Source organism: Nannocystis exedens (genome assembly GCF_002343915.1).
Lineage (GTDB): Bacteria > Myxococcota_A > Polyangia > Nannocystales > Nannocystaceae > Nannocystis > Nannocystis exedens.
This window is the reverse complement of the sequence record NZ_NETK01000001.1, coordinates 5,734,216-5,848,782: the sequence shown is the minus strand read 5'-3', so window position 1 is coordinate 5,848,782 and position 114,567 is coordinate 5,734,216. Positions and strand designations below refer to the sequence as shown.

The window sequence follows — 114,567 nt, the reverse complement described above, 5'->3', positions numbered from 1 at the left end:
TCGGCTCGCCTCACGAGCGATCGCGGCGAGGCCGTCGGATCGGCGGACCCGGCGAACGCAGCGAGGGCCGCCGGCGCCGCGCAGCGCGAGCGCGTCGCGAGCGGCCGCGGGGAAAAAAGATCCAAGATGGAGGGGCGAGGCGCGGCGCATCTTCGCCGCATGCTCAACGCCGTCGCTACCACGGGCCTCCTTGTCGCTGCCATGCGCGCCGAAGAATCGGCGCGCCCCGACCGACTGTTCGCCGACCCCTTCGCCGCCGAGCTCGCCGGCGATGCCGGTCGCGCCGCGCTCGCCGCCTACCGCGCCGCGACCGCGCTGTCCTTGCCGATCATCGAGGTGCGCACGCGATTCTTCGACGAGGCGTTCGCGCGCGCGTGGGCGGCGGGCATCCGCCAGTTCGTCCTGCTCGCCGCCGGCATGGACGCCCGCGCGTACCGCTTGCCGTGGCCGGCCGGGACGCGCGTGTTCGAGGTCGATCAACCCGAGGTGCTGGCCGCCAAGGCCGAGCGGCTGGCGCAGGCCCGGCCGCAGTGCGAGCGGGTCGCGGTCGCCACCGATCTCGCCGGCGACTGGCCCCACGCGCTGCTCGCCGCCGGCTTCGATCGCTCGCAGCGCTCGCTGTGGCTGGTCGAGGGCCTGCTGCAATACCTCGACGCGCAGGTCGTCGCGGCGCTGTTCGCCCGGGTCGAGGGGTTGTCGGCCCCGGGTTCGCGGCTGCTCTACGACGTGGTGGGACGCGCGCTGCTCGAGTCGCCCGGGCTCGCGCCGACGCTCCGGATGATGCACGAGCTGGGCGCGCCGTGGCGCTTCGCCACCGACGAGCCGGCCCGCCTGATCGGCGAGCACGGCTGGGACGCGGTGGTCACCAATCCCGCCGCGCTCGCGGCCGAGTGGGGCCGGTGGCCGTTCCCGACGCTGCCTCCCGACGCCACGGGAGCGCCTCGCGGGCACATGGTCGAGGCCAGCAAGCCGTGACTCACCCGCCTCGCGGGTACCGGTCTCCCTCCGCTTCCACTCGGCGAACGTCTCGCGCCGTCGCTCACGCGCAGGGCTCGTGGCCGGGCGACGGCATCGCGGCCTGGGCGGCGCAGCGGGCGGCGTACTCGCTGGGGGCGCTGCCGATCAGCGCCTTGAAGTCGTGGATGAAGTGGGCCTGGTCGAAGTAGCCGAGCTCGGCGGCGAGGCGGGCGCCGTCGAGGACGCGGCCGGCGGCCAGGCGCTCGGCGGCCTCGTGGAGGCGGAAGCAGCGGATGACCCACTTGGGGCCGACGCCGACGTAGCGGCGGAACAGCCGCTGCAGCGTGCGGGCGGGGATCTGCGCCAGCTCGGCGAGTTGCTCGACGCGGGCGATCGCCGGGTGCTCGAGGGCGAGGCGGACGACCTCGAGGACGCGGTCGACGCTGGGGTCGGGGGCCGGCGAGCGCGCGCGCAGGAACGCCTCGACCCGAGCGACCTGAGCCGTGTCGTCGTCGCAGGCCAGCACGGCGGCGGCGAGCTCGTCGGCGGCCGGGCCGAACACCTCGCGCAGCGGCACGCTGCGGTCGGTGAGCTGCGACAGCGGGCGCCGCAGGAACGGGAAGAAGGCGCCCGGGCGGAACTTGGTGCCGAACACGCGGCCCTCGCCGCCGAGCTGCACCCCGGTCCGGCGCGTCTCGCAGCCGTGGAGCGCCGCCCCGCGGTCGGTGATCGCCAGGTTGACGCACGGGTGCGGCAGCGTCTCCTGCACGTGGGGCGGGCGGCCGCGCAGGTCCCAGCGGACGGTCCAGTGGCGCTCGATCCACGGCGACAGGTCGTCGGCCGGCAGGTGCCGCGTCAGCGCGAACTGCCCGCGCGCGGCGTGCGGATGGAGGACCCCTCCCGGGCGCGTGCTTGCCCGCTGCATCGGCGTGTCGCATTTCTACAATACCCGGCCGGGCCCTGTCAGGAGGATCTGCGGGCCATGACCCAAGCCACCCAGCACTCCGGCGGATGCCACTGCGGCAAGGTCCGCTACGAGGTCAACGTCGACCTCGACCAGCCCCTCATCTCCTGCAATTGCAGCATCTGCGGCAAGACCGGCAGCATCCTGGCGTTCGTGCCGAAGAGCGAGTTCCGCCTCACCGCCGGCGACGACGGCCTCACCGACTACCTGTTCGCCAGCAAGACCATCCACCACCTGTTCTGCAACACCTGCGGGATCCGCTCGTTCGGCCGCGGGGTCGGCCCCGACGGCACCGAGATGGTCGCCATCAACGTCCGCTGCATCGACGACGTCGACCTCGACAAGCTCAAGGTCAACAAGTACGACGGCAAGAGCGTCTGAGCCGGATGCGGACATGTCCGAAAGGGCATGCTTGATCGAACATTTTTGAAAGGGCATGTTCCTGTGGACATGCCCTTTCGGCCTTGTTCGGCCTGGCGGCGCTCGGAGCCGTCGAGCCCTCCGCCCGCGCCGGGGACGCCCCACTCGTCTGCTCTCCCGCGGCCCTGTACGTCCGCGGCAGCCACCGCCGCGCAGGCCAACCCGGCGCCACCTTCGGGCCGCGAGCGCCTCGCCTGGCTCGGCGTCGCCGCTCCGCCGTGCCGTGACGTACCCGCGGCAGGCCACCGACCAACGCCGAGCGTCACCGTCGCGCGCGCTGGCACAGCGGCGTCGGTGGGCTGTCCGCGAGGACATGTCCTTCTGGTCATGCCTTTCGCTCGCGGGGCTCACCGGCGCCGCTGCGCCGCCTCGAGCGTCACCGTCTCGCGGGCGCCGGCGCGGGCCAGCTCGAGCGTCACGCTCTGGCCGCGGCGGACGCTCGCGGGCGCCAGCATGCGGGCGGCGTTCTCCGAGTTGCCGGCCGACACCGCCAGGCCGTCGACGCCGACGACCTCGTCGCCGGGCAGCACTCCGGCCTTGTCGGCCGGGCCGTCGATCGTGACGGCCTCGATCCACAGGCGCTTGGGCGCCTTCGGGTCCTCCTTCTCGGTCCGCGGCGGCGGCCTCTCGCCGGGCGGTCGCGGCCGCCCGGCCTCGGTGGCCAGGCGCGTGCGCAGGCCGAGGTCGCCGCGCTCGGCAGCGGCGATCTTGCCGGCGGTGACGCCGTAGATCGTGCCGAGGTCGGCCTCGACGCCGGCGGCGACCGAGTAGTCGGCGCGGGCGACGATGCCGGCGTCGGACAGGTCGCCGTCGACGAAGTGCAGCTCGCCGGCGCCGGGGCTGACGCTGGCCAGCTCGAAGCGACCGGTGGCGTCGGTGCGCGGGCCCTTGCCGAACAGGTTGCCGATCAGGTCGCCGGTCCGCTCGCCCTTGCCGAAGGTCATCACCGACATGCCGGCCAGCGGCTGGCCGGTGCGCGAGTCGAGGAGGACGCCGCGCAGCCGGGCCCACGGCTGCAGGTCGAGGGTGACCGCGGCGCGCTCGCCCGGCTTCAGCTCGAGCTCGTGTTCGACGCGGCCGGCGTCGGCGACGGCGATCAGGCTGTACGGGCCCGGGTCGAGGTGGTCGATGCGCCGGCTGCCGCTCGCGCTGTCGATCATCTCGAGCTCGCTGCCGGTGCCCCCGCCCGGCTTCTCGTGGGTGAGGTGCAGCTCCCAGCGCGGCACCGGCCGGCCGCCGGCGCGCGCGGTGACCGTCAGCTCGGCCAGCGGGACCACCTGCAGGCGCACGTCTGTCCCCGGGGACAGGCCAGAGACCTCGACGCGCGCGCTGCCGCGGAGGGCCTCGGCGCGCAGGGTGTAGGTCCGGCGGGCCAGGCCGGTGAACTCGAAGCGGCCGTCCTCGCCCGACAGCGCCGGCTCGCCGCGCCCCGCGGGCCCCGGCGGCGCCTTCGGCGGGTCGTCCTTCGGCGCCTCGGGCACGAGCCCGACCTTCTCGCCCGGCCGGGCGGCCTCGGGCCGGTGGAACAGGCTCTCGCCCGGGTCGCGCTGCTCCGGCGTGGCGGTGACCCACGCGTCGGCCGTCGGCGCGCCGTCGGGCCCGAGCACCACCCCGCGCAGCACGCCGTCGCGCACCTCGACCACCAGGTCGACCCCGGGCGTGACGACCGCGGCGGAGATGGTCTTGCGGACAGGTTCGTAGGGCCTGTCCGAAGGGACATCCCAGCGGATCACGTTGCCCGCGCGGTCGAGCACCCGCAGGTCGTACTCGCCGCCGTCGAGGCCGCGCGCGGCGTAGGTGCCGTCCTCGGCGATCGGGTAGCGGTCGCGGCGGTCGGCGTCGAAGGTCACCGCGGCCATGCCGTCGCGCTTCGGCGCCACCGGCAACAGCTGCACGCTGCCGCCCTTGACCGGCGCGCCGCGGGCGTCGACCACCCGGCCGGTGACGGTCGCCCGCGGCTCGAGCACCACGACGGCGCCCTGCAGGCCCTCGGCGCCGACGTCGACGTCGAGCTGCCCGCGGCTGCCGTCGGGCGCCTCGGCGACCACGCGCAGCTTGCCCGGCTTGACCGGCCGCAGCGTGAACTCGCCGCGCGCGTCGGCGCGGCCGCGGACGAGCACGTTGCCGAGGTTGGCGAGGAAGGTCATGAAGCCGGCGTCCTCCTCGGCGAGGGTCAGCGACACCGCGGCCATCGCCGGCGGCTCGACCCGCCCGCGCAGCTCGACCCCGCGGTCGAGCTCGACCAGCACGCCGGCGACGTCGGCGTCGACCACCGTGACCGTCGGGCCGCCGAGGATCTCCGGCAGCGCCTGCTCGGCCACCGAGCCGAGCATGTACGTCCCGGGCTGGACGCCGAGCACCTCGAAGTAGCCGTCGACCGCGCTCGGGCCGGTGGCCGGCCGCAGCGCGAACGGGGACAGCGACAGCGCGCCGACCATGACGCCGTCGAGCGCCTTGCGCGGGTCGTCCTTCGGGGCGACAAAGCCCGAGATCTTGAACGCCCGCTCGACGCGGAGCTCGACCCCCGTGAGCGACTCGCCGATCCCCAGCTCCACCTTCGCCGGCTCGCGCGAGGCGTGCCCGGCCGCCGCGGCCCACAGCGTGTGCGGGCCCGAGGCCAGCCCGCCGAGGCGGAACCGGCCGCGCGCGTCGCTGACCGCCGAGGCGCCGGCGAGCCCGCCGAGCTCGCCGACGCTGACGATCGCGCCCTCGACCGGAGCGTCGCCCGGGACGGCGCGCACCGTGCCCTCGACCGAGGCCGCCGGCACCAGCCGCAGCTCGACCGAGCGCGGGCCGCCCGCGACGTCGACGGCCTCGCTGTCGCCGGTGTAGTCGGCGTGCCAGGCGGTGACCTGATACAGGCCGTCGTCGACCTGCACCGCGAACCGGCCCTCGGCGTCGCTGACGGCCGGGAACGAGGCGCGGCTGAACTGGATCACGTTGCCCTCGCCCTTGCGGTCGACGCTGACGATCGCGCCCTCGACCGGGCCGCCGCCGATGTCGGTCACGCTGCCGCGCAGCGCGTGCCCGCCGGGGACCAGCGCGGCGTCGAGGCCGGCGTGGGCGGTACCTGCCTGGAGCGACAGGTCCTTGCGGACATATGGCAAATAGCCGGCGGCCGAGGCGCTGAGGATGTAGTGACCGGGCCGCACCAGCGGCACCGACCAGTCGCCCGAGGCGTCGGTGCGCGCGGTGATCGGCGCGCCCGTGTCGCCCGACTCGACGGGCGCGCCGAGGCCCTTCGGCCGCAGCATGACCACCGCGCCCTCGAGGCCTCGCCCGCTGTTCGCGTCGAACACCCGCCCCGCGGCCGAGCAGGGCGAGACGTCGATCTCGCCGCGGGCCCGCGCCGCCGTCCGCTCGTCGGCGATCGCGGCCGCCCGGGCGGCCCGGTCCGGCCGCTCCCCCGCCCTCGCCGGCCCCGGCTCCGGCCGCTCGAGCAACGCCCACACCGCGATCGCCAGCAGCACCAGCGCGACCGCGACGCCGACCCAAAAATTGCGCGACACCAGCCCAGTCTCGACCAGCCGGGGCCCGCGCGCAAGCCCGCCGCGCATGTCCATGGTGACATGCTCTTCGGGACACGTCATTCCTCGCTCGAGCTCGCCGCGCCGAGGCGCTCGCGGCCCATCCGGCGCCTCGCGCATCGGCCCTTCCCGGCGCCAAGCATCGCCAGTCGGTCGCCCCCGCCTGCCCCGTCGGGGTCGCGTGCGTCGGCCAGGCAGAAGCCATGACCGCCGCGATTGCCCCCGCGGCAATTCATCGGCGAAGGACGCACCGACCAGGGGCATCGCCGCCTCTTTGCCATCCAACCGTCGCCGCCGAATGCGTCGTCGGCTCGGACGGCAAACCCGAGGCGATATCTCTGCAAATCCTCGAGAGCCGTCCCGCCGCACCCGCGGTGCGGTTCGCCGCGCGAACACCCCGCGAGCTCCCTGGGACGTCCGTGCGCGCGGGCGTCGGTCGAAGCTCTCCCTGCCGCGATCCCACCGCGGCGCTGGACAAGACTTCAGCTCGCGCGCCGCGGCGGCGGGCGGTCCGGCGGGTGGGCCAGCAGCAGCTCGCGCAGGCGGGCGGCGGCGGGCGGCAGGCGGTCGATGCCGCGGTGGACCAGGTGCAGCGGGCGGGCGATCGGGGTCCGCGGGTCGGGCACCTCCACCAAACGACCCTGCGACAGGTCGTGGCGGGCCGAGGCGCGGCTGATCAGCGCGACGCCGATGCCCGCGCGCACGTTGCCCTTGACCGAGGCGATGCTGCCGAGCTCCATCACGATCTCCGCCGCGGGGAAGTGGCGCTCGAGCAGCTCGCGCGAGGTGGTGCCGCGGGCGAACGTCACGAACGGGGCGTGCGTCGGGTCGGGCAGCTCGGGCGCGGCGACCAGGATCAGCTCGTCGACGAACCACGGCTCGCCGCGGTCGGTGGTGATCACGCCGAGGTCGAGGTCGCCGCGGTGGAGCGCGTCGAGCACCTCGTCGGTGTTGGCCTCGCGCAGCAAGAACCGCACGCCCGGGTGCTCGGCGCGGTACAGCGCCAGCGTCGGCGGCAGCAGGTAGGTGCACGCCGTCGCGCCCGCGCCGACCCGCACCTCGCCGGCGTGCAGGCCTTCGATCTCCGCCACCGCCCGCTTCGCGTCGTCGAGCGCCGCCAGCACGGCGGTGGCGCGCGTCACCAGCGCCGCCCCGGCGGCCGTCGGCGTCGCCCCGCCCGGGCCGCGGTCGAGCAGCCGGGCCCCGAAGGCGCCCTCGAGCCGCTGGATCGAGGCCGTGAGGGCCGGTTGGGACAAATGCGCCCGTCGCGCGGCCTCGGTGAAGGTGCCGAGCTCGACGATGAGCAGGAAGTGACGCAGCTCGTCGATCATCAGATTTCTTTATAGCAGTCTTCCGAAGATTCGATTGGGCGGATGGTGGTCTCGGCACTACACCAGGCCCAGGGAGGTCGCGTCGTGGAGATCGGGCTGCTGCTGTTGCTGGGATGGGTCGCGGGTTGGCTGACGACCGTCGCCGGCCTGGGCGGCGGGGTGTTTTTGATCCTCGCGCTGTCGCTGCGGATGAGCCCGGCGGAGGCGCTGGCGCTGTCGTCGCCGGCGCTCTTGATCGGCAACCTGCACCGCTGGGCCCTCGGCCGCGGCGACGTCGACCGCCGGTTCGCCGCCCCCTTCGCGCTCGGGGCCCTGCCCGGCAGCGCGCTCGGCGGGCTGCTGGTGGTCGCCATGCCGCCGGCGGTGCTGCAGCTGCTGCTGGTGCTGACCAGCGGGCTGGCCCTGGCGCGCGCGCTCGGTTGGTGGCTGCCGCGCCCGCCCGCGGCCGCGCTGGTGCCCGCGGGCGCGGCGATCGGCGCGATGGCGGCGACGACCGGCAGCGCCGGCCTGGCCCTCGGGGCGCTGCTGCAGTCGGCCGGGCTGACCGGGGCGGCCTACGTCGCCACCGCGGCCGCCGCCGCCGTCGCCATGCACGTCGGGCGGATCGCCGCCTACGGGCTCGGCGGCCTGGTCACCGGCGAGACGGTGGTGGCGTCGGCCGTGCTGGCGCTGGCGATCCTCGCCGGCAACCTCGCCGGCGGCGGCTTCCGCAAGCGCCTGTCGGCCCGCGCGAGCGGCCGCATCGAGCTCGGGGTGCTGTTCGCCTGCGTCGCCCTCGCGCTCGTGGGGCTGGCGTGAGGTCCAGCGATCTCAGGGATGCGCGGGCCGCCCTGCCTGGGTTCGACGCCCGTGCGAGCGGCCGAGGCCTGGCCACCACCTGCCCTGGCGCGGCGATCGCCGGCGGAGCGCCCGGCCACGCCCTTCGCCGGCCGCTCCCTCCCGTCTCGAGAGCTGCACGCTTCCCGTCCGCCCCTCGCCCGGCGCCGCTCGATCCGGGGGGCGATTCACATGAACTGTTGGACATGCTCTTTCGGGCATGTCCCACGGGTCATCGAAACCGCAGCGGCCCGTCGCCCCGCGCTCGCGCGCGCAGGTACAGGCGGGCCAGCGCGAGGTGGCGCTGGTACGCGTCGCTGGCGGTGCGGCCGCGGGTGGCGCCGTGGAAACCGCGGGTCTGCGTCTCGACGCGGAAGGCCGGGCGAGCCGGGCGCAGCACCTGGCCGCTGTCGACCCCGAGGCTGACGATCGCCCGCGGGGGCTGCACGCGGGCGATGTCGGCCAGCGCGCGGCGGAAGGTGGCGGCGACCGTGTCGGGGTCGAAGTAGCGGCCGGCCAGCGCGTCGTCCGGGCTGGCCGCCAGCGGCAGCTCCGCGGTGGCCAGCAGCAATTCACGCCCGCCGCCGGCGTAGCGGTGCAGGACGCCGGTCGCCAGCGGCTCGCGCCCGACCGGCGCCAGCTCGGGCGCGGCCAGCCGCACCATCGCGGCGAGGCCGTCCCCGTCGCCGACGAAGGCCGCCGTGGGGTTGTCGACCACGCCGGCGAACGGGCCGAACGCGGTCAGCACGAGCGCCGGCGTGTCGGCGAAGGAAGATGTCTCTTCGGACAGCTCGCGCAGCGCCGCGGCGACCACCCGCGCGCACTGCTGGAGGTTGTCACGCCGCGGCAGCAGGTGCGTCGCCGCGGCCGCGGCCGCGCCGGTGCTGCGATCGGGCGGGACGTGGATGAAGCCGGTCAGCACGCCGGCGAACGCGGGCTCGCCCGCCAGCGCGATCAGGTTGGCCAGCTGGTCGGCGCAATAAAAGGTGCCGGGATCGACCCCGAGCTGCACGTCGGCCTCGGCGCCGGAGTCGGCGACCGCGATCGCCCGCAGCAGGTCGCGCTGACCGACGTAGCGGTCGCCGCCGCGGATCGCGTGGTCGGCGACGCCGGCGGCCGCCTGCGGGACGTAGTCGCGGCCGTAGGCGTCGAGGTCGTCCATGCCGGAAGCCGAGGTTAGCACGCGCCGGCGGAGCGCCGATCGCACGCAACGAGAGGGCCCCGGCGTCGTGCGCCCGCCGACGCGCGAGGCGAGAGCCGCGGCGTCGTGGGCCCGCCGACGCGCGAGGCGAGAGCCGCGGCGTCCTGCGCCCGCGCAAATGCGAGCCGCGGCGTCCTGCGACGCTGCCAGCACCGGCTCACGCACCACCGACGAGGCGCCGGCGGCGAGCGAGGCGCGCGTCAGCGGGTCTGGAAGTAGAAGCGGTAGGCGCTGTTGTCGTGCAGCATGGCGCAGCTGCCGGTGTCGCTGCCCGCGGGAGCGCCGACCAGGGTCAGCTCGCGGATCGAGTTGAAGCCGAACTGGTAGCTGTTGTTGGCCCGGTTGAAGGCGCCCTGGTAGAGCTGGGTGTTGCTGCCGAGCTTGAAGGCGTAAAACCGGTAATTGGCGCCGTCGTGCAGCATGGCCCAGCGCGACCAGTCGGTGTCGCCGGGGAACTCGAGCACGGGGATCTGCGGGATCGAGTTGTGGCCGAAGCGGTAGATGTTGGTGCCCGGCACCCAGGCGGCCTGGTACAGCGTCTGGCGGAACCCGAGCCGGCGCATGTACAGCCGGTAGTCGGCGCCGTCGTGCAGCATCGCGAAGCTGCTGGCGTCGACGTCGGCCGGGAAGCCCTCGAGCCGCAGCTCGGCGATCGAGTTGTGACCGTAGGCGTAGCTCGTGCCGTTGAAGCCGAACTGGTAGAGCGCGTCGCGGCTGCTGCCCTTGAAGCAGTACAGGCGATAGGCCGCGTTGTCGTGCAGCATCGACCAGCGAGCCAGGTTGGCGTCGGCCGGGGCGCCCGTGATCGTGATGTTGGGGATCGAGTTGTAACCGAACTGATAATTGGTGGAGCCCGCGACGTACGCAAATTGGTTGAGTGACGGCATCGAACGATTCCTTCCCGCCGCGCCGATGCGGCGGGGAGGGATGCTTTCAAACGCCAATGCGGCGATCAACGGGAGTTATCGCCCCGCGCGCCGCTGCACGCCCCGGGCGACGATCGACGCGGCGTCGGCGGGACGGAGTACGAACGACGAATGCGTCGACATGCGATCGGCCGACCCGCCGCCGAACGCCGTGGCGACGGATCGCGCCCTCGCGTTCGTGACGTGAGCGAGCGTCGTTCACCCCGGCCGCGGCCTTCCGGCCCCGCCTCGGGTCATTCGACGGCGCCGCCGAGGCACGAGCGATCGAGGTATTGCGAGAGGGCGGTGGTGCAGAAGTTCACGGCCTTCAAATAACAGTCGGCCTGCATGCCCTCCCAGTCGCCGGTCAGGACGAGGGGCTGCGCGTCGGCGACGTAGAACTCGGTCTGGCCGGTGCAGCGCGCGAGGCAGTACCACGGGCCGGCGAATTGCGGGTCGGCGCACCAACCCTGTTGCATGCGCAGCCCGCAGGACGGCTCCGAGCCGCCGTCGTCGAGCGCGGGCGTCGCCGCCGCCGGCGCGGCGAGCAGCATCGTCTGGGTGTAGAGCAACGCGGCGAGCATCGACATGGCATCCCTCGATCGCCGCCGAGTGTGTCGCGACGCTCGCCGTTGTCGAGCGAGCAGGACCGGGCGCCACCGGGCCGCCGGCGCGGCGCCCCCATCGCTCGCCGCCGGCCCGCCACGGCCCGAACCGGGCGACGATTGCCGGGCCTGTCCCCGGATGGAATGCTCGCCTCGCCATGAAGCCCGCGATCATCTTCGATCTGGATGTCTGCCTCGCGCGCGCGGACGAGGCCGGCGCGCAGCTCTACGAGCCCGTGTTCGACGCCGTGCGGCGCGCCAACGACGGCGCGGTCTCCGACGACGATCTGGAGCGCGCGTTCGCCGAGAGCTGGCGCTTCCCGTTCGACGAGGTGGCCGACCGGCACAGGTTCACCCCGGCGATGCGCGACGCGGGGTTCCGCGAATTCGGGCGGCTCGAGGTGACCGCGCCGATGCGAGGCTACCCGGACCTGCACCTGCTGCGCACGATCCCGGCGCGGCGCTTCCTCGTCACGTCGGGCTTCCGCCGGCTGCAGGAGAGCAAGGTGCGGGCGCTCGGGATCGCCGGGTGGTTCGAGCGGGTCTACATCGACGCGATCGACGAGCCCGGACCGCACGGCAAGGAGGGGGTGTTCCGCGAGCTGCTCCGCGCCCACGAGCTGCGCGCGGACGAGGTCTTCGTGGTGGGGGACAACCCCGACTCGGAGATCGCGGCGGGCAACCGGCTCGGGCTCACGACGGTCCAGATCTTGCGCCCGGGGGTGCCGCGTGGGCCAGGCGCGGCGCACTACGTCGAGGGACTGGCGGAGCTCGACGCGCTGGTGCGCCGCCGCGGCGCGACTCCCTGAGCGGAGTCGTCGCGGCCGAATCCTCGCTCCGTCGCCAGTCGAGCTCCAGCCGAGCTCGCGGCCCTGTGCCGCCGCGCGATCGCTCGCGCGGAGGTCGGCTCACGCGTCGTCGAGGCCGAATTTCTTGATCAGGCGGTAGAGCGTGGTGCGCTCGACCCCGAGCTCGGCGGCGGCGTCGTTGCGGCGGCCCTGCGCGCGCGCGAGGGCCAGGCGGATCCGCCGGGCCGCGGCGCGGTCGAGGTGGGCCTGCAGCGGCAGCGCGTCGTCCGGGTCGGCGCTGGCGAGCGGCGGCGCGTTCGCCTCGAGCAGCAGGTCGTCGCGGGTGATGACCTCGCCGCGCGCGAGCACGGCGGCCCGCTCGACCAGGTTCTCGAGCTCGCGCACGTTGCCCGGCCACGGATGTCCCTTGAGCCATGTCTCGACGGTCGGGTGGAAGCCGACGAACTCGCGCCCGAGCTCGGCGGCGAAGCGGGCCAGGAAGTGGTTGGCGAGCGGCAGGACGTCCTCGGGGCGCTCGCGCAGCGGCGGCAGGCGGATCGGGATCACCGCCAGGCGGAAGTACAGGTCCTCGCGGAAGCGGCCGGCGGCGCACTCGGCCCGCAGGTCGCGGTTGGTGGCGGCGACGATCCGGACGTCGACGGGCCTGGGCTTGGTGCCGCCGACCGGCAGCACCTCGCGCGTCTGCAGGGCCCGCAGCAGCTTGGCCTGGAAGTCGAGGTCGACCTCGCCGATCTCGTCGAGGAACAGGGTGCCGCCGCCGGCCCGCTCGAACACGCCGGCGCGCGAGCCCGCCGCCCCGGTGTAGGCGCCCTTCTCGTGGCCGAACAGCTCGCTCTCCAGCACGCCGGCGGCGAAGGCCTTGCAGTTGACGGCGACGAACGGGCCGAGCGCGCGGTCCGAGTGGTCGTGGATCGTGCGGGCCACGAGCTCCTTGCCGGTGCCGCTCTCGCCGGTGACGAGCGCGGTGGCCCGGCTGCGGGCGGCGCGGGCGGCGAGGTCCAGGACCTCGCGCATGGCCGGGCTGTGGGTGATGATGTCGGGCGAGCCGGTCCGCTGCAGGGCGGCGCGCAGGCGCCGGTTCTCGCGGGTCAGCGCGCGGACCTGCAGGGCGCGGTGGACCAGCGCGCGGCAGGCGTCGTTGTCGAACGGCTTCTCGACGAAGTCGAACGCGCCGTCGCGGATCGCCGCGACCGCGGTCGGCACGCTGGCGTGGGCGGTGACGAGGACCACCGGCATGTCCGGAGAGACAGCTCGCGCGCGCCGCAGCAGCTCGAGCCCGTCGATACCGGGCATCATCAGGTCGGTGAGCAGGAGGTCGTACGACTGCTCGGCGAGCGCGCGCAAGAACGGCTCGGCGCCGGCGAACACGTCGACCTTGTGACCGTCGCGGCGCAGCAGCATGGCGAGGATCTCGGCCATGCGCGGCTCGTCGTCGACGACGGCGATCTGCGCGGCGCTCACGCGGCCTCCGGCAGGCGCACGCAGAAGCAGGCGCCGCGACCCTCGGGCCCGAGGCCCGCGCCCGGGACCAGCTCGAGCGCGCCGCCGTGGGCCTCGGCGATCCGCGCGGCGGTGGCGAGCCCGAGGCCGGTGCCGGTCTTCTTGGTGGTGAAGAACGGCTCGAACAGCCGCGCCGCGTGCTCGGGCGCGACGCCGGGGCCGTCGTCGCGCACCAGCAGCTCGACCGCCTCCCCGCGCCGGCGCACCCGCAGCTCGATGCGCCCGCCGTCGCCGATCGCCTGGGCGGCGTTCAGCGCCAGCCCGTAGACGAGCTGCGCCAGCAGGTCCGGATCGCCGCGCAGCGCGGGGCCGTCGCCCTCGGCGGCGTCGAGCCGGCCGCGCTTCGGTCGCAACGCGTCGCGCACGAGCGGCTCGACCGCGGTCACGAGCCCGGCCAGGTCGACCGGCTCGCGCCGCGGCGCCAGCGGCCGCGCGTAGTCGAGCAGCGCGGTGACGACGGCGTTGAGCCGGTCGACCTCCTCGATGATGAAGCGCGCGGCCTGGTGATTGTCTGTCCCCTCGGTCATGTCCTCGAGGACAAGCGCAGCCGACGAGCGGATCACGCCGAGCGGGTTGCGCACCTCGTGGGCGACCCCGGCCGCGAGCCGACCGATCGCCGCCAGCTTCTCGCTGTGCGCGGCGCGGCGGTGGCTGGCCTCGAGCGCGGCGGCGCTGGCCTTGAGCCGGTCGCGCGCGTCGAGCAAGAGGGCGATCGCGTAGCCGAAGCCGGCGAAGGTGACGGCGAAGAAGCCGACGACGACCAGCGAGACGTCGACGCCGGCGAGGCGCAGGAGGAGGAAGTCGAACAGCCCGGCGCCGAACCCGAGGAGGGCGCCGAACCAGGCGCGGCGCGGAGACGGTGGCGAGGGCGGCGCTGCAGGCACGAGAGGTTCGTCTCCGGTCGGGGCGAGCGCGAGGGCGCGGAGGCGACTATAGGCGAGACGCGGTCGGACGGTCACGCGCCGGTCCCGAGCACGCGGCGTGCCAGCGACGCGCGGGCGCCGAGACCGCGCGCCGAACTCGGTGCGCGGCGTCGGTGCCGACGCCGAACGGCTCCCCCGGCCCTCGTGCGGGTCGGCCTCCCGCAGCCTCCCAGGACCGCTCTTTCGTGTGGGCGAGCGCCAGGCCCTCGCCCGCGCCGTCTCGCCGCGGCGCGAGCGACCCGGCCGCGCCAGCCGAATCGACGCGCTCGTCGCTCGCGGAGGCGTGCCGAAGATGCGGGTCCGCAACGCGTGTTGCAGACCTGCAACGTCGCCCGCGCCCTGCGGCCGCCGGAGCCCCGCCGCGCCGGCGATCGGGCGCTGGCACGGGGGTTGCTCATGGTCCGGCACGAAGGAAATCAGCCATGAACACCCGCCAGATCGTCCTCGCCATCGTCGCCCTCGACTTCCTCGCCATGACCGTCTACGTCGTCGCCAACCACGGCTACGTCGGCATGTTCGCCGACCTCCTGTCGTCCTGGCCCGGCATCCTCACCGCCTTCGACCTCACCATCGCCCTCTTCATGATCATGGGCTGGATGCTGGTCGACGCCCGCAAGCACGGCCTCGGCGTCCTTCCCTATCTGGTCGCCACGCTGGCGTTCGGCTCGCTCGGCCCGCTCGCCTACCTGCTCCGCCGCGAGTGGGCGCTCAAGGCCGCGTGAGCCGTCGAGAGCATGTCCTTCGGGACATGTCGCTGCCGCGGCCATCTGCAGCCGCTCCTCCGCCACGAAAAGGAAATTTGTATGAACACCCGCCAGATCGTCCTCGCCATCGTCGCCCTCGACTTCCTCGCCATGACCGTCTACGTCGTCGCCAACCACGGCTACGTCGGCATGTTCGCCGACCTCCTGTCGTCCTGGCCCGGCATCCTCACCGCCTTCGACCTCACCATCGCCCTCTTCATGATCATGGGCTGGATGCTGGTCGACGCCCGCAAGCACGGCCTCGGCGTCCTTCCCTATCTGGTCGCCACGCTGGCGTTCGGCTCGCTCGGCCCGCTCGCCTACCTGCTCCGCCGCGAGTGGGCGCTCAAGGCCGCGTGAGCCGCGGCTCTCGGCATGTCCCTCGGGACATGTCATCGCGGGGCGTCCCGGCTCGAGCGAGCCGCGGCCATGCTCCCCTGCGGCGGCCTCGCGCGGAGCGAGGCACGGCCGTCGTCCCGGCGCGAGGGCCGACCCGTGACGCCCCGCACTTCGACGGTCGGGGCGCCCGGCGGCTCGCCGTCGAGGCAGATCTGCGGCCGCCGGCCGGGCGCCTGCTCGTCCGCGCGAGTCGACCTCGCCCCGCTCCCGTGCAGATTCGCCGCATGCGTCCGCATGCCCGGCCCGTCGTCTGCTCGCTCGTGCTCGTGCTCGCCGCCTGGTCGCCGGACCCGGCGGAACCGGACACGACTTGCAACCTGGCCGCCAGCATCGGCACGGAGGTCACTTGCGGCCTCTCGCAGGAATGCCCCGGCGAGCCCGTGCAGTCGATCGCCTGCGAGGGCGACACCTGCACCTGCTGGACGGGCCAGGCGCTCGAGCGCGAGTGCCCGGGGGACGGGGTGTGCGGCGAGCTCGAGGCCGTGCTGCAGCTCGAGCAGCTCGCCGAGGCGTGCTGCGGGTTCGTCTTCCACCGCGGCTGACGTCGGGCCCCGGCGCCCCGCTCACAGCTGCATGAGCGCGCGGTAGGCCCCGCCCTGCGCGAGCAGGTCGGCGGGCGCGCCGAACTCGACGAGCCTCCCGCGCTCGAGCACCGCCACGCGGTCGCACAGGGCAGCCACGCTGGGCCGGTGGGCGATGAGGATCGTCGTGCAGCCGAGGTTCTTCAAATTGCCGAGCACCTCGGCCTCGGTCGCGGGGTCGAGCGCCGAGGTCGCCTCGTCGAGCAGGAGCAGGCTCGGCCGCCGCACCAGCGCGCGCGCGAGGGCGATCCGCTGGCGCTGGCCGCCGGACAGGTTGGCGCCGCCGTCGACCAGCACGGTGTCGTAGCCCATCGGCATGGCGAGGATGTCGTCGTGGATGGCCGCGATCTGGGCCGCCGCGATCACGTCGACCCCGTCGGCCCCGGGCGCGCCGACGACGATGTTGTCGCGGATCGTGCCGTCGAGCAGGGCGGCGCCCTGGGTGACGACGCCGGTGCAGCGGCGCAGGGCGCCCGCGTCGAGCCGCGCCAGCGGCACGCCGTCGATCGCGATCGTCCCCGCGGTCGGTCGCACCAGCCCGAGCAGCAGCGCGGCCAGGCTCGACTTGCCGGCGCCGCTGCGGCCGACCAGGCACAGCCGCTCACCTGGCTGGAGGGACAGGCTCACCCCGCGCACGACGGCGGGGCTGTGGTCGTCGTAGGCGAAGCCGACGTCCGTGAGCTCGATGGCCCCGGCGATCGCGGCCGGCGCGTGGGCGCCCGCCGGCGCGACCTCGGGCGCGGCGCGCAGGACGTCGTCGATGCGCTCGATGTGCCCGGCGACCTGCGGCAACCGGCCGAGCGAGGCGACGAGGCTGCCGATCGGCGCGAGGAAGCTCATCGCCAGGTAGGTGCTGCCGAGCATCGGCCCGAGCTCGAGCGCGCCGCTCGCGACCTGGGTGGCCCCGAACCACACCAGGAGGAGCGGCGTGGCGACGCGCAGGGCGTGCAGCAGGCCGTCGACCCCGGCGCCGTGGCGGTCGCGCTCGGCCTCGGCGGCGTGGGCCTCGGCGTGGAGGCCGTGCCAGCGCTCCAGCGCGACGCCCTCGCTGCCCATCGCCTTGAGCGCGGGCAGGGCCGCGAGCGCGCGCCACTGGTAGCCCTGCGCCTGCGCCTGCGTGGCGATCTGCCGCGCCGACAGCCGCTCGCCGACGGCCCGCGCGCGCATGGCCACCAGCACCTGCACGAGCGACAGGGCGATCGCCGCCAGCGCCATCGGCCATGACCAAAAGGACAGGACCGCGAGGTAGAGCACGACCAGCGCGCCGTCGGTCAGGATCGCCGCCGCGACCTGGGCCAGCAGCGCGCGCACCGGCGCGAGCGCGGTGAACCGCAGGGCCAGGTCGCTGCTCGGGCGCACGGCGAAGAAGCTCCACGGCAGGCGCATCAGGTGCGAAAACAGGCCGCTGGCGAGCCGGCGGTCGAGGTGCAGGCGCAGGCGCGACAGCAGCCGCTCGCGGGCGACGAAGCTGACGTATTGGCCGGCCGCGAACGCGAGCACGACCAGGCCCCACGCCGCGAGCCCGGGGTCGCCGGCGCCGGCGCGCGCGACGATGTGGGAGATCGTCAGCGGCCCGGCGAGCGACAGCGCGACCAGCCCGCCCGACGCCAGCGCGAGCCGGCCGAGCACGCCGCTGCCGCGCAGCGATCGCCGCAGCTCGAGCCAGGTCGGCGACGGCGCCTGCTCCGGGGCCATCGTGAAATCTGGCCCCGGGGACAGCTCGAGCGCGAGCCCCGAGAAGCCGCGGGCGAACGCGTCGGCGTCGAGCTCGCGGCGCCCGAGCGCCGGGTCGACCAGCACCACCCGCCCGGCCTCGGCCCGCTCGAGCACGACGAAGTGCTTGCCCTCCCAGTGCAGCACGCTGGCCGGGGCCAGGCGCGAGGCCGCCGCGGCCGGCAGGCGCACGCCGCGGCCGACCAAACCCCAGCGCTCGGCGGCCCGCAGCACCGCCAGCGCGGAGGCGCCGTCGCGACCTGTCCCGAGAGACCTGTGGACGTGGTCGCGACCGACGCGGCGGCCGTAAAATGCGAGCACCATCGCCAGGCAGGCGGCGCCGCAGTCGGCGGCGGTGGTCTGGGGGATGAAGGGGACGGCGACGGACATGGCGCTCACCGGACCGGGTCGGGCGCGAGGCCGACGAGGCCGCGCTTGGGGTTGCAGGCGACCACCATGGCGCGCACGCAGGCGGCGATGGTGGCGGCGGGCACCGCGTGGCGGTTCCACACGAAGGCGGCGACGGCCGGCAAGATCGCCCGCCGGCCCCACAGCAGCTCGCCGCGCCGCCAGAGCCCGTCGAGCTCGGCCGCGTAGGCGCGGTTGGCGGCCTCGTGGGCGTCGAGCAGGTGCGCCTCGGCCGTGTCGGCGCGCCGCCGCAGGCCCGCCAGCGACGCCGGCGCGAGCGTCAGCGCCGGCGCCTCGATCCCCGAATAGAGCTGCTCGAGGTTGCACCACACGTCCCACGCCTCGCCGTGGTCGCCGGTGGTGCGCACGAACAGGTCGGCCAGCACCGCCAGGCACTGCGTCGCCGGGCTGAGCGACACCGCCCCGAGCGCGACCAGCCGCTCGCGCGCGAGGTACAGCCGGGTGTCGGCGTCGAAGTAGCGGTGCGCCGCCGCGGTCGCCCCCGGCCCGCCGAGGTCGTAGACCTCCGGCTCGTAGGCGCTGTAGAACCACTCGACGACGTCGCCCGCGTCGCGCGACACATTCAAAATGTCCTCGAGGACAGGTCGGAGCTCGGGGCGGAGATCGCCGCCGCAGCGGATCCGCAGGCCCGGCGGCTTGCGCACGAACCACAGCGAGTCGGTCCCCGCGGCCCGCAGCGCCGGCTCGACCGCGTCGAGGCGGCGCATCAGCGCCCGCTCGGCCGCCCGCCAGCTGCCGTCACGCGCAGTCAGCGAGACGTTGATCTGCAGCCACCGCGGCGCCGAGCCGGGCGAGCAGCGCGGGGCGCACCACGGACAGGGCGAGCTCGGCGACGTGCCGCTCGCCGGTTGCTGTGCAGATCCATGCGTCATCGATGAACTCCTCGACGGTGATGCAGGCGCTCCCGCCTGCTCCTTCGGACATGGCCTCGACGGCCAGCGGGGCGTCGCGCGGGACCAAGAGCGGCGGCTCGGCGTCGCGGTGGACGAGCACCAGCTCGGGCCAGCCGCGCTCGGCCGCCAGCCGCTGCCAGGCGGCGAACCGCGCCGGCCCGGGCGCCGCGTCGATCCATTGCTTCAAATCGTCGCCGACGAGCACGCTGCGGCGGGTGCGGACGACCGCGCCGCCGGGCAGGCGCACGCGCGGGCTGTGCCGCCGCGACTCGGCCTCGGCGCGGAAGCCGAGCCGGTCGCCGCGGGGGATCTGCGGCGGCGTGCGCATCGACGAGACCAGCAGCAGGTACTGGCACGGGTCGTCCGGCGGCTGCGCGGCCGTGAAGCCGTGGATCGCCACCGCCCGCGCCCGCCCGGGCACCCGGCACACCGGCGCGCCCGTCCGCGCGTCGCGCTCGACCCGGGCGCCGCGCAGGTCGACGGCCTCGCCGTCGGCGGCCCAGAGGTCGACGAGGTGCGGGACGAAGCGCGGGCTCGCCTGTACGTTGGGACAGGCGTGGGCGAAGCCCAGCGCGGCCTGGTCGACGCCGGTGACCTCGGCGACGCGCGCGTACTGCTCGCAGAGCCACCGCGTGACCGGCCCGCCCTCGGGCTCGAGCAGCGCGGCGCAGCGGGCGAACGCCGGCGTCGCGTCGCGCACGAGCCCGCGCAGCACCAGCCGCCCGGCGTCGATGCGCGCGCCCGCCTGGCCGAGCGACGCGGGACCGCCGGCAGAAGAGACGGCCGCGTGGCTCGCGTCGGCCTGGACCGCCACGCCTCCCCTCGCCGCCCCGCTCGCCCGGCCGATCGTGAACAGCAGGCAGCCCATCGGCGTGTCGCCGCCGCCGGCCGGCGGGGCCGGGGTCACCAGCTCGTCGCCCTCGCAGGTCGTCAGCCGCTCGGCCCAGGCCGCGGCGCGGGCCGCCAGCTCGGGGCCGAGCTCCTCGCCCAGGCCCTCCCAGGTGGCCAGCGTGACCTGGTCGCGCAGCAGCGGCGGCGGCTCGAAGCCGGCCAGGTCGCGGCCGGCGGCGCCGAGCCAGCGGTCGACCAGCGCCGGCCCGAGCGCGCCGCCCATGCCGAGGTGGGCGGTGAAGCCGGTCAGTTCGGCCGCGGTCGCGGCGATCGTCGCCGCCAGGTCGCGGCCGAGCGCGATGTCGAGCGGCGCCGTCGTGTCGCAGCGCAGGGCCACCCGCGGGCGCTCGATCTCCCCCAGCCCGAGCGCCGACGCGAGCGCGCCGACGCGCGCCCCCGCGGCCGCCAGCGCCGACGCCAGGGCGGCCGGCGCCATGGTCGGCGCGCTCTCGCCCAGCGCCTCGCACTGGGCCCGCAGGTCGAGCGCGGCGGCGCGCCAGGCCGCGGCGTCGGCGGGCGAGAGCGCGCGTGCGGCCTGCTCGAGCGCGTCCCACGGCGAGGTGAAGCGGGCCGGGAAGCGCAGCCCGCCGACCAGCACGCCCTGGGCGACCAGGAGGTCGACCACCTCGACGCGCGCCGGCGCCGGGAAATTGGCGGCCGCCAGCACGTCGGCCGCCTCGTCGCGGGTGAAGGTCGGCGCCGCGGCCCGCAGCGCGGCGATCGCCCGCATCAGCGCCGGCGCCGGCGCGACCCGCCGCAGCGCCGCGTCGCCGGGCAGGCGGAACGCCGCGCCGCCGGCGTCGACGCGGATCGTCGGGTTGAGCTTGTAGCGGGCCCGGGCCTGGACCTCGGGGCGCGCGGCCAGGGCGGCGAACATGGCGACGAACGGCGCGAGGTCGGGGGCGAAGGCGCAGCGCGGGGTCGCCGGCCGGCACGACACGCCCTCGCCCTCGCCCACCCGCGCCAGCGCCACGCCGGCCCACATCCCGTTCGGCTCGGGCCGGGCGACCGCGCGGGCGAGGTGGCGGTACAGCGACGTCTCGCGGTGGCGCACCCGCTTGTTCCGCGGCGACCGCACGGTGCTCGCCGCGCTCGCGGCCAGCTCCGGGTTGCCCAGCGTCAGCGCCCGCATGAACGCCGGGTCGTCGGCCGTGCTCGCCCACAGGCGGCCGCGGCTGCGCTCGATCGCCGCCGCGTAGGCCTCGCAGTAGGATGTCCACGAGGACATGTCCCATGGGTCAGCCGCGCGGGCGCGCGCCGCCAGCTCGGGCTCGGCCAGCGCCTGCACGCGGCCGAGCGGGAACGCGGCCACCCGGACCACCGCCGCCGGGCACAGCGCGACCTCGGGGGCGCGCATGTCAGCGCTCCTCCTGGCGCAGCAGGAAGTCGCGGATCGTCAAGAGGCGCCGGTGGTCGGGCAGGCGGGCGTCGATGGTGGCGACGAATTGGCGCTCGATCGCGTCGAGGGTCGCCAGCTCGCGCATCTGCGCGGTGAAGCGCTCGGGCGTCAGCCCGGCGTGGGCCAGGAACGCCTCGGTGCGGGCGCGCGTGGTCAGGTCGAAGCGGGCGCGGAACCACCGCGCGACCTCCTGCACCCGCTCGGCGGGCAGCTCGAGGTTCTGGCGGGCCAGCTCGCGCTCGGCGAGCACGCCGACCAGCACCCGCTTGCGCGCGCCGGCCAGGGTCTCGCCGCCGGGCAAGAAGTTTTCGTCGTGGAAGTTCATGCCAGCAGCTCCATGCGCTCGCCGGGGCGCAGCGGGCGGACCGCGGGGGCGTTCGCCACGCGGGCGGCCGCCTGCGTCACGGTGGCGAGGTCGGGGTCGAAGCTCGGGTCGTCGTCGCCGTGCGGGCCGAGGCCGAGGCGGGCGAACCACGGCGCCCCGCCGTTGGCGTAGGGCACCACCGTGCGCGCTCGCCAGGCCCGGGCCGCGGCGATCAGGTCGTCGGCGTCGTGCATGAGCTGCTGGCGGGTCGACCACTGCGCGCGCGGGACCTGCAGCAGGTAGCGCGCCACCGAGGTGCCGAGCAGCTCGATCGGGTGCAGGCGCCACGCGCGGTAGCCCCCGAACAGCACGTCGAGCGGGCCGTGCCGCCGGGCGGCCGCGCCGGCCATGGCGATCGTGTCGCCGGCCGCGTCGGCGCCGGCGTCGGCGATGCAGGCGAGGCGCCGGCCCGCGACCTCGATCAAATAGGTGTTGCCGAGGTTGCGCGCCTCGGGGTGGAGGAACTCGCCCGAGGTCGGCTGCTCGCCGTAGAACGGCAGCACGACCACGCGGAACGGCCCGACCTGGACCGAGTCGTGCCAGCGCAGCGCGATCACCCGGCGGAAGCCGAGCTCGCGCAGGCGCAGCGCCATGTCGACGCTCAGCAGCGACTCGCGCGCGACCGCCGGCACCACGATCGGCGTGTCGGCGCCGAAGCGCAGCAGCGCGTGCAGGTCGAAGTGGTCGGGGTGGCCGTGGGTGACGAGCACGAGGTCGGGCCGCAGCGCCCGGCAGGACAGCGGCCGCTGCCCGTCGCCCGGCAGCGGCGGGACCGCGAACGGGTCGACCACGAGGCGCATGCCTGCGTGCTGCACCGCGACCGTGGCGTGCCCGACCGCGGTGACGCCGTCGGCCAGCGCCCGGTCGTCACCTGTCTCTCGGGTCAGGGCGCCGGCGTCGAGCAGGGCGTCCCACATCCGGGCCCCGAGGCCGCCGAGCGGGCGGGCGCAGCCGCGGTCGAGCGCGGCGACGACCTCCGCCAGCTCGGCGGCCGCGCCGTGCAGCGGCAGCGCCAGCGAGCCGTCGCCCGCCGGGCCGAGCCCGCGCACGATCAGCGCCGCCGGGGTCACGCGCGCCGCCTCCGGGTAGAGGCACTCCTCGCGCAGCACGTCGGGCGCGCTGTACAGCCCGCCGAGCGCCTGGGCGGCGAAGATCCGCGGCATGAACTCGGCGCTGCGCTCGACCAGGCGGGCGGGGCCCTCGCGCCGGGCCAGCGCGATCAGCGGGGCGCAGGTGCGGGCCACCAGCGCGTCGGCGAGGCCGGTCACGCCGCTGCCGTAGCGGGTCTGGTCGGCGTAGCGGACCTGCAGGCCGACCTCGTCGCGCAGGCGCATGTGGTTCATGGTCATAAAGACATGCTCCAAAGGTCAGGCGGCGCGCGGCCGGCGGTACAGCTCGGCGGCCACCGCGTCGACGAACTCGCCGTGGAGGTCGAGCAGCGAGCCGGCGGGGAACAGCGCCGCGATCTCGGCGTGGATCGACCGCCGCGCGGCCTCCATCGCCGCCGCGCTGGCGCGCACCGCCGGGCCGGCGAGGAGCAGCTTGCGGATCGCGTCGAGGCTGCCGGGCAGCTCGGCGCGCAGGCGCTGCAGCTCGGCGCGCTCGGCCGCGCTGGCGCGGGCGGCGAAGCAGGCCAGCGGGAAGCTGACCACGTCGCGCTCGAGGTCGCGGCTGTGCGGCTTGCCGAACAGGTCGTGGAGGTCGTTGGCGATCTGGCGGATCTCCGCCGTCGCCTCGCCGATCCGGCAGTACGCGGCGACGCGCTCGGGCTCGCAGCCGGCGGCGATCGCCGCCAGCTCGGCCGACAGCGCGAACACCGACGACTTGTCGGCGTTGTGGGCGCGGACGCCGGCCTCGTCGCCGGCGATCGTGCCGGAGAGGTCGCGGTGCTGGGCCGCGACCGCCCGCAGCGAGTGGCGCCGCAGCGACAGCCGCGCGGCCTCGGCCCTACCGGCCGGGACCGCCGCGGCGATCGTGTCGACGGCGACCATGTGCAGCGCGAGCGCGGCGTTGTCGGCCACCGGCGCGCGCTGGGGGTCCCACGGGGCCACGAGGTCGTGGTCGGAGACGTCGTCGAACAGCCGGAGCGCCATATAATAAAGGGTGCATCCGGCCGCGAGGTCGACGTTGCCCCGGCCGCACTCGGCCATCCCGACGAGCAGCGGCAGGGCCGCGGGGTCGGCCATCAAGCTGGCCTTGCGGGCCCGCGCCCGGGCGAAGAACGCCAGCAGCAGCTCGCTCTGCGCTCCGTCGAGCAGCGGGTCGCGGACGACGTCGTCGCACTTGCGGTGCGCGGCGGTGACGGCGATGGCGAGCGTTTCATGCATGGCGGCGATCCAAATCGGTAGAGTTCAGGGTAGGCCAAAAAGCGATATGCCATGAGGCGAAGGATATGCGATACGGAATAGCGGATAGTCGGAGGGGCAGCGGGATCGCGGGGGCGATCGGATCGCTGGAAAATAAGGCCAGCGATCCAGCGAATGCGCGCGGAGGGCCGGGTTTCGGGGCGACCGGCCCCCCGCGCGGAGGTCGAGCTCACCAGCTCGGGCACATGACGGTCTTCGGGGGCGGCACGGCGGCCGCCTCGGGGGCGCCGTGGAGGTCGCCCTGGCCGCCGAACGCGGCCCGCAGGTCGTCGAGGTCGACCAGCTCGAGGTCGTGGGGGGGGAGGTCCGAGGCGAGGATGAGGTCGTGCTTGTCCATGGTGTTGGCCTTCCGTGTCGGTGGACGCTGCGCCTCGGTTCATCCGGGCCGCTTCCGTCGTCCCTCGACGCTGGGGGTAGTGTCGCCGACCCGCTCGACTGATTAAGCCTTTCGTACCGATGACACCGGCGCTATCGCATGTCGCGGGGGCAATTGATCCGGCGCGCGCGGACACTCTCACGGCCTCGCAGAGGTCCGCTCCCAGACGGGCGAAAACGCGGCCAGGACGCGACAGCGCGTCCTGGCCGCGTGGGGGCCCTGTGCGGGCGGCTCACCAGCTCGGGCACATGATCGTCTTGCCGGGGACCGGCTCGATGCCCGTCTGCGGCGCGCCGGCGCCGGCGCCGGCCGCCTCGCCGCCGAAGGCGGCCCGCAGGTCGTCGAGGTCGACCAGGGTGAGCTCGTTGTCGCGGGTGTCGATGAGGTTCTGGGTGTTCTTGTCCATGATGGTCTCGCTTTCTCGCCGCCGGACCCTGCGCCCGGGCTCATCCCGGGTCGTCGTCCCACGGCACCCAGGTAGAGGCGCCTTTTTCCCGATCGATCACCCTCGCAGTAAAAATAATTCGTGGGTGATGCCCATTGCACATTGTCCGACACCGGGCCCGCGGCGTGACCGGCGAACACGCAAAAAGGGCCAGGACGCGCGTGTCCTGGCCCCGGGGGGTCTTCTGTGCGATCGGCTCACCAGCTCGGGCACATGAGGGTCCGCGTCGGCTGCGCGGCGGCCTCCGCGGGCGCGCCTGCGACCGCAGCCTCGCCGGCGAAAGCGGCGCGCAGGTCGTCGAGGTCGACCAGGGTGAGCTCGTCGTCGCGGGTCTCGTCGTCCTTGAGGGTGTTCTTCTGCATGTTGTCTCGCTTTCGCGCCGGTGGGCGCTGCGCGGGGTCGTCCCGTCGCTCCCGTCGCCCCTCGGCCCGCGGTTCGCGTCGCCGGAGCGGCGATCGATCGACCGTTCGCTGCAGGTCGCGACACAATGCACATTGTGCGGCGCGCCACGTAAATTTCTCGCGGGCGGCGCGCGCGGCGAGAAACGCAAAAAGGGCCAGGACGCGGGGGGGGGTGCGTCCTGGCCCGGGGTGGGGGAAGGAATGGGGATTGCGACCGGCTCACCAGCTCGGGCACATGATGGTCTTCGGCGGGGGCACGGCGGCCGCCTCGGTGGAGGCGGGGGCGGCGGCCTCGCCGCCGAAGGCGGCGCGCAGGTCGTCGAGGTCGACCAGGGTGAGCTCGTTGTCGCGGGTGTCGGTGTCGAGGATGTTCTTCTGCATGGTGTGCTCTCTCTCGCCGGTGGACGCTGCGCCTCAATTCATTCCGGGTCGCGTCGTCGTCCCTCGGCACTCGGGTAGTGTCGCCGCCCCGCCGATCGGGTTAACCGAATCGATGCATGTTCTCGAAGCATGCGCGCGGTAGGACAGGGGCAGATACGCGAATCGCCGGAGAACCGGCGCGACGAGGGCCGCGGACATGTGCGCCCGCGGCCTTCGAAGTGCCATCATTCCTCCGTGGGGCGATCACCACAGGTCGCCCGGCACCGCGACCCCGAGCACCGCGCCGGAGCCGGCGTAGTCGGCCGTGGTGCAGGGCGGCAGCGTCGACCAGCCGGGCAGGCTCTGCACCGGATCGAGGTGATGGCGGTGCACGCCCGTGGCCGGCGAACCACCGCGGCAGCGCGCGCCGGAGGCCCCGTAGCCGGCCTCGAGCACCCACGTGGGGTCGGCGGGCCAGGTGAACAGCCCGCCGAGCGGGTCGTGCAGCGCGACCTGCTTGCCGGGCACGGTCCGCGGCTCGCCGGCGAACCACGCCAGCCACGCCCGCAGCATCGCCGTGCGCTGGGTGACCTGCAGCCCGCGGTAGGCGGTCGGGTCGTAGAACGCGTTGAGGTGGAACTGACCCTTCGCCACCGCGCCGTTGATGCAGCCGTGGATGAAGCGGCCCGGCGCGTCGGTGATGTACGGCCCGAGGCTCGCGCTCGCGAACACGGACACGTTCGGGCTCAGCACCGCGCTGAACTCGTAGGTGTCGCCGAGCGCCCCGCCCTCGTCCTCGTTCGGGCAGGTGTGGTAGTAGCCGGCCAGCTCCTCGCTCTCGGGGTACCGCTGCGGGTCGTGCGGGACCACGTTGGTCACGAACTCGTAGCGGCAGATCGTCAGCGTCGGGTCGTACTCGCCCGGCGAGCACCACGCGCCGCCGACCTTCAGCTCCGCGGCGAAGGTCGGGTCGCCGCTCAGCGGGTCGACGGTGATCGAGAACGTCGCGCCCTCGACCGCCGTCCCGCCGATCCACCCGGCCGCGCCGAGCTTGAGCCGCAGCTCGCCGTCGGCCTCGACGTCGATCTCGGTGATCGCCAGCGTCGACCCGAGGTGCTCGGCCGTGCCGCCCTCGATCCGCACGTCCGCGGTGTCGTTGGCCGCCGGCTCGCGCAGCGTCTCCGACAGGTTCGACAGCGGGTGGCCGCCGATCCGCGCGGTGTTGCCGAGGAGGCCGCCCGCGCAACCCGTCGCGGGACAGCGCGGCACGCCGTCGCCGTCGCCGGCGCCGGCGTGGACCTCGTCGTCGCAGCCGACCGCGACGGAGAGGCTGGAAGCGAAGAAGAACAGCGCGCCGGTCGAGTTACGCATCGCAGTGCCCGAACTACGGAGGGGCTGGTGACCGACCGGCGCCGAACAATTTCCCCCGCGGCAATTTCTCGGCCGCTGTCGGGCGGACCGCGAGCATCGCGCGATCTCGCACATGTGACCTGCAACGCGCGCTACGGGTCCGCGAACCGGCAAAATTGATCGCGAGTTCGGAGACACTACCTCGCGGATGGAGAGCGACGAGTTCACCCCCGGCGGGCCGGAGCGCAGCGTCGAGCGCACGCCCGTGTCGGTGCGCGGCGAGGGCGACACCGTGCCGCGGGCGATGGAGTCGCTGAAGAAGGTCGACGACCCGATCGACAAGCAGCTGGTGAAGCGGGCCCTGTTCCCGCGCCGCGCGACGCCGGTGCAGATCGGGCGCTTCCAGATCCTCGGGCTCATCGGCCGCGGCGGCATGGGCGTGGTGTACGCCGCATACGACGACCTCCTCGACCGCAAGATCGCGGTCAAGGTGCTGCTCGGCGAGTCGGTGCGCGACGTGACCCTGTCGCGCGGCCGACTGATGCGCGAGGCGCAGGCGATGGCCCGCCTGTCCCACCCCAACATCGTCACCGTCCACGAGGTCGGGCAGGACAACGGCCAGGTGTTCGTGGCGATGGAGTTCGTCCGCGGCACGAGCCTCGACGCGTGGGCGCAGGAGGAGCGGCCGTGGCGCGAGGTCGTCGCCACCTTCGTCCGCGCCGGCCGCGGGCTCGAGGCGGCCCACCGCGCGGGCCTCATCCACCGCGACTTCAAGCCCGCCAACGTGATGGTCGGCGAGGACGGCGCGGTCAAGGTGCTCGACTTCGGGCTCGCGCGCGCGGCCGACGACAGCGCCCCCGGCGAGCCCGACCTGCCGCGGCACATCGCCCAGGGCACCTCGGCCCTGGCCCCGCTCACGCGCACCGGCGTGGTCCTCGGCACGCCCGCGTACATGTCCCCCGAGGCCCACCGCGGCGAGGCGTCGACCGCCGCCAGCGACCAGTTCAGCTTCTGCGTCTCGCTGTATCAGTGCCTCTACCGGCGCTCGCCGTTCGACACGACCTCGATGTCGACGCTGCTCGCCGACGTGCTGCGCGGCCGGATCGCCGCGCCGCCGGCCGGCTCGCCGGTGCCGGCGCGGATCTTCCGGGCCATCCGCCGCGGCCTGTCGCCGGCCCCCGCCGAGCGCTTCCCGTCGATGACGGCGCTGCTGTCGGCGCTCGAGCGCGACCCCGGCGCGACCTACCGCCGCGCCGCCGCGCTCGTGGTCACCGCCGGCGTCACCGCGTTCGCCGGCTTCTTCGCCGCCGCGCGGGGCGACCCCGCGGTGCAGGTGTGCCCCGACGCCGAGGCCGAGCTCGCGGGCGTGTGGGACGCGGCGCGGGCGGGCGACGTCCGCGCGGCGCTGACCGCCCTGCGCACGCCCGCGGCCGAGGCGGCGCTCGCCGCCGTGTTGCCGCGGCTCGACCGCTACGCCGCGTCATGGGTCGAGATGCGCAACGAGACCTGCCGCGCGCACGCCGAGGCGCGACAATCGACGCAATTGTTCGAGCTCCGCACCGCCTGCCTCGACCAGCGGCGCGCCGGCCTCGACGCCCTCGCCGCCGCGCTCACGCAGGTCGACGCCGCGAGCCTCGACAGCGCCGTCGAGGCGCTCGCCGAGCTGCCGCCGCCGGCCCGCTGCGCCGACGCCCAGCAGCTCCCGCCGCCCAAGGACCCGCGGCTGCGCCTGCGCGTCCAGGCCCACCGCGAGACCCTCGCGCGCGCGAAGGTCCGCGAGGACGCCGGGCAGTACCCGCTCGGCCGCGCCCTCGTCGACGAGGTCCTCGCGGACGGCGACGCCCTCGCCTACGAGCCGCTGCGCGCCGAGGCGCTGCTGCGCGCCGGCAGCCTGGCGATGGCGGCCGGCGACCACCCGGCGGCCGAGCACCAATTCACCGAGGCGATGCTGACGGCGATCGGCTCCCGCCACGCCCTCGTGGCCGCGGCCGCCGGCTCGAAGCAGCTCTACCTGCGCGCGGTGCCGCTGAACCAGCCGCAGCAGGCGCGCGCCGCGGTGCCGCTGGCGACCGCGCTCAACCACCGCGTCGAGCACGACGTCGACCTGTACGCCGAGTTCCTCACCAACCTCGGGGTCGTCCACGCCGTGACCTCCGAAGCGCCGCTCGCCCGCCGCCGCTGGGAGGAGGCCGTCGCCCTGCGCGACCGCCACGGCCGCAGCGAGACGCTGCGCGGCCTCGACACCCTGGCGAACCTCGGCTGGCTGGCCCGCAGCGAGCGCCGCGACGAAGACATGGCGGCGATCTACGGCCGCGCCGTCGCCGTCTCGGAGGCGCTGCTCGGGCCGTACCACGGCGCCCACCTGCGCCACGCGTGGATGCTCGCCGACAGCGAGCGGCGGCTGGGGCGACCGCGGCAGGCGCTGGCGCGGCTGGGGCAGCTCGAGCAGCGCTTCGATCGCGGGACGAACAATCCGCTGCGCGGGACGATCCTGCGCGACCTCGGCATGATCGAGATCGACGAGGGCCGGCTGGCGGACGCGCGCGCGCACCTCGAGCAGGCGCTCGCGGCCGTGCCGGAGACGTCGGAGGCCCACGACACGGTGCTGGCCGAGCGCATGCGCCTGCTGGCGGCCGAGGGCGACGGCGCGGCGATGGAGGCCGCGCACCGGCGAGCCCTGGCGCGCCTGCCCGCCGCCCCCGAGCCGCCGGACCCGCGGCTGCACGCCCTCCGGTTCGCGTACGCCCGCTCGCTCGTCGCGCTCGGCCGCACCGCCGAGGCCGTCGCGCCGCTCGAGCAGATCCAGGCCGCGCTGACCGGCGCCGGACAGGCCCTCGACGCCGCCGAGATCACGACGCTGCTCGGCGAGCTGCGCACGGAGCTCGGCCGCCTCGACGAGGCCGAGCAGGACCTGCGCGCCGCGTTCGCCGAGCTCGAGCGCCTCGCCCCGCCGCGCAGCCTCCTGCTCGCCGGCAATTTGGTCGCGCAGGCCGAGCTGGCGCTCGCGCGCGGCCGCTTCGCCGAGGCCGCCGGCGTCGCCGCGCAGGCGCTGGCGATCTACGACGCCGTCTCCGAGCCCGACCACCTCCCCGCGGCCCGCGCCCGCTTCGCCCACGCGCGGGCCCTCGCCGACGACGTGCCCGTCGCCCCCGCCGAGGCCCGGGACCTCGCCGAGCAGGCGCTCGCGGCGTTCCGCGCCAAGTCGCGCGCAGCCGACGTCGCCCGCGTCGCGACCTGGCTCGACGGACACCCGACATCCGTGTCAGGTCCGTGACCGCCGGCGCGTATCCTCCGCCGCATGTCGATCCCGTCCCTCGCGTCCTACTCCCTCCTCGGCCGCAGCGGCCTGCGCGTCAGCCCGCTGTGCCTCGGCACCATGACCTTCGGCACCGAGTGGGGCTTCGGCTCGCCGCGCGACACCGTGTTCGAGCTGATCGCCCGCTACCTCGACGCCGGCGGCAACTTCATCGACACCGCCGACGGCTACACCGGCGGCACCAGCGAGAAGCTGATCGGCGAGTACCTCGCGGAGAGCGGGCGCCGCGAGCAGGTCGTGCTCGCCACCAAGTTCTCCTTCAGCGTCCAGCCGGGCGACCCCAACGCCGGCGGCAACTCGCGCAAGCACATCCGCCGGGCCCTCGACGCCTCGCTGCGGCGCCTGCAGACCGACTACGTCGACCTCTACTGGCTGCACGCGTGGGACGGCCTCACCCCGGTCGAGGAGGTCATGTCGACGCTCGACGACCTCGTGCGCGCCGGCAAGGTCCGCTACATCGGCCTGTCCGACGTGCCCGCGTGGTACCTCGCGCGCGCCCAGACGATCGCCGAGCTCCGCGGCAGCGAGCGGCTGGCCGGGCTGCAGCTCGAGTACTCGCTGGTCGAGCGCAACATCGAGCGCGAGCACATCCCCGCCGCGCTGGCGCTGGGCCTCGGCCTGTGCCCGTGGAGCCCGCTCGGCAGCGGCATGCTGACCGGCAAGTACGGCCGCGCCGGCACCCGCGCGGAGGGCGAGGGCCGCCTGGTGATGATGCAGGCCAGCGGCAACCCGGCCTTCGAGAAGCTGATCTCCGAGCGCAACTGGCAGATCGTCGACGTCCTCGTCGAGGTCGCGCGCGAGCTCGGGCGCCCGCCCGCCCAGGTCGCGCTCAACTGGGTCACGACCCGCCCGGGCGTCACCTCGACGATCATCGGCGCGACCAAGCCCGCGCAGCTCGACGACAACCTCAAGGCGCTCGAGTTCACGATCCCCGCCGAGCTCGCCGCGCGCCTCGAGGCCGTCAGCCGGCCCGAGACCGTCCACCCCTATCACTTCTTCTCGCCGGGGATGCGCGGCATGCTCACCGGCGGCACCACCGTGCAGGCCGCCCCCGCCTGGTACTGGCCGCGCTGATCGCCGCGCCGCCGCGGCCCAGGCCGCATCGTCGCCGCCGCGTCAGTACACGAACGGGATGATGCGGTACGGCACCTTCTCGCAGTAGCGGTCCCAGTCGGCGCCGTACTTGCGCTGGCACATCGCGTGGTCGCGGCGCTCGCGGTTGAGCAGCAGCGGCGCGAAGTAGATGAAGTAGAAGTACGGCACGACGCTGCCGACGCCGCACGCGAGGCACCACGCCAGCGCCATCGTCAGGTCGCCGAGGTAGTTGGCGTGGCGCGCGAGGCCCCACCAGCCCGACAGCAGCAGCTTGGTGCCGCGGGCGGTGTCCATGGCGACGGGGATCTCGCCCCAGATCGGGCGCGTCGGGTCGCTGCGGAACCGCGTCTTCTGCAGGTTCGAGCTGCGGAACACGTAGTAGCCGGCGAAGTTCATGACGATGATCGCGGCCGCCGCGAGGGTCGGCAGCTCGGGCCGCGCCTCGAGCACGTACTGCTGCTGCAGCGTGAAGTTGAACGGCATCCACGCGAGGAACGCGAACCACAGCATGAAGCCGAGGTTCTCCTCGATGATGTCGATCGTCGACAGCAGCGCCGACTCGAACACGAAGAACTCGAAGATGTAGAACAGCTGGCACAGGCTGACGACCAGCATCGCCGTCGACAGCTCGCCGTGCTGCTGCAGCTCGGCCGCGGGCATCAGGATGGCGAAGGCGCCCCACGTGCCCATGCCGATCCGCGACTCGAAGAAGAACTTGAGGTCGTGGCGACCGATCCGCGGGTTCTGGATCGCGCCCATGTAGAAGTCGTAGACGACGTTGCCGGTGCTGCGCTCGAGGTGCGCGCGGCGACGGCCGGCGACGTAGGTCAGGGCGGCGGCGCCGACGGCGAACAGGACCGAGATCGTCAGCAGCGGCCCGAGCTGCGCCAGCACGGCGGTCGGCGACACGACGTCGGCGGCGATCCCGAGGACCAGGAGCCCCGCCGTCAAGCCGAACGCGACCAGCCCGTTGAGGCGGTACTCGGCCCGCTCGCCGCCCGCGGCCGGCCGCCCATGCACCACCTTCGCCGGCACGACCACGTAGAGCAGCGCCTGCAGCCCGAGCCAGGCGGCGAACATCGCCGCGGCCTCCCACGTCGGCGCGGGGATCATCGCCGACAGCTCGGTGGTCGAGCGCGGCAGCCACAGCGAGCCGCCGTGCTGCGCCACCGCCGACCACAGGTAGAACGTGACCGTCGGCATGACGATCGTCAGAAGCAGCGCCCCCCAGGGGCCGCCGAATTGATCGGGTCGGGTCTTGTCGTGCGCGGGCTCCGAATGGCCGGTCGTCATCGGCAGCGACGATAGTGGCCGGCGGCGCGGATCTCCAGGCCGGGCGAACTCCCGGCGCGAGAGCATGCTCGCCCGGAGCCGCGACGACGAGCGTCGCCGGGCCGCCCCCGTGCCGCCTCGTCGCGCACCCTCTCGCTCGTCCCTGCCGGACGACCTGCGCAACGCGTGGTGATCCCGAGCACGAGGCCCACGCCGGGGTGATCTCCTGACCCGACGCCCGCGAATCGCGCGGCTGCACGCCGGATCGCTGCGTGCTCACGCGTGGTCGTCGCTTCGACCGCGCCGCTCGCGGCCGTCCGCCAGCCGACCGGCCGTGACGGCGAGCTTGCGCAGCCGTCCCGTCCCCTCGCCGTCGAGCCGCACCCGGGCGGGTCGCCGAGCGCCGTCATCCGCGAGCGGGCCCACGAGCGAACCCCCGGGCCCCTGGCGCGGCGCCACCGGGGCGGACGCGCCGTCCTGGCCCGACTCGCTCGCTTCGCCGTGCTCCGCCGCGCCCTTCACCGCACAGCCCTCGGGACATGCTCTATCGAGCATGTCCTTCGTGACCTGTCCCCAGGAGCATCTCAGCTCCAGCCGCGGCCGCGGGCCAGCGCCGTCAGCTCGAGCCCGGCCGTCTCGCGCAGCCAGTGCTCGATCAGGCGGAACGACACCGACAGCGGCGGCGGGAACACCAGCGAGCCGTCGGCGAGCGAGCGGACGATCTCGTCGACGGTGAACCACCGGGCGGCCTCGAGCTCCGGGCCGACGCGGAGCTCCGGGCCCTGGGCCTCGGCGGTGAAGCCGAGCATCAGCGACGCCGGGAACGGCCATGGTTGTGACGAGTGGTAGTCGCACTCCGCGACCACCACCCCGCTCTCCTCGAACACCTCGCGGCGGACCGCGTCCTCGAGCGTCTCGCCCGGCTCGACGAAGCCGGCCAGCGTCGACCAGCGGTTCGCCGGCCAGCTCGCCTGGCGGCCGAGCAGGCAGGCGTCGCGCCAGCCGACGATGACGATGATCGCCGGGTCGGTGCGGGGGAAGTGGACGATGCCGCAGGCCGGGTCGGTGCAGCGGGCCTTGTGACCGGCCGACACGAAGATCGTCGGCGACCCGCAGGCGCCGCAGAAGCGGGCCCTGGTCTGCCAGTGCAGCAGGCCGCGGGCGTACGCGAACAGCCCGGCGTCGAAGGCCGGCAGCGCCAGCCCGGCCGCGCGCAGGTCCATCCATTGCCCGCCGAGCGCGCTCGCCAGCGGGTCCTCGTCGTCGCCGCCGGCGTGGGCGACGGCGAAGTGGGCCACCTCGTCGGCCTCGCCGAGGTAGCACACCGGCGCGGCCGCCAGCCACGCCGCTCGCTCCGCCTCGGCGAGCAGCCGCAGCCCGCGGCGCGCCGCGTCGACCAGCGCCTTGCCGTCGGGCCGGACCACCGCGAACCGCGTCGTCGCGGCGACCCTGCGCGTCTCGATCCACCCCTCGTCGTCGCGGCGCTCGCTCGCGCGGTCGAGCGCCAGCGCGGCGAACACGTTGTTGCGGCTGCGGGCGCTGGCGGCCACGGTCAACCTCTCTCCTGCGCGCGCCGCCGCGAGCGCGCGCGGCCGGGGCTGGGGCGTGGACGCGGGGGCATCGGCGGGGGGCAGCATGCCGCGTCCGTCACCGCGGCGCCAGCAGCCCCGGCGCCGCGCCGGTCGCGGCGCGGCGCGGCCGCCCCGATCGGCCCGCCGACCGCCCACGCGGCGACCCCGCGAGCGCCGGCGCCATTGTCATGACATGTCCCATCGGACATCCGAGCATTCACCGCACCGCGACCGGCGAATTACCACCGCGCACGCCACGCAGAGGTCCCGCATCCGCGGAAGGTGGGGACTTCCAACCCCTGAACAAAAGACTAGCATCGGCGCGCGATACCGCGTACAAGGGGCGCGGAGCCACTCCCCACATGTCGATCACGTTCTACTACAACCCCATGTCCTCGGCCTCTCGCGTCCAGCTCACCCTCGCGGAGCTCGACATCCCCCACGAGAAGGTGTTCATCGACCTGCAGGCCCAGGATCAGCGCAAGCCGGAGTTCCTCAAGCTCAACCCCAACGGCAAGATCCCGACGATCGTCATCGACGGCCAGCCGATGTTCGAGTCGATCGCGATCCAGATCTACCTGGGCGAGCGCTTCGGCGTCGAGCGCGGCCTGTGGCCGGCCCTCGGCTCGCGCGAGCACATGCAGGCGCTCACCTGGCTGTGCTGGGCCCAGGTCTCGCTCGGCACCCCGCTGTTCACCTACATGCACAACGCCGGCGACTGGGCGCCCCCCGAGGCCCGCAACGCCAAGCAGGCCGAGACCTCGCTGGTCGAGCTGCACAAGGCGCTCGAGGTCCTCGACGCCCGCATCGGCGAGGTCGGCAACATCGTCCACGCCAAGTGGACCCTGGTCGACTCCGACGTGTGGAGCGTGCTCGGCTGGGGCCTGCAGATGGCCAAGGTCGACGGCGCCAAGTACACCCACCTGAGCGCCTGGCTGGAGCGCGGCAGCAAGCGCCCCGTCGCCTGCGCCATGATGGCCGAGGAACAGAAGCCCCAGTGAGCCGCCGCGCCGCGGCCTGCCCGGCGGGCGCGAGTCGCATGACCGTCGCGGGGACGACACCGCGACAGTCCGGTGATTCACGCGAGACCGGCAGGCCCGCGCGACTGCCATGACTCGCGCCGACGAGTCGCTTGATTCACCTCGGCGCGGGCGCCATGATTCGCGCCGCGGCGCCGACGAGTCGCTTGTTTCACCTCGGCGCGGGCGCCATGATTCGCGCCGTTGCGCCGACGATCGCTTGATTCGCCCCGGCGCGGGCGCCATGATGCGCGCCACCGTGTCGCCCCGTCGCACGATTCGCCCGCCGCGCGCGTCATGATTCGCGCCGCTGCGTCGCCCCGTCGCGCGATTCGCCCGCCGCCGGCGCCATGATTCGCGCCGCTGCGTCGCCCCGTCGCGTGATTCGCCTCGGCGCGGGCGCCATGATTCGCGCCACCGTGTCGACACGTCGCGTGATTCGCCTCGGCGCGGGCGCCATGATTCGCGCCACCGTGTCGACACGTCGCGCGATTCCCCCCGGCGCGGGCGCCATGATTCGCGCCACCGTGTCGACACGTCGCGCGATTCCCCCCAGTGCGCCGCGGCTCTTGATGCGCGAGACCCCGACTGGTCGCGAGTTCATGACTCGGACCGCGCACGTGTCCCGCGCGGGCGTAGCCCGCCCGGGCCGCGCCCGCGCCCCGGCGAGCTCTATGGTCCACGCCGGCCGGCTCACGACCGCCGGCGACGCCACGCGAGCAGGCCCAGCCCCATCAGCGCGAGGCCGCCAGCCGGCGATCCGCCGGCGTCGCACTGGCAGCCGATCTCGCCCTCCGCCTGGCAGGTGTTGCCCTGGCACGAGGCGCTGCCCTCTGCGTACACCTCGACCTCCAGCAGGGCCTTCAGCGCGTCGACGCAGGCGTCGAGCTGGTCGCCGACGTCGACGAATTGCCCGTCGCAGAACAGCGCGCCCTCCGGCCGCTGGCAGTGCACCTTGCAGCCGCCCTCGAGGTCGGCCCGGCAATTGGCGTAGCCGCCGGCCTGGCAGTCGACCTGGCAGTCGATGTCGGCCTGCGCGTCGCACGAGCCGGTGCAGGCCGCCTGGCACTTGGCCTCGCAGTCGACCTCGGGCGGCGTGACCTTGCACTGCCCGTCGCAATCGGCCGAACACGTCGCCTCGCACGAGGCCTTGCACTCGGCCATGTTCGTCGAGGCCGAGCAGTGACCGTCGCAGTTGGCGCTGCAGTCGGCCTGGCAGGCCAGCTGGCAGTTGAACTCGCCCGGGTCGACCTCGCAGTCGGCGCGGCAGTCGGCCTCGCAGCTGCCGACGCACTCGACGCTGGCCTCCGCGTCGCACTCGCCGGCGCATTCGGCCCGCAACTCGGCGGCGCAGGCGGCCGTCAGGCTCACCGGCTTGCACATGCCCTCGCACACCGGGCCGACGTAGATCTCGCACTCGGCCCCGCCTTGCACGAAGATCTCGCCGCACGGCGCCAGCGTCGACGCGGCCCGGACCTCGGCGGCCAGCAGCAGCGGGGTCGCGAGGGCCATTGTGTGGAGAAGGACGGAGAATGTGCGTCGCATGATGAGACCTCGTGGGAGCGCCGATGCAATTGCACGCGATCGGCGGCCGGGCCAGCTCCGACGCGGACGCCGACCGGTCAGTGAGCGAGCCCAGCCGGAACGATGCAGTCGAGGCGACGCGTGAACTCGAGTTCCCCCCGGCTCGCCGTGCAGCGAGCAGACGGCGAGCGAGCGGCCGAGGCCGTCCGGAGCTCCGCCGACTCCGCCCGGCGCAATTCGCGGCCCTGCGATCTCTCACCGGCCGCTGCACGCCCCGCGAACCTCGTCGCTCCGATGAATCCGACGAGGCTGCGACAGGCGTGCGCCCGATGTGGCCCGCTCGCCGCGCACGCTCCCCCGCGGTCGAGATCGATCGCTCCCGCGGATCCATCGAGCAGTCGCCACGAACGACGCGATGGACCCCCACGATCGACCGCAGCGGCGAACGAGCCGGCGCGGCTCGCCTCGGCAAAAATTCGGCCTCGACGACGCGCGCGGTCCCCTGCGACACCGGCACACCGCTCGGCACCCGCACCCCGAGTCGGCTCGACCCCGAGATCGCCATCATTCGCGCCCGCGACCTCGTGTGATTCGCACCCGAAAGCATCTTCGCCCCCGAGATCGCCTCGGCCCTGCTCCCCTCCACGCCGCAGCCGACGGCCAATTGAGCGAGACCGCGCCACGCGACTGCGCGGGGCAGTCTGCGCGGTCGCGAGCACGCTCTGCGCAGGCAGGCCGCTCACCTCCGGGAAGCCGACCGATAGCATCGTTACGATGGCTTTCCTCACCCTCCTGGCGCTCGCGCTCTCCAGCGCTCCCCCCGAAGCCGCGACCCCCGACCCCTCGATCGCCGCCTGGCAACCGGCCGCCGAGCCGACCGTCGCGACCGAGCAACCTGTCCCGCAGGACAGCCCGCCACCGGCCAAGGCCGAGCCCGCTGCGGCGGCCGCACCTGCCGCGCCACCGTCGACGGCCTCGGCGTCGACGCCCGCCCCTGTCGACGGCAAGCCGCCCGACACCCAGCCGGTGCTGCGGGCCGCGCCCGGCAACTGGGGCATGACCTTCATCTTCGGCGGCCTCGGTCCGCTGTCGATCGCGGGCCACGGCGATCAGCCGCTGGCCGACGGCCTGATGTTCACCGAGATCGGCGTCCGTCGCGTCTTCAAAAAATTCGTCCTGCCGTTCTCGTTCGGCGCCGGCATCACCCATCGCACGCGCGAGGGCACCACCCGCCCCGAGGTGTCGGCGGGCGTCAGCGGATCGATCGCCGTGCTCAAGGGCTTCCGCGTGTGGCGGCGGATCGCCCCGTACACCGGCGCCTTCCTGCACGTCCACTACATCGACGCGCCCGGCCCGAACAACTGGCTCGTCAACCTGTCGGTCGGGCCGATCCTCGGCATCGAGTACTACCTCGCCGACCGCGTCAGCCTCTACGGCCAGGGCGTGTTCGCCATCGGCCCCGACATCTCCCGCCAGTCGGTGCAGCTGGTCGCGCGCGCGATGATGGCCGCCGGCGGTCAGCTCGGGCTCACGTTTTATTTCTAACCACAAAGACATGTCCTCTTGGACATCTGATTCGCCACGCCCCGGCCGGTTTGCCGCCGGCCGGGCGGCGTGCCACGCTTCCGTCCCGTGATTCCCCGCCTCGGTCGCGTCGCCGCAGCCCTGCCCGTCGCCTGCGCCGGCTGCATCTTCCCGCTCTCGTCCGACCCCACCGCCACCGACGCGAGCACCGCCGCGCCCGCCAGCGCCGCGACGAGCGACGACGGGCCGGGCACGAGCGAGCAAGACCCGACCACGGGCGTGGAGCCCGGCACCGCCGGCGCGCCGACGACCGGCACCGGCAGCGGCGATCCGCCGGGCACCAGCGGGCCCGACGACACCGGCGAGCCGCCCGGCACCAGCGGGCCCGACGACACCGGCGCGGAAGACCCCGCGCGGATGCCCCTCGTCACCGAGGTGTGGGAGTTCGAGGCGATGGATCTCGGCGACGTCGACGGCGACGGCCGCCTCGACCTCGTCACCTCGGGGACGGGAGCCCCGCCGCGCGTCACCGTCTACCCGGGCCGCGGCGACGGCACCTTCGATCGCGACGCCGCCGTCGACACCCCGCTGTTCGCCTTCTCGCAGTTCGTCGTCGCCGACGTCACCGGGGACGGCCGCGCCGACGTCCTGGCCCATGGGACAGGTAGCCCGCCGCGCGTCACCGTCTACGCCGGCGGCGACGACCTCGCCCTGTCCGAGCTGGCCACCACCGAGCTGTTCGTGTTCGACCACATGCACGCCGGCGACCTGACCGGCGACGGCCGGGCCGACCTCCTGATCGGAAGGGGCGACGGCCCGTCGCCGTGGGTGCAGGTGTGGCCCGGCACCGCGGGCGGGCTCGCCGACGCGCCCGTCTTCGAGGCGAGCCCGTGGGCCTTCGCCCGGCTCCGCAGCGGCGACGTCACCGGGGATGGCAAGGTCGACCTCGTCACCGCCAGCACCGGCTCTCCGCCGCAGCTCCACGTCCACCCCGGCGACGGCGCCGGCGGGGTCGGCGAGCCCGCGATCTCCGAGGTCTATAACCTCTCCTGGTTCGACCTCGGCGACGTCGACGGCGACGGCCGGGTCGACGCCGCGACCGACATCCCGAACAACCCCTGGCGCTTCCAGATCTACCTCGCCACCGCCGACGGCTGGAGCGACGCGACGGCCTACGAGGGCCATCACTTCCTCCGCTTCGAGCTCGGCGACGTCGACGGCGACGGCCGGGCCGACCTCGTCGCCCACGCCAGCGGCTACCCGCCCCGCGTCGAGGTCTACCTGGCGTCCTCGCTCCTCTGAGCGGACATGTCCTTTCGGACATAGACCGGCCGCGACCTGCCGCCCCGAGGCGCGAGCGCGCCGGACCCGCGCGATGGGCGAAGCCGACGATCTCCGTCCGCGCGTGCGCGCCGAGCTCGAGCTCGAGGCGGCCGATGTAGGTCGAGACGTCGTCATCCTCGACCATCGCTCCGACGCCGGCTTTCTGCCCACCCGGCCGGCTCTTCGTCCCATCAACCTGTCCCCAAGGACATCCTCTACCCCGCTCGGCCCAGCGCGGCGAGCATCGTCGGGTTGTCGATGAAATATTCGACGCGCGCGACGAGGCCGTCGCGGATCTGCCACACATGGGCGATGGGCACGTCGAAGCGGCGGCCGCCGGCCTTCAGCGCCCCGCGCGAGCGGCCGAGGGCGACCACGTGTTCGCCGGCGTCGATGAAGCGCTCGAGCGCGAGCGACGAGTCGAGCGCGTGCATGAGCCGGGCGAAGAACTCGCGCACGCCCGCGTGGCCCTGGTAGCGATCGCCCCACGGCACCTCCGGGGATTGAGCGATCTGCACGTCGGGCGCGTACAGGGCCAGCGCCGCCGCCACGTCGCGGCGGCCGTACGCCGCGTACACCTGCTTCACCACCTCGACGTTGGCGCGCCCGCTCGCCGCGCCGGGGAAGTGCTCGATGTGCCGTTCGCCGCGGCGGCCGTGGTACACCACGTGCTTGCCGGCGATCCACACGTCGTAGCCGACGCAGCCGGCGGCGCGGGTGCGGCGGACGAACTCGGGGTAATTCACCGCGCCCTGCTGGGCCCCGCGCACGGCGGCCTGCACGGCCAGGCCGTCGAACTCGGCGCCGATCGCCGGCTCCTGCAGGTCCAGCGCGAACGCGTGGGCCTGGTCGTCGGCGGTGTAGTACACCGACCGGCCCGCGCGGTAATCGACGTGGTACGCCTCGACCCCGGCCGCGGCCAGCCGCGTGACCACCGTCGCGAAGTCGATGGTGCCCGCGTGCGACCGGCGGGCGCAGTCCTCGATCACCTGGAGGTTCGCGCGCTGATTCGTCATGTCTCGTCCTCGCTCTCGGCCCTAATCGATCGGGGCGCTCGTGAGGTTGTGCGCCCGCGCGAGCGCCTGCAGCACGCGCAGCAGCTCGTCGCGGACCGGTGGCGGCAGATGGCCGAAGAACTCGTGGTCGTTGGCGTCGGCGAGCCGGGCCAGACGCGGCACCAGGGCCCGCCCGCGGGCCGTCAGGGCCACCCCCTGCTGCCGGCGGTCGACCTTCGACGGCGAGCGCGTGGCCAGCCCCTTGTCCTCGAGGCGGTCGATCAGCTTCGACACCGCCCCCTTCGTCATCCCCAGCGACTGCACCAGCGCCCCCGGCGACCCGCTCCCGAGGCGGTACAGCTCGCGCAGCACCACCCATTCGGAGACGCTCACGCCGCACGCCTCGACCTTGAGCCGGAACGCGTGCGAGACCTGGTTGGACACCAGCCGCAGCCAGTAGCCGAGGTGCGCCTCGAGCCCGCTGACCTCCTCCTGCCCGCGCGTCGTCATCGCCGAGTCATTGTAGTTTCCGAGGAAACTAATGTCAAGGCATCTGGGCGCTGCGCGCGTCTCGACCGGCGGACGGGGCGCGAAACCGCAGCCCTCCCGCCGGCGCCACGGGCGGTCCGCCGACCGGAGATGTCCGCAAGAGGCGCTCCCATGCAAACGAACACCGTCGTCGTTGGCCGCTTGTTCCCCATGGGGAACAATCGGCCCCGGAGAAGCCCGAAGAATGGATCAGTTGCCGGCGATGCGGGTGTTCGCGCGCGTGGTCGAGGCCGGCAGTTTCAACGCTCGCCCCATCCACTCTACATCAGAGACCCGCAGAACCGCCACGTGACCGCGAAGCTGCGCGTGTTCGTCGACTGGGTCACCGCGCTGTTCGCCACCCTATACTGAACATATGTCTTTCTGGACATGCTCTGAAGAGCATGTTTGAAGGGCCATCCACACCGCCAGGCGCGCCCTCGCAGCCGGCGCGGGGAGGAGCGCCGCGCAGGGGTTCCCGTGCAGGGCCCCGCGGCCGGCGAGCTCGCGACCGCTCACGCTCGCGGCGCAGCGACCGATCGAGGGACTCGTGGGCAGCGCTCGCCGCTCCTGCAAAGGCATTAAAAGCGTCCGCTCGCGTCCAGCGGCCTGTTCCGCATGACGCGGGCCGGTCTCATCATTCGCGCCAGGCCGGCCGCCAGGCGCCGCTCCGCGGCGCGCGCGACCGCCAGGCTCGCTTGACGGCGAGGGCGGCGATGCTACGAACCTCCGCGGTCCACCTGCCGATGAGGAGGAGCGCCATGACGTCGAAGCGGGACAAGGAACGAGGCGAGCGCAGCGAAGAGGCCCGGCCGCGTCAGCGAGAGGCCGGCGGAAACAGGGACGAGAACGAAGAAGAGGGCCTGTCCAGGTCGGCGAAGCGGGCCAAGTGGATCCACTCGGTCGACGAGCACGAGGACCGGCCCGGCCAGACGCTGGCGACGCGCAACCACGACGTCATCTGCCGCTGGGCCGAGGAGCGCGGGGCCAACCCGGCGACCGTCAGCAACACCGAGCACGGCGGCCGCGCCGGCGTCCTCCGCTTCGACTTCCCGGGCTTCGGCGGGGAGAACCTCGAGGAGATCGAGTGGGAGGAGTGGTTCAAGCCGTTCGACGAGCGGCGGCTGGTGTTCGTCTATCAGGAGCACCGGGCCAACGGCGAGCCGAGCAACTTCTTCATCCTCGACAACCCGAGCCGCGAGGACGGCTGAGCGCGCGCGGCTCGCCGGCCGCCTGTCTCGTCGGCCAGGCGCCGGCGGGTCGCCGGCCGCGCGATCCGAAGATCCGCCGATCGCGACGAAATCGGCGCTCTGCCGCGGTCCGGAACGGTCGCCTAGCCTCTGATCATGAGACTCCGACCGCGACGGACCGAGGCAGGTGCCGCATGACGGACCCTGCGACCGACAGCAAACGCTGGGACGAACGCTTCCAGGACCCCGAGTACGTGTTCGGCAAGGCGCCGAACGCCTTCCTCGCCGGCAAGGCGCACCTGCTCCGCCCCGGCGCGCGGGCCCTCGTGCTCGCCGACGGCGAGGGCCGCAACGGCGTGTGGCTGGCGGAGCGAGGGCTGGACGTGCTCTCGGTCGACGTGTCGAGCGCCGCCCAGGACAAGGCGCGTGCGCTCGCCGCCGAGCGGGGCGTGCACGTCCGCTTCGAGCAGGCCGACCTCGCCGCGTGGGACATGGGCCGCGCCCGCTTCGACCTCGTGGTGGCGATCTTCATCCAGTTCGCCCTCCCGCCGCTGCGCGACCAGCTGCTCACGCGCATGCAGGCGGCGCTCGCCCCGGGCGGCCTGTTGCTGCTCGAGGGTTATCGCCCGGAGCAGCTCGGCTACCGCACCGGCGGGCCGCCTGTCCCCGAGTACATGTACACCGCCGAGCTCCTGCGGCGCGTGTTCGCCGAGCTCACGATCCTCGAGCTCGTGGAGCGCGACGTCGAGCTCCACGAGGGTCACGGCCACCGCGGCATGTCGGCGCTGATCGACCTCGTCGCCCGCAAACCTTGACGGCGCGCGACCGGCGAAGGGCGCGACCCCGCGACGTCACGCCGGCTCGCGGTTGCCGCTCGCCGCCGTCACGCCGCACCGACAGGCGCACGGCGGTCGGCTCGGGGTCGCCGGCGCGCCGGACCGCGAGCAGCGCCGCGGTCACCGCGAGGCGCCGGGAAGCGACCGAGCACGAGCGCTGGCCGCCGTCGCCGTCACCCGTCAATGCGAGCCGCCGAGCTCGCGGATCATCGCCAGGAATTGCTGCCGGGTCTGCGGCCCGAAGGCGGGGGCGCGGCGGCGCAGGCGGGGCTCGGCCGCGACGCGCTGCTTGTGCTGCGCGAGCGCGTCGGCCTCGATCGCGCAGCGCTGCGCGGCGGGGTCGATGCCGTAGACCGCGGCGGCGTTGAGGCCGAGGATCTTGGCCTTGACGTCCTCGGTCAGCGGCGGATAGCCGTGCTTCTCCTGCAGCTCCTCGGAGATCGTAAAAGCGCGGAAGGCGTCGAGCTGGCCCTGCGGCGAGCCGAACCAGATCGAATCGGTGCCCCACAAGATCCGCTCGGGGCCGAAGTACTTGAGCAGCTTGCCGATCGCGTGCTGCGCGGCGACGGGCCGGCTCATCAAGTGTCGCCAGGTCGCGCCGAGCTCGGCCCACACGTTGCCGTCCGGGCCGATGCCGTGCTCCATGCAGGTGCGGATCAGCCGGTCGATGCCGGCGCCCTCGGGGTCGTAGGGGCCCTCGGTGACGCCGGTGTCGTACGCGGAGTGGTACACGAGGAACTTGAGGTCGGGGTACGCCTTCGCGGCCGGGCCGACGTCGTCGGGGCGCGCGAACGCGGGGTCGGTGTCGAACAGCGGCAGGCCCTTGTGGGCGCACACGATCTTCACGTCGAGCTGGCGCGCGCGGTCGAGGAAGGCCCGGCCGGTGTCGTCGTCGAGCCGCCAGTCGCCCCACAAGGTGTAGACCTTCCACGCGGCGATCCGGTGGACCTCCTTCTGCTGCTGCATCCGCTCGAGCGCCTGCTCGCCGCGCTCGGGGTGGACGAGGCCGTGGATCACGAGGCGCTCGGAGTGCGACAACTGCTCGATCACCGCGCGGGTCGCCGCCTGCTCGGCGGTGTCGAGCGGGTGCTGGCCGGGCTCGGCCGGGACGTTGGACAGGACCGCGACGTGGGTGTCGCTGTTGACGAAGATCTCGCGGATGTAGTGCTCGCGGTCGAAGCATTCGACCTCGTCGCTCGCGTGGCACCATTCGGTCGGCAGGCTGGCCATGAAATGTTGCCAGCGCTCGTCGGTGTCGCGCCAGGCGCCGCGCGCGTCGACGTGGTGGGTCTGGACGTCGAACACGAATTGCCCGCCGGCGATCGCCTCGCAGGCGCGCGCGGAGTCCCAGGTGCTCGGCTCGTCGAGGACGTATCCGCCGCCCGTCGGGCCGCCGCCGGGCCGACAGCCGCCGAGCTCCTGCAGCACGAGGAGCGCGGTCGCGGTGCCGGCCGCGCTGTCGAGGAAGGCGCGTCGCGACACGCCGAGGCGACGGCAGCGGACGTCGACCAGGTCCCGGAAGCGCGCCTCGGCGCGGGCCTGCGCCGCGCCGGGCTCGTCGGGGACGAACTCGCCGTTGGAGCCGGCGGTGAACGGAATGGGGGACACGAGCGGCGGGTCGATGAGCGATTTGCGCGGCATGGGGACCTCGCCCGGAGAGCCTTGTTCAGCTCGCCGCGCTCGCACTCCGATCCGGTCCCGCGCGTGCGCTCCGCGAGGTACGGGCGTGGGGCGGCCGACCGCCCACGGCGCCGCTTCGGGGGCCGCGGGAGCCGGGGGCGGCGCCGGGCGACGGCGCGCGGAGGGTCGAGCGCGAATGAGCCCGCCGGCGGGCCGGGCGGCGCGCGCCGACGAATTGCGACACACAGGATCCGCCCATGTCGCGCGCCTCGTCGATCGTGCGGATCTCCGTCCACGGCCGTGCCACTCGCTACCGGCGGATCGAGCCGGCCGCCGGCGGACCACCGCTCCTCCTGGTCCACGGGCTCGCCTGCTCGAGCGACGCGTTCTTGCCGACGCTGGCGCACCTCGCCGAGAGCCCGCGCGGCGGCCTCGTGCTCGCGGCCGACATGCCGGGCTACGGCGAGTCGGCCGGCCCGCGGCGAGCCCTGGGGATCGCCGAGCTCGGCGAGTGGCAGGCCCGCTTCCTCGACGCCGTCGACGTCGAGCGCGCGCACGTCGTCGGCAACTCGATGGGCTGTCAGGTCGCGCTCGCGCTGGCCCGCCGGTTCCCCGAGCGCGCGGCCTCGCTGACGTTGATCGGGCCGACGACCGGCGACGAGCTGCAGTCGCTGCCGCGCTACGCGCTGGGCCTTCTGGCCGACTCGCTGTTCGAGTCGGTCGCGTACAACCTCACGCTGCTGCGCATGGCGGCGCAGATGGGCGTGCGGCGCTACGTCGCGACGGTGGCGGCGATGCTGCGCGACCGCCCGCTCGCCCGCGCGCAGGAGGTCCGCTGCCCGGTCCTGGTGCTCCGCGGCCGGCGCGATCGGATCGTCCCCGACCGTGTGGCCGAGCAGCTGGCGGCGGCGCTGCCCGACGGCCGGCTGGTCCGCGTGCCGCGGGTCGCCCACGCGCTGCAGTTCGACCGGCCGGCTGCCCTGTGCGAGCTGCTGTCCGCGTTCGTCGCCGAGGTCGAGGACGCCGAAGCCGGCGATGTGCGCGAGGTGCCCTTGGGCAGCCGCGCGGGCCGTCGCGGTTGAAGCAGGAGCGCCGCGCGCCGGCGCGAGCGGCCTGCACCACGGATGTCATATCGGCCGGATGCGCAGCGACATCCGCGTCGTGAGGGGCCGGCCGCGCGCGCGTCGATCCGCCGCGCCGGGTCCCGCGGCTATCTCGGCGTCATGTCGAAGACGTTCTGGCTTCTGTCCTCCCTCACCCTGATCGTCGCCTGCAACCATGGCGAGAGCACCGAGACGGGGCCCTGCTACTACAGCCCCGAGGTCGAGGTGCCGCGCGCCGAGTACGACGCCGCCGAGGACGACGGCGAGCTGTCCGCCGACGAGTGCGAGGCGCTGTGCAACGAGTACCTCGACCCGGAGACGGCCGACGAGATGTACACGCCGCTGCAGGCGCCGGAGTGCATCGTTGAGACGGTCGGCACCCGGCTCGTGAGCATGCGTTGCCAGGTCGAGGCCGGGTGCGCGTGAGCGTTCGAGCCCGTCTCAGCTCGGCTGCACGAACATCAGGAAGATCGCCACACCGGTGGCCACGAAGGCCACGAGCAGGAGCAGCGGACGACGAGCCTCGGCGGGAGAGTCCATTCTCGTGACGCTAGCAGAGGGCCTGCCGGGCGCGAACGAGGCCGCGGCATCGAGTCGCACCGCGCCGGGCGAGCGCGCCGCTTTTTCGCGACATCCCGTCGGCTTGCTGGGCCGGTCACCTCGTCGAAGTCGTGTCATCTGCGGTCACGCCGTCACCGCAGGCAGGGCCGGCGGCGGTCGGACCCGTGTCCTCCCTCTGACCGGCGCCGCACCGCGCCCGCGGGTCACTCGCCGCTCGTGACCCGCTCGATCGCGTCGAGCAGCTCCTGGGCCTGGAACGGCTTGGTCAAAAATGCCAGCGCGCCGGCGCGGAGGCACTGCTTGCGCACGTCGTCGTCGCCGTGGGCGGTGAGGACGACGACCGGCAGCCGCGAGTCGCGGCGGCCGAGCTCGACGAGCAGGTCGACGCCGCTCATCCCCGGCATGCGCACGTCGAGGACCAGCGCGTCCATCGCCTCGGCCTTGCCGGCCTGCAGGAACGCCTCGGCCGAGGCGAACGTCTCGACGTTGAAGCCGGTGGACCCGAGCAGGTTGCCGAGCGAGCGGCGCAGCGACGCGTCGTCGTCGACGATGCCGATCAGGCGTTCGTCGCTCATTGACTTCGCCCTCCGTCGCCCTCTAGGTGGCCGAGGCGCAGGGCGAAGCGCACCAGCTCGGCGACCGACCGGGCCCGCATCTTCTCCATCACCTTGGCCCGCTGCTCCTTCACCGTCGCCTCGCGGGTGCCGAACTCCGCCGCGATCTGCTTGTTGAGCTGGCCGGCCGCCACCCCGCGCATCACCTCGCGCTCGCGGGCGGTGAGCGACTCGTAGCGGCACGTCAGCGCCGCCAGGTCGTCGCGCTCGATCCGGGCCACGCGGTCGCGCTCGAGCGCCTCGCGCACCGCCGCGATCAGGTCCGCCGGCTGGAACGGCTTGGTCATGAACTCGACGGCCCCCGCCTTCATCGCCCGCACCGACATCGGGATGTCGCCCTGCCCGGTGAGGAAGATGATCGGCAACGAGACCCGCGCGTCGGTCAGCCGGCGCTGCAGCTCGAGGCCGTCGAGCTGCGGCAGCTTGACGTCGAGCACCGCGCAGCCGCGCGCGTCGGAGCGGTCGGCCGACAGGAAGCTCTCGGCGCACGAGAACGTCTCGACCTCGAGGTCGACCGACGCGAGGAGCCGGCTCAGGCCGACGCGCACGGACGGGTCGTCGTCGACGACGAAGACCTTGGGGGCCGCTGGAGAGAGGGTCGAGGTCGCGGTCATCAGGAGCTCCGCTGCGAGGGACACGTGATCGCCGTGAGCGAGAAGCCGAAGGTAGCACCGATGTTTGACGGATTGGGCCGGGCCCACAGGCGTCCGCCGTGGCGCTCGATGATCGAGCGGCTGATCGCCAGCCCCATCCCCAGGCCATGGGTCTTGGTCGTGAAGAACGGCTGGAACAGGTTCGCCAGGTCGGTGTTGCCGATGCCGACGCCCCAGTCCTCGACCTCGACGACGACCGACGGCTCGTCGCCCCACTCGACGAACGTGCGAACCGTGATGCGCCGACGACCGGGCTCGACGTCCCGCGAGGCGTCGTTGGCGTTGAGGATCAGGTTCAGGACCACTTGCTGGAGCTGGACCGGGTCGCCGACGACCACCGGCAGGTTCGGCTGCAGGCTCGTCTCGAGCACCACCTCGGCCTGCAGCAGCTGGCGGCGCACGACCGGCAGCACCGCGTGGACCACGGCCGTGAGGTCGCAGGGGTTGGTCTCGATCGCCGAGCGCGACAGCAGCGCCCGGATCCGCCGCAAGATCTCGCCGGCGCGGCTGCCCTCGCCGGCGATCGCCGCCAGCGACTCGCGCACGTGGTCGAGCTTCGGCTGCGGCGCCGACAACCAGTTGGTGCAGGCCGCCGCCTCGGCGATGATCGCCGTCAGCGGCTGGTTGATCTCGTGGGCGATCGAGGCCGCCAGCTCGCCGAGCGTGGTGATGCGGGTGACGTGGGCGAGGTCGGTCTGCGCCCGGTGGAGGGCCGACTCGGAGCGCTCGAGGTCGAGCTCGGCGCGCCGCCGGCACAGCGCGTTGGCGAACACCTCGCCGAGGATCCGCAGGCGCTGGCGGATCGGGTCGGTCCAGTGCTGGTAGCGCGAGGTGCACGCCAGGTTGAGCGAGGCGAGCGTCACCCCGCCGACCACCAGCGGCAGCGCGATCACCGACTTTATCCCCATCGCCTCGAGCGCGAGCCGCTCCTCGCGCTTGTGCTCCGGCATCCGCTCGACGTCGTGGACCGGCACGTCCTCGCCGCGGCGCATCTCGTCGACGCTCTCGGGGAACACCGCGGTCGTGTTCGGCGGCAGCGCCACGCCCGACCGGGCCCACGTGTGCGTGCTGACGGCGTGGGGGCCGGAGGGCGAGAACCAGAAGATGAAGATGCTGTCGACCTCGAAGAAGTTGCCGACCTCGGCCAGCGCCTTGTCGATCTCCGCGTCGAGGCGGTCGGTCGGCGCGGCCGCCAGCCGGCTCGAGATCGAGGAGCGCAGCGACCAGAAGCGGACCCGCGAGTCGAGCTCCATCTCGGCCTGCTTGCGATCTTCGATGTCGGTGCTGGTGCCGTACCACTCGACGATCCCCTGCTCGTCGTACAGCGGCTGCACCCGCGTCAGGAACCAGCGATAGACCCCGTCGGCGCGGCGCAGGCGGGCCTCGAACGAGCCCGGCTCGCCCGCCTGCACCAGCCGCTGCCAGTGCGAGCGCGCCGCCTCCGTGTCGTCGGGGTGGGTCGCGCTCGGGTGGCGCTGCGCCTGCGCCTCGGCCAGCGACAGGCCGGTGTAGTCGAGCCACTGGCGGTTGAAGAACGTCGCCGCCCCGTCGGGCCGCGCCGACCAGGCGAGCGTCGGGATGGTGTCGACGATCCGCGTCAATCGGCCCTCGGAGCGGCCGACCTCGGCGTAGAGGCGCGCGTTCTCGAGCGAGATCGCCGCCTGCGACGCGAGCACGGTGAGCACCGCGATCCGCTCGGAGGTGAACGCGTGCGGGGTGAGCGTGTTCTCGAGCAGCAACACCGCGACGAGCTGCGACTGCTTGGCGAGCGGCAGGCACAGCAGCGAGCGGCAGCGGTGCCGGGCGATGTACGGGTCGTCCGCGAACGGGTGGGCCTGCAGGGCGTCGTCGAGGAGCACGCTCTCGCGGGCGCGCACGACATACTGGATGACCGTCTGCGGCAGCTCCTCCGCCGGCGCCGCGGCGCCGCGCAGCTGCACGGCCACCCCGTCCTTGCCGGTCGTCGCCACCGCGGCGACCATGACCTCGCCGCGCGCCAGCATCACCAGCGCCCCGCGCGTCGCGCCGGCGCTCTCGATCATCATGCGCATCAGCGCCTCGATCAGTCGCTCGAGGACGATCTCGCTCGACAGCGCCTGCGACGCGCGCAGCACCGCCGCGACGTCGAGCCGCTCGAGCAGCTTCTCGACGGGCGACACCGCCGGGCGACCGGCCCGCAGCCGTCGGGCCAGCAGCTCGACCTTGCTGCGCGCGCCCCAGCGGTCGTAGAGGTCCTGCGCCTCGCGGGCGTAGGCCGCCGCGATGGTGGCGAACCCGCGGCGCTCCCAGAAGCGCGCCGCCAGCTCGCCCGCGACCGCCTCGAATTGGACGAAGCCCTCCGCGCGCGCGAGCCCGATCGCCCGCTCGTAGAGGCGCTCGGCCGCCAGCTCGCGGCCCTGCAGGCGGGCCAGCTCCGCCTCGACCATCGCCGCCTGACAGCCGAACGTCTGCGGCGAGTCCTCGGCCCACAGGGCCAGCTGGGCGTGGTGCGCCGCCACCCGCTCGACGTGGACGGCGCCGACCGCCGCGTGGGCCAGCGCGGAGTACAGGTGAAACTCCGCCTCCTCGTAGAACCGCGCCGCGACGTCGAGGCGCTCGCGCGCCAGGGCGGCCAGGGCCACGGCCTCGTCGTAGCGCTCGCGGTGGAAGCAGCCCTGGAGCTCGCGGACCGAGCGGAACACGGCGAGCAGGGCGCCCGAATCGTACGGGTCGCTGAACAGCCGCTCCTCGTCGGCCGCCGGGGCGTCGTCGCCGACGAGCGGCGCGCGGAGGGTGCGGATCAGGTCGAGCTGGGCGCCGATCAGCGCCATGGCGAACGCGGAGCCGGCCTGGCGGGCCACGCCCAGCGCGCGCTCGGCCTCGCGCTGGACCTCGGCCAGCGGCGTGCCGGCGGCCAGGAGGTAGGTGACCGCGAACCCGGCGCAGTACGCCGCGTAGGGGTCGCCGCTCTCGAGCGCCGTCTCGCGGGCCCGCTTGATGATCGCGTGGCTGGCCCCCAGGTGGCTGGTCCACGGGATCACGTTGATCGCGTACACCATCAGCACGCGCGCGGCGTAGCGGTCGAGCCCGCGCTTGTCGACCAGGTCGGCGGAGAGCCGGCCGAACCGGTAGCCGTCGCGGTACGCGGAGAAGCGCGGCCCGATCACGCTGGGCAGCAGCGAGAAGGCCAGCGCCGAGCCGTCGGTGTTGCCGTGCTCGAGGCTGAGCAGGACGATGTGGATGATGAGCAGCGCGTAGAGGTTCTTGTCGACGAAGTACGCCGGCGTCGCGGCCAGCGACAGCACGTCGATCACGGCCCGGTGCCGCGGGTCGGTCATCGGCGGCAGGTCGAGCAGCGACTCGATCGAGCGCTCGCCCATCCGCGCGCGCATGCCCTGGTACTGCGCCAGCACCTCGTCGTCGGTCGACGCGGCCGGCAACGCGATGCCGACGCCGCGCAGATAGGCGCGGCAGATCGGCACCACGCGGTCGAACCGATCGGTGGTCGTGTACAGGTGGATCTGCAGGCACACGATCGCCGCCAGGTCGATCGGGTCGGTCACGTGCGACGCCAGCCGCGACAGCCGCGCCTCGGCCGAGCCGGTGGCGCCGCTCAGCCACTCGCACTCGGCGACGGCCAGCTCGATCGGGAACGCCAGCGCCGGACAGCGCTGCCAGCGGTCCGCCGGCAGCAGCGCGCTCGCCTGCGTCAGGTACTTCAGCGCCTGGGCGTAGGCGCTCGACGCCCGGGCCCGCCGCCCCGCGAGCAGGTTGAGCTCCGCCAGCAGCAGGCGCTCGTCGTCCTCCACCACCAGCGACGCGCCGCTGTTGTACGGATTGACGATGTCGAACACCGCCTCCTCGCGCCGCTCGCTCGGCGTGCCGGCCAACAGCCGCTGCGCGATCCGCCGGTGCGCCGCCGGGCGCTCCGATTCGGCGAGCAGCGCGTACGAGGCCTCGCGCACGCGGTCGTGGAGGAACGAGTAGGCGCCGTCGAGCTGGAACACCAGGCCCGAGCGGATCGCCTCGGCCAGGGCCGCGTGGACGTGCTCGCCGTGGACGAGCTCGAGGGTGCGCGTCGGCGCGGTACGGCCGAGGCAGGCCAGGTCCTTCAGCGCCTCCCGGGTCGCCGCCGGCATCGCGCCGAAGCGCGTCAGCATCAGCTCGACGACGTTGTCGGTGAAGTTCTGGGCCTGGATCCGCGTGACGTCCCAGGTCCAGCGGCCGCTCACCGGGTCGAAGCCGATCAGCGCGTCGTCGTAGAGCGCGGTGACGAACTGGATGGCGAAGAACGGGTTGCCGCTGGTCTTCTCGTAGACGAGCCGCGCCAGCGGGCGCACGTGCTCGCGGCTGCAGGCCAGCGCGCCGCCGAGGATCTTCTCGAAGTCCTGCACCTGCAGCGGCGGCACCGCGATCTCTCGCACCGTCGCCCCGGCCGCGGTCATCCGCGCGATCGCCCGCGCCAGCGGGTGGCGGGCGTCGACCTGCTGGTCGCGGCAGGCCCCGACCAGGAACAGGTGCTTCGCGTCGTCCTGGCGGACCACGTGCTCGAGCAGGTCGAGGGTCGCCTCGTCGGCCCACTGCAGGTCGTCGAGGAACAGCACGAGCGGGTGCTCGGCGGTGGCGAAGACCCCGAGGAAGCGGCGGAACACCGCGTAGAAGCGGTTGTTCGCCTCTTCCGGCGGCAGCTCGGCGACCGCGGCCTGCTCGCCGATGACGAGCGCCAGCTCGGGCACCAGGTCGACGATCAGCCTGCCGTTCGGGCCGACGGCGCGCTGCAGGGACTCGCGCCAGCGCCCGACCTCGGCCTCGCTCTGGGCCAGGATCCCGCGCATCACCGTGCGGAGGCCGTGGGCGAACGGGGCGTACGGGACCTCGCGCGTCGACTCGTCGGCCTTGCCGCTGGCGAACAGCGCGCGCGCCGGCAGCAGCACGCGCCGCAGCTCGTTCACCAGCGACGACTTGCCGGCGCCCGGATAACCCGTGACGAGCACCAGCTCCCTGGCGCCTCCCGCCACCACGCGGGCGAAGGCCGCCAGCAGCGCGTCGATCTCACGGTCGCGGCCGTACAGCTTCTCGGGCACGCGGAGCCGCCGCGACACGTCCTGGGCGCCGAGCTTGAACGGCTCGACGCGCCCGAACGACTGCCACTCGGCGAGGCAGCGCCGCAGGTCGGTGAGCACCCCACGGGCCGACTGGTAGCGGTCCTCCGGCGTCTTCGCCAGCAGCTTGGTGACGATCGCCGAGACCGGCCGCGGGATGCCCGGCAGCAGCTCGTGCGGCGGCGCCGGCTCGCGCGCCAGGTGCCCGTGGAGCAGCTCCGCCGGGTCGGTGGCGCTGAACGGCAGCGCCCCGGTGAGCAATTGGTAGAGCGTGACGCCGAGCGAGTAGAGGTCGCTGCGCGCGTCGATCGACCGGTTCATGCGCCCGGTCTGCTCGGGGGCCACGTACGCCAGCGCCCCCGCGGGCACCAGCCCGCCGACGCTCTGCTGCTCGCGCAGGGACAGCGAGGCGATGCCGAAGCCGGTCAGCCACACCGCGCCGGCGCGGGCGTCGACGAGGATGTTGGCCGGCCGCAGGTCCTTGTGGGTGATGCCGCGGTCGTGGCCGCGGTCGAGGGCGATGGCGAGGCCGATCGCCACCCGCAGGAAGGTCGTCAGGTCCCAGGCGTGCCCGACGAGGCGCGCCAGCACCTCGCCGCCCGGATCGGCGAGGACGAGCGCGGGTCGGCGGCCGCCGTCGCACGCCAGCTCGAGCGGCTGGGCGCCCCACGACGGCTCGATCGCGTGGCGGAGCGCGAACTCGTGCTCGAGCCGCGCGACCGGCCCGAACGCGACGAGGACGGCCGCCCCGTCGCCGCGCCGGACCCCGCGCGCCAGCACGACCTCGCCCTCCTCCCAGAGCGGCACCAGCCGCTCCACGTCGACGGACCTCGGCTCGCCGCCGTCTCCTCCGGCACTGTCGCGGGTGTTTGCCATGTTCGTCGCCCGTGACGACGCGATCGTCCGGGCGGCTCGGAGTCTACCCGAGGGCAGCGGACCGCCGGCCTCGCCGTGAACCCCGACCTTGGTCGGGTAGCCGTCCGCCGATGCGGTGATGCGCGCGACGCCGGCGACGATGGCCCGGCCGTGCGCGCGGCGGTACCGTCGATCGCCGTGGCCCGCGGCGTCGGTGAGCTCACCGGAGCGGCGGCACCGCGCTCGCGCTGCTCGTCACCGCGATCGTGCTCTGGGCCATGGCGCGACGGCTGCGGCGCCAGGCGCGGCTCGAGCAGGCCTCGCTGGACTCGATGATGCCCCGCCGGCGAGCGGACCGGCCGCGCTCGCCGGTACGGTCGAGGTGCTCGACGGAGGCGCCGCGCCCCCGCGTCCACTTCGCCGCCTTGCGCTGGCTCGTGGTCGACGCGCCGGCGCCGTCGCTGCAGGGCGACCTCTACTTCTGGGTCATGCTCGTCTCGGGCTCGGCGCTCGTCGGCGCCGTCGCCTCGGCGTGGAGCGAGCGGCCCTGGTACGACCGCCGCGCGTCGTGACGTGTCCCGGAGGACATGTCCTTCGGCTCAGGCCCGCGGCTCGATCGCCCGCCAGAACATCTCGACCACGCGATCGCGGTAGTCGTCGCCGAACTCGGGGGTCGCGGCGCCGAGGGCGTGCTTCATGAAGTGAGGCACCTGCAAACTCGAGCTGAACGCGGTGGCCAGCGCGACCGGCGAGGGCGCGACGATCCGGCCCTGCTCCGCCAGCTGGGTGAACCACCCGACCAGGGCGCGGTGGGCTCGCATCCCCGGCCAGCCTTCCTTCTCCCAGTTGAGCACCTTGGCCGGGCGGGTCTTGGCCGCCGACAGCACCGAGATGCACGGCAGCTGCTGGACCAGGAACGCGTCGATCTGGGCCGCCAGCTCGCGCATCTGCTCGAGCACCGGCCGCGCGTCGGGGCCTTGCTCGATCTCCGCGACCCATGGCGGCGTGCGGGGGATCATCGCCCGCACCATCAGCTCCTGCTTGGTGCGGAAGCGCTTGAACAGCGCCGCCTGCGACACGCCGAGCTCCTGGGCGATCACGTCCGTCGACACGCTCGGGCCGTGCTCGAGGAAGCACCGCCGCGCGGTCTCGAGGAGCTCATCGTCGGTGAAGGAACGCGGTCGCATTGGCCGATTGGAGGGTGCCACCTTCTGAATAACACGCCACCCTCGTCAATCATCGGTCGCTCACGCCCGCGCGCCCACCGCCGCGCGTGTGGACGCGCTCGCCCGGGGGGTCGGGCCCAGGCGCCGCGGCGCTCGGCGCGTTGTCGCCCGTGCAGCGAAACGGCCTCGCAGGCCGAGCCAGGCCGCAGAATTCAAAGTAAGTGACTACTCATTTATTTTCCTTGCGTCCGCTACCGGACCGAGTTAGAACGTGTTCACTCACTAACTAAGTCCCCCAAAAGGCGCGCGTTCGCGCCTGGCCCCAATCGCCGGACATTGTCATCACCTGTGATGATGAGGCTCTGGTCGATGCATTTGCGGGCGCGTGAATGGCACGCGCGGACAATCGTAGCACTCACAATTCGAGGCGGCCCAGCACCATGAAGACCGTGCATCTCTCGCGCCTGCTTTTCGGGGCGGCGTTGTTCCTCCCCTTCGCGTGCGACAGCGGCGAGCAGCCGAAGATCGGGCTGCCGCCGGCGCGGGCGGCCGACGGGGCCGACGCGCCGAAGGTCCCGGGCCCGCCGCCGCGGCCCGAGCAGGCCGCCGCCGCCCCGGCCACCGCCAGCGCCGCCGGCCGCTACGTCGCCACCGCCCTGCCGAAGCACAGCGCCGACCTCAGCCCGCGCATGAGCGGCGCCCTCACCGACGTGCTGGTCGAGGAGGGCGAACGGGTCAAGAAGGGCCAATTGCTGTTCCGCCTCGACGCCCGCGCCAGCCGCCTCGGCATCGCCCAGGCCGAGGCCGCCCTGCAGGGCGCGACGATCAGCCGCGACAACGCCGAGCGCGAGCTCGAGCGCCAGCGCAGATTGGCCCAGAGCGGCAGCATCTCCGCCGCGGTGCTCGAGCGGGCCGAGCACGCCTTCACGGCCGCCAGCAACGGCATCAGCCAGGCCGAGGTCGCCCTGTCGATGGCCAGGCGCAACAGCGGCGACTCCACGGTCGTCTCGCCGATCGACGGCGTCGTCACCAAGAAGCTCAAGCACGTCGGCGAGTCGGTGACGATGATGCCGCCGACCGTCGTGATGGTCGTGCAGGACCAGTCGGTCATCGAGCTGCGGGCGCGGATCCCCGAGGCCGCGCTCAAGACGATCCGCGAGGGCCAGACGATCACCGCCCACTTCAGCGCGCTCGAGCTGGCCCGCAGCGCGAAGGTCGTGCGGATCCAGCCGACCGTCGACCCGCAGACCCGCACGATCGAGATCGTCGCCGACGTCGACAACGCCGACAACCTGCTGCGCCCCGGCATGTACGTCGAGGTCGAGCTGGCCCCGCCGGCCGCCGCCGTCGCCGCCGCACCCGCCGAGGCCGGCAAGGAGCAACCCGTCGCAAGCGCCAAGCGCAAGCGCCCGAGCGGCGCGGGGGGCCCGCTGTGAAGCTCGCCGAAGTCTCGATCAAGCAGCCCGTGTTCGCGGCGATGCTGATCGCCGCGCTCATGGTGTTCGGCCTCTACGCGCTGCCGCGCATCGGGGTCGAGATGTTCCCCAGCGTCGAGTTCCCGGTCGTGACGACCACCGTCGTCTATCCCGGCGCCGACCCGGCGACCATGGAGTCCAAGGTCGCCGACCCGATCGAGGAGGCGCTGCAGTCGCTGAGCGGCGTCAAGCGCATGACCTCGCGCAACTACGAGGGCGTCGCCGCCGTGATCCTCGAGTTCGAGCTCGAGGTCAACGGCGACCAGGCGGTGCAGGACGTCCGCGACAAGGTCGCCGCGATCGAGCGCGAGCTGCCGACCGGCATCGACCCGCCGACGGTGCAGAAGCTCGACGTCGGCGCGACCCCGGTGCTCTCGGTCGCGCTCGCCGGCGCCCTGCCGATCGGCGAGCTGACGCGGATCGCCAAGGACGAGGTCAAACAGCGGATCCAGCAGATCCCCGGCGTCGGCATCGTCGACGTCATCGGCGGCCGCGAGCGCGAGATCAAGGTCCTCGTCAACCCCGCGCGCATGACCGGCTTCGGCCTCACCGTCGACGACGTCATCAACGCGATCAAGGCCGGCAACCTCGAGCTGCCCGCCGGCTACATCAAGAGCGGCGGCAACGAGCTCACGATCAAGACCAAGGGCGAGATCAAGAGCGCCGAGGAGATCGGCGACATCGTCATCGTCGGGGTCGGCGGCGCCGCGATCCGCGTCAAGGACTGCGCCGAGGTCCTCGACGACGTCGAGGACGCCCGCTCCGCCTCCTTCCTCGACGGCAACGCCGCCATCGGCCTCATCGTCCGCAAGCAGAGCGGCGCCAACGTCGTCGCCCTGGCCGAGCGGATCCGCGAGGAATTGGCCGAGATGGAGCCGCTGCTGACGAAGCACGGCGTCACCGCGGCGATCCCGACCGACAACTCGGTGTTCACCGAGCACGCGATCCACGACGTACAGTTCGACCTCGCCCTCGGCGCGGCGCTGACCGTCCTCTTGATCCTCGTCTTCCTCCACGACTTCCGCGCGACCTTCATCGCCGCGGTGGCGATCCCCACCAGCATCGTCGCGACGTTCGCGTTCATGAGCTACCTGGGGTTCACCTTCAACAACATCTCGATGCTGGCGCTGTCGCTGTCGATCGGCATCCTGGTCGACGACGCGATCGTCGTCATCGAGAACATCTACCGCCACCTCGAGATGGGCAAGGGCCGCATGCGGGCCGCCCTCGACGCGACGTCGGAGATCGGCCTCGCCGTCATCGCCACCACCCTCTCGCTGGTCGCCGTGTTCGTGCCGGTCGCCTTCATGAAGGGCATCATCGGCCGCTTCTTCTTCCAGTTCGGCATCACCGTCTCGGTCGCCGTGCTGCTGTCGATGCTCGTCTCCTTCACCCTGACGCCGATGCTGTCGTCGCAGCTCATGCGTCACGGCCACGAGCACAGGCCCGGCTGGTTCGCCCGCGCCTTCAACGCCGCCTTCGGCGTGTTCGAGCGCATGTACACCGCCGTGCTCGGCTGGGCCCTGCGCTGGCCGTGGACCACCGTGCTGCTGGCGGTCCTCTCGCTGGTCGGCTCGGTCGCCCTCGTCACCCGCGTGCCCGGCGAGTTCATGCCGAGCCAGGACCGCTCGCAGTTCGCCGTCCAGGTCGAGCTGCCGACCGGCACCGGCCTCGAGGCCACCATCAGCACCGCCGAGGCCGTCGCCGCCGACCTGCGCGAGCACCTGCCCGGCGTGAAGACCACCTTCACCACCATCGGCGGCGGCCAGCAGGCCCAGGTCAACAAGGCCGAGATCCAGGTCATCCTCATCGGCCGCCACGACCGCGGCTTCGGCCAGCGCGACGCCATGCAGTGGGTCCGCGACCGCATGGCCGGCATCGACGGCGTCCAGGTCACCGTCGCCGAGATCAGCCCGCTCGGCGGCGAGGGCGGCCGCAGCCAGCCGATCCAGTACTCGATCCGCGGCAACGACCTCGCCGAGATCACCGCCGCCGCCACCGCTTTGCGCGACGAGCTGGCCCAGACCGGCAAGTTCGTCGACCTCGACATCACCTTCCGCGGCGGCAAGCCCGAGCTCGCCGTCCACGTCGACCGCAACAAGGCCGCCGACCTCGGCGTCCCGATCGCCTCGGTCGCCCGCACGATCCGCTCGCTCATGGCCGGCGACACCATCTCCGACCTCAAGGACGGCGCCGACATCTACGACGTGATCGTGCAGATGCCGGAGGCCCAGCGGGCCCAGATCGAGGCGCTCAGCAACCTCAAGGTCCGCGCCACCACCGGGCAGATGATCGACCTCGCCAGCGTGGTCCACGTCGAGCGCGAGTCGGGCCCCAGCGAGATCGAGCGGCAGAACCGCCAGCGTCAGGTGCTGCTGCTGGCCAACCTGCGCGGCGCCACCCTCGGCGAGGCTCAGCAGCTGCTCGACGAGGCGGCCGCCCGCGTCGTCCCCGACCACCTCAACACCGGCTACATCGGCAACGCCGAGATGATGAAGGAGTCGTTCGAGGCGATGCTGCTCGCGCTCGGCCTGGCGATCGTGCTCGTCTACATGATCCTCGCCGCCCAGTTCAACAGCTTCGTCCAGCCGGTCGTCATCATGATCTCGCTGCCGTTGTCGGTCATCGGCGCCTTCGGCGGGATCTACCTCGCCGGCATGACCCTCAACGTGTTCTCGTTCATCGGCCTCATCATGCTGATGGGCCTCGTCACCAAGACCGCGATCCTCCTGGTCGACTTCACCAACGACGAGCGCAAGCGCGGCCAGGAGATCGTCCCCGCCCTCGTCAGCGCCGGCCGCGTCCGCCTGCGCCCGATCGTCATGACCGCCGCCGCCACCATCTTCGGCATGGTCCCCGTCGCCCTCGCCCTCGGCGAAGGCGGCGAGGCCCGCGCGCCGATGGCCGTCATCGTCATCGGCGGCATGATCACCTCGACCGTGCTCACCCTCGTCGTCGTCCCGGTCTCGTACCTCCTGTTCGACCGCATGGTGACCGCCCGCTCGACCCGCTGGATCGCCCGCAAGCTGTTCGGCGACGCCCCCGCCGAGAAGCTCGACTAGCGATACTCAGTACATGGCCTTCGGGACATGCTGTCTCGAGGGCCACCCGCCGTCGCACCGCGACGATCCGCTTCGTAGAGACTCCCGCTGTCACTTCGGACTCCGGCGCCGCCCCGCGCGGCGGCGCCAGATCGAGCACTGCCGCATGATCGCCATCGCCTCTCTGTTCGTGGTAGCCCTCGCCGCCCCGCCGTCCGACGCCGGCGCCGTGCCCGACCCGCGGCGCGCCGCCAGCCCCGACTCGGCCGCCTCGCAGGCCGTCGCCGTCGACCTCGACGAGCTCGAGCGCATCCTCCGCGAGAGCCCGCTCGGCAAGGGCCTCGCGCCGGTGGCCGGCGGGCTGACCGACGACGCCGTCGCCGAGCGGGCGGTGGCCGCCTCGCCGTCGCTGCAGATCAAGCAGGAGGCGATCGAGCGCGCGGCCGCCCGGGTCGACCAGGCGATCGTCAGCTTCCTGCCGACGATCGGCGTCAAGGCCAGCTACTCGCGGCTGTCGAAGGCCGCGATCAACTTCGGCGGCGGCGCCAGCGTCACCGCCGTCAACGGCCCGTCCGAGGGCGTCGCGCCGATCACCGTCGGCGACTGCCCCGGCGGCCAGGGCCAGTGCGCCCTCGATCCGCAGGGCGTGCCGCTCGTCGTCACCCCGCCGTTCAAGATCCAGATCCCCCTCAACTCCTACTCGCTCTCGGCCAACCTCTCGGTCCCGATCTCCGACTACATCCTCTCGCTCGCGCCCGCTCGCAAGGGCACCCTCGCCGCCCGCGAGGCCGCCGTGTTCGCCCGCGACGCCGAGCGCGTCAAGGTCCAGACCGACGCCCGCCTGGCCTACTTCAACTGGCTGCGCGGCGTCGCCTCGCTGGTCGTGATCGAGGACTCGCTGCAGCGGACCCAGTCGCGCCTCGTCGACGTCGAGAACCTGTTCACCGCCGGCTCCGCGACCCGCTCCGACGTGCTCCGCGTCGACGCCCTCGTGTCGTCGCAGCAGGCCGCGATCGCCGACGCCCGCGCGTTCCGCAAGATCGCCGAGCGCAACCTCGCGGTGATGATGAACGAGCCGACCCGCGCCTACGACGTCGGCGAGGACGTGCTCGCCCCGCCGCGCGACCTCGGCGAGCTGCCCGCGCTCGACGACCTCATCGCCGAGGCCCAGGCCAATCGCCTCGAGGTCCGCTCGCTCGAGCGGGCGGTCGACGGCATGCAGCAGAACATCCGCGCCACCCGGGCCCAGTACTACCCGCGCCTCGACGCGTTCGCCGACGCCCTGTACGCCAACCCCAACCAGCGGTTCTTCCCGCTGGCGCCCGTGTGGCGGGCGTCGTGGTCGGTCGGCGTGCAGCTCAGCTACACGATCAACCAGTCGCTGCGCACCAAGGCGCAGGTCCGCGAGCTCAAGACCGACAAGCGCGAGCTCGTGCTGCAGGCCGAGCAGATGCGGCGCGCGATCGCCCTCGAGGTCGCCCAGGCCTACCACGACCGCGAGCGCGCCCTCGCGGCGATCGAGCTCAGCACCCGCGGCCTCGCCTCGTCCACGGAGGCGTACCGGGTCGCCAGCGAGAACTACAAGCTCGGCGCCGCGACCACCAACGAGATCATCGCCGCCGAGGGCGAGCAGGTGCAGGCGGCCCTGCGCGCCGTCAACTCCCGCATCGACCTCCACGTCGCCACGACCCGCCTGCTGTACGCCACCGGCCGCCTCAACCCCAAGTGAGCCCCGGGGCGCCCGCGCCCGCGGCGAGCAATCGGTCGTGCTACAGATCGGCGCGAGGCCAGCATGTCCAGCGCTGAAGACGACCCGATCGAAGCCGAGACCGAGGACCCTAAGTCCGAAGTCGCGGACGCGACGGACGACGACGACGACGCGCCCGAACCGTCGCCGCCGCCGCCGAGCTTCTCGCGCGAGGAGTTCCTCGAGTGGCGCTGCCCGCGGCTGGGCACCACCAACCCGGAGCGCATGACCAACCCGGTGTGGACCTGGATCGTGCAGGCCGGCGTCAACGCCTGGGCCGCCAACAACCAGTTCGACGGCCCCTCGGCCCTGGGAGCCGGCCCCGGGTGGTGCTTCGACCGCTTCGGCCGCAGCACCACGGAGCTGCCCGACGGTCGCATCATTCAGATCGCCGGTGAGCACGAGGCTTACTACGACCCCGACTTCTTCATCTACAACGACGTCGTCGTGCGCCACCCCGACGGCCGCATCGACATCTTCGGCTACCCGCGCGAGGTGTTCCCGCCGACCGACTTCCACTCGGCCACTCTGGTGGGAGATCGCATCATCCTCATCGGCAGCGTCGGCTACGTCGGCGAGCGCAAGCCGGGTCGCACCCAGGTGCTCGCGCTCGATCTGGCCACCTTCGCGGTCACCCCGATCGCCACCAGCGGCGAACCGCCCGGGTGGATCTCCAGCCACACCGCGACCCTGACCGAGGACGGCCGCGCGATCGTGGTCCAGCGCGGCAAGCTCGAGCTCGGCGAGGGTCAGTCGACCGTCGAAAACATCGACGATTGGCGCCTCGACCTCGATACCTGGCAGTGGCAGCGCCTCACCGACCGCCGCTGGCCGCGCCGCGAATTCCGCCGCAGCGACGACGAGCGCAATCACCTGTGGGACCTCCAGCAAGCCTGCTGGTATCGCCGCGTCGGCTGGGCCGACCAGCTCGCGCAGGAGCTCGAGAAGCTCACCCAGGAGCTCGGCGCTCCGCCCGACCTCGACCTCGCCGAGCGCCTGTTCCGGCCGTCGGTCGCCCACGAAGCCCTGGCCGACGAGGACGACTCGTACGACACCACGCGGATCACGGTCGACGGCGTGGTCGTCCGCTTCGTCCGCGACGGCTTTTCGCTGCAGATGACGGTCGAGGGCGACCTGCCCGAATCGACGGTCGACGCGATCGCCGAGGAGCTGCGCGAGAAATTGTCGACCCTCGAGCAGACGTCGTACACATTGAACAAGTTGTGAGCCGTCGCCCCGGGCGGTGTCGACGCTGGTCCGACATCTCCGCCCAGGGCTCTCGAAGCGCCCCCGTACCGTCGTTCTCCCTGGCATTCGCGCGACCCAAAATTTTTGGGGTCGGCGTGACCGGATGAGCCGCGCGCGAGCACTACCGCTGGAGGTCGCGTTCGTCTCGCCGGCCATGCCTCCGCCATGACCACGCCTCGGAGCTCACCTACCACCAACGCCGGCGCCTGGCAGGCGCTGCGCGATTATCTGATCGACGCCTACAGCAATCAGGAGATGCGGACGCTGGTCGAGCTGACCCTGCTCGCGGAGGCGGGGACGCGGCTCCCGGACGAGCGGGTGCCCGCGCACGAGTACGCGGCCACCCTGTGCATGCTGATCCAGCGCCACTCCGGCTGCCCCGTGCCGGAGTTCTGGCGGCAGCTCTTGGCCGACCGGCCGTGGCGCCGGCCGGAGATCGACAAGCTCCAGACGATCTTCGACGCCGCCATGGCCGCCTCGGGCCGGCCGCCGCCGCAACCGCCGAGGCCGGTGCGCCGCTGGCAGTTCACCGTCCCCCCGCTCCTCGGCGCCGCGCTGATCACCGCCCTCGGCGCCGCCGGGACCTACTGCGCGCTGGCCCGCGACAAGCCGAAGATCGAGTGCAACGACGGCACGCGCTCGCCGACCTGCACGGAGCTTGGCCCCGGCTGCTGCTCGCGGCACGGCGGGGTCAAGGCCGTCGAGTCGAAGTAAGCGCGACCCGTTCGCAGCCCGGTTCATCGCTCCTGCACGACCCCGCGACCAGGTCGCGCCGGCCTGGCCCCGCACGACCGGCTCGTCGCGTCGGCATGCTGTCGCCTTCCCGCGTGGTGTGGCGACGACACGTGGAACGCCCGAGGCGCGGCCTCAAAGCGCGCACGAGCACGACAGCTCCGCGGTGACTTGTTACTGTCGCGTTCGTGGCCGACCCCGTCCGCGTTTCTCGAGCAATCCTGTTCGTCGCGCTCGTCTGCGCCTGCACGCAGCCGCAAGCGCGTCCGCCCGCGGCCGAGGTCGCGCCGACGGTCGTGCCGCCGCCCCCCGAGACATCCGCGCCCGCCGCCGATCCGGCCCACGCCGATCGCGTGCGCGACTTGCAGGCCGCCTTCGATCCGGAGCAATGCCTCGGCGAGCCCGAGGCGCGGCTGCGTGAACACCCGAACGACGCCCGGCTGCTCGACGCCGGCTTCTGCCAGGAGGCCGGCATCGCCACGTTCCCGACCTTCTGGGTGCTCGACCGCGAGGGCCGGCTCGCCTACGACCTGCGCGGCGCGGCCGGCAACCTGCGCGAGGAGTTCGCCTGGCGCATCGAGTCGCTGCGCGGCTGACGGCCCCACCCGGGATGCGAATGCATCGACTCCCCGCGCGAATGCCTTGTGTGACGATTCGCCCCACGCGCGGCGATTGCAAGCACCGGTCCGATTGTGACGGCGCCGTCACGCAGCGCTGCCCTCGCCCCTGCGGAGAACTCGGCCTGCGCCATCGGGGCGGCAGGCGCCCGCGAATGTGCACTGCGACGAGTGTCCGGGCGTGAACGCGCGCCCGTCCGGCGAACTGCGCGTCGCTGCGCAGCATCGCCCGCGCGCGGATCCGTGCGCGGGGATCTTCTTAGTCCATAGGCGCATGAGCGCAGTCGGATGCGGCCGCGCCGGAAGCCACGTGTTGACGGGCTCTCGCCGCTGCACCTATCTTGCGAATCGAGGGCCCGGGCCCCGTTCCGATGGCTGTCGACGTTTCCAATCCTACTTCGGTGCTGCAGTCGAGCGACGCGATCTTCACCCTCGACGTCGGCGGCGCCACGCTGCGGGTGGTTCGCTTTACCGGGCACGAGGCCATCTCGAGCCCGTTCGAGTTCCGGCTCGAGGTCGCCGGCGTCGACCTCGACACGGAGGGCATGCTCGGGCAGTCGGCGCTGTTGACGATCGAGGGCGCCGAGGTCCCGCGCCACGTCCACGGCATCATCTACGAGGCCGAGTACATCGGCCACACCCGCGACTTCGACCTCTACGCGCTGAGGCTCGGGCCCTCGGCCCACCTGCTCCTGCACCGCAGCGACTGCCGGATCTTCCAGGACAAGACCACCCAGCAGATCGTCAGCGAGGTGCTGACGAAGGCCGGCGTGGCGAAGGACCGGTTCCGCTTCGCGCTGACGGCCAAGTACGAGCCGCGCAACTACTGCGTGCAGTACCGCGAGACCGACCTCGCGTTCGTCAGCCGCCTGCTCGAAGAGGACGGCATCTGCTACTGGTTCGAGCACGACGAGAGCCGCCACGTCTGGATGATGGCCGACAGCAGCCAGGCCCACCCGGCGATCGGCGGCAGCTCGACGGTGTGGTTCAACCCGGAGGACGGCGCGATCCAGGATCGCGAGCACGTCAAGGAGTTCCGGTTCGGCGGACGGATCCGCACCGGCACCGTCTCGCTCCGCGACAAGAACCTGCACAAGCCCGACCAGGCGATGGAGGTCAAGGAGTCGGCCAAGGCCAAGCCCGAGCTCGAGGCCTACGACTTCCCCGGCGAGTACCAGGACCCCGGCCGCGCCGGCCCGCACGAGGGCCAGGTGCTGGCGAAGATCCGCCTCGAGGAGCTGCAGGCCGCCCGCCGCAAGGGCACCGGCGACAGCGACTGCCCGCGGCTGACGCCCGGCATGACGATGACGCTGGCCGGCCACCCGCAGCAGGAGCTCAACACGCAGTACCGGATCGTCGAGGTCCAACACCGCGGCGAGCAGCAGCAGGCGCTCGACCACGACGGGCAGAAGGCGAGCTCGTACGACAACACGTTCGCCGTCACCGAGCTCAAGGTCCCGTTCCGGCCGGCCCGCGTGACGCCACGGCCCGTGATGCGCGGGCTGCAGTCGGCGGTGGTCACCGGCCCCGAGGGCGAGGAGGTCCACGTCGACAAGTACGGGCGCGTGCGGATCCAGTTCCACTGGGACCGCGAGGGCAAGTTCGACGAGACCAGCACCTGCTGGGTGCGCGTCAGCCAGCTGTGGGCCGGCAACGGCTGGGGCGCGATGTTCATCCCGCGGATCGGCCACGAGGTGCTGGTCGACTTCCTCGAGGGCGACCCCGACCGGCCGATCATCACCGGGCGCATCTACCACGGGCAGAACGAGGTGCCGTACCCGCTGCCGGAGCAGAAGACGAAGAGCACGATCAAGTCCGACAGCTCGCTCGGCGGCGGCGGGTACAACGAGCTCCGCTTCGAGGACAAGAAGAAGGAGGAGCAGATCTTCCTCCACGCCGAGCGCAACCTCGACGTGCGCGTCAACAACGACGCGTTCTCGACGGTGTGGAACGACTCGCACGTGACCGTCGGCCACGAGGAGGGCGGCAAGGCCGGCGACAGCTTCGTGCAGCTGTTCCACGACCATCACCTGACGATCCACCGCCACACCAAGGCCCACCTCGGCGGCGACGTCGAGCTGCTGGTCGGCGGCATCGACGGCGTCGGCCGCGTGGACATGCACGTGCTCGGCGACAAGCTCGAGCTCATCGACGGCGACCGCAACGAGCACACCCGCAAGAACACGCTCGAGAAGGTCGACGGCTCGGTCTCGCGGATCGTCGACGGCAACGAGCAGACGACCATCGGCGGCCGCCTGGCGATCGAGGCCGCCGACGAGATCCACCTGCGCTCGTCCAAGATCGTCCTCGACGCCGGCAGCGCGCTGACGATCCAGGGCCCGGGCGGCTTCATCACCATCAATTCCGCGGGCATCTACATCAAGGGCAACATGGTCTACATCAACAGCGCCGGCGCGCCGGTGCGCGGGACCGACGCCGCGCCGAACACGGCCCGCGACGCCAACGACGCCGCGCCGACCGCCGCGACCCCGTCCGAGCGCGGTTCGAAGTGACCTGAGCCCAGCGAGGCGAGGAGGCCGATGCCGACCTACAACCCGGGCGCCCCGTTCCGACTGACGAGCCGGTGGAACCCGGCGCGCAAGCACCCGACGAGCGGCAGGGTCCAGCCGCACCGCGGCGACGATTGGGGCGCCCCCGAGGGTACCCCCATTCCCGCCGCCGCCGACGGCTCGGTGGTGTTCAACGGGTGGGTCGGCGGCTACGGCAACACGATCGTGCTCGAGCATACGATCCGCGGCCAGACGGTCCACACGCTCTACGCCCACATGAACGTGGCCTCGCCGCTGGCCGTCGGCACCCAGGTCACGGCGCGCCAGACCGTCGGCACCGTCGGCATGACCGGCGGCGTCAGCTCCGGCAACCACCTGCACTTCGAGGTGATGCCCGGCGGCACGCCCGGCCGGCCCAACCTCGCCCGCGGCCACGCGACCGTCGACCCGCACACCTTCGACTTCCCCGAGGGCGGCGGCGGCCAGCCGGCCGAGACGGGCGGCGGCCCGTGGTCGTACCCGTTCGAGGGCAACGAGAACCAGAAGGCCACCGAGGGCACCTTCCTCGGCGTGCTCGGCGGGCAGGAAGGCGCGCTCGCGCGGACCGACGACGGCTTCTACCCGATCGGCGGCAACAGCCTGTGGCACGGCGGGATCCACTTCGACGAGCACAGCAAGGCGACCCTCGACCAGGAGGCGGGCGTCCGCTGCATCCGCGAGGGCGAGGTCGTCGCCTTTCGCGTCGACCGCGAGTACCCCCACGTCGAGTTCCCCTCGGGCGCGCGCGCCCTCTACTCGCGCAGCTTCGTCCTGGTGCGCCATCGCCTCGAGATCCCCGACGGCGAGCCCGACCAGCGGCCCAAGCTGGTGTTCTACAGCCTGTACATGCACCAACTGGACTTCAAGGCCTACCAGGACAACGCGCAATTGACCCGACCCGAGCACTGGAGCTCGCCCGATCGCTTCCGCGTCGGCGACAAGGCCCGCGACCGCCAGGAGCCCGGCGTGGCCCCGGCGATCACCGGCGAGCTCGAGGGCATCTGCGGCGAGGACGGCACCTGCAGCCCGGTGCCCATCCCGCTGCCGCGGCCGCGCCCCGTCTCCTGAGCGGGCCGCGGTCTCGCCTGCTGCGTTGATGCGCGACTACGAGGAGAACGAGGTCAGCCGCTTCTTGCCCGGCGGGGCCGGACACGGCGTGACGGGATCTTCGACCTTCGCGCGCTCGTCGAACGGACGCGGGGCACCCGGGGACAGCGCCGCCGCGGCTTCTTGCCGCTGCGCCGGCTCGGCCGGCCCCTCGCCGTCCTGCGCCAGCCGCTCCGACGCGAGCGCGCCGAGCTGCTCGAGCCGCGCCGAGAAGTTGGCCGGCGTCGCGCTGTCGAGGACCTGGGTCAGCCACGCGGGCTCGCCGTCCTGCTTGTCGCCGACCAGGCACATCAGCTCGATCAGCCGGCAGACGTCCTTCTCCTTGACGATCCCGTGCAGCGCCGCGCTGGCGAGCCCCTTCTCGATCATGCGCGTCACGCCCTGGCCGCCGAGCGCCGCGCTGAGCAGCGGGAAGCGCTCGCCGAGGTGGGCCATCATCCGCTCCTGAAACCCGCGGACGCTGCGCCGACGAAAGTCGTCCATCTGTTCGCGCGTGATCTTCAGCATGGCTTTTTATCCCGAGAGAGACTCCAGGGCCGCCGTGTCCGGCCGCTCGAACGCGATGCGGTCGATGCCGGCGAGGAACTGCTCGCGCTGCTCCGGCGTGATCGTGGCCGCGAACGCGTGCAGCACCCGCGGGTCGTAGAAGCGGAAGAACAGCCGGTGCGCCTCGCCCTCGGCCTCGACCATGAGGAACTGGCGGAAGTGGCGGCGGACCGTCGCGAAGTCGCGGCCGCTCTCGACGTAGATGCCCCACGCGTCGCCCCAGCCCTCGTCGACGAGCCGCTGCAGCAGCCCCGAGTCGCCGCGCAGCTGGACCAGGTACGGCGCGACGTCGTCGTAGGCCCGCCCCTGCTCGCCGTCGTACAGCGAGGCGTAGGCGTCGACGCTCTCCTCGAGCAATTGCAGGGCGCGATCGGAGCGAGCGGCGTCGACGATCGCGTACAGCGTGCCGGCCCGGCTGCGCGGCTGCAGCTCGGCGAGCGCGGCCCGGGCGGCGTCGCTCGGCTTCACCGGCCCGGGCGGCGGGGTGTAGTCCTCGACGAGGAAGCGGAAGGTGATCGCGCCGGCGGTCATCCACCCGCGGTGGGCCAGTTCACCGTACCAGCCGGGCTGGCCGCCGACGGTGATGCGGTGCGGATCGATCGCCTGCACGTGGGCGGCCACGCCGTCCCAGAGGATCTGGAACTGCGGCGACCCGGACGCGTGGGGCTCGACCACGAAGTCGGCCTTCGCGGTGCCGACGGTGCGCGGCACGCCGGGCTCGAGCACCAGCTTGTGCCAGGTCTCGCGCCCCGACCACACCTGCAGCACGCCGCGGCGCCGCACCGGCGGGCCGGGCGGCAGCGAGGGATAGCGGCGGAACGTGTACTCGAGCTCCTGCAGCTGGTCGGCGTATTCGGGGTCGGTCTGCTCGAACTCGCGGGCGGCGATCAGGCCGACGTCGACGCGCGCGCGGTCTTCCTCGTGCGGGACGCGGCCGCGAGCGGTGGCGCGGGCCATGAGCTCGAGCTGGTCGGCGATCCGCCGCAGCAGCGGCCATTGCGACGGGTCGAGCGCCTGGGTGCGCGCGCGGGCCTCGGCGAGCACCTGGGCGAACGCGTCGCGCGAGACGATCCGCATGAGGTCGGCCATCGCGCGTCACGTCCCGAACGGCGGGTGGAACTTGCGGGGGATCATCAGCTGCGTGCCGCCGCCGGGGCAGTGAACGATCTTGTCCGCCGCCGGCTTGTCCTTCTGCTTGTACGACCAATCGTCGTCGATCGCCGCGCTGGTGCTCTTCAGCGCCAGCGCCTCCTCCTCGCCGAACTCGACCGGCCGCGGCTCCCGCGTCACCGGCGGCGGCCGCGGCGAGTCGCCGACCATCGGGTACACCGACGACGAGCAGCCGAGCTGCTCGGGCGTGGTCTTCGGGTCGGCCGTGAAGTACTGCCCGAGGCCGGCGCCGGGGATGCAGTGCTGATACAGGGTCTGCTCGGCGACCGACACGACCTCGACCGCGCGCGACAGGTCGATGCCCTTGATGTGCGAGAGGATCTGGCTCGGCTTGAGCGTGCCGATGTGGGCGGCGTAGAACTGGTAGGCGACGGCGAAGCGCGCCGACATGCGCTCGTGCGGCATGTCCTCGCCGGCGCCGGCCAGCTCGTGCTTGCCCGCGTCGACGTCGACCATCGCGTCGCGGCCCGCGCGGGCGCCCGGCGGCGGCTCGTCGTCGTCGAGCGTGGCGGTCTCGGGGTCGGGCGGGCGCGGCTGGGCCGAGTGGTCGTGGGTGTCGAGGTCGTCGCGCCGCGGCTTCTCGCACTCCTCGCAGAAGGGCGTGCCGCGCCGGGCGGCGTTGCGCATGGTGAAGCACTGCGTCGAATCGCCGATGATCACCGTCGGGCAGCCGGCCGCGATCAGGTCGCCGGAGATGTGGACGCCCGGATCGGTGCGGCGCGCGGCCTGCCGCGAATTGATCAGCACCGTCGCCGAGCCCTGCTTGATCTTGTCGGCCGGGCCGAGCGGGAAGCACACGATCGCGTCGCCCTCGCGCGCGGCCGGCAAGAAGCCGACGATCACGTTGGCGCTGCCGCTGTGGATCGGGCCGCCGACGTGCGCCGGGGCCCCGGGGTGGGGACAGACGTGAAAGTCGCTGATGCGCGCGGCGTCCGGCATGCATCCCCCGCTGCGGGTGAAGCCGCATCGTAACAGAACGGGCCCGGCGACGAGAGGCCCGCGCGCTGCGTCGGGTCGAGGTGCGACACCGCCGACACGACGGCGCAGTCATCGAAGGCGGAGCGCGCCCTTGCGCGCCCTTGCGGTGATCGCCGTAGCGGAGCCCCCGGTGCGCCCGTGGGGCTCGCAATTACGAGCGCGCCCCCGCCGGGGCCGCGCTCATCACGTGAAGGAGTCGCCCCACACGCGTAGTTCAAGTCGAGGCCGCGCTGCTGGCAGTACTCCCTCGCCCGCTTCGCGCATCCATCGTCGGGGACATCGCCGATCCGGACCTTTTCACGAGAGGCGGGGCGCCGGGCGTCGGGTTCGAAGCCCTCGCAGTCGGCCAGGCAATACGCGGCGGTGTTCGCCTCGAGGATGTCGACGATGCAGCCCCAGCTGCCGTCCGCGGCCGGATCGGCCGAAGCGGTGATTTCGTCGGAGCGCGTCGCGCTCGATTCGTCGGAGCGCGGCTCGCCGTCCGGCGAGACGCGGGCCCCGAAGGCGACGAGGAGCGCGCAGAGCTTGAGCACGGCGTTCGTTCGCTTTCTGCCGCGCCGCTCACGGGCGACGACCGCGGAGGATGACCCGAGAAATTTCGCATCCAGCGGGCTCGACGGCGCCGCTCCCCGCGGTCGGCGCCCGGTCGTCGGCCGCCGTGCCGCGATGCACAGACGTTCAGAGGCCGGCCCGGCTGATCCTCGCGCCGAGATTTTTTACGATGCCGGGCATGAAGGACAAGGTCATCGTCATCACCGGCGCGTCGATGGGGATCGGCGAGGCGCTGGCGAACGTCTGTCACGCGCGCGGCGCGACGATCGTGCTCGCGGCCCGCAACGGCGAGGCGCTGGCGGCCGTCGCCGGTCGCCTCGGCGAGCGCGCGCTCGCCGTCCCCACCGACGTCTCGCGGCGCGAGGACAACGAGCGGCTGGTGCAGCAGACGCTCGCCCGGTTCGGTCGGCTCGACGTGTTCGTCGCCAACGCCGGCCGCGGGATCTCCTGCCTGCCCTCGCAGCTCACCGACGCCGACGTCGACGACATGATCGCCACCAACTTCAAGTCGGTGCTCTACGCCGTGCAGGCGGTGCTGCCCCACTTCAAGGAGCGGCAGCGCGGGCAGATCGTCGCCGTCTCGTCGATGCTCGGGCGGATCCCGTTCACCCCGATCCGCAGCGCCTACAGCGCCGCGAAGGCGGCCGTGAACTCGCTGATGGCCAGCGTGCGCATCGAGCTGCGGCCGCAGTTCCCGGAGATCCACGCGACCACGGTGCTGCCCGGCGTGGTCGCGACCGGCTTCGGCCACAACGCCCGCCACGGCGGCCTCGACTCGCGCCAGCTCCCCGGCGCGCAGCCGGTCGAGGAGGTCGCCGAGGTGATCGCCGCGGCCATCGAGAAGCCGCGCGCCGAGGTGTTCACGCGGCCTGAGATGCAGGCGTTTCAGGCCAAGTTCTACGCCGCCGAAGACATCGCCACCATCGAGGCCACGCTCGGCGGTCCGCCGCCGTCGCGGACCTGAAGCGCGCGGGCGTCGATCGCCGCATCCCGCGAGCGGGGACCGCCACGCTCGGCGGTTCGCCGCCGTCGCGGACGTGAAAGCGCGGGCGTCCGCGCGTCGCGGACGTGAAGGGCGCGGGCGTCGATGCCCCCACCTCAGGCGCGGGGGCGGCGCTCGCAAGCCCCCATCTGCGCATATGTTTTTTAAAACATGTTCGTTTGAACATGCCATGATTCAGCCTCGCGCGCGTCGCGGACACTGCGCTCGCGCGCATGAGGTCCACGGCCCGCAAGGTCGCGGCCTCGGGCCAGGGTCTGCGCGACCTCTCGACGAGCGCCGCGGCGATCCTCTACCGTCGCAATCATGGCGATCGACGCGAGGCGAAGCAGGTGGGCGGCGCTCGGGCTCTCGTGGGCGGCGGCGTGCAGCGGAGTCGGCGAGCCGAACGAGGGCGAGACCGTCCAGGCCGTCACCGACGCGACCAGCGAGGCCGCCACGAGCAGCCCGGGCGAGACCCTCGACGCGCCGACCACCGGCAGCGCGAGCGCGCCCGGCACGACCGCCGTCGACGAGGCCACCACGACCGGGCCCGTCGCCACCGACACCGGCCCGACCTCGACCGGCACCACGGACACCGGCGAGCCGCTGCCGGTGCCGGTCGCCACGATCGCCGAGCTGCTGGTGCCGTTCGACACCGACCAGCAGGACCTCGTCGGCCCCGCGAGCTGGGAGCCGCAGTACGGCAAGTCGCCCGAGATCGTCGCGGTGCCGCTGGGCGCCACGATCGACGTCCTCGTCCAGGACTACGCCGAAAGCCCCGAGGGTCACGCCTACGTCCTGCGGCTCGAGCCGAGCGCCGACGATTACGTCGTCACCGCCGTGCTCGAGCCGCCGATGCTCGACCGGATCATGGGCCTCGCGCGCGACCCCGACGGCCAGCTCTACGTCGCCAGCGGCGTCGCCGAGGGCGACACCCTGACGCTCGAGGACCCGCAGCCGGGCCAGCACCGCGGCGGCATCGTCCGCGTCGTCAAGCAGTCGTGGGACGGCGCCGTCCACTTCGACACCGACGTCGACCTCGGCCGCGAGGCCGTCGCGCCGGACTCCGAGCCGATCATCAACCCCATGGTCGCCGGCACCGCGCGGCTGGCCTGGGGCGCCGGCGCGCTGGCCCTCGTCCACGGCAACAACACCGACACCGACTGGAACATCATGGCGCGCCACCAGAAGGCGCTCACCACCCACCTCGACGCCGGCTCCGGCGCCGTCACGCGCACCTCGTCGATCTGGGTCAGTCACTCCTTCGACCAGCGCCTCTTCCACGACGGCACCGGCTTCCTCGAGCTCCACCTCGGCGACGCCTTCCCGCGCGACGTCACCTTCGCCCGCGTCGAGCCCGACAGCGACCCGTACTCGCTGCTGGCGATCAAGGGCAACACCGGCAACAACAACACCTTCACGCGCCTGGGCAACGCCGCGCCGATCGGCGGCGATCCGGCCTTCGGCTACCTGGCCCTGTTCGCCACCGAGTCGACGACCGGCACCGGCGAGATGGTGTCGGGCGCGCGCGAGCTGGCGATCGTGCGGGTGCGTCGCGACTTCGAAACGTTGCCCGCCGACAGCGGGATGCACCTCGACCCTGCCCTGCCCGACACCCTCGACGTCGAGTCCGGCGGCCAGCCGCGGCAGAACCGGCTGCGCTGGCTGACCCACTATCAGACCGAGAACGGCGGCACCTCGCACGCCGAGCGGCCCAAGCTGGTGCCGCTGGGCGACGACACCTACGTGGTGCTGTGGGAGCGCTGGGACGGCGCCCAGCCGGCCTTCGCCGGGACGTGGGGCATGGTCATCGACGCCACCGGCGAGGCGCTGGTGCCCGCCGCGCTGGTCGCCGACACGCACCTGCCCCGCGGCGACGACGCCTTCCCGCTCGCGGGCGCGGCCGCCTGGATCACCGGCGACGCCGCCGCCCGCCAGCTCGACCTCCACATCGTCGACCCCCAGCTCGGCTACCGCCACGTGGTCGTCGAATGATCGACAATCATGCTACATGCCTTCAAAGACATGTAGCATGATCGGCGAGAGCGCCCTCGTCCGCGCATCGCCGGGCCAGCGTCGCGCCGCCCGACGCGAGCGCCGGGCCGGCGCGAGTCCCTGCGATCGCGGATCCTGCGCTCGCAGGCCGCGAGTGCGTCGCCGCGACGATTCACGCGTGCGAGTCCGCCGCCACGCGTATCCGTCGCCCGGAGCAGTCGCGCCGGCGAGTCCGCCGAGCTGTCACGATTCCGGCCGCTTGCGGCGCGGTCGCTTGGCGGTGCGGGTGCGGCGGGCGAGCGCCTCGTCGTGGGCCGCTCGCAGCGCGCGGAAGGCCTCGGGGTCGCCGCCGCGGTCCGGGTGGGTCACCAGGGCGCGCTGGCGAAAGGCTGCGCGGATCTCCGCGACCGTGGCCTGGGGTGTGAGCCCGAGCAGCTGCCAGATCGACGCCTGCTCCGGCTCGCGGCTCGCTCGCGGCGCGGCGCGCGTGGCGTCGCCGGTCGTCTGCGTGAACGGCGGCTCGCCCATCAGCACGCGGGCCCACGCGCGCGCCCACAGCGGCTCGATCTGCACCAGCGTGCGCCCTGCTGCCTTCTCCGCCCGGCGCAGCGCCTCGTCCCGGGAGCGCGCGCCGCCTTCCGAGGCGTCCGGCCGGCGGAACGGCTCGCGCGAGGGCGGGGCGGTCCACCACGCGGCCCACAGGAAGCGACGCCGCCGGGTCGGGGCGATCGAGACGGCGGCGGCGAACAGCTCGGACACGCGCGCATGGTAGCCGAAGCCCGATCGAGGCGGGGCGGCTGCCGCCCGCGCGCGGGAGGTGCCTTTCACCGCGCTTCGTGCTCGTCGGCGCCGCGGTCGGCGGCTCGGCGGCGGTCGCGGCACGGCACGGCCCGTATGGGCTGCGGACGGCGAGTTCAGGGAGCCTGGTCGTGCCGCGACGCGGACGCCGGCGCGTGCGCGGAGGGCGATGCGAATCCGTCGACGGCCGCGGCTCCGCGTATGCTCGGTGTCGGCCGCGCCCGATCCGGACCTGTCCTTCAGGTCATTTCATCAAACCTGCGACCGATCCGCGACTCTCCGTCCATTCCCGGTCATGCCCGCCGGGGCGACGCCTCGGCGCTCGCCGTCCCGCGTGCGCAGCGAAGGGCCCCGCGGACGACATGCACGGCGGGATCGCCGGCTCCGAGCCGCCACGGTTGACGGGCCCGGCGGCCCGTGGTGAGCTCGGACCGTGCGACTGGCGACGACGGTGATCGTGGCGAGCGTGGCGCTGGCGGTGATCGGCGAGGGTGAGGCGCGGGCCTGCTCGTGCGCGTGGCCGCAGCTCGGCGCGGGTCGGCTGTACCTCGGCGCCGACGGCTCGCTGCCGCCGGGAGCGCGCGGGTTCGCGTGGGCGGGCGCGGAGCGGCTGACAGGCAGCTCGGACCGGGTGTCGGTGGTGCGGGTCGAGGGGCGGCGCAAGGTGCCGGTGAAGCACACGATCGCCGAGGAGCAGGGGATCGATCTGATCGTGCCGGCGGAGAATTTCAAGCCGGGCCAGGTGTACGAGGTCACGGTCCGCGAGGGGCCGCTCGCCAGCGACATGCGCAGGGCGAGGAAGGACAAAGACGCCTTGCCTCCGGCCGAGGCGACGACGACGGTCACGATCGCCGCGGCGCCGCTGGAGCTGACGCAGGCCACATTGCGGGCCGGCGCGCCGACGGAGCAGTCGCTGTCGATCGCCGCCCCGGCCATCTGCATCGAGGGGATCACCGCCGCCGCGGTGCCGCTGCGGGTCGAGCTGCCGCCCGAGGTCGAACCGCTGCGCGGCTCCCTGCTGTTCACGACGCGCGTCGACGGCCGGCCATGGGCGCCGCGGCACAGCCTGTGCGAGCCTGTCGAACCGGGCCGCGCGTGGACCGACGAGCCCGGCACCGACCTGGTGTTCACGGTGTGCCAGCGCAGCCCCGCGGCGGAGCAGATCGCACGAGGCCAGGGCGCGACACCGCCGGGCCTGACGCCGGGCCTCCATCGCGTGGAGATCGAGGTGGCCACGCCCGATCGCCGCGCGGTCGTCACGACGCCGGCGATCGACGTGTCGCTCGCGTGTCCTACCGCCCCGACCGAGGTCACGCCCGCGGCCGGCAGCTCCACGGAGCCCTCCGCGAGCGAGCCCCCCGCGCCGGCGAGCCCGCGAGAGCCGCCGCCGGTGGCGAGCCGCGGCTGCGCCGTCGGCGAGCCCGGGCTCGCGTGGTTGCTCGTCGCGGCGGGACTGCGACGGCGCCGAAGGGCATCCTCTCCAAAACATGTTGAAAAGGACATGTCCTTTTCAACATGTCCCAGCTCTTCCGAGCCTCGCCAGCGGCGGGCATGAGCCGGGTGGCGCAGCAGATTATGACGCGTCTCTTGCGGCGCGCGACCCTCAAGACCGTCTTGATGGGCATGTCTCTCAAGGCATGTCTCAAGGGCCATCCTCGCACCCACCGGGGGGGGAGCGAGCCGGGCCCGCTGCCGCCGTCAGCCCGCCTCGCTCACGCGGTAGTGCGCGACCCCGACGTCCTGCCAGTTGCGCCCGTACGTCCGCCCGCGGCCGGCCACCGCGAACGGGGTCGGCGCCGGCAGCTCGCGGGTCGGCGCGCGGCGCTCGTGCAGCGCCTCGTAGTCCTCGCGCGCGAGCTCGATGGCCCCGGCGAGCGCGCCCTTGACGTCGATGCGCGCCGCCGCCTCGCGCCAGCCGGGCGCCACGCGGCCGGACCACACCTCGGCCGCGTCGCCGCTGCCGTAGCCGATCAGCGTGACGGCCGCCCCGTCCCACGCCAGCGCGCGCGCCTCGGCGTCGGCGAAGGCCGCGGCGATCCACGCCGGCAGCGACGCCGTGTAGAGGTTGCCGAGCTGCCGCACCAGCGCGCGGCCCGGCTGCGTCGCCGCCAGCACGCGCGCGAACGCCTCGTCCTTCGCCAGCTGCCGCGCGACCGCCTGCGTGCGCGCCAGCGGGTCGAATTCGGGCCCGTGGGCGAGCACGCCGTCGCGGACGCGGCTGTCACTGCCGAGCTCGGCGACCAGCGCGTCGAAGCCGACGTCGGCGGCCAGGCACGCCGCGCGCAGGGCCTCGCGGTCGCCGGCGCGGACGCAGGCCCACACCCACGCCGCGCCGAGGGCCGCGACCGGCATGCGATCGTACGGGCGGTGCAGCAGCAGCGCCGCCGGCTGGTGCAGCAGTGCCCGCGGGTCGCCGCCGACCCGCGCGTGGGCCGACTGCAGCGCCCGCACCACCGCCTCGACGTAGCAGACCGTCGAGTACTTGCCGTTGAACACCGGGAAGTCGCGCTCGCCGCGGCAGCTCTCCGGGTACTCCGCCATGAAGTGGCGCGCGACCGGCTTGCGAAAGTCCCAGCCGCGCTCGTCGGACGAGCTGCCCGCGGCGCGCAGGTCGAGCGCCAGCAGGCGCGCCCGCGGCTCGACCAGCATCGCCACCGCGCCCGCGCCCTGCGTCGGCTCGCCCGAGCTGCCGCGCTCGTACTGGGCGATGTCCGCGGCGACCACGATCGCCACCCGATCGGCGCCGTCGGTCTGCACGTAGCGCAGCGCCGCCTTGAGCGCATACATCCCGCCGAGGCAGGCGTGCTTGACCTCCGGCACCTCGACGTCGCGCGGCAGCGGCGCGCGCCCGGCCCGGCGCAGCGCGTCGTCGACCATGCCGCGCACGATCACCGCGCCGACCGCGTTGTCGAGGCTCGACTCGGTGCCGAGCGCCAGCATGCCGACGCGCGCCGGATCGACGTCGTGCGCTCGCAAGAGCCGCAGCACCGCCGCGGCCGCCATCGTATAGACGTCCTCCTCGGGCTGCGGCACGCGGAACGCGTCGCCGACCACCGCCGCGAGCTTGGCCGGCTCGGCGCCCGTCCATTCGGCGAACGCGGCCAGCGTGACGCGCGGTCGCGGTACGTACAACGAGAGCCCCGAGAGGCCCGGGTTCGCAGGAGCAAGCGCTTCGGACATGGCGCGGACCATACGCGAGTCCGCGGCGCCCCGGCCGCCCCTGCCCTCGCCCCTGTGCGCCGCGCCACTTTCGCTGCTGCGATTTCACCGCTCACGACATTTCGCGCCGGGCGCGTAATCCCCCGCGCAGGGAATTCCACGAGCTCGAGCGCGAGCCCTCGCGGCAATTCGCGGTGCAACGCGTTTCACCGCGAGCGCGAGCCGCGGACCGCCGCAATCATCGGTGCCACGCGCTGCGAGAGCTGGCACGCGCGCCGCGGTCCGCTCGCGCGAGGGCAGCAGAACCCCGGCGAGCTCGCGCCGACGATCGCCTCGACCTCACCGCGCCTCGATGCGACGCCAGGCCGTGCGATCGCACGAGCGATCGCCGCTGCGGTGATTGCCGCAGCGGGCCGCGGGCCCCACGTATTCGGCGCTTTGCTTTCACGGGTCCATGTGGTCTGCTCCGCTATGCACATTCGCAGCGCGCTCCCGACTTCCTTCGCCTTGCTGGTCGCCTGCGGCGACTCGGCCGTGACGACCACCGACACCGACACCTCGACCGGCACCGACACCTCGACCGGCACGACCGACACCGACGCGACGACGACGACCGCCACCGAGACCACCGTCGCGCCGCCGACGACCGGTGAGCCGCCGACGACCGGGGACATCACGACCACCGACGACACCACGACCACGACCACCACCGGCGAGACCACCACCACCGGCGACCCGGTCGACACCACGAGCGACACGACCACCACGACGTCGACCTCGACGGGCCCCGACACCACCGGCGGCACCGACACCACCACCGACACCACCACCGGCGACGTGCCGCCGGACCTCGACGCGCTGGTGGTCGGCCTCGACGGCGGCGTGCGGGTCGACTGGCTCGGCGGCGGCGACGGGGGCATCGAGCACAGCACCTACTGGGGGCTCGTGAAGGGCAGCGCCGAGTACGACGCGCTGCCGGCGAGCGAGCAGAAGAAGGTCGACGCCATGAAGGCGAGCATCCTGCACAGCGCGCAGCGGGTGCCGACCAGCGAGACGCCGGGCGTCGAGGTGACCGGCGCGCTGACGATCGAGGGACGCACGCAGGAGATCGTGCTGGCGGTGCCGACCGACTACAACGGGCGCCTCGTGGTGCTCGGCACCCCGGGCACGCGCAACGAGTGGTCGAGCCACGGCGTGCTGCTGGCGTGGCTGGTGTCGCAGGGCTACGCGGTGGTCGTCGGCAACAAGGGCATGACCAACGGCGGCGTCGACGGCAACGCGACCATGCTCAACAAGCAGCACCCGTCGCAGCACTGGGGCACGATGCTGCTCGACCTCGGGCTGTGGGCCGGCGAGCGGCTCACCGCCGCCTACGGCGAGGCGCCGGTCGCGGTCTACGCCGCGGGCCTGTCGAACGGCGGCTACCAGGTCCGCCGCGCGCTCGAGCTCGACCGCCTGCGCGTGCTGCAGGGCGAGCCGGCCGTGTTCGCCGGCGGCCTCGACTGGGCCGGCGTCTACTGGCCCGACGCGCGGGTGCTCGACACCGACGCCGACGACGTCGTGACCCCGGCCGAGCTGGCCGCGGGCGACCACCTGATCCGCACCAACGAGGCGGCGGCGCTGACGATGCGCTGGGCCTACGACCCGCTGACGGAGACGACGCCGGCGAACTACGCCCAGATCCCGCCGTACCCGAACGCGCAGGCCGGGATGCAGGCCGCCGGCTTCGACCCGGCCTCGGCGACGATCTGGGGCGCCTACAACACCGCGTTCGACTACCTCAAGGGCTTCGGCCTGCCGCAGTTCAAGGGCGTCGGCTACTACAACTTCACCGGCTACGTGTTCCGCGCCGAGCTCATGGGCCACGACGCCGCCGAGGCCGCGGCCTACTCGTGCTACACCGGCCCGAACGACGAGCCGCCCGCGATGTACGAGTGGCTGGCGCAGGCCCAGGACGGCGGCTTCACCGAGGAGCACGTCGAGTGGGCGCTGCTCAACGCGACCACCGGCGAGTTCTCGGCCCCGCTGATCAGCGTCCACGGCGACGGCGACGGCCTCAACGGCCTCGGCGCGCACGCGCTGAGCTACCGCGCCGCGGTGGCGGCGTTCGGCACGCCGTCGCAGCACCGCCTCTACGTCGTGTCGCACGGCGGCCACGTCGACGCCCACAGCGACGGGGTCGGCCTCGACTTCGACTTCGACGGCACGATCGGCGAGGAGGGCGCGGCCGACCGCTTCGTGCTGATGCAGCCCTACGCCGAGCGCGCGTTCCTCTACCTGGTCGACTGGGTCGAGAACCAGGTCCCGGCCCCGGCCGGCAAGACGATCGCCACCGATCCCGCCAACGACGTCCTCGACGCCGAGGCGCTGTCGTTCTAGCGCGCATGCACGGACCGTCCTCGCGCCGCCCGGGCGCGAGGACGCGACGCGCCCCGGGATCCCGACGTCGGCCGCGAGCCGCGGCCTTCGCTCGGCCTGCGGACGCCCCGGCAACGCGGGCCCGGGCGAACGTCCGCGAGCGCTGGTCCACAGGAACATGTTCAATCGAACATGCCCGTTCGTGCATGTCTCATCGAACATTGGGGCGGCCTCGCTGGGGCCTCGGCCCGGCGTGCTCGCAGCATGCTGCCGTCGCCGCGCCGCACGACCTCAGGGGCACTTCACCGCGCCCGGCACGTTGGCGGGGTCGGCGTACCACTTGCCGTCGCTGCCCTGGTACAGCGGGAACGCGGTCGACATGCCGTACTTGGCGAACAGCGCGGTGTAGGTCGCGTCCGCCGTGCCGTAGCCGTGCGGGTAGCTGGCGAAGCGCGAGAAGTGCCCGCTCATCGTCGCCGTCACCGCCTGCACGTACGGGGTCGACGGCGTGCAGGGCTCCTCCCCGGTGTCGCCGCTCCCGGTGTCGCCGCTGCCGGTGTCGTCGCTGCCGGTGTCGTCGCTGCCGGTATCACCGCTGCCGGTATCACCATTGCCGGTCTCGCCGCCCCCGGTCTCGCCGCTCCCGGTCTCACCATTGCCCCCGCAGTCGGGGCAGATCCGGCGGTTGTGGGTGCTGAAGAAGTCCGCCAGGTACCACGCGTAGTTGACGTGCTTCGGCGACACGTACGACTTGTCGGTCCCCGCGCCGCTGCCGGCCGGCCACGCGTGGCCCAGCCCGGTGGCGCGGATCTGCGACACCCGCGGCCCGTCGGCGTCGGCCCACAGAAGGCCCGTGCCGGCCGGCTGGTAGCCCTCGAGGTCGGCCACGCTGAAGCCGCCCGCCGACGTCGCCCCGTACAGCTGGGCCATCACCGCGGCGTTGAGGTCGGCGTAGCCCTGGGCGACCACGTAATCGTTGGTGCCGGCGAGCACCGACGTGAGCTGGGTGGCGAAGGCGCCGCTGTGCGAGCCGGCCAGGCTCGTACACAGCGAGCTGGCCGCCTGCTTCGACGTCGAGACCGAGCCGATCTGCGACGAGCTGGTGCCCACCGTCGGGCCGGCGTCGATGCCCACCCCGGCGAACACGTCGGGCGCCACGCAGCCCATCACCATCGCCATGCCGCCGCCCGACGACAGCCCGGCGACGTAGACCTGGGCCGGGTCGACGTCGAGCGCCGCGTCGGCGGTGAGGTTCGCGGCCAGCTGCAGCAGCGCGCCGGCGTGGCCCTGCGTGCGCGAGTGATTGCCGCCGAAGTAGTCCCAGCAGCCGAGCAGCACCCCGCCGTTCGGCGCCCCGGGGACCGCCACCACCATCCCGTAGGCCTCGGCCGCGCTGGCCCAGTTGCCGAGGTCGCGGAACACCGTCGCCGACTGCGAGCAGCCGTGCAGCGCGATGAGGAGCCCGCGCCCCTCGCCGACCACGCCGGCGGTCGCCGGGGTATAGACATACGTCGTCATCCCGGCGACGGTGCGCGACGACCACACGCCGTCGGCGGCCGCGGGCGCGGGGTCGACGAGCAGGCCGACGGCGGCCGCGGTGACGAGAATGGGGGCGAATCGATGCATGGCCGTGTCCTCCGGTGCGGTGTTGCTATTGCGCGGTCCAGGCCCCGTCCATCGTCCACGCGACGCCGCGGACCTGCGCGGCCGCGTCGCTGCTGAGGAAGCAGACCAGCTCGGCGAGCTGCTCGGGGGTGACGAATTGGCCGGACGGCTGCTTCTCGGCCAGGAGCGCGTCGCGGGCCTCGTCGAGGTCGATGCCGCCGGAGATCGCCCGCGCCTCGACCTGCGCCTGCACCAGCGGCGTCAGCACCCAGCCCGGGCACACCGCGTTGCAGGTGATGTTGGTGCGGGCCGTCTCGAGCGCCACCACCTTCGTCAGGCCGACCAGGCCGTGCTTGGCCGCCACGTAGGCCGCCTTGTGGGCCGACGCGACCAGCCCGTGGACCGAGGCGACGTTGACGATCCGGCCCCAGCCCTTGCGGCGCATCCGCGGCAGCGCCAGCCGGGTGGTGTGGAACGCCGAGCTGAGGTTGATCGCCAGCACCGCGTCCCAGCGCTCCGGCAGGAACTCCTCGACCGGCGCGACGTGCTGGATGCCGGCGTTGTTGACGAGGATGTCGACCCCGTCGAACACGTCGTCGGCGTAGCGCATCATCGCCTCGACGTCCGCCGGCTTCGCCACGTCGGCGCCGTGGTGGGCCACGCGCGCGCCCGACCGGGCCGCCGCGTCGCGGACCGCCGCGAGCGCGCCGTCGACGTCGCCGAAGCCGTTGAGGAGCACGTTGGCGCCGCGCGCCGCCAGGGCGCCGGCGATGCCGAGACCGATCCCGCTCGTCGAGCCGGTGACGAGCGCCGTCTTGCCCGCGAAATTCGTCATGGTCGTTGTCCTCCTGCGAAGCTGGGGTCGTGGGCGCGGATGAATTCGCGGACCGCCGGGTAGATCGATCCGCGCCAGCGCGCGCCGGAGAAGATCCCGTAGTGACCGGCGCCCTCGGCCGTGAACCGCTGCTTGTCGGCCTCGCGCACCCCGGTGCACAGCCCGAGCGCCGCGTGGGTCTGACCGGGGCCGGTGATGTCGTCCTCGGCGCCCTCGACCGTCAGCACCGCGGTGTCGCGGATGTCGCCCGGGCGCACCGGCTCGCCGGCGACGTGCCACGTGCCGCGCGGCAGCGCGTGCTCCTGGAACACCAGCCGCACCGTCTCGAGGTAGTAGAGCGCGTCCATGTCGAGGACCGCGTTGTATTCGTCGTAGAAGCGCTCGTGCGCGGCCGCCTGCTCGTCGCGCCCGCGCACGCGGTCGAACCAGTAGTCGCGGTAGGCGGTGAAGTGGCGGCGCGGGTTCATCGACACGAACGCGGCGAGCTGCAAAAACCCCGGGTACACCCGCCGGCCCTCGCCCGGGAAGCCGGCCGGCACGCGGTGGATCAGGTTCGTCTCGAACCACGCCAGCGGCCGCTCGGTCGCCAATCGATTGACCTGCGTGGGGTTGATGCGCCCGTCGATCGGCCCGCCCATCAGCACCAGCGACGGCGGCGTGTCCTGCCCGGCCGAGGCCATGCGCGCGACCGCGGCCAGGGCCGGGACCGCCGGCTGACACACGGCGATCACGTGCGTGCGCGCCGGGCCGAGCGCCCGCAAGAACCGCTCGAGGTGCAGCACGTAATCGTCGAGCCCGAAGAAGCCGGCCGACAGCGGGACCTCGCGCGCGTCGGACCAGTCGGTGACGTAGACGTCGTGGTCGGCCGCCAGCGAGCGCACGGTGTCGCGCAGCAGCGTGGCGAAGTGGCCCGACAGCGGGGCGCACAGCAGCACCCGCGGGTCGGCGGCCAGCTGCGCGGCGACCCGCACCTCGTCGCTGCGCCGCGCGAAGCGGACCAGCCGGCACCACGGCGTCGACGCGACCACCTCTTCACGCACCGCCACCGTCTGCCCGTGGGCCTCCACCGCGTCGATGCCGAACGCCGGCCGCGGGTGGTCCTTCGTGATGCGCCGCAGCAACTCCCAGCCGGCCGCAGCGGGCCGCCCGAGGCCCGCCGGCGCCATCCGCAGCAGGTCCGCGTTCACCCGGGACAGCCCGGCGAGCGGTCGCAGCCAGCGGCGTTGCAGGTCGTGGAGCTCGTAGAGCATGCAGGCCCGCAGCATGCCGCGACCCTTGCTGCACTGCAACATGGATCGGCTTAATTGGGCGGATTCTCGAGCCGGAGGCAAGCAGGAGATGCTGCGCCGCACAAACCGCGGGCCTTCTGCGAGTGCAGGCGCCGGCGCGGCCGCGAGCGCGGCGGCCTCACGCCGCCGACCTCATCGCCGGCCCGCGGCCCGGCGAACAGGGCCCGGAAGCACCCGCTGCGACCTTCTTCGAACAGCCGGAGCGTGGACGCTTCAAGCCGCGGCCGAGCGCGCAGCCTTGAGGGCGTTCGCCCACCACAGCAGATCGTCGAGCAGCCTGTCCGCGTCGCCGTCGCTCTTCGCCAGCGCGCTGGGGATGTCGCCGCCGGTGAAGTGCGCCATCAGGGTCTCGCGCGGCAGATGCACGGCGCTGCGGATCGGCGCCATCTGCAGCTCGACGGCGATCTCGCGCAGCTGCTGGACGCTGCGGGTGCCGCCGGCGCTGCCGTAGCTGACGAACCCGATCGGCTTGCGATGCCACTCCGGGTAGACCCAGTCGATCGCGTTCTTGAGCACCGCCGGCGGCCCGAAGTTGTACTCGGCGGCGATGACGATGAAGGCATCCGACGCGGCGATCGCCGCCGTCCACCGCTGCACCACCTCGTCGGTGTAGGGCGCCCGACCGGGCATCGCCGGCGGCACCGCCTGGTCGAAGAACGGCAGCGGGAAGTCGCGCAGATCGAGGAGCTTCGCGGTCACGCCCTGACGCTTCGCCAGGTGAGAGGAGATCCAGCGCCCCGGCTTGTCGCCGAAGCGACCCTCGCGGGTGCTGCCGATGATGATCGAAACCGTGGTCATGTCTGCTGCTCCTGCCGAATGAACGGCGGCGGGAAGATCGTGCGCGGACGAGCGGCCCGACCCGAGCGCGCGAGCGCTGCCGGGACCTCGCCACGAGATCGGGGGTCGCTCACCCTCGGGCGCGCTGTCGATGGGGCCGTGCCGCGCTCGCCCTGCAGGTATAGTGCGCCGCACGAGCGACCCGCAAGGAGGCACATCCATGTTACCTGCGCACAACGGTGAGCGCTGCCTGGCGATCCGCGAGGTCCTGAGCCGCATCGGCGACAAGTGGAGCGTCCAGATCGTCGGCGCGCTCGGAGCCGGGCCGAAGCGCTTCGCGGAGCTGCTGCGGAGCATCGAGGCGATTTCCCGACGCATGCTCACCCTGACCCTGCGCAACCTCGAGCGCGACGGCCTCGTCCACCGCAAGGTGTTCCCGACCGTGCCTCCCGCGGTCGAGTACTCGCTCACGCCGCTCGGCGAGACCCTCCTCGAACCGGTGGCTGCCCTCGCGGCGTGGGCCAGCGACAATCGCCTCGCGGTGCAGACGGCCCGCCACAAGTTCGACGAGCGCCCGACCCCGCCGGCCCAGGGCCATGAATGACACGAGCCCGCCGCGATTCGTACCAGCATGTCCCGACCATCGTTCGTCTCGAGCGAACTCGACGCGGGGCGCCTCGCCGACGTCTCAGCGGCGCGTCAGCGTCGGCGTGAGCAGGTCGCCGATCCCCACCCGCTGCGCGAACTCGACGCGGACCCGCTCGGCGACCTGGCTGACCTCGGCGAAGCCGTCGCCGAGGAAGTCGACGATCGTGCGGAACGGGCGCTGGCCGGCGGGCAAGGCGACCACGCGCGCGACCTCGTCGGCGACCGCCTGCGGGTCGGCGCCTTCCGGCGTGAGCGCCGACAGGCGCTCGCCGATCGCGTCGAGGATCCCTTGATAGCGGGCGTCGTAGGCGGCGACGGTGGCGGCGTCGGCCGGCTTGCCGGCGTTGAGGAAATGCGAGGTGCCGCGGGTGAACGCGCCCGGCACGACGATCGTGGTCTCGAGGCCGAAGCGCGCCGTCTCGAACGCGTAGTCGACGGCCAGCGAGTCGAGGGCCGCCTTGGCCGCGGCGTAGGGGCTCATGAACGGCGGACGGCCGCCGCGCGTGGTGGTGCTGCCGATCCACAGGAGCAGGCCGAACTGCTGCGCGCGCAGGTGCGGCAGCGCGGCGCGGTTGACCCGCTGCGCGCCGAGGACGTTGACGTCGTAGGCGCGCATCATCTCCTCCGGCGCGAACGCCTCCGCGGGACCGATCGACAGGTGGCCGGCGTTGTGGACGAGGACGTCGAGGCGGCCGTGCACGGCGTAGATGGTGTCGATCGCCAGGTCGGCCGACTGCTGCGATTGCACGTCGAGCTCGAGCGGGCGCAGGTCGACCCCGTGGGCGGCGGCGAACTCGTACAGCTCGCGGACCGCCGGGGCGTTGCGACCGTCGAGGTCGCGCATGCCGGCGTAGACGGTGTGGCCGGCGCGCGCGAGGGTCCGCGCGCTGAGCCTGCCGATGCCGCTGGAGGCGCCGGTGACGAGGATGATGGCGGGATTCATGGGAGTACCTCGATTCGTGGTGCTGCGATGGAGAATGGGCGCTCAGACGATGCCGCCGTTGACGCGGAGGGTCTGGCCGTTGACCCACCCGCCCTGCGGCCCGGCGAGGAAGCTGACGACGTCGGCGATGTCCTCGGGGCGACCGAGCCGCTCGAGCGGCGCCATCCTGGCCAGGTGCGCGACCTGTTCCGGGCTCTTGCCGTCGAGGAACAGGTCGGTGGCGGTCGGCCCGGGGGCGACGGCGTTGACGGTGATCTCGCGGCCGCGCAGCTCCTTGGCGAAGATGTTCGTCATCGTCTCGACGGCTGCCTTGGTGGCGGCGTAGACGGCGTAACCCGGCAGCGCGAGGCCGACGACGCTGGTCGAGAGGTTGACGATCCGGCCGCCCCTGCGCACCCGCGTGGCGGCGAGCCGCAGGGCGTTGAAGGTGCCCTTGAAATTGGTATCCGTCAGTCGATCGAACAATGCGTCGTCGGTGTCGCCGATCGGCACGAGCCCGGGCTGGATGACGCCGGCGGTGTTGACGAGCACGTCGACGCCGCCGAAGGCCGCCTCGGCGCGGTCGAACAGGGCGGCGACGGCGGCCGGGTCGGCGACGTCGGCCTGCACCGCGATCGCGCGGCCGCCGGCGGCCTCGATGTCGCGGACGACCTGCTCGGCCGCGGCGACCCGCCCGGCGTAGTTGACGACGACGGCGAACCCGTCACCGGCGAGCCGCCGGGCGATGGCCGCGCCGATCCCGCGAGAGGAACCGGTGACGAGCGCGACCTTGACGGTGGGAGCGGAGGGAGCAGCGATGTCGGCGTTGTGCATGCCAGGAAGATGCCGCCGGGGCTCGCTCCCGGGTAGCCAGACGCCGCGTCTATCGCTTATTCAGAAACCGAATGACGCCCTTCGACGACCTGACGCTGCTCCGCGACTTCGTCCAGATCGTCGAGAGCGGCAGCATCTCCGCCGCGGCGCGCACGCTGAAGGTGCCGCAGCCGTCGCTCAGCCGACACCTGCGCGCGCTCGAGGACAGCTGCGGGGCGGCGCTGCTGCGCCGCGACACCCACGGGATGTGCCTGACCGAGGCAGGCCACCGGCTGCTGGCCGACGCGCGCGTGCTGCTGGCGCTGGCCGAGGAAGCAGCGCAGCGGCTGCACGCGGAGCAGGCGGCGCTGCACGGACACCTGCGCCTGTTCGCGACCATCGACTTCGGCCAGTTCACGGTGACGCGCCTGCTCGGCCGGTTCTTGCAGGCGCACCCCGGCGTGACCGCGGAGCTCGGCTACACCAACCGCCCGGCGACGATGATCCAGGAGGGCTACGACGCGGGCGTACTGGTCGGCGAGCTGACCGACGACAGCGTGGTCGCGCGGCCGGCCGGCAAGCTCGTGCGCTACGTGGTCGCGGCGCCGTCGCTGCTGGCGCGCCAACCCGCGGTCAGGGAGCCCGCCGACCTGCGCGGCTGGCCGTGGCTGTCGCTGGCGGGCGCGCAGTTCGGCAGCGCGACGGCGGTGACGTTGACGGCGCCGAAAGCGGCGGCGCAGACGATCGCGATCGCCCCGGTGCTGGTGTCGGAGGGCGTGACGAGCCTGCGCGAGGCGGCGCGCGCCGGCATCGGCGTGGTGGTGCTGCCGGACTGGCTGGCCCGCGAAGACCTGGTCTCCGGCCGGCTCGTGCGCGTGCTGCCGCAGTGGAACGCGCCCGAGCTGCCGGTCCACGTGATCTACCCCGGCCAGCGCCACCTGCCGGCCCGCGTGCGGGCGTTCGTCGACTTCGCGGTGTCGTACATGACGACCGAGATGCACGCGGTCGCGTGAGCCGGTCAATCATTACATGTCCGCATGGACATGTCCCCTGTCACTCCTGGCCCTCCTGCCCCTCCTCGATCACCCCGAGCGGCAGGCGGCGGTCGGCGACCGCGTCGGCGCCCCGGCGGACGCGCACCAGCGTGCCGGCGTCGCCGGGCTGCTCGCGCAGCGAATTCCAGCCCGGCGGCACCTTCGGGGCGGTGAGCGCGTAGACGCGGGCGGCGTCCTTCGGCGACAGGTTGATGCAGCCGTGGCTGCGGCGCTTGCCGAAGTCGTCGTGCCAGTACGAGGCGTGCAGCGCGTAACGCCGGTGGAAGTACTGCACCCACGGGACGCCGTCGACGTAGTACGGGTCCTCGGCGTTGGGGCCGCTGCGCATGGGCGAGATCGCCAGCTTCTCGTAGATCCGGAACAGCCCCAGAGGGGTGCCGGTGCCGCCGGCGCCGCTCGAGATCAGGGTGACGAACTCCGGCGATTGCCCGCGCATCACCGCCAGCGTCTGCTGCCCGAGCTCGACGTCGATCCACAGCTCGTCCGGCCGGACCTCGGCCAGCTCGGGGCCGGGGATCCAATAGTTCATGTCGGCCGCGACCACGTAGGCCTTCGCGCCCGACCCGCCGCCGTCGGGCACCGCGTACCACGAGTCCTCGCCGACGACGATCGGCTCCGGATCGATCTCCAGGGTCGCGTGGTAGTCGACGACGGCGACCTGGGGCGCCGAGGGGTGCGGCCGCTCGCGCAGCACCGCGGGGCGGCCGACGGCCCACGCCGGTCGCAGGCCGGCAGCGACCGGCGCGCGGGCCAGCTCGCGCCCGGCGAACACGCTCGGCGCGGCGATCTTCATGTCGCGCGCCGGCGTGGCCCGCTCCTCGGCGTCGATCAGCATCAGGCCGGCGCGGCGGGTCTTGGTGCGGACGAAGGTGTACTGGCGGTCGGGCTCGAGCCAGTCGAGCGGCGGGTCGCCGCGGACCAGCGCGTAGCGGTCGAGGTAGCGCGGGACCCTGGCGATCGCGCCGGTCTTCTTGTCGAGGATCTTCGGCCGCGCGTAGATGAACGGCAGCATCTGCCCGTCGGCGAGCTCGGGCTGGATCTGCGCCGGCCCCTTGCCGACGGCGGCGTACTCGAGACAGACGTACCCGCCCTTCTCGACCCTGGCCCAGCCCTCCCCCTCGCAGTCGGGTCCGGGCTCGAGCGAGAAGATGGCGAACGGCCGCTTCGCCTCGGTCCGCCCGCGCCGCTCGGCCCGGCGGTGCGGGGCGGCGTAGACGATCGTGCCCGACTTCACGACGCGATAGCCGATCGGCGCGGAGGTCGGGGCCGCGTCCTTGCCCACCGCCGTCGGCGTCGGCTCGGCCCCTTGCGTGGGCGGGGGCTCCGTGGTGGCCGGGGCGGCCGAGCTCTCGTCCCTCACCGTCGGCGCGCTGTCCGGGACCTCCGACAGCTCGTCCGGCGGCGCCGAACAGGCGGCGAGCACGGCCGCCACGACCGGCACACGGAAACCAAAGAGTCGGGACGCCGGAGCACCTCGCGGCGGGCGCAGCATGGGGACGATTGTCCGCTGCTCCGCGCGTCGCCGGCAAAAAACCGGCGCAGCAAAGAGTCACGCGCTCCCCGGGCCGCCACCGTCGTTCCGCCGCCTTGCCGACGTCCGCGAGCGACCCGGCGCCACGCGCGCCGGAGCGCGCGCGCGCGCCCCCGTCGCCCCGGCCCTCGAGGACATGTCCCTCAAGACATGTTCGTCACTCGCCGAACGGCACCTCGATCTCGGTGACCGCGGGGTAGTCGAGCGGCACCGTCACCGTCACCGGCTGATCGGCCTCGATCGCGCCGGACACGTAGCAGCCCATCTCGGGGTCCGGCTCGGCGCACTCGCAGGCGCCGGCGCACTCCTTGTATGCGGTGACCGTGATCTCGTAGATCCCCGGCGGGCGCCGGACGCCCCGGATGCACTCGCCCGCGCAGCCCGGCCCTGGCGCGCACTCGGCCGTGATGTCGAGGAATTCGACGTCCTGCTGCGACCACCACACCTCCAGGCGCGCCCCCGGATCGAGGCGCAGGCCCGGCGGCGGGCTGCAGGGGTCGCACTCGCGCACGCAGTCGCCCTCCATCACCGATTGGCAGTCGGGAGGCGCGCAACCGGTGAGCACGGGGACCGATTCTCCCTGGCTGTTGGTGATCTGCAGCGGCGGTACGCCCACGCAGCCGACCGCTTCGAACCAGAGCGGCGCCGCGCCGTTGTTGGCGAGCGTGATGACCACCAGCTCGCCGTCGTCCTCGTCGTCCAGGTACGCCTCGCACATCAGCGCGCCGGTCGTCGGCGCCGCGTCGGTGCTCGTGCCGCTCGTCGGCTCGCCGCCGGTGGGTTCGCCCTCGGTGCTGGTGGTCTTCTCCGAGCCGCACGCCATCGCCAGACACGCGCTCGCGGCCAGCATCATCCCAAGTCGTCGCATGATCGCCTCACTGCGCCGACCGTAGCGCAGCCGCGTCCGACTCGTCCAATCTCGCGTCGCATCGCGCGAGTCAGGCCTCACGGCGGGCGCGGACCGGCGCGGCATGGATTCGCCGCGTCACGGCCCTACTACGTGGGTGAAGCAGCGACGCAGCGAGCCCACCATGAGCCCGTGAAGCGCGGGCGTGTCGTCGATCGACCTCGAGCACCTCCCGCGACCTGGCCATCGACGGCTGCGCGCTCCGGCTCACCGCGCGATCGAGCCAGCGGGCGCTTCGCGTCCGCGGCGCCGGCTGCGGCGGAGCTCGCTCGTCGCTGCCGCTACGTCGGCGGCGCCGAGCATCTCGGCGCGGTCGCACGATCTGCAGCACCGCGCAAACCAATCGCCGTTCTGCGCCGTCGAGGCCGCCGGAGCGCCGCGGTGATGGGCCGTGCGAATGGTACGAGCCTTGCTATTCGATCGGCGAGGAGCATCGAATGACCACCACCATCGCCTTCATCGCCGCGTTCCCCGGATTTGCCACCAACATGCTCGGTTGGTTGTGCGGCGCGCTCGTCATCGTCGGCGTGTTTCTGTTCAACCGCTACCGCCTGCGTCACCGGTCACAAGAATGACCGCCATCAAGGCCGCCTGCCGGTCGACGATCGCAACAACTGCGCCGCGGCGCAGGCCGTTCGTCTCCGCCCACGGCCCCGGCGAGGAATCGCTGCCGTAACGCCTGGCACGTCGCTTGCTGACCATGCGGCACATGCCCGCCGCTCGCGTGGTCGATTCGGCGCGGGGGTCCTCGCGCGCCGCGCCCCCGGCTCACCGCCGCCCGTAGGTGTGCAGGCGGTACTGGATCGTGCGCACGCTAATGTCGAGGATCTCGGCCGCGCGGGCGGTCGAGCCGCCCACCGCGTCGAGGGTCGAGAGGATCGCGTGGCGCTCGATCTCCGCCATCGTCGCGCCGGGGATCCGTACGCCGCCCTGGACGTCGGGCGCCTGCTCGAACGGCAGGTGATCGGCGTCGATCACGTCCGCGTCGCACAGCACCACCGCGCGCTCGATCGCGTTCTCGAGCTCGCGGACGTTGCCGGGCCAGCTGTGGCGGGCGATCTTCGCCTGCGCGCGCTCGCTGAAGCCGCGGATCGACGCGTGGTTCTCGGCGACGAAGCGCTGCAAGAAGTGCTCGGCCAGCAGCAGCGAGTCGCGCCCGCGCAGGCGCAGCGGCGGCAGCTCGATGTGGACCACGTTGAGGCGATAGAACAGGTCTTCGCGGAAGCGGCCCTCGCGGACCTCCTTCGCCAGGTCGCGGTTGGTGGCGGCGATGACCCGGACGTCGACCTTGATCGACTCGCCGCCGCCGACGCGCTCGAACGTCCGCTCTTGCAGCACGCGCAGCAGCTTGACCTGCAGGGTCGGCGAGATCTCGCCGATCTCGTCGAGGAACAGGGTGCCCTTGTCGGCCTGTTCGAAGCGGCCGATCCGCTGGCGATCGGCGCCGGTGAACGAGCCCTTCTCGTGGCCGAACAGCTCGCTCTCGAGCAAGGACTCGGCCAGGGCGGCGCAGTGCAGGGCGATGAAGGGCTGCTTGGCGCGCGGGCCGAGGGCATGGATCGCGCGCGCCAGCTCGCCCTTGCCGGTCCCGCTCTCGCCGGTGAGCAGCACCGTCGCCCGCGCGCCGGCCACCTGCTTGGCCGTGCGATAGACCTGCTGCATCGCCGGGCTGGTGCCCAGGAGGCCCTGCAGCCCGCTGCCGTCGCGCTCGCGCAATTGCCGGCGCAGGTTCTCGGCCTCGTTCCGCAGCGCGCGCCGCTCCATCGCCCGCCGGATCGCCAGCACCAGCCCGTCGATCTCGACCGGCTTGGTCTGGTAGTCGTCGGCGCCGGCCTGCATCGCCGCGACCGCCGACGCGACCTCGCCGAACGCGGTCACCACGATCACCGGGATGTCGCGGTCCTGCTCGCGCAGCCGCTTGAGCAGCTCCATGCCGTCCATCTTCGGCATGCGCAGGTCGGTCACGACCACGTCGGGCGCGAACTCGGCGGCGGTGCGCAGCGCGGCGGCGCCGTCGGCCTCGATGCGCACGTCGAAGCCCTCGTGGCGCAGGAGCTTCTCCAGCCCCTGGCGCGCGCTCGGCTCGTCGTCGACGACGATGATTCGCGGCTTGTTCGGTTCCTGCGCCATTACGAGGCCTCCACGCGCGACCGGCTCGCGCTGTCGGGCGGGCCGTCGAGCGGCAGCACGATGCGGAAGATGGTGCATCCGCGCTTGCTGTCGACGTCGAGGGTGCCGCCGTGGTCGGTGACGATGCGGTACGAGATCGACAGGCCGAGGCCGGTGCCCTGCGGCTTGGTCGAGAAGAAGGCGTCGAAGATCGGGGCGTCGGCGGGGATCCCGGGGCCGTCGTCTTCGATCTCGAACGACGCCGTCTGCGGCTGCCGCCGCGCCCGCAGCACCACCCGGCCGGCCCTCGCCTCGGCGGCGACCGCCTCGATCGCGTTCTGCGTCAGGTTGAGCAGCACCTGCTCGAGCTTGGCCCCGTCGGCCTCGATCTCGATCGGCTGCGGCGGGACGTCGAGCACCACCGTCACCCCGTGCTGGTGCGCCTGCGCGGCGACCATCTGCGCCGCCCGCTCGAGCAGCGTCTGCACCATCACCCGCTTGAGCAGCAGCGGCTTCGGCCGCGCGAACGCCAGGAACTCGGTGACGAGGCTGCCGAGGCGCTTGATCTCGTCGGCCACGACGCCGACGGTCTCGATCAGCTCGGGGTGCGCGCCGGACTTCTTGAGCGAGCGATCGAGGTAGGTGACGTGGAGCTGGGCGCCGTTGAGCGGGTTGCGGATCTCGTGGGCCAGGCCGGCCGCGAGCGTGCCGACCGCCGCCAGCTTCTCCTGCTGCTTGGTGCGGGCCAGCAGCGCTTTTTCGTCGGTGGTGTCGCGGCCGATGGCGAACACGCACACGTCGTCGCCGCTCGACGGCGCGTGCGTGAGCTGCCACAGCACGCTGCGGCGCTGACCGCTGCGCGTGCTGACCGCGGTCTCGATCGCCCGGCTCACCACCTCGCGCTCGCTCGCCTGGCCCTGCGCGGCCGCGAAGCGGCGCAAGATCTCCCGCAGCGCCGCGCCCTCGCCGGTCTCGTCGATCGCCAGGCAGTCGAGCAAGGAGCGGCCGATCACCTCGTCGCGCGCGAAGCCGGTGATCCGCTCGGCCTCCTGGTTGAACAGCAGGATCGACCCCTGCGCGTCGAGACCGACGATGATCACGTGCGCGAGCTCCACCGCGTTGACGTAGCGGTGCTCCGTGCGCGCCAGCGAGGCGCCGAGCGCCTGGCGCTCGAGGCGTTCGACCTGCTGGATGCGGGCGACGAAGTTGTCGCGGTAGCTCTCGAGCATGATCGCCAGCTCGAGGTCGAGCAGGCGAGAGATCGCGTCCATCACCGCGAGGCCCGACGGACCCGCGGCCTCGGCGATCTTCAGCAGCGACGAGCGGATCAATGCCATCGCCGTGAACATGTAGCGCTGCGGCAGCCCGACCTTGACGTGGACGCGGCCGATCTGGGCCGTGTCCTCGAAGTAGGCCTCGTCGTAGCGGCCGCCGAACAGCCGCTCCATCCACAGCACCAGCGACCGCTGCAGCCGCGCGATCTGGGCCTCGCCGGTGAACACCGCGTGCGCCTCGTCGTGCTGGCGGATCCGGTCGTAGAACTCCTGGGCGATCCGGGCGAAATGAGGCGCCGCGACGTCACGGAAGGATCGCAGCAGCGCCGCGTCCTCCCCCGCGAACGCGACGTAGCGCTTCAGCTCCTCGAAGCGGGTCTCCGCGGCAGGAGGGTCCCGGGCTGGAAGACCGTGGCTCGGCAGGGGAAACCGTCGCTCTCGCTGGATTCGCGTGAAAATTACCATCTCGACCTGCGCGGCAACAAGGGCCCGTATCCCCGCCAATTCGGCCTCACGCGCCGCCGTCCAGCAGCCGCAAGAGCCCGGCGTAATCGAGCGGCTTGGTGACGATCCGGCAGCCCGGCGCCGCGCCGAGCGCGAGCCGCTCGGCGACCTGCGGGTGAGCCGTGACGAGCACGAGGCGCAGCGTCGGATGGCGCGCGTGGATCCGCCGCAGCGTCTCGACCTCGCCCGCGCGCGCCGGCGAGACGTCCATCACCAGCACGTCGGGTCGCGGGCCGCGCTCGACCCGGGCCTCGGCCGCCGCCGCGTCGGCGGCGACCTCGACGACGAAGCCGTCGACCCGGAGCAGCTTGACCAGGACGCTCGCCGTCTTCGGCTCGCCGTCGACGACGAGGACCGACACCGGTCGCTCGATGACGACGCCGGCCAGCACGGGCTGTTGGATTGCGCATCGGGTCATGGGTCGAGGTCGAGGAGCATCGAGCAAGCGTCATGCCATCGTTCGTCGGACGTCTTTGTGGGCCCACGGCGGCCGAACTCTGCATCGCGCGCGAGTGCCTTGCGCGCCCGTGCAGAACCTGCACGTCGCGCCTCGCCGCCGCGCCCGTGGATCGGCGAGGCCACGCACGTCGACCGGCCCCGCCGGCTTCTTCCATACGTCGCGGTCCCGCGACTGGCGGCCCGGTTCTGCGCTCCGCGCAAACCATGCACCTTCACGCAACCGCTGCACCTCGCCCGCCGCGAACCTTGCGTGCTCACCGGCCCGCGATCTGGCACGCGGGTTGCTGAACCTCGGAGGTCGACCTTCTCGCCGCCGGCGAGCCGCGCGACGAACCTGTCTTTGAGGACATATCCATGCCGAACCCGAGCCCCGCTGCCCCACGGATCCTCATCGTCGACGACGAGCCGGGCGCCCGCTCGGCGCTGTCCGCCCTGCTGCGAGAGGAGGGGTACGAGGTCCAGTGCGCCGCCGACGGCTACAAGGCGCTCGGGCGGGCCGACGAGTGGCGACCCGACATCGTCCTCACCGACGTCAAGATGCCCGCGCTCGGCGGCATCGAGCTGCTGGCGCGCCTGCGCGAGCGGCTGCCCGAGGTCGCGGTCGTCGTCATGTCCGGCTTCGGCTCGGTCGAGGGCGCCGTCGAGGCCATGCAGCTCGGCGCCGACGATTACCTCAGCAAGCCGCTCAACTTCGAGCAGGTGCTGCTCACGCTCCAGCGCATCGTCGCCGGTCGGGCCCTCGCCAGCGGGGTGAAGGAGGCGCGCGCGGCCGCCGGCGCCGAGGCCGGCGCCGACCTCGTCGGCCAGAGCCGGGCCCACCGTGACCTGGTGGCGCTCGCCGGGCAGGTCGCCGAGGCGCCGGTCTCGCTGCTCATCACCGGCGAGCGCGGCGCTGGCAAGCAGCACATCGCCCGCCTGATCCACCAGCTCAGCGGGCGCCCGGGCCGGCTCGTGCGCGTCGGCTGCAGCACCGCCGACGAGGCGACCCTGAACGACGAGCTGTTCGGCGCCGAAGGTCGCGTGCTGGCGGCCCACCGCGGCACCCTCCTGCTCGCCGACGTCGACGCGCTGCCGCTCGCGCTGCAGGCTCGCCTGCTCGCCCTGCTGCAGGATCGCTGCGTGACGCGGTTCGGCGGCGCCCGCCTCGAGATCGACGTGCGCGTCATCGCCACCGCCCGCCACGATCTCGCGGAGGTGGTCGCGCGCGGCCGGTTCCGCCAGGATCTGGCGGACCGCCTGCAGGTCGTCAGCCTCCGCGTCCCGGCCCTGCGCGAGCGCCGGGACGACATCCCGCTGCTGGCGACCCACTTCGTGCAACGGCACGCGCGCAAGCTCGGCAAGTCGGTCACCGGCTGCGCCGAGCGGGTGCTGCAGATCCTGTTCGGCCTCGACTGGCCCGCCAACGTGCGGCAGCTCGAGCAGTGCATCGAGCGGGCGGTAATTTTGACGCGCGGCCGCGAGATCGAGCCGAGAGACCTGCCGCGCGAGTTCACCGCCGCGGTGCTCGATCAGCGCAACGCGCCGGTGATCCCCGGCGCCAGCCTGTGGGACATCGAGCGCTACGCGATCCTGCAGACCCTCGAGCACACCGGCGGCAGCACCAGCAAGGCGGCCCGGATCCTCGGCATCTCGGCGCGCAAGATCCAGTACCGACTCCATGAATACGGTCGCACGAAGCCGGGCTGCACGCCCGCCCGATCCGCCGACGCGTCCGCACCGGCCGCGCGGACGCAGCGCGCCGAGGCCGACGGCGACGGCCGGGGGACCCGGCTCGACGCGTGATTGCGTGCAGGTGCATGATCTGCACGCAGCGGCCCGGCGACCCCGGCAGAATCGCCATGATTCTCTCGCGGCCATCGCGGGTGCGGTGATTGCAGATCCGCGGATCGACGACAGGAGCAATGATTCGTATCGTCGGCGCCTCATTCCGCCGCGGTCGCGTCCGGGCCCGGCGCGCCGCCCGCGGCCATCGATTGGCTCGACGACGCAATGCGATCGGAGCGGACCGCAGTCGCGGACGCGACGTGCATTCGGCTCAGCGCCGCTGCGCCGCCCACTCCTTCACCGCCTCCACGAATCGCCGCAGTCGCGCCGGGTAGAACTGTGCATAGGGATATACCAGCCACACCGGCAGCGGCGCGGCGCGCCACGACGGCACGAGATGGACCAGGCGACCGGCCGCGAGGTCGTCCTCGACCAGCCAGGTCGAGACGATCGCCGCGCCGGTGCCGGCCAGCGCCGCCTGGCGCAGCGGGAACAGGCTGTCGGTGGCCAGCCGCGGGCGGATCGGCAGGCGAGACGTCGCCCCGCTGGTGGTGTGCGTCAGCACCACTTCACGGCGGTAGAACGTGCTGAACGCCAGCCACGGCAGCCCGGCCAGCGCCGCCGGGTCGTCCGCCGGCGGCTCCTTGCCGAGCAGCGCCGGCGCGGCGACGACGATGCGGGGGATCTCCGTCAAGCGCAGCGCCACCAGCGACGGGTCGCGCACCTCGCCGGCCTGGATCGCGCAATCGACCCCGCCGGCGATCAGATCGCGGAAATCGTCGCGCAGCAGCCACTCGACGTCCACCCGTGGATGCCGCTGCAGGAACCGGAGCAGCGGGTCGACCAGCTGCAGCTGGCCGAACGCGTGCGGCACGACCACGCGCAGCAGGCCCTCGGCCTCGTCCTTCGCGCCGCGGAGGTTCGACTCGAACGCGGCCCAGCTGGCGAGCAGCGCCCTGGCCTGCTCGTAGCAGCGCTCGCCGTCCTCGGTGAGCTTCATCGTGTGCGTCGAGCGCTGCAGCAGCCGCACCCCGAAGAAGCGCTCCAGCGCCTGCAGCCGGCGGCTGATCGTGGGCTGCGTCGTCTGCAGCTGGGCCGCCGCGGCCGACAGGGTGCCGGCCTCGACGATGCGCACGAAGGTCTGCATCAGCGCGATCCGGTCATGCGAGGTCGGCTCCGGGCTCATGCGGCCAGCGTATAACAGTTGTGCCGCCGGGGCGCCTACACGGCCGCGGACCCGTCCCGCACAGTGTCGCCACCGACCTTCCTGCAGGACTGCGCATGCACGACTCCCCGCTGAATCTCCCGGCGCCCGCGACCCGCCTGCCCGCCCCGCTGCTCGGCTTGATGGCCGCCAGCACCGGCCTCGTCGTCGCCTCGATCTACTACGCGCAGCCGCTGCTGGCGCTGCTGGCCGAGGCGCTGCACGCCACGCCCTCCGCCGTGGGGCTGGTGCCGACGCTGACGCAGCTCGGCTATGCGCTCGGCATCCTGCTGCTGACGCCGCTCGGCGATCGCTACGACCGCCGGCGGGTCATCTTCCTCAAGGCGCTGCTCCTCGCCGCCGCGCTGCTGGCGAGCAGCCTCGCGCCCAGCCTGCCGCTGCTGCTGCTGGCCAGCCTCGCGGTGGGCGTGGTCGCCACGGTCGCGCAGGACATCGTGCCGGCGGTGGCCACGCTGGCGGCGGACGCGAACCGCGGTCGCGCCGTCGGCTCGGTGATGACCGGGCTGCTGCTGGGCATCCTGCTGTCGCGGGTGGTCAGCGGCGCGGTGGCCGAGCAGCTCGGCTGGCGGATGATGTTCGCGCTGGCCGCGGCCGTCGTCTCGCTGGTCGCGCTGGCGCTGCGCTGGCGGCTGCCTCGCTTCGCGCCGACGACGAGCCTGTCGTACCCCGCGCTGCTCGGCTCGCTGCGGACGCTGTGGCGGCGTCATCCCGCGCTGCGCCGCGCCGCGCTCGCCCAGGGCCTGCTGTCGGTGGCGTTCAGCGCGTTCTGGTCGACGCTGGCGGTGTGGCTGCACGCGGCGCCGTTCCACCTCGGCAGCACCGCGGCGGGCGCGTTCGGCCTGGCCGGGGCCGCCGGAGCGCTCGGCGCACCGCTGGCCGGGCGCCTGTCGGACCGCCGCGGTCCTCACGGCGTGACGCGGCTCGGCGCCGCGCTCGTGCTGGCCTCCTTCCTCGCGCTGCTGGCCCTGCCGCTGCTGGGCCGCACCGCCGGCTTGTGGCTGGTCGCGCTGGCGACCGTCGGCTTCGACCTCGGCGTGCAGGCCTCCCTCATCGCCCACCAGACCATCGTCTACAGCCTCGACCCGGCCGCCCGCAGCCGCCTCAACGCCAGCTTCTTCACCGTGGTGTTCATCGGCATGGCGACCGGCTCCGCGCTCGGCGGGCTGCTGCTCGAACGCTGGGGCGTGAGCGGCGTGTTCGGCCTCGCCGCGACGGCGGCAGCGTCGGCCCTGGCGCTGCGGCCGGGACTCGGCCGAGGTCGCTGCGCCGACCGAGCGAACGAGAGGTTCTGACGGCATCGCCGACAGCGAGTCGAGCGTGTCGACACGACCGACGGAGCGCGGCGCTCGGAGGTGCAGCGACGAGTCTCAACCGCCGAGAAAGACCGTCCCCTTGACGACGGCATCGACCACGCCGTCGCCGTCGACGTCGCCCACCGCGAGGCCCTCGCCGCCGCCGCCGAACGCCGGGCCGGCGGTGAACGTGCCGTCACCCGCGTTCAACCACACGAGGTTGGCCTTCTCGAAGAAGTCGTCGTTGGCCGAGATGGCGTCGAGGTCGCCGTCGCCGTCGAGGTCGCGCAGCAGAGCGTCCTCGACGTTCGAGGTGGCAAAGTCGTGCCCCTCGCTGAACATCGCCGCGCCCGAGTTCCGCCAGACCCGCGCCCACCCGTCGTAGTAGGGCAGGACCAGCACGTCGGCCGCACCGTCGCCGTCGACGTCGCCGGCGTCGACGCCGTTGTTCGCGTGGGCCCCGTTGCCGAGCGACACGCGCGTGGCCTGGAACTGACCCGTGCCGTCGTTGAGCGAGACCGAGGCCGCCTCGTCGAATTGCCCGTTGCCGTACGCTACGTCGAGGTCGCCGTCGCCGTCGAGGTCGGTCAGCACCGCGCCGGTGGTCGAGACCGAGCCGATCCCCGTGGCTCCCGGCGTGAACGCGCCGGCGCCGTCGTTCAGCAGGACCTCGTCGCCGACGTCGGTCGACAGGGTCACCGCGTAGAGGTCGAGGTCGCCGTCGCCGTCGAGGTCGCCGGCCAGGTACTTCTCCTTCCCGTTCAGCACGTCCTGCGCCGGCCCCTGGGCGAACGCCCCGGCGCCGTCGTTGTGCCAGATCGAGCCCACGCCGGAGTTTCCGAAGCACAGGATGTCGAGGTCGCGGTCGGCGTCGATGTCGGCCAGCGTGACGTGCCCGCCGAGGGAATAGCAGGAGTAATCGTATTCGACCACGGTGAACACGTCGCCGCCCTCGTTGAGGAACACGTCACCGGTCGAGCGCACGACGTCGAGGTCGCCGTCGCCGTCGACGTCACCGAGCGCCGGGAAACCTGCGCCCACCGACGCGTCGGTGGCCGTGAACACCCCGGTCCCGGGCGCGCCCGAGACCGTGAACTGAAACACCCGGGGCGCGAGCGCCTCACCCTGAGCGTCGCGGACGCCCGAGGTGAGCGTCACATCGACGCGCTCGGCGGGGTGCAGCGGCGCGGCGAACACGAGCTCGGCCTTGCCGTCCTCGGTCCACTCGACGGTGAAGGCGCGCCGTCCGCTCTGGCTGCCGTGGACGGCGATCGTGGCGTCGCTGACCGTCTCGCGGTCGACCGTGCAGCCGAAGTCGAGCACGACCGGCTCGCCTCGCGCGAGCGTGCCGTCCTGTCCGGCGGGCACGCGTGACAGCAGGGCGAATGCGTCTCCCGCGGGCGTACACGCCGTCTGCTGCTTGCATTCGCTCGTGCATGCCGCGCCGTCGCCGTTGGCCGCGCCGTCGTCGCACTCCTCGCCGGGATCGAGCTGGCCATCCCCGCACGTCGGCGACGCGGACGACGATGACGAGGTCGTCGGCGCCTCGATGGCCGACGTCGGGTCACCCCCGGACGTCGGCCCGCCGGAACTTCCGTCGGTCGTGCCCCCGACCGTCATCTCACCGGTGTCCCCCTCCGTCGTGCCCGTGCCCGTGCCCGTGCCCGCGCCGCTGTCGCCGCACGCGACCAGCAGGGACAGGCAGAGGCACGGCGAGGCGAAGCGCCTCGCCGAAGAGATCGAAGAACGAGATCCTTGCTGCATTCGCGCGAACGGACGCCGCCCGTCGCGCACCATTCACCACAATCGAGGCCACGCGCGCGTGCGAGACTTCACCGGTCCCGGACCGACGAAAAGCTCCTTGTCGCGAGGGCCGTGCACATTCGACACCCGCGCACACCGTCAAGCCCGGAGCAGCCCTCGACGGTCGCCCGACACCGCGCTCAGGAGGTCGCCCAAGAGGCGCGCTCCGCGACGCGGGCACGATTCGACGATGCGCGATCATCGGCCCGACACGCGTTCATCACACCATTCCCGCTCGGACCACTCGTCAATCCCGCTCCGCACAGTGTCGAGAATCATCGCGCTCCGGCGTTGAGCGAGCTCGGCGAAATGCGGCCACCTCCGCCCTGCGGATCGGCGGACCGGGAGCGGCCGCGTCGACGCGCTTCAATTCGCTACCAGCGCCCTTGCCCAGTTCCTCACCATTCGCAGTCGACCCCGAAGATTGGGTTCGGGTTCGAGGTCCCCAGCATGATCTTCGGCGCCGGCAGCGTCGGGAGCAACCTCGTTCGCTCGGCCTGCAGGAGGGTGTCTCGGCGAGTGTTCCTCGGGGCCGGCGTGGTTCTCGAGGGCCACGGACGGGCCTCCTCGTCTTCGAGCGCCGAAGCGCATGGACGTCGATCTCAAGCGGCGGCTCGTCACGGTGCGCCACAACATCGTGCCCGTCCGATAGTGAATACGCGGGGACCGGGCCGTCCACGCGCGATCACGCAGATGCTGCGGATCACCTCGATCGCAGCGCGGTGATCATCGTGGTCGGCGGGGCCAGCTTCGTCGTCGACTCGCGGGCGCGCCGGTTCCAGGCGTTCGTCGAGGTGCAGACGCGCCACGGTCGTCCGATAGCAGATCGACAGGGCGTCAAGGGTTCGCGCGAGCACGAGTGAGAGCGGGTCCGAGATCTTCCGCGCATCGGCGCGGCGAGCCAACGCCCGTCGTCGCGGTTAGCCTTCACCCGTCCGCGAGCCGTGACAGCTCGGGCGCGACGCGGTCCTGCTCGCGACGGCCCGACCCCGGAGCATGTGCTCCGCCGCTGGCCGCTCGAGGGAGCGGCCGTGGCGCTCTGCGACGAGCTGCACGGGGCATCGGATCTTCTTCGACGACAGGAGGGTCACCATGCGAGACGAGAGCGAGCACGAGGACTACGGCCGGCTGTTCGTGACGGCCAGGTGCTGCGGCGCGGCGATATGTCGCAATTTCGCGCCCGAGCTTTTGGGCGAGGTGACGGCGGCGGGCGAGGTCCGGTCGGGGCGCCGGCTCGCCGTCCTGCCCGGCACGTACGAGGAGGGCGCCTTCACAGGGGTGCTGCGGCAGCCACGGAGCAAGGAGGACCTGATCGCCGCGCGGACGGCGATGGCCGCCTGCCCGCTCGGCGCGATCAAGCTCCAGCCTGGTGCCTCGCGGGTGCGCCGCGACGAGCTCGGATCGCCGTGGCACGGGTACCCCCGGCCGCTCGAGGACAACGTGTGGGTCCTCGGGCCGCCGTCGATCGACAACATCGGCGCCACCACATACTTCATCGAACGCGAGGGGGGCGGCGTGCTGATCGACCCGCCACGTCCAGGCGACGGGCTGTTCCGCTGGCTCGCGGATCACGGCGGCGTCCGGTGGCTGCTCCTGACGCACCGCGACCACGCGCACCACCACGCGGAGTTCGCCGGCCGCTTTCCCGGCTGCCAGCGGCTCCTCGGCGCTGCCGACATCAACCTCCGCGAGCGCTCCTACCTCGCAACGACCGGCGACGTCGAGATCCAGCTCGGTGACGCGCTCCGTCCGTTCACGCTGGACGGCGAGCCGCTCTCGGACGCGGAGGCCGGACAGGCCGAGCTCGTCGTGCTGCCCCAGCCGGGACATACGCCCGGCTCGATCTGCCTGCTGTACCGCGGGCGCTTCCTGTTCACCGGCGACCACCTCGCGTACTCGCGCGTCCTCGGCCACATCGTGGCGTTCCGCTTGCAGTGCTGGGAGGACTGGGAGCGCCAGACTCGGTCCGTCCGGTACCTCGCGGCGGCCGCGGAGGCGGGCTGGCTGCGCTTCACGTGGATCCTCCCCGGCCACGGAGAGTGGCAGCGTCTCCCGGGCGACGGCGGCGCGGCGGAGACGGCGGCAGCGCTCCGCCGCACGGTCGCGTGGATGGAGCGGCAGCCGAAGGGACATATGCCGACGCTCCCCTGGTTCCTGTTCATCATGAGCCGAATGCGGCCGAAGAGCGCGCTGGGCCGCCTGTTGCGCGCCATCGGCGGCGGGAGCGACCTCTGGGTCCTCCCGCGCGACGTGTGGAGCTCCCTGCCCGCGCACGACCCTCGGCGCCTCCGGGCGGCGGTTCGCCGGCTCCGCGTGCTCGGTGCCGTCGTGCTGGCGATCGCGGCGTTGCTCGTCTGGTTCGTCGGCGGCTGGTGAACATGACCCGAGCACGCGTCTTCGACGGGCTGCCGATCCCTCGGGACGCACGTGAACGTCCCTCGCGGCGCCGGCCCTCGCGGCCCGGCGCCGCGATGGACAGCCGCTCGGGGCGCAGCGCGCCCGTCGTTTCGCGGGCCGGTCACTCGCTGAACGGCGCGGCCTGCATCACCTCGAAGAGGCCGGGGCAAGCGTGCGCGCCGGCGTGGCGGCGGGCGGTGTCCGACAGCCAGGTCAGCATCGTCTGCGCCGGCTTGCGCGCGATGTCCTGCAGGAGGATCTCGAAGAAGGCGCGCTTGAAGTCGAGGCGGGGAAGCGCGTCGAGGGTCTGCTCGACGACCCCCGCCGGGATCTGGTCGAACGCGACGCCGGCGACGTCGACCCCGGCGCCGATGTGGACGAGCGCGATCTCCGGGCGCTTGCGGTCGGCGAGGCCGACCGAGGTGTGCAGGGCGATCGCGTCCCACACGACCGCGCGGCGCTCGGCCGCGACGTCGCGCGCGGCGAGGAAGGCGTCGGCGGCGTCCGCCCCTGCGACCTCGAACCGCTGACCGCCGGCGAACCGCTCGGTCAGGCCGAGGTCGTGCAGCACCGCGCCGAGGTAGAACAGCTCCTCGTCGAAGGCGACGCCCTGCCGCGCCGCCACCAGCGCGCCGAACACGTAGGTCCGGATCACGTGGTTGTAGAGGGTCGCCGGCGAGACCTCGTACGCGAGGCGCGTCGCCGCCTCGGCCAGCGCGCTGTCGGGGATGCGGACGCCGGCGATCTCGCGCAACAGGCGGAATTCAGGGTGGGCTTGCGTCATGGTCGGGATTTTGTACCGTCGCGAACAAAACGCCAGAGAATTTTATGCGAAGCAGTACAAAAAAAGTGAGCCGGCGAGTCGGCCGGCCGCGCGCGTACGACCCGGACGCGGCGGTCGGGCGGATGACCGAGGTGTTCCGCGAGGTCGGGTTCGCCCGCGCGTCGCTCGACGAGATCGCGCAGGCGACCGGCATGAACCGCCCGAGCCTGTACGCCGCGTTCGGCGACAAGAAGGCGATGTACTTCCGGGCGATCGACCACTTCTCCGCCGAGATGCGCGCGCGCGTCGAGCGGGCGCTCGCCGACGACGACCTCGGACGCTCGCTCGCCGGCTTCTTCGCGGCGGCGCTCGAGCTGTACCGGGCGGGCGGAGACACCCCGCCGAGCTGCCTCGTCCTGTGCACCGCGCCGGCCGAGGCAGCGGACGACGCCGACATCCGCGCCCGGCTCGGGCAGACACTGGCCGAGATCGACGGCGTCTTCGTCGGCCGCCTGCAACGCGCGCGCGCGGCGGGGACCCTGCGGCCGGACGCCGACCCCGAGCAGCTCGGCCTGCTGCTCGCGGCGACGCTGCACAGCGTGGCCCTCCGCGCCCGCGCCGGGCAGCCGCAGGCGCAGATCGACGCGCTCGTCGCCGGGGCCGTCGCGCTGGTGCTCGGGCCCCGGGCGTAGCGCGTGCGCGCGTCGCCGGGCGATCGCAGGGCCCGGGTCGCGTCACGCGAGTCGACCCGGCCGCACCGTCGTCGCGCCTCGCTTCGCCGGCGTGAAACCAGCGCGTGAGGTCGGCGCTGCCCGCAGCAGGCGCGCCATCCGGGACAGCCGACCATGAACGCCACCGGGGCGATCCAGCGAGCCCGAAGTGGCCGAGCACCGAGGCGCCCGATGGGAGACGAAGGGCTTTGATCATGGGTGCGGAGGTCTCCCGCGATGTGTCGATCGTCGCCGTGTTCTGCGCGCCCGCAGCGGCCCGAGAGGCCGCCATGCGCAGGCGCGCTCGCCTCGAGCTCGTCACCGCGAGCACGAGCTAGGACTTCACCAATCCCCAGGATCGCGCCGCATTCGCCGGGCACGAGCGGGCGCCGGAGCACTTCGCCCGACGCCCGGTGTCTCTCATCGACTCATCGACGGACCGCATCATCGCCATCCAAGACTTCTGGCGAGAAGGCGAGTCATGCTCGCTGCGCTGGAGAGATGATGGAGCCGTGGATACGCTCACTCGCAAGTCAGCGTAACCACGGACCGATTCTCACAATTCGTCACTGCTCGAAGCAATACAGCCGATTGTTCCCGTCGCAGAGCTGTGCGAACCCGAGGACCTGGTCGATGATCGTCCAGTCGCCGTTGGTCTCGGTGCTCTGGCCCTCGCGGCCCTGGTTGAGCAGGCTGCCGGAGGTCCAGTCCTGGCAGGTCTTGTTGGCGGTGTTGCCGTTGGTCTGGGTGCCGGTCCAGACGTCGTCGTCGTTGATCTGCTTGAACTCGGTGAGGTTGATCGGCACGTCGAGGCTGCCGTCGGTGAGGTCGATCCAGGTCTGGGCGATCTCGAGGTTGTCGAGGCGGTGGTAACCGTGGAGCGACTTGGTGAAGCGCGTGTTGGGGTTCTGGTTGCCGGCGCTGAGCCAGGCCTTCCAGGTGCCGCCGAGGCCGGCCGCGTTGGCGCGCCCCTGGCACTTCTGGTCGGCGCCGTTCAGGCCGCCGAGGTTGCCGCTCCACGACTGGCTGGTGAGGAACACCCGCTTCGGCAGGCGACAGCCCGAGTTGCAGCCGTCGTTGCTGACGGTGTTGCCGTCGTCGCAGTCCTCGTTGCCGACCCACACCGAGCCGTCGCCGCACTTGGCGGCCTTGCAGGTGTTGAGGCAGGCGTCGCCGCTGCTGCCGTTGCCGTCGTCGCACTGCTCGCCGGCCTGGACGAAGCCGTCGCCGCACTTCGGCAGCAGGCAGGCCAGGGTGCAGGCGCCGTTGTTGTTGTTGTTGACCCCGAGGTCGCACTGCTCGTTCAGCTGCTTGATGCCGTCGCCGCAGGTCGCGAGCTTGCAGGCGTTGGTGCAGCTGTCCTCGTTGCTCTGGTTGCCGTCGTCGCAGGCCTCGCCGGGGCCGACGAAGCCGTCGCCGCAGATCTGCGCGGTGCAGTTGGCCTTGCACGCCTTGGTGTTGCCGTTGTTGGCGCCGTCGTCGCACTGCTCGTGACCGGCCCAGATCAGGCCGTCGCCGCACTTGGCGTCCTGGCAGCCGAGCGTACACGCGCCGGTGTCGTTGTTCTGGGCCGCGAGGTCGCACTGCTCGCCGATGCTCGGCTGCTCGAGGCCGTCGCCGCAGAACGGGATGAGGCACTGGTCGGTGCAGCCGTCGTCCTGGTCGCCGTTCTTGCCGTCGTCACACTGCTCGGCGCCCTCCTCGATGCCGTTGCCGCAGAACTCGAGCAAGCAGGTCGCGCTGCAGCCGTCGTCGCCGACGGTGTTGGCGTCGTCGCACTCCTCGCCGGGGCCCTTGTCGCCGTCGCCGCAGACGTTGACCTCGCACTCGCCGTTGCACGCCTGGCCGGGCCCGTTGCCCTCGCCGAGGTCGCACTCCTCGGGCATCTGGCCGTTCTTGTTGGGCAGGCCGTCGCCGCACACGTTGACCTTGCAGTTCGCGGTGCAGTCGCTCTGGTCGGAGTTCTGCTCGCCGGCGTCGCACTCCTCGAGGTTGCTGTCCTGGACGAACCCGTCGCCGCAGACCGCCTGCGTACACGAGTTGGTGCAGGCGTCGGTGTTGACCATGTTGCCGTCGTCGCACTGCTCCTCGGCCGCGACCTTGCCGTCGCCGCAGGTCGCGAGCGCGCAGTCGTTGCTGCACTCGTCGTTGTCGACCGCGTTGCCGTCGTCGCACGCCTCGCCGGGGCCGACCAAACCGTCACCGCACACGTTCGGCTCGCACATCGAGGTGCAGGTGTTGTTGTCGCCGTTGTTCGCGCCGTCGTCGCAGCCCTCGTCGGGGCCGAGGATGCCGTCGCCGCACACGTTGAGCAGACACAGGTCGGTGCAGGCGCCGCCGTTGAGCTCGCCCGCGTCGCACTCCTCGCCCGGACCCTGGTCGCCGTCGCCGCACACGTTGAGCGTACAGTCGGCCTTGCACGCCTTCCCGGGGCCGTTCTCCGGCCCGTCGTCGCAGGCCTCGCCGCCCTCGAGCATCCCGTTGCCGCACACGGGGTTGTGCCCGGTGGTCGTCGTGTCGGTGTCGGTGTCGGTGTCGGTGCCGCTGGTCGTGGTGGTCGTGGTGGTCGACTCGGTGCCGGTCTCGGTGGTCGTGAGCGGCCCGGTCGCCGTGCCGTCGGTGGTCGTGAGCGGCTCGGTGGTCGACGATGTCTCGGTCCCGGCCGTCGTCGAGCTGTCGGTCATGCCCACGCCGGTGGTCGGCACATTCGTCGTCGTCGTCGGCGTGGTGTCGGTCGACGGCGCGGTGCTCGAGCCGGCGGTGGTCGTATCGGTGCCGCTCGACTCAGTATCGGGCTGGGCGGTGGTCGTGGTCGCGTCGTCGGAGCACGCGGGGACCCCCACGAGCGCCGAGATCAAGGCGTAGGTCGTACACAGAGAGGTCTGAAAACGCATTGACTGACGCTACCGACTGGCTCGTCGGCAAGCAACTGCGATCCCCGGCGCGAGGCGGACCCGCCCGGGTGCATCGACGCACGCGGGCGGCTCAGGGGGGAGCCGGGTGGCTGGCAGATCGGGCGAGCCGGCGATCGACCTCGGCGCTCCGCAAGGGGAGAGAGTCCTGGAGGATCAAGCAGTCGGCCAGCTCGCCCAGGGCCCGCTCGCGGGCGGCCACCCGCGGCTCGCGGATCGCGACGAGCCCGGCCGGGATGCCCCCCGCGCAGCCCCGGCGCTCCGGCGAGCGTGTTGATAATGCGTCCCGCTCCGCCTGCGGTGCGCCTGCCGCCGCGCCGCCCGGAAGGCGGTGAGCGCCGACCCCATGGGCGCGCCGATCGTGATCGCCAGGCAGATCTCGTCGCTGTCGCGCTGCACCAGGGTCGGCTCGTCGCGCCGGTAATCGCGGTCGGCCCCCAGGTGCAGCGGGTATGGTGACAGCACCAGGTCGAGTTCTCTGTCAAATGCGACAGGAGCTGCTTCCAATCGACCGCTCGACCTCGTGCGAAAACAGCGACGCGGTGACCGCGAACACCGGGCCCTCGGGCAGGTCCTCGCAAGCGGGGCGGTTGATGGCCCGCTGGGCTGCCAGCAGCTCCTCGCAGGCCTGGTCGCCGAAGAGCTCGACGGCGGTCGGCAGCCCCGGCGAGTCGAGGCCTGCTGGCGACGGAGGGCTGCGGCGTGCCCTCCACGGAGAGCAAGATCCGGTCGGTCGTGCGCAGCCCCGCCCGCGCGCCGCGAACGTCCTCCGCGGCGGGCGGAGGCATGGCGGCCCGAGCGTAGCCGAGCCGCCATGAGCCTCACGGGCCTCTCTACCCGCGGTGCCCCCGCGAGCTCACGCCGGCAGATTCCTGGGACATGACTGTAAGGACATGTCCAAACTTTGCACGAATGCGTTGTCTCCACGGGCGCTCTCGCTCGGGCCTCGCGGTCGCTTGACGCGCGCCGCGAGTTCGTGCATCTTGCGAAGCCCGTCTAGAGGTCACGCCTCATGCCCGTCTCGGCCCGTTGAGCGCCTGCGCGCTCCCCCTGCCCCGGCAGTCGCCATTCGTGGCCTGCGTCGAATGCTTCGCGCCCGTCGGGGTCGCGAGGCCGGCGACGCGACAGGCGAGCGGCCCGGGGGGCCTCGCGGGAGCGGCCGGCGGCGCGAAGGAGCGTCCGTCATGACACCGCCCATTCTCAAATATCCGCGCACGCAGCACCTCGAGGGCTCGCGCTTCCAGCACGGCGACCACGACCTCGAGGCCGTGCCCTTCAAGGGCGTCCGCGGCCGCTTCGTGGTCGTCGAGGAGAAGATGGACGGCGCCAACGCCGGCGTCAGCTTCGACGGGTCGGGCCAATTGCTGCTGCAGAGCCGCGGTCATTACCTGACCGGCGGCGGCCGCGAACGCCACTTCGACCTGCTCAAGCGGTGGGCCAACACCCACGCCGACGACCTCTACCTGGCCCTCGGCGAGCGCTACGTGATGTACGGCGAATGGCTGTACGCCAAGCACACCTGCTTCTACGACGCGCTGCCCCACTACTTCATGGAGTTCGACATCCTCGACCGCGAGACCGGCGAGTTCCTGTCGACCGCGCGCCGCCGCGAGATGTTGCGCGGCCTGCCAGTGGTCTCGGTCGAGGTGCTGTGGGAAGGCCACCCCGAACGGCTGCTCGACATCACCCGCCACGTCGGCCCGTCACGGTTCAAGACCCCGCAGTGGCGGGAGCGGCTGATCGCCGCCGGCGAGGCCGCCAGCGTGGCGCCGAACCAGGTCGTCGCCGAGACCGACAGCTTCGACGACATGGAAGGCCTCTATATCAAGGTCGAGGAGGAGGGCCGCGTCACCGCCCGCCTCAAGTGGGTCCGCGCCAGCTTCCTCAACGCGATCCTCGACAGCGGCAGCCACTGGCTCGACCGCCCGATCGTCCCCAACCAACTCGCCGACGGCGTCGATCTGTGGGCCCCCGCCTGAGGCCGCAGCGCGCCGCCAGAGGACACCGCCATGCTGCTGCCTTACCCCTGCCCCGCCGATCCGGCGGTCTCGACGGCTGTCTCCTGGGACAGCCTGTGGGAGCCGTGGATCGCGCCGATGGCCGCCTGCCCGCAAGACCCGGAGCACCACGCCGAGGGCGACGTCTGGACCCACACCAAGATGGTGTGCGAGGCGCTGGTCGGCCTGCCCGGCTGGCAGGCGCTCGCGCCCGTCGACCGCGAGGTGGTGTTCGCGTCGGCGCTGCTGCACGACATCGCCAAGCCGGCGTGTACGCGCGTCGAGGACGGGCGGATCCGCCAGCCCGGTCACTCGCCGCGCGGCGCGCTGATGGCCCGCGCGATGCTGTGGAAGATGGGCGTCGACCCGGTCGTGCGCGAGCGGATCGCCGCGCTGGTGCGGACGCACCAGATCCCGTTCTTCCTCATCGACCAGGACGACGCCCGCCGCCGCGCCGCGCAGATCAGCCAGACCGTCCGCTGCGACCACCTGGCCCTGCTCACCCGCGCCGACGCGCTCGGACGGATCTGCCGCGACGTCCAGCGCCTGCTCGACAACATCGATCTGTTCGTCGACTTCTGCGCCGAGCACGAATGCCTCGACCGCCCGTGGTCGTTCCCCAGCGCGCACACGCGCTTCGTGTACTTCCGCAGCGACGACCGCGACCCGCGGTTCGCCGTCCACGACGACACCCGCTGCGAGGTCGTGCTGATGTCGGGCCTGCCCGGCAGCGGCAAGGACCACTGGATCGAGCACAACCTCGACCTGCCGGTGGTCTCGCTCGACGCCCTGCGCGAGGAGCTCGACCTGTCGCACACCGGCCCGCAGCACGCGGTGATCCAGGCCGCGCGCGAGCAGGCCCGCGAGTACCTGCGGCGCGCCCAGTCGTTCGTGTGGAACGCGACCAACCTGAGCCGGGAGATGCGCGGGCGCCTGATCGACCTGTGCGCCGACTACGGTGCGCGCGTGCGGATCGTGTTCCTCGACACGCCGTACCGCCGGGTGCTGCGGCAGAACCGGGAGCGCGAGGCCCAGGTCCCGGTGGCCGCGATCGAGCGCATGCTGGCGCGCTGGGAGCCGCCCGACCTGACCGAGGCCCATCAGGTCGAGTGGATCTTGCAAGGCGATTGACGTCAGGTCGCGGCGCGACGGCGGCTATGCTGCGAGCCGTCACGCGTTGCTGGCGAGCGCGGCGCCGCTGCTGCGTCCGCACGAATTCCGGCAGATCCGCGAGAACGTGAAGCTCGGCCGCGAGCTCGCCCGGCGCGCGCCGATCCTGGTCGCCGAGCCGCTCGAGGACTGGCTCGCCGACGACCTCGGCGAGGTGCAGCGGCGCCTCGACCTGCCGGTGACGACTTCGTTTGAAACAGTCGAACAATCACTCGCCGAGGCGCCGGCGACCGCCGAGCTCGACCTGCACGCCGACGCCGGTGGCCAGCGCGCGCCCGTGCAGGTAGTGCGCCACGGCCACGTCCTCGATCCCGAGGCCGAGCGACTTGAACAGCGTGACGTCATCGTCGCTCCGCCGGCCCTCGCACGCGCCGCACAGCAGCTCGCCGAGCTCGCCGAGGATGTGCGCGTCGTCGACGACCCCCTCGGCGCGGGCCAGCAGGAAATCACCGGACTCGGCCAGCGCCGACTCGCAGCGGTCGACGTAGAGCCGGGCGCGAGCCACCGCGCGGGCGTCGAGCTCGCGGGCCGAGGGCACGCAGGCGCCGACGGCGTTGACATGCGTCCCCGGGGCCAGCCAGTCGCCGAGCAGCACCGGCTCGCGCGCCGAGGTGGTGGTGCAGACGAGCGACGCGCCCTCGACCGCCGCGCGCGCCGAGTCGACCGCGCGCACCTCGACCGCGAAGCGCTGCTCGGCCTGACGGGCGAACGCCTCGCGGTTGGCGGGCGTGGCGCTGAACACCCGCACGCGGCGGACCGGTCGCACGCACAGCATCGCCTCGAGGTGCGTCCACGCCTGCGTGCCGGCGCCGAGGATCGCCAGGTCGTCGGCCGCTTCGCGGGCCAGCACGCGGGTCGCGACCGCCGAGACCGCGGCCGTGCGGATCGCGGTGACCTCGGTGGCGTCGAGGATCGCCCGCGGCGCGCCGGTCTCGGCGTCGAACAGGGTCACGAGGCCCTGATGCGAATCGAACGGGGTGCCGTGATTGTGCGGGAACACGGCGACGATCTTGAGCCCGAGCGCCCGCCGCGAGTGCAGCGTCGCCGGCATCATGCCGAGGATCGCCCCGCCCGCGAGCCGCATGCCCCAGCGCAGCGGGCTGGTCGCCTCGTCGCGCGCCAGCGCCGTGAGCACCTCGGCCATCTGCTCGATGCATTCCGTCATCGGCAGGAGCTGGCGGATCTCGCGTTGGGTCAGAATCACCGTGGTCATCTGCGGGGGACGGTCGCACGAGGCCGCGGCGGGCACAAGCGCCGCGAGCGAGCAGGCGCGGGCCCGCGCGAGCGCGAAAGTGCGAATTCACGCGAGCACGATGGTGACGGCGAGCCCGACGATTCGCAGGGGTCGGCAATCGTATCAGGGGTCCCGCCGATACGACGGATGCACGGCGCCGGTCGGCGGATACCATTCGTCGTGGGTGTGACGAAAACCCAATCGCAGCAGCACCCGGCGCGACGCGTCGTTGTCGGGGTGATGGCCGGCGAACAGGCCGCGCGCCGCGAGCGAACCGAAGGCGAACGCGACGGTCGCGGCCGCCGCCTCGCGGGCCAGACCGCGGCCCCAGAACGCGCTGCGGAGGTGAAAGCCGAGCTCGTACACCCCGGGCGCGTGCGGCCTGAGCCCGCAACAGCCGACGTGCGACCCATCGTCGCGGAGGAACACCGGCCAGTACTGCAGCCCGTGCGCACGGCCCTGATCGATCTCCGCGGCCAGGCGGGCGGCGATCTGCGGCCCCGTGAACGGCTCCGCGGCGATCCTCGCCGTCACCTGCGGGTCGCCCCACAACCCGCGGGCCAGCTCGAGGTCGTCGGGCGTCCACCAGCGGAACACCAGTCGCTCGCTCGGCCCGGGCAGCGCTTGGCTGGTGTTGGACACGGCCGCAGCGTATCACGACCGGACGAGCAGGCGCGGGCGCGTCGCAAGCAAGAAGCTCGCCGGTGAAGCCCGTCGACGTCCTCGGGCGCCGCGAGCATCCGTCACTGCAGGTGATCGGGAGTTGAGCGGCGCTCGAGCGATTGCCGCGACGATTCGGTCCGGCCGGCAGTGCGGTGGAGGACGGTCGGCGAACTCGGCCCATCGGGCGCGCCGGCGGGTGCGTGCTATGCATCGATCGATGCCGCGGATCCTCCTCACCGGCGCCACCGGTTTCGTCGGCCGCGCGGTCCGGCCGGCGCTGCTGCGCGCGGGCTGGCAGATCCGCGGGCTCAGCCGTGACGTCGGCCGCGCTCGCGCTCGCTGGCCCGAGCTCGAGTGGGTCGCGGGCGACGTCGGCGATCCGGCGGTCTGCGCCCGCGCGCTGGCCGGCTGCGACGCGGCGCTGTACCTGGTGCACGCGATCGGCGAGGGGCCCGACTTTCGCCGCCGCGAGGTCGAGGCGGCGCGGACCTTCGCCGCCGCGGCCGCCGCGGTCCCGTCGATGCGGCGAATCGTCTACCTCGGCGGCGTCGCGCCGCGCGGACCCGGGTCCGAGCATTTGCAGAGCCGGCTCGAGGTCGGCGAGGCGCTGCGCGCCGGTCCGGTCTCCGCGATCGAGCTGCGCGCCAGCATGATCGTCGGGCACGGCAGCCTGAGCTGGCTGGTCGTCCGCGACCTCGCCGCGCGCCTGCCGGTGATGGTGCTGCCGCGCTGGCTCCGCTCGCGCACCGAGCCGGTGGCGATCGACGACGTCGTGGTCGCGCTGATCCGGGCGCTGGAGCTCGACCAGTCCGGCAGCGCGTGGTTCGACATCCCGGGCCCCGACGTGCTCACGGGCAAGCAGATCCTCGAGGAGACGGCCCGCGTGATGGGCCTGCGACGGCCGCGTTCGCTCGACGTCCCGCTGCTCACGCCGCGGTTGTCGTCGCAGTGGGTCCGCTTCGTCACCCGCGCCGACTGGTCCGTGGCGCGCAACATCGTCATCGGCCTGACGAACGACTTGCTGGCGGAGAGCGACCGTTTTTGGGGGTCGATCGATCACCGCGTCCGGCTGTCGTTCGCCGAGGCGGCCCGGCGCGCGCTCGCGGCCGAGGAGCGCGAGGGCGTCCCGGTGCGCGGCCCGTGGGGCGTGATCGAGCGCCTGCTCGCCGCGCATTGATCATGCTTATGTTTTCGAGCGCCGAATGGAAGCATCATCAAAGGCGAACGATATGCTCATGCTCATTCGCGCTTCATTGAGCATCATTCGTGCCAGGGCTCCCACTTCGTGTGCAGGCTGACGAGCGCGCCGGTGGCGCCGGAGAGCTCCGCCTTGTACGTGGTGCCGCCGGTGAGCTTGAGGCCGGGGTCGTTGTCGTAGTGGCGGCCGACCCACGTGCCCGGCTTGATGATGTCGGTCGAGCCGCGCTCCCACCAGCACTCGAGGTCGCAGTCGAAGAACTCGCAGGTCCGGCGGCACTTCCACCAATCGGTGGTGAACGTCGCGTCCTGCGTGCCCTCGCGGCCCTGCATCGCGACCGCCTCGTATTCGCCGGAGCCCATGTCCGACGTCGATTCGGCCCACTCCCAGCCTTGCGTGCAGTGGCTGCGCTCGGGGCGGGTGCAGAACGTCGCCTTGAACCACTGCTGCTCCCAGTCGTCGCGGGTCGGCGAGACCGTGGCGACCGGCAAGGTCGGCGGCGTGACCGGCTTCGGCGACGGCGACACCTCGTCGACCTCGCGTTCGGCCTGGCGGTCGAGCGCCGCGGCGAGCGCGGGCGGCGGCTCGCGGCCGGGCGCCAGCCTCGCCCACACCTCGGCCGCGCCCTCGCGCATCAGCTCCGGCGTCACCGCCTGCTTCGGGTCGTCGACGCGGCCGCGCTCGACCACGCTGATGAGCCCCGGCTCGAGCTCCTCGAACATCACCCCGTGCCCGCCGCCGAGGTCGAGCTCCGCCAGCACGCGCGGCAGCCCGGCCGGCGGGGTCGACGGCGTGGACACGGGCTCGGCCTGCTCCGGCGCCTCGGCGGCCGGCTCGTCGGCGTCGCAGGCGGTCAGCGCGACCGAGAACAGAATGGCGGCACGTCGGTGCATGCGTCCTCGCGGGTCGCGCCCGGCGCGACGCGGTGACCTTGACACCCGAGCAGCCCGGCGCAAGCGCAGATCTGCGCACCCTGGCGGGCTCGGCCGAAGAGCGGCCGATCGGGGGCGATCGCACCTGCCCGCGGGTCGCCGCCGGCGACACCTCGCGTTTCGGCGTCGATCGCGGCCTCGGTCGCCGGCCGAACGAGCATGCGGTGATTCGCCGTTTCCCCGCGACGGATCGGCGTATTCCACATCGGCG

At 73.1% G+C, this 114,567-nt stretch carries 93 protein-coding genes and 1 pseudogene; 42 read left to right on the top strand and 52 right to left on the bottom strand.

Annotated features, from left to right (window positions below; genetic code table 11):
• The first annotated feature begins 126 nt into the window (after window positions 1-126).
• Window positions 127-975, top strand: coding sequence for an SAM-dependent methyltransferase (locus NAEX_RS23020; protein ID WP_177325873.1), 849 nt, complete (start codon window positions 127-129; stop codon window positions 973-975).
• Between the two features lie 64 nt (window positions 976-1,039).
• On the opposite strand, the gene NAEX_RS23015 is transcribed toward NAEX_RS23020, so the two are convergent.
• Window positions 1,040-1,882, bottom strand: coding sequence for an AraC family transcriptional regulator (locus NAEX_RS23015; protein WP_096329624.1), 843 nt, complete (start codon window positions 1,880-1,882; stop codon window positions 1,040-1,042).
• Between the two features lie 57 nt (window positions 1,883-1,939).
• Here NAEX_RS23015 and NAEX_RS23010 point away from each other — a divergent pair, with 57 nt between their 5' ends.
• On the top strand, window positions 1,940-2,302 hold the full coding sequence (locus NAEX_RS23010) for a GFA family protein (RefSeq protein ID WP_096329623.1): 363 nt from the start codon (window positions 1,940-1,942) through the stop codon (window positions 2,300-2,302).
• Window positions 2,303-2,688: 386 nt separating this feature from the next.
• On the opposite strand, the gene NAEX_RS23005 is transcribed toward NAEX_RS23010, so the two are convergent.
• Both NAEX_RS23005 and NAEX_RS23000 read right to left on the bottom strand, forming a co-directional pair.
• On the bottom strand, window positions 2,689-5,904 hold the full coding sequence (locus NAEX_RS23005) for a carboxypeptidase regulatory-like domain-containing protein (RefSeq protein WP_143825608.1): 3,216 nt from the start codon (window positions 5,902-5,904) through the stop codon (window positions 2,689-2,691).
• A 446-nt stretch (window positions 5,905-6,350) separates the two neighbouring features.
• Window positions 6,351-7,199, bottom strand: a complete 849-nt coding sequence (locus NAEX_RS23000; RefSeq protein ID WP_096329621.1) for a LysR family transcriptional regulator — start codon at window positions 7,197-7,199, stop codon at window positions 6,351-6,353.
• Window positions 7,200-7,283: 84 nt separating this feature from the next.
• On the opposite strand from NAEX_RS23000, the gene NAEX_RS22995 reads away from it, so the two are divergent.
• Window positions 7,284-7,997: a sulfite exporter TauE/SafE family protein gene (locus NAEX_RS22995; RefSeq protein ID WP_170135939.1), complete on the top strand. Its 714-nt coding sequence runs from the start codon at window positions 7,284-7,286 to the stop codon at window positions 7,995-7,997.
• A gap of 250 nt (window positions 7,998-8,247) precedes the next feature.
• Here NAEX_RS22995 and NAEX_RS22990 read toward each other — a convergent pair whose 3' ends face one another.
• Entirely contained in the window at window positions 8,248-9,177 is a 930-nt protein-coding gene (locus NAEX_RS22990; RefSeq protein WP_096329619.1) for a hypothetical protein, read from the bottom strand.
• A gap of 239 nt (window positions 9,178-9,416) precedes the next feature.
• Window positions 9,417-10,103 carry a hypothetical protein gene (locus NAEX_RS22985; RefSeq protein ID WP_096329618.1) on the bottom strand — a complete coding sequence of 229 codons (687 nt, stop codon included), beginning with the start codon at window positions 10,101-10,103 and terminating at the stop codon, window positions 9,417-9,419.
• Here NAEX_RS22985 and NAEX_RS22980 point away from each other — a divergent pair.
• Entirely contained in the window at window positions 10,090-10,329 is a 240-nt protein-coding gene (locus tag NAEX_RS22980; RefSeq protein ID WP_143140248.1) for a hypothetical protein, read from the top strand. The genes NAEX_RS22985 and NAEX_RS22980 overlap by 14 nt on opposite strands.
• 46 nt (window positions 10,330-10,375) lie before the next feature.
• Here NAEX_RS22980 and NAEX_RS22975 read toward each other — a convergent pair whose 3' ends face one another.
• Window positions 10,376-10,711 carry a hypothetical protein gene (locus NAEX_RS22975; protein ID WP_096329616.1) on the bottom strand — a complete coding sequence of 112 codons (336 nt, stop codon included), beginning with the start codon at window positions 10,709-10,711 and terminating at the stop codon, window positions 10,376-10,378.
• A 173-nt stretch (window positions 10,712-10,884) separates the two neighbouring features.
• On the opposite strand from NAEX_RS22975, the gene NAEX_RS22970 reads away from it, so the two are divergent.
• Window positions 10,885-11,535 carry an HAD family hydrolase gene (locus NAEX_RS22970; protein ID WP_096329615.1) on the top strand — a complete coding sequence of 217 codons (651 nt, stop codon included), beginning with the start codon at window positions 10,885-10,887 and terminating at the stop codon, window positions 11,533-11,535.
• Between the two features lie 99 nt (window positions 11,536-11,634).
• Here the strand turns inward: NAEX_RS22970 and NAEX_RS22965 are convergent, their stop codons facing one another.
• Together NAEX_RS22965 and NAEX_RS22960 are read right to left on the bottom strand one after the other, a co-directional pair.
• The gene (locus NAEX_RS22965) at window positions 11,635-12,996 is read right to left on the bottom strand and encodes a sigma-54-dependent transcriptional regulator (RefSeq protein ID WP_096329614.1); all 1,362 of its coding nucleotides are present in this window, start codon (window positions 12,994-12,996) and stop codon (window positions 11,635-11,637) included.
• On the bottom strand, window positions 12,993-13,919 hold the full coding sequence (locus tag NAEX_RS22960; protein WP_096329613.1) for a sensor histidine kinase: 927 nt from the start codon (window positions 13,917-13,919) through the stop codon (window positions 12,993-12,995). Before NAEX_RS22960 ends, NAEX_RS22965 begins: the two co-directional genes overlap by 4 nt.
• A 461-nt stretch (window positions 13,920-14,380) precedes the next feature.
• Between NAEX_RS22960 and NAEX_RS22955 the strand changes: the two genes are divergently transcribed.
• From NAEX_RS22955 to NAEX_RS22945, 3 genes are all read left to right on the top strand, one after another.
• A complete protein-coding gene (locus NAEX_RS22955) occupies window positions 14,381-14,680 on the top strand; it encodes a DUF2834 domain-containing protein (RefSeq protein WP_096329612.1) in 300 nt (99 codons plus the stop codon).
• An 81-nt stretch (window positions 14,681-14,761) separates the two neighbouring features.
• Complete coding sequence (locus NAEX_RS22950; RefSeq protein ID WP_096329612.1) at window positions 14,762-15,061, top strand: DUF2834 domain-containing protein; 300 nt, start codon at window positions 14,762-14,764, stop codon at window positions 15,059-15,061.
• Between the two features lie 263 nt (window positions 15,062-15,324).
• Entirely contained in the window at window positions 15,325-15,642 is a 318-nt protein-coding gene (locus NAEX_RS22945; RefSeq protein WP_096329611.1) for a hypothetical protein, read from the top strand.
• Window positions 15,643-15,663: 21 nt separating this feature from the next.
• Here NAEX_RS22945 and NAEX_RS22940 read toward each other — a convergent pair whose 3' ends face one another.
• The 11 genes from NAEX_RS22940 to NAEX_RS22910 form a co-directional block, all read right to left on the bottom strand.
• Window positions 15,664-17,784 (bottom strand): peptidase domain-containing ABC transporter, encoded by a 2,121-nt coding sequence (locus NAEX_RS22940; protein ID WP_100792774.1) that lies wholly within the window; start codon window positions 17,782-17,784, stop codon window positions 15,664-15,666.
• Between the two features lie 5 nt (window positions 17,785-17,789).
• Window positions 17,790-18,575: a thiopeptide-type bacteriocin biosynthesis protein gene (locus NAEX_RS22935; protein WP_256254021.1), complete on the bottom strand. Its 786-nt coding sequence runs from the start codon at window positions 18,573-18,575 to the stop codon at window positions 17,790-17,792.
• Window positions 18,562-20,964: a lantibiotic dehydratase gene (locus NAEX_RS22930; RefSeq protein WP_096329608.1), complete on the bottom strand. Its 2,403-nt coding sequence runs from the start codon at window positions 20,962-20,964 to the stop codon at window positions 18,562-18,564. The genes NAEX_RS22935 and NAEX_RS22930 overlap by 14 nt, the downstream gene beginning before the upstream one ends.
• A gap of 1 nt (window position 20,965) precedes the next feature.
• Window positions 20,966-21,331, bottom strand: a complete 366-nt coding sequence (locus NAEX_RS22925; RefSeq protein ID WP_096329607.1) for a hypothetical protein — start codon at window positions 21,329-21,331, stop codon at window positions 20,966-20,968.
• Complete coding sequence (locus NAEX_RS22920) at window positions 21,328-22,719, bottom strand: MBL fold metallo-hydrolase (RefSeq protein WP_096329606.1); 1,392 nt, start codon at window positions 22,717-22,719, stop codon at window positions 21,328-21,330. Before NAEX_RS22920 ends, NAEX_RS22925 begins: the two co-directional genes overlap by 4 nt.
• A gap of 18 nt (window positions 22,720-22,737) precedes the next feature.
• Complete coding sequence (locus tag NAEX_RS22915) at window positions 22,738-23,697, bottom strand: polyprenyl synthetase family protein (RefSeq protein WP_096329605.1); 960 nt, start codon at window positions 23,695-23,697, stop codon at window positions 22,738-22,740.
• A 208-nt stretch (window positions 23,698-23,905) separates the two neighbouring features.
• Window positions 23,906-24,073, bottom strand: coding sequence for a hypothetical protein (locus NAEX_RS50570; protein ID WP_170135937.1), 168 nt, complete (start codon window positions 24,071-24,073; stop codon window positions 23,906-23,908).
• Window positions 24,074-24,344: 271 nt separating this feature from the next.
• Window positions 24,345-24,518, bottom strand: a complete 174-nt coding sequence (locus NAEX_RS50565; RefSeq protein ID WP_170135936.1) for a hypothetical protein — start codon at window positions 24,516-24,518, stop codon at window positions 24,345-24,347.
• A 236-nt stretch (window positions 24,519-24,754) separates the two neighbouring features.
• A complete protein-coding gene (locus NAEX_RS50560) occupies window positions 24,755-24,919 on the bottom strand; it encodes a hypothetical protein (protein ID WP_170135935.1) in 165 nt (54 codons plus the stop codon).
• A gap of 258 nt (window positions 24,920-25,177) precedes the next feature.
• The gene (locus NAEX_RS50555) at window positions 25,178-25,339 is read right to left on the bottom strand and encodes a hypothetical protein (protein WP_170135934.1); all 162 of its coding nucleotides are present in this window, start codon (window positions 25,337-25,339) and stop codon (window positions 25,178-25,180) included.
• Window positions 25,340-25,582: 243 nt separating this feature from the next.
• Entirely contained in the window at window positions 25,583-26,689 is a 1,107-nt protein-coding gene (locus NAEX_RS22910) for an ADYC domain-containing protein (protein WP_096329604.1), read from the bottom strand.
• Between the two features lie 187 nt (window positions 26,690-26,876).
• Between NAEX_RS22910 and NAEX_RS22905 the strand changes: the two genes are divergently transcribed.
• Together NAEX_RS22905 and NAEX_RS22900 are read left to right on the top strand one after the other, a co-directional pair.
• The gene (locus tag NAEX_RS22905; RefSeq protein WP_096329603.1) at window positions 26,877-29,942 is read left to right on the top strand and encodes a serine/threonine-protein kinase; all 3,066 of its coding nucleotides are present in this window, start codon (window positions 26,877-26,879) and stop codon (window positions 29,940-29,942) included.
• A 24-nt stretch (window positions 29,943-29,966) separates the two neighbouring features.
• Window positions 29,967-31,058, top strand: coding sequence for an aldo/keto reductase (locus NAEX_RS22900; RefSeq protein ID WP_096329602.1), 1,092 nt, complete (start codon window positions 29,967-29,969; stop codon window positions 31,056-31,058).
• Between the two features lie 42 nt (window positions 31,059-31,100).
• Here the strand turns inward: NAEX_RS22900 and NAEX_RS22895 are convergent, their stop codons facing one another.
• Window positions 31,101-32,372, bottom strand: a complete 1,272-nt coding sequence (locus tag NAEX_RS22895) for a phosphatidylethanolamine N-methyltransferase family domain-containing protein (RefSeq protein ID WP_170135933.1) — start codon at window positions 32,370-32,372, stop codon at window positions 31,101-31,103.
• A gap of 563 nt (window positions 32,373-32,935) precedes the next feature.
• Window positions 32,936-33,901, bottom strand: coding sequence for an NAD(+) diphosphatase (gene nudC, locus NAEX_RS22885; RefSeq protein WP_211302460.1), 966 nt, complete (start codon window positions 33,899-33,901; stop codon window positions 32,936-32,938).
• Window positions 33,902-34,284: 383 nt separating this feature from the next.
• Between nudC and NAEX_RS22880 the strand changes: the two genes are divergently transcribed.
• Entirely contained in the window at window positions 34,285-34,923 is a 639-nt protein-coding gene (locus tag NAEX_RS22880) for a glutathione S-transferase family protein (protein WP_096329598.1), read from the top strand.
• 711 nt (window positions 34,924-35,634) lie between these two features.
• On the opposite strand, the gene NAEX_RS22875 is transcribed toward NAEX_RS22880, so the two are convergent.
• Window positions 35,635-36,453, bottom strand: coding sequence for an MYXO-CTERM sorting domain-containing protein (locus NAEX_RS22875; protein ID WP_096329597.1), 819 nt, complete (start codon window positions 36,451-36,453; stop codon window positions 35,635-35,637).
• Window positions 36,454-37,239: 786 nt separating this feature from the next.
• On the opposite strand from NAEX_RS22875, the gene NAEX_RS22865 reads away from it, so the two are divergent.
• Window positions 37,240-38,010 carry a hypothetical protein gene (locus tag NAEX_RS22865; protein ID WP_096329595.1) on the top strand — a complete coding sequence of 257 codons (771 nt, stop codon included), beginning with the start codon at window positions 37,240-37,242 and terminating at the stop codon, window positions 38,008-38,010.
• An 87-nt stretch (window positions 38,011-38,097) separates the two neighbouring features.
• Window positions 38,098-39,291: an FG-GAP repeat domain-containing protein gene (locus NAEX_RS22860; RefSeq protein ID WP_096329594.1), complete on the top strand. Its 1,194-nt coding sequence runs from the start codon at window positions 38,098-38,100 to the stop codon at window positions 39,289-39,291.
• A 236-nt stretch (window positions 39,292-39,527) separates the two neighbouring features.
• Here the strand turns inward: NAEX_RS22860 and NAEX_RS50550 are convergent, their stop codons facing one another.
• Window positions 39,528-40,328, bottom strand: coding sequence for a nuclear transport factor 2 family protein (locus tag NAEX_RS50550; protein WP_170135932.1), 801 nt, complete (start codon window positions 40,326-40,328; stop codon window positions 39,528-39,530).
• Between the two features lie 21 nt (window positions 40,329-40,349).
• A complete protein-coding gene (locus NAEX_RS22850) occupies window positions 40,350-40,817 on the bottom strand; it encodes a MarR family winged helix-turn-helix transcriptional regulator (RefSeq protein WP_096329593.1) in 468 nt (155 codons plus the stop codon).
• Between the two features lie 288 nt (window positions 40,818-41,105).
• Between NAEX_RS22850 and NAEX_RS54890 the strand changes: the two are divergent.
• From NAEX_RS54890 to NAEX_RS22840, 3 genes and pseudogenes are all read left to right on the top strand, one after another.
• Window positions 41,106-41,207 (top strand): annotated as a pseudogene (locus NAEX_RS54890) (LysR family transcriptional regulator); the annotation flags it as partial.
• Window positions 41,208-41,596: 389 nt separating this feature from the next.
• Window positions 41,597-42,046 carry a hypothetical protein gene (locus NAEX_RS22845; RefSeq protein WP_211302459.1) on the top strand — a complete coding sequence of 150 codons (450 nt, stop codon included), beginning with the start codon at window positions 41,597-41,599 and terminating at the stop codon, window positions 42,044-42,046.
• A gap of 173 nt (window positions 42,047-42,219) precedes the next feature.
• Window positions 42,220-42,840, top strand: coding sequence for an SAM-dependent methyltransferase (locus NAEX_RS22840; protein ID WP_096329592.1), 621 nt, complete (start codon window positions 42,220-42,222; stop codon window positions 42,838-42,840).
• A gap of 201 nt (window positions 42,841-43,041) precedes the next feature.
• Here the strand turns inward: NAEX_RS22840 and NAEX_RS22835 are convergent, their stop codons facing one another.
• The gene (locus NAEX_RS22835) at window positions 43,042-44,502 is read right to left on the bottom strand and encodes an amidohydrolase family protein (protein WP_096329591.1); all 1,461 of its coding nucleotides are present in this window, start codon (window positions 44,500-44,502) and stop codon (window positions 43,042-43,044) included.
• Window positions 44,503-44,738: 236 nt separating this feature from the next.
• Here NAEX_RS22835 and NAEX_RS22830 point away from each other — a divergent pair, with 236 nt between their 5' ends.
• Both NAEX_RS22830 and NAEX_RS22825 read left to right on the top strand, forming a co-directional pair.
• The gene (locus NAEX_RS22830; protein ID WP_096329590.1) at window positions 44,739-45,563 is read left to right on the top strand and encodes an alpha/beta fold hydrolase; all 825 of its coding nucleotides are present in this window, start codon (window positions 44,739-44,741) and stop codon (window positions 45,561-45,563) included.
• Between the two features lie 141 nt (window positions 45,564-45,704).
• Window positions 45,705-46,010 (top strand): hypothetical protein, encoded by a 306-nt coding sequence (locus NAEX_RS22825; protein WP_096329589.1) that lies wholly within the window; start codon window positions 45,705-45,707, stop codon window positions 46,008-46,010.
• A 338-nt stretch (window positions 46,011-46,348) separates the two neighbouring features.
• On the opposite strand, the gene NAEX_RS22820 is transcribed toward NAEX_RS22825, so the two are convergent.
• The 3 genes from NAEX_RS22820 to NAEX_RS22810 are packed head-to-tail and all read right to left on the bottom strand — an operon-like array spanning window position 46,349 to window position 53,369.
• Complete coding sequence (locus NAEX_RS22820; protein ID WP_096329588.1) at window positions 46,349-46,720, bottom strand: response regulator; 372 nt, start codon at window positions 46,718-46,720, stop codon at window positions 46,349-46,351.
• Window positions 46,717-47,373 carry a response regulator transcription factor gene (locus tag NAEX_RS22815; RefSeq protein ID WP_096329587.1) on the bottom strand — a complete coding sequence of 219 codons (657 nt, stop codon included), beginning with the start codon at window positions 47,371-47,373 and terminating at the stop codon, window positions 46,717-46,719. The genes NAEX_RS22820 and NAEX_RS22815 overlap by 4 nt, the downstream gene beginning before the upstream one ends.
• Window positions 47,373-53,369, bottom strand: a complete 5,997-nt coding sequence (locus NAEX_RS22810) for an ATP-binding sensor histidine kinase (protein ID WP_096329586.1) — start codon at window positions 53,367-53,369, stop codon at window positions 47,373-47,375. Before NAEX_RS22810 ends, NAEX_RS22815 begins: the two co-directional genes overlap by 1 nt.
• A gap of 404 nt (window positions 53,370-53,773) precedes the next feature.
• Between NAEX_RS22810 and NAEX_RS50545 the strand changes: the two genes are divergently transcribed.
• Complete coding sequence (locus NAEX_RS50545) at window positions 53,774-53,920, top strand: hypothetical protein (RefSeq protein ID WP_170135931.1); 147 nt, start codon at window positions 53,774-53,776, stop codon at window positions 53,918-53,920.
• Between the two features lie 27 nt (window positions 53,921-53,947).
• Here the strand turns inward: NAEX_RS50545 and NAEX_RS22800 are convergent, their stop codons facing one another.
• Window positions 53,948-54,535, bottom strand: coding sequence for a TetR/AcrR family transcriptional regulator (locus NAEX_RS22800; RefSeq protein ID WP_096329584.1), 588 nt, complete (start codon window positions 54,533-54,535; stop codon window positions 53,948-53,950).
• A gap of 428 nt (window positions 54,536-54,963) precedes the next feature.
• On the opposite strand from NAEX_RS22800, the gene NAEX_RS22795 reads away from it, so the two are divergent.
• The 8 genes from NAEX_RS22795 (at window position 54,964) to NAEX_RS22760 (ending at window position 66,991) form a co-directional block, all read left to right on the top strand.
• Window positions 54,964-55,950 (top strand): efflux RND transporter periplasmic adaptor subunit, encoded by a 987-nt coding sequence (locus NAEX_RS22795; protein WP_211302458.1) that lies wholly within the window; start codon window positions 54,964-54,966, stop codon window positions 55,948-55,950.
• Entirely contained in the window at window positions 55,947-59,051 is a 3,105-nt protein-coding gene (locus NAEX_RS22790; RefSeq protein ID WP_096329582.1) for an efflux RND transporter permease subunit, read from the top strand. Before NAEX_RS22795 ends, NAEX_RS22790 begins: the two co-directional genes overlap by 4 nt.
• 145 nt (window positions 59,052-59,196) lie before the next feature.
• Window positions 59,197-60,759 (top strand): TolC family protein, encoded by a 1,563-nt coding sequence (locus tag NAEX_RS22785; protein ID WP_096329581.1) that lies wholly within the window; start codon window positions 59,197-59,199, stop codon window positions 60,757-60,759.
• 63 nt (window positions 60,760-60,822) lie between these two features.
• Window positions 60,823-62,004 (top strand): hypothetical protein, encoded by a 1,182-nt coding sequence (locus tag NAEX_RS22780; RefSeq protein WP_096329580.1) that lies wholly within the window; start codon window positions 60,823-60,825, stop codon window positions 62,002-62,004.
• A 186-nt stretch (window positions 62,005-62,190) separates the two neighbouring features.
• Complete coding sequence (locus tag NAEX_RS22775) at window positions 62,191-62,739, top strand: hypothetical protein (protein ID WP_096329579.1); 549 nt, start codon at window positions 62,191-62,193, stop codon at window positions 62,737-62,739.
• 206 nt (window positions 62,740-62,945) lie between these two features.
• Window positions 62,946-63,353: a hypothetical protein gene (locus tag NAEX_RS22770; protein WP_096329578.1), complete on the top strand. Its 408-nt coding sequence runs from the start codon at window positions 62,946-62,948 to the stop codon at window positions 63,351-63,353.
• 422 nt (window positions 63,354-63,775) lie between these two features.
• Complete coding sequence (locus tag NAEX_RS22765) at window positions 63,776-65,887, top strand: type VI secretion system Vgr family protein (protein ID WP_170135929.1); 2,112 nt, start codon at window positions 63,776-63,778, stop codon at window positions 65,885-65,887.
• Between the two features lie 27 nt (window positions 65,888-65,914).
• The gene (locus NAEX_RS22760) at window positions 65,915-66,991 is read left to right on the top strand and encodes a M23 family metallopeptidase (RefSeq protein ID WP_096329576.1); all 1,077 of its coding nucleotides are present in this window, start codon (window positions 65,915-65,917) and stop codon (window positions 66,989-66,991) included.
• 36 nt (window positions 66,992-67,027) lie between these two features.
• On the opposite strand, the gene NAEX_RS22755 is transcribed toward NAEX_RS22760, so the two are convergent.
• From NAEX_RS22755 to NAEX_RS48135, 3 genes are read right to left on the bottom strand one after another with little or no spacing between them, the layout of a single operon-like run.
• Window positions 67,028-67,537, bottom strand: coding sequence for a hypothetical protein (locus tag NAEX_RS22755; RefSeq protein WP_096329575.1), 510 nt, complete (start codon window positions 67,535-67,537; stop codon window positions 67,028-67,030).
• Between the two features lie 6 nt (window positions 67,538-67,543).
• Window positions 67,544-68,665 carry an immunity protein Tsi6 family protein gene (locus NAEX_RS22750; protein WP_096329574.1) on the bottom strand — a complete coding sequence of 374 codons (1,122 nt, stop codon included), beginning with the start codon at window positions 68,663-68,665 and terminating at the stop codon, window positions 67,544-67,546.
• A gap of 6 nt (window positions 68,666-68,671) precedes the next feature.
• The gene (locus NAEX_RS48135) at window positions 68,672-69,685 is read right to left on the bottom strand and encodes a PAAR domain-containing protein (protein WP_100792772.1); all 1,014 of its coding nucleotides are present in this window, start codon (window positions 69,683-69,685) and stop codon (window positions 68,672-68,674) included.
• A 769-nt stretch (window positions 69,686-70,454) separates the two neighbouring features.
• On the opposite strand from NAEX_RS48135, the gene NAEX_RS22740 reads away from it, so the two are divergent.
• Window positions 70,455-71,240: an SDR family oxidoreductase gene (locus tag NAEX_RS22740; protein ID WP_096329573.1), complete on the top strand. Its 786-nt coding sequence runs from the start codon at window positions 70,455-70,457 to the stop codon at window positions 71,238-71,240.
• 342 nt (window positions 71,241-71,582) lie between these two features.
• Window positions 71,583-73,253 (top strand): hypothetical protein, encoded by a 1,671-nt coding sequence (locus tag NAEX_RS22735; RefSeq protein ID WP_096329572.1) that lies wholly within the window; start codon window positions 71,583-71,585, stop codon window positions 73,251-73,253.
• A 243-nt stretch (window positions 73,254-73,496) separates the two neighbouring features.
• On the opposite strand, the gene NAEX_RS52200 is transcribed toward NAEX_RS22735, so the two are convergent.
• Window positions 73,497-74,012 carry a DnaJ domain-containing protein gene (locus NAEX_RS52200; RefSeq protein WP_096329571.1) on the bottom strand — a complete coding sequence of 172 codons (516 nt, stop codon included), beginning with the start codon at window positions 74,010-74,012 and terminating at the stop codon, window positions 73,497-73,499.
• 472 nt (window positions 74,013-74,484) lie between these two features.
• Here NAEX_RS52200 and NAEX_RS22725 point away from each other — a divergent pair, with 472 nt between their 5' ends.
• A complete protein-coding gene (locus NAEX_RS22725) occupies window positions 74,485-75,606 on the top strand; it encodes a hypothetical protein (protein WP_096329570.1) in 1,122 nt (373 codons plus the stop codon).
• Window positions 75,607-75,749: 143 nt separating this feature from the next.
• Here the strand turns inward: NAEX_RS22725 and NAEX_RS22720 are convergent, their stop codons facing one another.
• Entirely contained in the window at window positions 75,750-77,231 is a 1,482-nt protein-coding gene (locus tag NAEX_RS22720) for a hydroxymethylglutaryl-CoA synthase (protein ID WP_170135928.1), read from the bottom strand.
• 450 nt (window positions 77,232-77,681) lie between these two features.
• Here NAEX_RS22720 and NAEX_RS22715 point away from each other — a divergent pair, with 450 nt between their 5' ends.
• The gene (locus NAEX_RS22715) at window positions 77,682-79,589 is read left to right on the top strand and encodes an alpha/beta hydrolase family protein (RefSeq protein ID WP_170135927.1); all 1,908 of its coding nucleotides are present in this window, start codon (window positions 77,682-77,684) and stop codon (window positions 79,587-79,589) included.
• A gap of 270 nt (window positions 79,590-79,859) precedes the next feature.
• Here NAEX_RS22715 and NAEX_RS22710 read toward each other — a convergent pair whose 3' ends face one another.
• From NAEX_RS22710 to NAEX_RS22695, 4 genes are all read right to left on the bottom strand, one after another.
• Entirely contained in the window at window positions 79,860-81,194 is a 1,335-nt protein-coding gene (locus tag NAEX_RS22710) for an extracellular catalytic domain type 1 short-chain-length polyhydroxyalkanoate depolymerase (protein ID WP_096329567.1), read from the bottom strand.
• Between the two features lie 25 nt (window positions 81,195-81,219).
• Window positions 81,220-82,008, bottom strand: coding sequence for a 3-hydroxybutyrate dehydrogenase (locus NAEX_RS22705; RefSeq protein WP_096329566.1), 789 nt, complete (start codon window positions 82,006-82,008; stop codon window positions 81,220-81,222).
• Window positions 82,005-83,300, bottom strand: a complete 1,296-nt coding sequence (locus NAEX_RS22700) for a polyhydroxyalkanoate depolymerase (protein ID WP_211302457.1) — start codon at window positions 83,298-83,300, stop codon at window positions 82,005-82,007. Before NAEX_RS22700 ends, NAEX_RS22705 begins: the two co-directional genes overlap by 4 nt.
• Window positions 83,301-83,510: 210 nt before the next feature.
• The gene (locus tag NAEX_RS22695; protein ID WP_096329565.1) at window positions 83,511-84,095 is read right to left on the bottom strand and encodes an NADPH-dependent FMN reductase; all 585 of its coding nucleotides are present in this window, start codon (window positions 84,093-84,095) and stop codon (window positions 83,511-83,513) included.
• Between the two features lie 199 nt (window positions 84,096-84,294).
• Here NAEX_RS22695 and NAEX_RS22690 point away from each other — a divergent pair, with 199 nt between their 5' ends.
• Entirely contained in the window at window positions 84,295-84,678 is a 384-nt protein-coding gene (locus NAEX_RS22690; RefSeq protein WP_096329564.1) for a winged helix-turn-helix transcriptional regulator, read from the top strand.
• An 84-nt stretch (window positions 84,679-84,762) separates the two neighbouring features.
• On the opposite strand, the gene NAEX_RS22685 is transcribed toward NAEX_RS22690, so the two are convergent.
• A complete protein-coding gene (locus NAEX_RS22685) occupies window positions 84,763-85,665 on the bottom strand; it encodes an SDR family oxidoreductase (protein ID WP_096329563.1) in 903 nt (300 codons plus the stop codon).
• A 42-nt stretch (window positions 85,666-85,707) separates the two neighbouring features.
• Entirely contained in the window at window positions 85,708-86,478 is a 771-nt protein-coding gene (locus NAEX_RS22680) for an SDR family oxidoreductase (protein WP_096329562.1), read from the bottom strand.
• Window positions 86,479-86,549: 71 nt separating this feature from the next.
• Here NAEX_RS22680 and NAEX_RS22675 point away from each other — a divergent pair, with 71 nt between their 5' ends.
• Window positions 86,550-87,470 (top strand): LysR family transcriptional regulator, encoded by a 921-nt coding sequence (locus tag NAEX_RS22675; protein WP_096329561.1) that lies wholly within the window; start codon window positions 86,550-86,552, stop codon window positions 87,468-87,470.
• A 40-nt stretch (window positions 87,471-87,510) separates the two neighbouring features.
• Here NAEX_RS22675 and NAEX_RS22670 read toward each other — a convergent pair whose 3' ends face one another.
• Both NAEX_RS22670 and NAEX_RS22665 read right to left on the bottom strand, forming a co-directional pair.
• A complete protein-coding gene (locus NAEX_RS22670; protein ID WP_143825607.1) occupies window positions 87,511-88,935 on the bottom strand; it encodes a L,D-transpeptidase in 1,425 nt (474 codons plus the stop codon).
• Window positions 88,936-89,200: 265 nt separating this feature from the next.
• On the bottom strand, window positions 89,201-89,911 hold the full coding sequence (locus tag NAEX_RS22665; protein WP_143140245.1) for a hypothetical protein: 711 nt from the start codon (window positions 89,909-89,911) through the stop codon (window positions 89,201-89,203).
• Between the two features lie 476 nt (window positions 89,912-90,387).
• On the opposite strand from NAEX_RS22665, the gene NAEX_RS50540 reads away from it, so the two are divergent.
• The gene (locus NAEX_RS50540; protein ID WP_170135925.1) at window positions 90,388-90,525 is read left to right on the top strand and encodes a hypothetical protein; all 138 of its coding nucleotides are present in this window, start codon (window positions 90,388-90,390) and stop codon (window positions 90,523-90,525) included.
• Between the two features lie 193 nt (window positions 90,526-90,718).
• Here the strand turns inward: NAEX_RS50540 and NAEX_RS22660 are convergent, their stop codons facing one another.
• From NAEX_RS22660 to NAEX_RS22650, 3 genes are read right to left on the bottom strand one after another with little or no spacing between them, the layout of a single operon-like run.
• Entirely contained in the window at window positions 90,719-92,080 is a 1,362-nt protein-coding gene (locus NAEX_RS22660) for a sigma-54-dependent transcriptional regulator (protein WP_096329558.1), read from the bottom strand.
• The gene (locus NAEX_RS22655; RefSeq protein WP_096329557.1) at window positions 92,080-93,798 is read right to left on the bottom strand and encodes a protoglobin domain-containing protein; all 1,719 of its coding nucleotides are present in this window, start codon (window positions 93,796-93,798) and stop codon (window positions 92,080-92,082) included. Before NAEX_RS22655 ends, NAEX_RS22660 begins: the two co-directional genes overlap by 1 nt.
• Before the next feature lie 46 nt (window positions 93,799-93,844).
• Window positions 93,845-94,255, bottom strand: coding sequence for a response regulator (locus NAEX_RS22650; RefSeq protein WP_096329556.1), 411 nt, complete (start codon window positions 94,253-94,255; stop codon window positions 93,845-93,847).
• A 395-nt stretch (window positions 94,256-94,650) separates the two neighbouring features.
• On the opposite strand from NAEX_RS22650, the gene NAEX_RS22645 reads away from it, so the two are divergent.
• A complete protein-coding gene (locus NAEX_RS22645) occupies window positions 94,651-96,078 on the top strand; it encodes a sigma-54-dependent transcriptional regulator (RefSeq protein ID WP_096329555.1) in 1,428 nt (475 codons plus the stop codon).
• Between the two features lie 253 nt (window positions 96,079-96,331).
• Here the strand turns inward: NAEX_RS22645 and NAEX_RS22640 are convergent, their stop codons facing one another.
• Window positions 96,332-97,246 (bottom strand): LysR family transcriptional regulator, encoded by a 915-nt coding sequence (locus tag NAEX_RS22640; RefSeq protein WP_096329554.1) that lies wholly within the window; start codon window positions 97,244-97,246, stop codon window positions 96,332-96,334.
• 95 nt (window positions 97,247-97,341) lie between these two features.
• On the opposite strand from NAEX_RS22640, the gene NAEX_RS22635 reads away from it, so the two are divergent.
• Entirely contained in the window at window positions 97,342-98,577 is a 1,236-nt protein-coding gene (locus tag NAEX_RS22635; protein WP_096329553.1) for an MFS transporter, read from the top strand.
• A 75-nt stretch (window positions 98,578-98,652) separates the two neighbouring features.
• Here NAEX_RS22635 and NAEX_RS22630 read toward each other — a convergent pair whose 3' ends face one another.
• Window positions 98,653-100,341 carry an FG-GAP-like repeat-containing protein gene (locus NAEX_RS22630; RefSeq protein WP_170135924.1) on the bottom strand — a complete coding sequence of 563 codons (1,689 nt, stop codon included), beginning with the start codon at window positions 100,339-100,341 and terminating at the stop codon, window positions 98,653-98,655.
• Window positions 100,342-101,102: 761 nt separating this feature from the next.
• On the opposite strand from NAEX_RS22630, the gene NAEX_RS50535 reads away from it, so the two are divergent.
• Window positions 101,103-101,243 (top strand): hypothetical protein, encoded by a 141-nt coding sequence (locus tag NAEX_RS50535; protein WP_170135923.1) that lies wholly within the window; start codon window positions 101,103-101,105, stop codon window positions 101,241-101,243.
• Window positions 101,244-101,472: 229 nt separating this feature from the next.
• Complete coding sequence (locus tag NAEX_RS22625; protein WP_096329551.1) at window positions 101,473-102,756, top strand: MBL fold metallo-hydrolase; 1,284 nt, start codon at window positions 101,473-101,475, stop codon at window positions 102,754-102,756.
• Window positions 102,757-102,898: 142 nt separating this feature from the next.
• On the opposite strand, the gene NAEX_RS48120 is transcribed toward NAEX_RS22625, so the two are convergent.
• Entirely contained in the window at window positions 102,899-103,561 is a 663-nt protein-coding gene (locus NAEX_RS48120) for an HD domain-containing protein (protein ID WP_100792768.1), read from the bottom strand.
• A 65-nt stretch (window positions 103,562-103,626) separates the two neighbouring features.
• Here NAEX_RS48120 and NAEX_RS22615 point away from each other — a divergent pair, with 65 nt between their 5' ends.
• Entirely contained in the window at window positions 103,627-104,232 is a 606-nt protein-coding gene (locus tag NAEX_RS22615; RefSeq protein WP_170135922.1) for a TetR/AcrR family transcriptional regulator, read from the top strand.
• 584 nt (window positions 104,233-104,816) lie between these two features.
• On the opposite strand, the gene NAEX_RS22610 is transcribed toward NAEX_RS22615, so the two are convergent.
• Window positions 104,817-107,144: a DUF4215 domain-containing protein gene (locus tag NAEX_RS22610; protein ID WP_096329549.1), complete on the bottom strand. Its 2,328-nt coding sequence runs from the start codon at window positions 107,142-107,144 to the stop codon at window positions 104,817-104,819.
• A gap of 1,202 nt (window positions 107,145-108,346) precedes the next feature.
• On the opposite strand from NAEX_RS22610, the gene NAEX_RS22605 reads away from it, so the two are divergent.
• A complete protein-coding gene (locus NAEX_RS22605; protein ID WP_096329548.1) occupies window positions 108,347-109,141 on the top strand; it encodes an RNA ligase family protein in 795 nt (264 codons plus the stop codon).
• Window positions 109,142-109,171: 30 nt separating this feature from the next.
• Window positions 109,172-110,290, top strand: coding sequence for an AAA family ATPase (locus tag NAEX_RS22600; protein WP_096329547.1), 1,119 nt, complete (start codon window positions 109,172-109,174; stop codon window positions 110,288-110,290).
• 247 nt (window positions 110,291-110,537) lie between these two features.
• On the opposite strand, the gene NAEX_RS22595 is transcribed toward NAEX_RS22600, so the two are convergent.
• Window positions 110,538-111,542 (bottom strand): ornithine cyclodeaminase family protein, encoded by a 1,005-nt coding sequence (locus NAEX_RS22595; protein ID WP_143140244.1) that lies wholly within the window; start codon window positions 111,540-111,542, stop codon window positions 110,538-110,540.
• Window positions 111,543-111,686: 144 nt separating this feature from the next.
• Window positions 111,687-112,205 (bottom strand): GNAT family N-acetyltransferase, encoded by a 519-nt coding sequence (locus NAEX_RS22590; protein WP_211302456.1) that lies wholly within the window; start codon window positions 112,203-112,205, stop codon window positions 111,687-111,689.
• A 238-nt stretch (window positions 112,206-112,443) separates the two neighbouring features.
• On the opposite strand from NAEX_RS22590, the gene NAEX_RS22585 reads away from it, so the two are divergent.
• Window positions 112,444-113,403 (top strand): NAD(P)H-binding protein, encoded by a 960-nt coding sequence (locus tag NAEX_RS22585; RefSeq protein WP_170135921.1) that lies wholly within the window; start codon window positions 112,444-112,446, stop codon window positions 113,401-113,403.
• A gap of 83 nt (window positions 113,404-113,486) precedes the next feature.
• Here the strand turns inward: NAEX_RS22585 and NAEX_RS22580 are convergent, their stop codons facing one another.
• Window positions 113,487-114,317 carry a hypothetical protein gene (locus NAEX_RS22580; protein ID WP_096329544.1) on the bottom strand — a complete coding sequence of 277 codons (831 nt, stop codon included), beginning with the start codon at window positions 114,315-114,317 and terminating at the stop codon, window positions 113,487-113,489.
• Window positions 114,318-114,567: the final 250 nt, after the last annotated feature.

Bases quoted from the DNA above. Each gene is read 5' to 3' on its own strand.
- NAEX_RS22880 (WP_096329598.1), top strand. From the start codon at position 34,285: ATGTCGATCACGTTCTACTACAACCCCATGTCCTCGGCCTCTCGCGTC.
- NAEX_RS22705 (WP_096329566.1), bottom strand. From the start codon at position 82,008: ATGACGAATTTCGCGGGCAAGACGGCGCTCGTCACCGGCTCGACGAGC.
- NAEX_RS22975 (WP_096329616.1), bottom strand. From the start codon at position 10,711: ATGTCGATGCTCGCCGCGTTGCTCTACACCCAGACGATGCTGCTCGCC.
- NAEX_RS22825 (WP_096329589.1), top strand. From the start codon at position 45,705: ATGTCGAAGACGTTCTGGCTTCTGTCCTCCCTCACCCTGATCGTCGCC.
- NAEX_RS22630 (WP_170135924.1), bottom strand. From the start codon at position 100,341: ATGCAGCAAGGATCTCGTTCTTCGATCTCTTCGGCGAGGCGCTTCGCC.
- NAEX_RS50555 (WP_170135934.1), bottom strand. From the start codon at position 25,339: ATGCAGAAGAACATCCTCGACACCGACACCCGCGACAACGAGCTCACC.
- NAEX_RS22875 (WP_096329597.1), bottom strand. From the start codon at position 36,453: ATGGCCCTCGCGACCCCGCTGCTGCTGGCCGCCGAGGTCCGGGCCGCG.
- NAEX_RS22645 (WP_096329555.1), top strand. From the start codon at position 94,651: ATGCCGAACCCGAGCCCCGCTGCCCCACGGATCCTCATCGTCGACGAC.
- NAEX_RS22905 (WP_096329603.1), top strand. From the start codon at position 26,877: ATGGAGAGCGACGAGTTCACCCCCGGCGGGCCGGAGCGCAGCGTCGAG.
- NAEX_RS23000 (WP_096329621.1), bottom strand. From the start codon at position 7,199: ATGATCGACGAGCTGCGTCACTTCCTGCTCATCGTCGAGCTCGGCACC.
- NAEX_RS22850 (WP_096329593.1), bottom strand. From the start codon at position 40,817: ATGACGACGCGCGGGCAGGAGGAGGTCAGCGGGCTCGAGGCGCACCTC.
- NAEX_RS22585 (WP_170135921.1), top strand. From the start codon at position 112,444: ATGCCGCGGATCCTCCTCACCGGCGCCACCGGTTTCGTCGGCCGCGCG.
- NAEX_RS22810 (WP_096329586.1), bottom strand. From the start codon at position 53,369: ATGGCAAACACCCGCGACAGTGCCGGAGGAGACGGCGGCGAGCCGAGG.
- NAEX_RS22835 (WP_096329591.1), bottom strand. From the start codon at position 44,502: ATGCCGCGCAAATCGCTCATCGACCCGCCGCTCGTGTCCCCCATTCCG.
- NAEX_RS22950 (WP_096329612.1), top strand. From the start codon at position 14,762: ATGAACACCCGCCAGATCGTCCTCGCCATCGTCGCCCTCGACTTCCTC.
- NAEX_RS22625 (WP_096329551.1), top strand. From the start codon at position 101,473: ATGCGAGACGAGAGCGAGCACGAGGACTACGGCCGGCTGTTCGTGACG.
- NAEX_RS22830 (WP_096329590.1), top strand. From the start codon at position 44,739: ATGTCGCGCGCCTCGTCGATCGTGCGGATCTCCGTCCACGGCCGTGCC.
- NAEX_RS22690 (WP_096329564.1), top strand. From the start codon at position 84,295: ATGTTACCTGCGCACAACGGTGAGCGCTGCCTGGCGATCCGCGAGGTC.
- NAEX_RS22685 (WP_096329563.1), bottom strand. From the start codon at position 85,665: ATGAATCCCGCCATCATCCTCGTCACCGGCGCCTCCAGCGGCATCGGC.
- NAEX_RS50540 (WP_170135925.1), top strand. From the start codon at position 90,388: ATGACCACCACCATCGCCTTCATCGCCGCGTTCCCCGGATTTGCCACC.
- NAEX_RS22605 (WP_096329548.1), top strand. From the start codon at position 108,347: ATGACACCGCCCATTCTCAAATATCCGCGCACGCAGCACCTCGAGGGC.
- NAEX_RS22755 (WP_096329575.1), bottom strand. From the start codon at position 67,537: ATGCTGAAGATCACGCGCGAACAGATGGACGACTTTCGTCGGCGCAGC.
- NAEX_RS22820 (WP_096329588.1), bottom strand. From the start codon at position 46,720: ATGAGCGACGAACGCCTGATCGGCATCGTCGACGACGACGCGTCGCTG.
- NAEX_RS22840 (WP_096329592.1), top strand. From the start codon at position 42,220: ATGACGGACCCTGCGACCGACAGCAAACGCTGGGACGAACGCTTCCAG.
- NAEX_RS50565 (WP_170135936.1), bottom strand. From the start codon at position 24,518: ATGGACAAGAACACCCAGAACCTCATCGACACCCGCGACAACGAGCTC.
- NAEX_RS22920 (WP_096329606.1), bottom strand. From the start codon at position 22,719: ATGACCATGAACCACATGCGCCTGCGCGACGAGGTCGGCCTGCAGGTC.
- NAEX_RS23005 (WP_143825608.1), bottom strand. From the start codon at position 5,904: ATGGACATGCGCGGCGGGCTTGCGCGCGGGCCCCGGCTGGTCGAGACT.
- NAEX_RS22720 (WP_170135928.1), bottom strand. From the start codon at position 77,231: ATGTCCGAAGCGCTTGCTCCTGCGAACCCGGGCCTCTCGGGGCTCTCG.
- NAEX_RS22990 (WP_096329619.1), bottom strand. From the start codon at position 9,177: ATGGACGACCTCGACGCCTACGGCCGCGACTACGTCCCGCAGGCGGCC.
- NAEX_RS22775 (WP_096329579.1), top strand. From the start codon at position 62,191: ATGACCACGCCTCGGAGCTCACCTACCACCAACGCCGGCGCCTGGCAG.
- NAEX_RS22940 (WP_100792774.1), bottom strand. From the start codon at position 17,784: ATGTCCGTCGCCGTCCCCTTCATCCCCCAGACCACCGCCGCCGACTGC.
- NAEX_RS22970 (WP_096329615.1), top strand. From the start codon at position 10,885: ATGAAGCCCGCGATCATCTTCGATCTGGATGTCTGCCTCGCGCGCGCG.
- NAEX_RS22760 (WP_096329576.1), top strand. From the start codon at position 65,915: ATGCCGACCTACAACCCGGGCGCCCCGTTCCGACTGACGAGCCGGTGG.
- NAEX_RS22650 (WP_096329556.1), bottom strand. From the start codon at position 94,255: ATGACCCGATGCGCAATCCAACAGCCCGTGCTGGCCGGCGTCGTCATC.
- NAEX_RS22640 (WP_096329554.1), bottom strand. From the start codon at position 97,246: ATGAGCCCGGAGCCGACCTCGCATGACCGGATCGCGCTGATGCAGACC.
- NAEX_RS50570 (WP_170135937.1), bottom strand. From the start codon at position 24,073: ATGGACAAGCACGACCTCATCCTCGCCTCGGACCTCCCCCCCCACGAC.
- NAEX_RS22955 (WP_096329612.1), top strand. From the start codon at position 14,381: ATGAACACCCGCCAGATCGTCCTCGCCATCGTCGCCCTCGACTTCCTC.
- NAEX_RS22600 (WP_096329547.1), top strand. From the start codon at position 109,172: ATGCTGCTGCCTTACCCCTGCCCCGCCGATCCGGCGGTCTCGACGGCT.
- NAEX_RS22710 (WP_096329567.1), bottom strand. From the start codon at position 81,194: ATGCATCGATTCGCCCCCATTCTCGTCACCGCGGCCGCCGTCGGCCTG.
- NAEX_RS22785 (WP_096329581.1), top strand. From the start codon at position 59,197: ATGATCGCCATCGCCTCTCTGTTCGTGGTAGCCCTCGCCGCCCCGCCG.
- NAEX_RS22660 (WP_096329558.1), bottom strand. From the start codon at position 92,080: ATGGCGCAGGAACCGAACAAGCCGCGAATCATCGTCGTCGACGACGAG.
- NAEX_RS22595 (WP_143140244.1), bottom strand. From the start codon at position 111,542: ATGACCACGGTGATTCTGACCCAACGCGAGATCCGCCAGCTCCTGCCG.
- NAEX_RS22895 (WP_170135933.1), bottom strand. From the start codon at position 32,372: ATGACGACCGGCCATTCGGAGCCCGCGCACGACAAGACCCGACCCGAT.
- NAEX_RS22910 (WP_096329604.1), bottom strand. From the start codon at position 26,689: ATGCGTAACTCGACCGGCGCGCTGTTCTTCTTCGCTTCCAGCCTCTCC.
- NAEX_RS22655 (WP_096329557.1), bottom strand. From the start codon at position 93,798: ATGGTAATTTTCACGCGAATCCAGCGAGAGCGACGGTTTCCCCTGCCG.
- NAEX_RS23015 (WP_096329624.1), bottom strand. From the start codon at position 1,882: ATGCAGCGGGCAAGCACGCGCCCGGGAGGGGTCCTCCATCCGCACGCC.
- NAEX_RS22635 (WP_096329553.1), top strand. From the start codon at position 97,342: ATGCACGACTCCCCGCTGAATCTCCCGGCGCCCGCGACCCGCCTGCCC.
- NAEX_RS22915 (WP_096329605.1), bottom strand. From the start codon at position 23,697: ATGCATGAAACGCTCGCCATCGCCGTCACCGCCGCGCACCGCAAGTGC.
- NAEX_RS50550 (WP_170135932.1), bottom strand. From the start codon at position 40,328: ATGACGAATCAGCGCGCGAACCTCCAGGTGATCGAGGACTGCGCCCGC.
- NAEX_RS22610 (WP_096329549.1), bottom strand. From the start codon at position 107,144: ATGCGTTTTCAGACCTCTCTGTGTACGACCTACGCCTTGATCTCGGCG.
- NAEX_RS22695 (WP_096329565.1), bottom strand. From the start codon at position 84,095: ATGACCACGGTTTCGATCATCATCGGCAGCACCCGCGAGGGTCGCTTC.
- NAEX_RS48135 (WP_100792772.1), bottom strand. From the start codon at position 69,685: ATGCCGGACGCCGCGCGCATCAGCGACTTTCACGTCTGTCCCCACCCC.
- NAEX_RS22845 (WP_211302459.1), top strand. From the start codon at position 41,597: ATGACGTCGAAGCGGGACAAGGAACGAGGCGAGCGCAGCGAAGAGGCC.
- NAEX_RS22945 (WP_096329611.1), top strand. From the start codon at position 15,325: ATGCGTCCGCATGCCCGGCCCGTCGTCTGCTCGCTCGTGCTCGTGCTC.
- NAEX_RS50560 (WP_170135935.1), bottom strand. From the start codon at position 24,919: ATGCAGAAGAACACCCTCAAGGACGACGAGACCCGCGACGACGAGCTC.
- NAEX_RS22680 (WP_096329562.1), bottom strand. From the start codon at position 86,478: ATGCACAACGCCGACATCGCTGCTCCCTCCGCTCCCACCGTCAAGGTC.
- NAEX_RS22865 (WP_096329595.1), top strand. From the start codon at position 37,240: ATGGCTTTCCTCACCCTCCTGGCGCTCGCGCTCTCCAGCGCTCCCCCC.
- NAEX_RS22930 (WP_096329608.1), bottom strand. From the start codon at position 20,964: ATGCGCGCCCCCGAGGTCGCGCTGTGCCCGGCGGCGGTGGTCCGGGTG.
- NAEX_RS22780 (WP_096329580.1), top strand. From the start codon at position 60,823: ATGTCCAGCGCTGAAGACGACCCGATCGAAGCCGAGACCGAGGACCCT.
- NAEX_RS22800 (WP_096329584.1), bottom strand. From the start codon at position 54,535: ATGCGACCGCGTTCCTTCACCGACGATGAGCTCCTCGAGACCGCGCGG.
- NAEX_RS22900 (WP_096329602.1), top strand. From the start codon at position 29,967: ATGTCGATCCCGTCCCTCGCGTCCTACTCCCTCCTCGGCCGCAGCGGC.
- NAEX_RS22700 (WP_211302457.1), bottom strand. From the start codon at position 83,300: ATGTTGCAGTGCAGCAAGGGTCGCGGCATGCTGCGGGCCTGCATGCTC.
- NAEX_RS22580 (WP_096329544.1), bottom strand. From the start codon at position 114,317: ATGCACCGACGTGCCGCCATTCTGTTCTCGGTCGCGCTGACCGCCTGC.
- NAEX_RS48120 (WP_100792768.1), bottom strand. From the start codon at position 103,561: ATGACGCAAGCCCACCCTGAATTCCGCCTGTTGCGCGAGATCGCCGGC.
- NAEX_RS22665 (WP_143140245.1), bottom strand. From the start codon at position 89,911: ATGCGACGACTTGGGATGATGCTGGCCGCGAGCGCGTGTCTGGCGATG.
- NAEX_RS22750 (WP_096329574.1), bottom strand. From the start codon at position 68,665: ATGGCCGACCTCATGCGGATCGTCTCGCGCGACGCGTTCGCCCAGGTG.
- NAEX_RS22675 (WP_096329561.1), top strand. From the start codon at position 86,550: ATGACGCCCTTCGACGACCTGACGCTGCTCCGCGACTTCGTCCAGATC.
- NAEX_RS22715 (WP_170135927.1), top strand. From the start codon at position 77,682: ATGCACATTCGCAGCGCGCTCCCGACTTCCTTCGCCTTGCTGGTCGCC.
- NAEX_RS22925 (WP_096329607.1), bottom strand. From the start codon at position 21,331: ATGAACTTCCACGACGAAAACTTCTTGCCCGGCGGCGAGACCCTGGCC.
- NAEX_RS22985 (WP_096329618.1), bottom strand. From the start codon at position 10,103: ATGCCGTCACTCAACCAATTTGCGTACGTCGCGGGCTCCACCAATTAT.
- NAEX_RS22740 (WP_096329573.1), top strand. From the start codon at position 70,455: ATGAAGGACAAGGTCATCGTCATCACCGGCGCGTCGATGGGGATCGGC.
- NAEX_RS23020 (WP_177325873.1), top strand. From the start codon at position 127: ATGGAGGGGCGAGGCGCGGCGCATCTTCGCCGCATGCTCAACGCCGTC.
- NAEX_RS22815 (WP_096329587.1), bottom strand. From the start codon at position 47,373: ATGACCGCGACCTCGACCCTCTCTCCAGCGGCCCCCAAGGTCTTCGTC.
- NAEX_RS22735 (WP_096329572.1), top strand. From the start codon at position 71,583: ATGGCGATCGACGCGAGGCGAAGCAGGTGGGCGGCGCTCGGGCTCTCG.
- NAEX_RS23010 (WP_096329623.1), top strand. From the start codon at position 1,940: ATGACCCAAGCCACCCAGCACTCCGGCGGATGCCACTGCGGCAAGGTC.